This window comes from Microbulbifer mixtoriginis (SeqCode) (assembly GCF_052467945.1).
Genome location: NZ_CP174328.1, coordinates 233,187 through 348,529, shown reverse-complemented (window position 1 = coordinate 348,529; position 115,343 = coordinate 233,187). Strand labels below are relative to the sequence as shown.

Below are 115,343 nucleotides of genomic sequence, written 5' to 3'. Positions count from 1 at the left end.
TATTTCATGTTGAAATTAGGTCAACAGGTTAGGAGATTAATTGAAAACAATGCATTTGAATTCATTGGTGTTTATGATGTAGGGCGCTGTGGGTTATCTGCAATACGTAATATACCAAGGACCTGTCGTAGTTTTTCTGGCTGGTACGGAAGAGCACTAATGGGAGATGCGCTTTCTGCCCTACCCTACATTGCTAGAACTTCTGATAAAAATGTATTGGCATTTATTGGCGATGGTGCACGAGCACTGGTCCCCAATATTGAGAGTCAACTTGTCCATGCTTTATCTCAAAACCCAAATGGGACAAAAATTAATATTACACTTTTGTATCTATGCAATGGTGTTTTATCAATGATTCAAACATATTTGGACAAAAGAACACCATCCGGCTGTGGTCGACAGGTAGTGGTGCCTTTACCACTTCAGGAGAACCATACCGAGCATAAGAGAGAGCCTGTTACTTCCCGCAATATCATTGTTAATCGAACAAGGGTTAGTAGCTATCAGGAGCAGCAAATAGGAGATCTTTTGAATCAAAAGGGAAGAATAAATATTGCTGAGGTGCTTCTATCCCACAATTCTGATGGAGATGGTCTAAGCCTAATCTCTGAAGCCTCCTGGAATCGAATTACAGCTTGAATTTGGACTTAAAAGAATGAAATTTGGATTTATCGCTCACCCAACATCAGTTGCCCTGAAGCGTCATGTTAAACTTATTGATTTGGTCAACCGAAATATTGATGAGCAAAGTAATGGTTATCATGAGGACTACTGGAAAAAGCAAAACCTTGTGCCATTTACTACTTTTGATTCCGTTATCAGTAAGGCAGGGTCACAATGTAGTGGAATTATCCACTATATGCCTCTAACCGCAGAGGAAATGCTTTCGGAACATCGAAATGTAACAAAACGTGTTATTGAGGGAATCAATGACTTACAAAGCCGAGGAGCAGAACTAGTTGGGTTAGGTGGATTCACTGGCATCGTTGGAAATCGGGGCCTGCAGACAACAGAGAAATGCTCAATTCCAATCACCACAGGTAACTCTCTAACAGCTTATGCTGCTCAAAGAAACATTCTACAAGCTATGGAGCGGCTCGAACTATCACCTCAAGGTATAGAAGTTGCCATTATAGGCTATCCAGGCTCTATTTCTCTCGCTATTGCTCAACTACTTATCGATAAAGGTTGTCACCTAACATTAGTGCATCGAGGTAAGAGCGATCCTGATAAATATCTGAACTACCTGCCTAGCCAGATGCATTCATCTGTAACGCTCACTAATAATATTGAAGATTGTTACGGTAGAATTAAATTCTATATTGCCGCAACTTCTACAGGCAGTGTAATAGATCCAGCCAGACTTCTTTCTGGCTCAATAGTGGTTGACGCAGCCTTACCTAAGGATGTAATGCCCACACTACAGCCGAGAGAAGATATTCTGATTATAGATGGTGGCCTGATTTCTGCAGGTCCTGAAGTCAGCTTCGGGGAAGCCACTAAAAATTTTGCTCCAAAGAAGTTCATGAATGGTTGCTTAGCAGAAACTATAGTTTTAACTTTAGAGCAATGCAGAGAAGACTATTCATTAGGTAGAATACTGCCGCCAGAGCGTGTATTAAACATTGGCCAACTAGCGGAAAAACATGGTTTTACCACTGTACCAATGGCCACCGACGGAGAGTGGATTACCGATTCCCATTTTTATGGGCTTCTTCGCCATCATCGTGATATTCAGGTCTCTCTTGATACTTCAAAACACCTACAGCGCACTCAAACCATTAGTAGATTTCGACATCACATTAATCCTGTGATGGCAGATTTTTACCAATTTAATCATATTGAACGTGTTTTTCATCACGGAAGTGGATGTCAACTCACTGATATGGATGGAACAATTTACTTAGATTTTGTTGCCGGTTATGGGTGCCTTAATACTGGCCATAATCACCCTAAAGTAACAAAAGCTATCACAGATTATTTATCATCGGAGAATCCTACTTTTGTTCAGTATGTCTCCATGCCATATCATGCTTCTCTACTTGCAGAGAGGCTGGCTGAGCTTGCTCCTGGAGATTTATCAAGAGTCTTCCTCAGTAACTCAGGTACAGAGGCTGTGGAAGCTGCTATTAAAATGGCTCTTGCCGCAACTTCAACGGGTCGTTTGATATATTGTGATAATGGCTATCACGGAAAAACCCTTGGGGCATTATCTATCACTGGCCGCACCAAACATAGATCAGAATTCGAACCTCTATTACCTGAATGCCATGAAATACCTTTCGGTTGCTTGACCGCATTAGAGGAGGAATTACAGAAAGGTGACGTGAGGGCATTTATCCTTGAGCCTATACAGGGTGAAGGCGGTGTTCTATTACCACCTAAAGGATATTTAAAAGAAGTCAGGCGCTTATGTACTAAATATAATGTCATAATGATTCTCGATGAAGTGCAAACGGGACTAGGTCGAACCGGTAAACTCTTTTGTTGTGAGTGGGAAAATGTGGTACCTGACATTTTAATATTATCCAAGTCACTTTCTGGTGGCACTATTCCAATTGGTGCTACGATATCAAATCCTCGTTTATGGGATAGCGCTTACGGTAGTATGGATCGCTGTATTTTGCATACATCAACTTTTGGAGGCGGAAACCTGGCTGCTGCTACGGCTCTTGCGACTTTAAATGTTATTGTAGAAGAAAATTTAGCAGCTAATGCTATAGCTATGGGAGAAAAACTTAAAAGCTCATTAGAAGAAATTGCCAGTCAATACCCCTTCATTAAGTCTGTAAGGGGAATGGGACTTATGCTTGCAATTGAATTTTCTCAGTCTTTCAAAGGCAGTATTAATGCTACTGCTCAGGAACTTGCTCATCGCTTACCCTGGAATTCTCGTGAAACTTACAAAATGCTGTCAGATAATGCCAAGCATCATATGCTTGCTGCCATTGATGCAATTGAATCCAATTTGGAAGATATGTTTTCCCTAAGATTCGTTACAAAGCTTTCTCAAGAACATAATATTTTAACTTTTCTTACTGCCAACAATAGTCGCGTGATGCGGATTCAACCTCCCTTGGTTTTGAATTCCCAAGAAGCATTAAGATTTATTTCTGCTTTCGATTCAGTATGCCGAGACATGTCTACTTTTATGGACTAACCATCATACATGTTAAGCAATTAATTATTAATGGAAGCCAGCAGCTAAAGGATAAACATGTCATTATTAACAAAACAACAAGAAAAGCTTGTTCAGAGAGCACGTGATTTTGTACAAACAGAACTCCTTCCTCTTGAAAAGGAGGTTGAGAAATCTGGTGTAATAAGTTCAGAATCTTCTAATGAAATCATAAGAAAATCTCGACAAGAGGGTCTTTTTGCGGCCAATATTGATCGCCGATTTGGAGGGGGGGGGCTCACCACATTAGATAACGTTCTCTTGCAAGAACAGTTCGGAGCCACCAAGGAAATTCTTGCACGTCGAGCGGCAGGAAATATCTATGAGTGTATTAAGGAAGGTACAGCCGAACAAATTGAGCGTTTTTTAATTCCTAGTATCAGAGGCGATCGGCACTCAGCATTAGCTGTCTCTGAGCCTGAGGCAGGTTCTGATGCGGCATCTATTACTACTAGGGCCGTACGTTGTGATACTGGCTGGATACTTAATGGAAGGAAATATTTCATTAGTGATGCGGATTTCTGTGACTACTTTATTGTTGCAGCTGTAACTCAACCAGATCTTGGTCCACGTGGAATCTCTTTATTTTTGGTTGATAGGAGTCAACAGGGATTTTCCTATGGCAAAAGTTTCAATATGCTCGGATTTAAGGGTACAACGCATCGTGAGCTAATTTTCAACAACCTTATTCTGGGAAAAGATGCGCTACTAGGAGAGGAGAATGACGGCTTTAGAATCCTCGGCGATACATTAGGAAAAGCAAGATTAAGTAAAGTCGGAGCCAGGGCAATTGGAAAGTGCCACCGTCTGCTGTATTTGATGAAGAAACACGCCCAAGATCGTCAACAATTTAGTAAAGCTCTCATTGATTTTGGCCAAATAAAACAAATGATTGTTGATAGTAATATTGAAATTGCAGCTGCAAGAGCACTTCTTCTACAAACTGCTAAGGAAATTGATACTGGCTTAGATTCTCGAGCTGCCATTTCCCAAGTAAAGATACTCGCAACCGAAACTTTGGGGCGTGTTGCAGATAGGGCTGTCCAAGTCTTTGGCGCCTCGGGCTGTCACGATGAAGAGGTGATTGAGAGTTTCTATCGCGATGCTAGACTGTATCGTATTATAGATGGAACATCAGAAATCCATATGAATATCATAGCGAAGGGTCTAAAAAGATCCGTTGGGCCTTGTTTCGTAGCCAGCTAAATTCCCTTGATAGCCAGAACTACTATTTCAGTCAGTTTCTGGCTACACCAGAGAAATTAGATTGATTGATTTCCTTTTAGAAGGATTAACTTATGATTTTTAACTCTCCAAAAACTAACAGCGACCATTAGCCCACCTAATAATATAGTAAACATAAAAGGTGAGAGAGGGGAAAACTGGTGAAGAAATGCTCCCATCAATGGGCCCAGGGCCAATCCTAAGCCTTTACTGACGCCATTGATTCCAGCTATTTTCCCCTGTGTATTCTCATCACCGCTGAGACTTAATAACGCGAGATTTCCGGGAAAAAGTAAACCCATTCCACCTCCCAGAATTGCCATACCTAAAAATAACCACAGATAAGAATCTGCAGAAGCAGATATAACTAAGGCTACAACTTGAATTATACAACCACCTATTAATAACTTCTCAGGGGACCATGAAAGTAATTTCATTAACGCACCCTGAGTTATAACCATAACTGTCATACTGGTCATCATTACTGCACCAGTTCTTTTAAGTGCCTCTCCCGAGGAATAACCAAATTCATCTTGTAACCTCAAACCAATAACTTGCTGTAGTGTTCCATAAATTAGCAGACCACAAAATGTTATGAACAACATTGGTAGCAGATTCTTATAAGATAATCCAAATTTTGTATTTAATGACGAACTTCCAATTTCCTTTGATTCTTGTAGATTATTGCAGCCTAACCACCACAATATTATTAGACTTAATCCAACGATCGAGAATCCTATTGCAATGGAATGCTTACCAATAAGCATCGCTATGAAACCACCAACAATAGTACCAACTCCGAATGCAGCACCCATTTTACCCATTCCTCTTGCGCGGTAGTCACGAGAGGTGAGATCAGCAATAAATGCCTGAGCTGCCGGCATAATGCCTCCAACCCCGATTGCCTGGCATAACCTTAAGCAAAGTATAATTAAAAAGACAGACGCCACAGTTATATTAAAAGTTTGCTTTATATATATAGTACTTGCGGTCAATATCAAAAATATACCCGTGATCAATATACCAATAGATATAATTTTTTTTCTTCCATAAATTTCACTTTTTACCCCCCAAAATGGAGCCGAAATCATCATGGCGAGAGAGGAAATCGTTAATATAAAACCGGTTTGAATATCTGTTAGCCCCAAATTTCTACCAAGTAAAGGAAATGTTATAACAAATAGACTGTGTGCTACTCCATTGGCAACCAGGATAAGAAGTAATAAATTAATGTTTTGTGCTTTCTTAAAAGACTTAACTGATTCCATACTCACAGTACACTTCCTGTAGTTTTTCATTATTCCTAAATTCAATAGGAGTGCAGCTATATCTCTGTTTAAAGGTCTGTGCAAAATGGCTTGCACTGCTAAATCCACATAAGAAAGCAATATCTGTAATGCTTCTTTGCTTATCTTTTAACAGTGATCGTGCTCTCGCCAACCGATAATCTCTTAGCCAACCAAATACTGTCTTGCCAAAAGTCTTTTTGAAGGTTCTATTTAATCGACTATGACTCATCCCTACTATTCTTGACATTTCCTCCAGCGAAGGGACATTAGCTAAATCAGCCGTCATCAAGTTTATTATCTTGTCCATTTCGGATGATTTTTTTGCGACGGGAGTATCATCAGGTGCAAGTTCAGCGAGAGGTCTCAGCCATCGAGCCAATACATCGAGCGTTTTTGCCTCAGCACTCAAACAATCTAAAGCCGTATTAAAAGGATTTCCCATTAAGTCTGAAATCCAGGATTCATTTGCTTCTTGATAACCCAGCCTCATAAGCCAAGGTGTTCCATTATCAGAAAAAATTCTAGATTTATTTGGAAAGGCAAAACCGACACGTTTTGTTGCATATTTGATTACAACCATTTCATTCTTTTGCTTAGAAGGTGTATATCGAAAAAGCTTACTGCCTCCGGTATTCACCAACCAAACATCACCAGGTCTAATCAAATAATTTATATCATTTTTGGAAAACCCAATGGAACTAACTCCTTCAAATCCAAATATCAGTAGTGTTGTATTTTTTTGATAGCGAATACACGAAAGATAGTGGTCATTAAACGTACAGCTACTTCCAGTCAAAGTAATATCGTCGCATATTCTACACGTCGTGAACTCCGTATCGCCAATTTCAGGTGGCAGAGAAGTTTGGCTCCACTTGCCCTGGGCCCTACCTGTCTCTTGTAAGTAATTATCAGAGACAATAAATGGTACGCAACCATCAATTACAGACTTTTTCCCACACAACTCCATTTGATCTAATCCATCTATCCATCAAATTTTTCACATGAGAATACATTAGACTGCCTTCATTTCAAGGAAATTAAACTAACTACCTTTCATTTTCTACAGGTAAGAAACTAAATAGGATGTTAATTATCTAAAGTGTTATTTTGAGACTTATCTATCTTGATTATTTGTTGAGTGAAGTTATATAAGATCTGAAGAGAGGTTAAATAATCATCAGTTTAACAGCCTGGGGCAGAAAATATCTAAAGTTTCAAAATTTCTCTTCTTTATGCCATTGATAATTTTGAAACATCCTTCCATCCATACTGGAAACTATTCTTCTACTTGAACTTTCTCGTCAGATACTATCTAAACTGTGGCCCACCAAGCTATCTTTAGGAGATTCAAGAACTCTCGATTTTCCACACGAAAAGTAAGTGTTTTGTATGCAATGTCGCATCAGGCATGAGGAGGAGAGGAACACTATTTCTATACTGAGGTTGCTGTTATGGTACTTCTTACTTGAATATCGTCAGTAGCTTTCCATTCTTATTTTCCCATATCTAGTTTACAGTTTTCCTATGCCAAACAGCTAGAAAGCCCTTTCATCTATTCAGGGTAATTACTTGTCTGACTTCTTGAGAGGTGTTTTGTTCGTGCAATCAATCACACTACCTGCTCTTCTCAATACTGAAGCGTACTTAAGAAAGAACTTACAGCTTATCCTTTAAATCTGTCGGCTAATCGAAATTTCTTAGACATCACTTCCACTTTTGAGTAGAATCTTTAAATATTTTTTGGTTGCATAATGTTCGCTATTTAACCCCATTTGGCAACTGTAAACTCCGGTAGCTCTACCTATTTTGGATGAGAAAAAATATTTTAGTTTATGCTATACAAAAATTTTAACTAACAGGCTAATGTAGGCTTGGTAGTTAGCTTGCCCTTTCATGTAAGTCATATTCCTGACAAGCTACATACCACAATTCAAAATATTTTAATATCTAAGATACACTGTCAATATCTATACATCATCCCTGAAATTAAAAATTCATAGTAATCATCAACCAAAATTTATTTGTATCAGATAAATAATCTTTTGCATTATAGGTTGCATATTTCACCATACCGGATAAATGCTTACTAAATTTGCGATTATATCTGACACTCCATTCACTACCATAAAACGCGTTTCCCTGATTGGCTTCAAAGTTATGATAACTAATGCCCAAATTCCCACCGACCAGTTTTAAGTTGGCAGTAACATACAAATCTTCAACGCCGTTTGCTGGTGTTTTTCTGAATTTATCTGTAAATCCTTGAAATTTATGGGTAGTTGCAAGTGGTGTACTGAAACCAATACCGTTGTTTGCTCCCAGTATCTCGTAACCTATTTTCCCCTTCATTTTTCCTAAGGTGCCTGTAATCTCAGCTAGATAATAATTCGCTGAGTAATCATTAAGGTTTTTATTAATATTTTTCTGGTGTGCGAAACTCAAACGAGTTTCAAAGCCACCAAAATTTCCTAGATAATCCATACCGTAAGTACGACTAGAATCATTTATGGCATTATCGAAGTCTAGATTATATAAAAATACAGATAGCTGATGTTTTATTAAAACAGGGTAGCTAGCTCGAAATAAGTGGATATCCCCTTTGAAATCTGAAAAGTTGCTATCTCCTCCATAAACACGATTGATGTTGTAGATATAGCTGTGATCTAACTGTAATTGACCGGGATTACCATATTGATAGCGAATACCATCGTATGTTCTTTCGTTCTGACGCCAGCTTGCTTTACCCTCCATGCCACCAACAAAGCGTGGGTTATTTAAGTTAATACGCTGATTACCTACCGTAACTTTCAATTGTTCTAAATTATATCTCAAGTACACCTGATTAATCTCTGTACCTTTGGGGTCAGCCACAACTGGGTATTCAGTCTTACCATTAACCGTAGAGTTATACCTATCTACACCAATCTCACTCACATTGTCCAACTCTAGGAAGAAGTTCGCCCCCTGAAAGCTACCACTTCTCCAGTTAATACGTGTTCTTAAAGTAGAGGCTACAGCATCTTCATACATATTATCTTGTTCGACATACTCTGTACGGTATCGAAGGTTCACTCCAACCTCACCCGACTTTAGAGCTTCTGTTATTCTGTTGGTATTACCACCGTTAGCCTCTACTCTTTGAGTATTGCAAACACTTAGGATGAGTATTGTTACCACCATGTATAAATTATTATTTTTCACTCGCTAATCCTTTGCACATTTTAATAAGCTCCGCTACCGGATAGTATCAAAACTCAAACATCCTACTTATCAAACTACGGTAGCTTGCTAATAGTTAGATACCAACCTTATCAGATCCCGAATCAGGAACCGATAAGATAAATAACCGGCCAAGATTAACCTTAAATTAGTCTCATGTCATTTTTCCAGATTCAGCATCATAAAAATACGGCTTCATAAATTACTAGCACCGATAATTACTAACCTCCCAACCATTCTCTTGCACCATTTTCAGGTTAAAAAGACAGTCTAAATGATTATCTCCACCAACTTTATGAAGAGTTAAAGCCTGAAGTGGGATTGTAAAAAAATCGATCCCGTAATAAACCTGCTTCACAAAAGGAAACCTATGATATAACTAGATGTACCACCCCTTAGACTATATAGTAATTATGAAATGGCGATTGCAGTAAGGATTACTTTGAAAGAGATAGAGATTACACATAAAGACAACCTTCATTTAACGCTACATCTTTCAGGTAAAGATGAATTAAATACCTCTTCTTACCATATAAAGCCATTAAAAAGTAAAGCTATGCTATCAAATGAAAATTCAAATAATTTGACGTTGACAACGTCAAATATCTAACGCGTATATATTCAAAAATTTCTTTTGTACTTAGAACATATTATTGAAATTAAAAGTTTAGCTATCCATTAACACCGGTTTTGGAAAAGGATTATTTTGAGTACAGCACAAAATTTGATTGGAACAGCTTAGAATGTTATTTCTATTTAATAATATTGCTAAATTAAAGTAACAGCTGTAATTGTACACTTTTACAGATTACTAACTTTTATATCATTCATTTAAAATTTAGCCAGGCACCTTAGATGAAAGCTAAATGAATGAGCTCGGAGACAAAATTAGGTTATACCCATCTAAGCTAAGGAGACCTCTAGTTTCCAGCCGTTACTGAATATACATATACCTACCCGATGCCCTAGTAGAAGGATACTCGCTACCGTAGGGTCTGGGACTATATGTTCACTCATACCCTTTGTTCGCACTTAAAACCATAACTTCTTCGGCTCATCCAGAACAAAATACCTCAATATCCCACATTACAGGATTTAACCCACTTTTTGCGCCAAAATTTAGCAGTTTCCCCGCCCAAAACCCGCAGATTGCCCCTACTCGCGCCGATTGCTAAGATGCGCGCCTGCCGCTATGGCCCGGCTTCCCCTCTGGTTCGGTATTACAACACTGGGGCTGCCAGCAAACCGATTCTCCCAAGCGTTACCCTCGCCTATCCGCAATGCGGAGGCCCGAGGCTTTCCACAGGAAAAGCGGTACCGAGGCCAGGTGCTATTTTTAACCGCGAGCGCACCGCGACGACTCCCTGCGACTACAGGAACGAAGTTTATGACCCAACCATCGCTGCAGCAGTTGGAACAACACGACGCCTTTATCCATCGCCATATTGGCCCCGATGCCAAACAGGTAGAGGCCATGCTGGAAACCCTCGGAGTTGCCAGCCTCGAAGAGCTGATCGAGAAAACCGTGCCCGAAGCCATTCGCAAGACCGATGAGCTGGATCTGGCCGATGCGATCAATGAAGTTGAGGCCCTCGCAGAGCTGAAAGATATCGCGGCGCGCAACAAGATCTACCGCACCTTTATTGGTATGGGTTACCACGACACCATTACCCCCAATGTGATCCTGCGCAACGTGCTGGAGAATCCAGGTTGGTACACCGCCTATACCCCTTACCAGCCGGAAATTGCCCAAGGCCGCCTGGAAGGCCTGCTGAACTTCCAACAGATGATTATGGACCTCACCGGTATGGAACTGGCCAATGCCTCCATGCTGGATGAAGGTACCGCAGCAGCTGAAGCCATGGCCATGTGTAAACGCCAGGTCAAACGCAACAAATCCAACGTCTACTTTGTGGACCAGGACTGCCACCCGCAGACCATCGCCGTCGTTAAGACCCGCGCCGAACACTTCGGCTTCGAGGTCGTTGTAGGCGATGTGGAAAAAGATATCCCCGCCGAGCTGTTCGGTGCCCTGCTGCAATACCCCGGCAGCACCGGTCGCGTACGCGACCTGACCGATATCATCACCAAGGTGCACGAAGCCAACGCCCTGGTAACCGTGGCTGCAGATCTGATGAGCCTGGTAGCCCTGAGAGCACCGGGTGATATGGGTGCAGATGTAGTTGTTGGCTGTAACCAACGCTTCGGCATCCCCATGGGCTACGGTGGTCCCCACGCCGGTTTCTTCGCCTTCCGCGAAGCTTACAAACGCTCCGCACCGGGTCGTATTATCGGTGTTTCCGTCGACAGCAAAGGCAAGCGTGCCCTGCGCATGGCCATGCAAACCCGCGAACAACATATTCGCCGCGAGAAAGCCAACTCCAACATCTGTACTTCCCAGGTGCTGTTGGCGGTAATGAGCGCTTTCTATGCGATTTACCACGGCCCTGAAGGCCTGAAAACCATCGCCGCCCGCATCCAGCGCCTGGCAGATATTCTCGCTTCCGCCCTGCAGCAGGAAGGCTTCAATCTGGCCCACGACAGCTGGTTCGATACCCTGAATATCACTGTTGGGGCCAAGCAGGAAGAGATTTACCAGCGCGCCCTGGCCGCTGAGATCAACCTGCGTAAAATTGGTGAAGACGCCCTGGGTGTGAGCCTGAGTGAGACCGCCACCCTGCAAGATGTGTCCGACCTGATCAATGCCTTTATCGGCACCGAAAACAGCATCGATCTGCATACTCTGGACAGCGAAATTGCCAGCAAGGGCTCTCTGGGTGTACCCGCCTCCCTAGCGCGCGATACTGAATTCCTGACCCATCCGGTGTTCAACACCTACCACTCCGAGACCGAGATGCTGCGCTACCTCAAGTCTCTGGAAGCCAAGGATATCGCCCTGAATCATTCCATGATTCCCCTGGGCTCCTGCACCATGAAGTTGAATGCCACAGCCGAGATGATCCCGGTCACCTGGCCCGAGTTCGGCAAGCTGCACCCCTTCGCACCAGTAGATCAAGCGGAAGGCTACGCGGAAATGTTCCGCCAGCTACAGCAAATGCTGTCCGCCTGCACCGGTTACGATGCGGTGAGCCTGCAGCCCAACGCCGGCTCCCAGGGCGAATACGCTGGCCTGGTTGCCATCAAGAAGTACTTCGAAGCGAAGGGCGAAACCCAGCGCGACATATGCCTGATTCCCGCCTCTGCCCACGGCACCAACCCGGCTTCCGCCATGATGGTGAGCATGAAAGTGGTTGTGGTTGCCTGTGATGATAAAGGCAATGTGGATATCGAAGACCTGAAAGCCAAAATCGAAGAGCACGGCGACCGCGTTGCCGCACTGATGGTTACCTACCCGTCCACCCACGGGGTGTTCGAGGAAGGTATCCGCGAAGTTTGCGATCTGGTTCACCAGGCTGGCGGCCAGGTTTATATCGACGGTGCCAACATGAACGCCTTGATCGGCGTCGCAGCTCCGGGCCAGTTCGGTGGTGACGTATCCCACCTGAACCTGCACAAAACTTTCTGTATTCCTCACGGTGGCGGCGGCCCCGGTATGGGTCCGATCGCTGTTGGCGAACATCTGAAGCCCTACCTGGCGGCCCACCCGGTGACTGAAGTACCGGAAACCAATCTGGATAACGGCACCATCTCCGCTGCTCCCTGGGGCTCCGCCAGTATCCTGCCGATCAGCTGGATGTATATCCGCATGATGGGTAAGCAGGGTATGAAGCAGGCTACCGAGATGGCAATCCTGAACGCCAACTACGTAGCCAAGAAGCTGGGTGAGCACTACTCCCTGCTCTACACCGGCACCAATGGCTTTGTTGCCCACGAGTGCTTGGTTGACCTGCGGCCCCTCAAGGAGGCCAGCGGTATCACTGAAGAGGATATCGCCAAGCGCCTGATGGACTTTGGCTTCCACTCTCCCACCATGTCCTTCCCGGTAGCCGGCACCCTGATGATCGAGCCTACCGAAAGTGAATCCAAGGGTGAGCTGGATCGCTTTATCGAAGCGATGGCAACAATTCGCCAGGAAGTGGAAGATGTCACCAGCGGTAAGTACACTCCTGAAGACAACCCGCTGCACAACGCACCCCACACCCTTGAGGACGTGATGAGCGATGAGTGGACCCACAGCTACTCCCGCGATATCGCTGCGCGCCCGGCGGCGTGGTTAAAAGAGCATAAGGTGTGGCCAGCTGCCAACCGTATCGACAACGTATACGGCGACCGCAACCTGATCTGCTCCTGCCCTCCGATCGAGAGCTACGCCGAGTAAAATCCGACACTCTCACAGGTGGATTTAAAAGCGGGCTTTATGCCCGCTTTTTTCGTTTTTATTGGGGCGAATTAAACTTCGCACCACCTAAAAAGCACCCCTTTTTTCTCTCAATCAGTGGTAAGGAACACCCAATGAAAAGCGGTAACCAAAGAAGAACCGAAATTAAGCAAGCTCGGAGAAAATGAGAATAGAGAAGTTAAATAGGGGCTAGATTCTTGGTCAATTCAGTGGCCCCAATCCCGGCTGGGCTATTGCGGTAGATAGGGCAGCAGTTGTGCACCACTCTTACTACATTGACATTCCTCTCTACTACTTGGATCGAGAATTCCAATGTAAAGATTGTGGCTCAGAAGAAGTATGGACAGCAAAGCAACAAAAATGGTGGTATGAAATCGCCAAGGGAGACTTCGAGACCTCTACGGTTCGCTGCCGGCCCTGTAGGAAAAAGTGAAACCAAGCGAAGGCAGAACAGAAAGCTCATATGGAAGCAATGGCAAAGAAAAAGCCACACCCCAATGAGGCCTTCTTTAAAAAGAGCTTTATTAAAAAAGAGTAGAAGTGTATCCGCCAAGAGTCAGAAACAACTCCTTAGGAGCTGAGTATAAGAGTTGTATTTCGGAGTGTTTACTACCCACTCCGAAATAGATTTACTAAAGAGAATTAACTAAATCACAACTATCAATATTTTTGAACTACTTAAGGCAACTAGGAACCGCTGAAGTACCTGGCCAAACTGTAGAAAGATAGCTGCTAGAATCTTTAGTCACATTAAATATCATAGTGCCGCCACCAAGGTTATTATTTTCGTTACAGGAGGCCAAAGCACTTGCAGTAGATGCACCATTCATAACAGTGGAAGCTCCAACACCCAGCTTAGATTTATCAACACCCAGATTGATATACTTCTGGATTCTTGAAGTACAACTTGAGCCCAACCAATAGCTCATCTCCCAGCCATAAGTTAGTTGATCGCCCAGTTTCTTGCCATTCCATTCAGCCTGAAAAGCATCGGTATCACTCCAGAGTGCTTTGGAAATGATTTTATTCGGCATTTTCTCTCGCAATGCACTAGTCACTTTTACCAGGGAGTCAGAATAGGTTTGACTGCACTGTGAGTACTCATCATCAATATCAATACCATCCAGACCATATTGATCCACTGCATCTTTCAACTGCTGAGCAAAGTCATCAGCGGATTGCTCATCGGCAAAACAAGACCAACCTGCATTTTGGTGATTTCCGAGAACGCTGAGTACTACTTTCGTACCCTTGTCTTGCAAATCTTGTACTGTACTCAAATTGTTATTGAGCAAGTCTGACACTTGGTCATTAAAATGCAGTACAGCTTTCTGACCATCGTAATTAATATTTGCCGCAAAGATCACAGCTATATCGAACAACTGACTGCCATCGCTCTCTGTAAAACAGCCCGCATTGCCCAGGTTATTACTGTTAACCTCTACGTAGGCAACTTTCGGAGCAGATCCACTTTCCTGAGGAGTATCAGATTTACATAGTGTTGAGCCCAGCTCACGGATTTCATTCTTGCGTGAACCACACCCATAGCCACTGCCATCCATGGAGGCATTATCGGCAAGGTTTGCAATTTCCCAGTCCCCCAGAGCCGAACACAGTTCATCTTTATAAATTTGTGCCTCAAGATAGGTAACCGGGTCTGCATCGGATGCACAGCTGCTTCCACTAACAACATGTGGTGCTGAAGGTTCAGACTTACATAGTGTCTTAGACATTTGTCGACTTTCATTATCCGTCAATTGGCAATTGTCACCCAGGTGCTCTATTGAAGCCCCTCCTGATAGACTGACAAGATCACCACTACTGAGAAGACCACAAAATTCATCAGGATAATTAAGCGCTTCAGAATAGCTTACTTTGGTAGCATCAGAAGGACATACGCCTGAACTAACCACTTCAATATCTGCGTAGGCACCAGCCTGAAATAAAAAGGTGGCACAAGCAGCTTGCATTGCTCTAAGTGTTGGTTGCTTCATATCTATACTCATTTTTTATTATGTAGTTATGTGAATTTTACAATCTAACATCTAAAGTCAAAAAATGGTGTAGTGCGTTTGCTCTACACCCAATACTACGATCAACGAGGTGTTAGAATTTATAGTTTGCACCAATATAGAATCGGCGCCCAGAGTAGTTGTTGTATGTTATCCGATTTTCCTGTTTCCAATATCCCTCCGCCACTTCTTCAGTTAAATTGATAATAGAGGCAGAGATATTAAAGTTATCAGTGAAGGTATAGGTTGCATTCAGATCCAACTGTCCGTAGTCCTTATCGTATACCGCATACCCACGATGTAAACTTGTAACCCTGTCATCCACCCAATTATAGGAAGCACGAACACCAAAATTTTCATTCTCATAAAATGCAGATAAATTATATTGGTGTCTCGCGGTACCAGGTATCTCAGCTTCGATTGACTCATTAGCAAGAATGATGGTGGAAGTGCCGGTATCGGTAAATGTATAGTTGGCCATAAGACCGAAGCCACTTTCGAAAGCATGCTGGGCAAACAACTCCACCCCTCTAGAAGTTGCGTTTCCTCCCCCTATCTGCCCCTTCATTTCCACTTCAATAGGGCCATTACAACAATCGTGCTCACGCTCAACAATTTCAGTTACTTGGATTGGCAGATTGTCAATATCTTTGTCAAATAAAGTTACACCCAATGCAGAACCATCGGCGTAATACCACTCTAGACCCAGATCGAACTGCTTGGAGATCATGGCCTCTAGATCCGTATTCGCAAAGAAGCCACTTCCTCGCCCCGTCCACTCATCCGGAGAAACAATATGAACTGGTGGACCATAAGTTTCAGCCTGCCCCAAATAAGCGTAACTCACCCTTGACATAGCTTTAGAGGCTGTAAATCGTATTACCAGATCATCAGTTAGATCCCAGGCAACATTCAAACTTGGCAAAAATTCTTTTGTGGTATTACTGCGGGAGTTAGCAATAACTTCATCCGATTCCATTCCAGTAATATCATCATACGTTTCAGTAGATAATTTTGTGCTGACATAGCGAAACCCCAAGTTTCCGCGGAAGTCTCGCCATATAAAATCAGCTTGGGCATAGGTTGAGAATATTTCTTCATCAATTGTATAAGTGCCAGATAGTACTGGCATAACAGTGAGGTTGAAGTTTCCACGCACATAGTCCATCAAGGCATCGGTATCAAATGCCAGATAATCAATTGCACCTGTATTACCAGCACTATTATCAACTATCTTATCGCTAATTAAAGTTGAAGTATCTGGGTGGTAATCAGGGTTGTGGAACCATTGATCGCCAGGTAACCAACCTCGGTAACCGCCATTATCATCAGTCTCGTCATCCCATCGATAGATATCTCTATAGGATCTAGCCTCATGATCCCTATACTTTGTGCCCACATAAAACTTATTAACAATTCCCCAGTTAGTATCAAATGCCAAATCTAGCTGATAGTAACTCTCTTCATCGCTATTTTCCGTAGCATCTGAGCCAAACCAGTCATAGTAGGGATAAGCTTCAGTATCTTTTGTGAGATCTGTGGAAACTTCATAGCTCGGCTTACCATCTGCAATTGACCAAAGCCAGCTATCCACGGAACCATAACGAGCATCCATATTAGCGTATGTGAGTTCAGAAGTTCCCCCCTCTGCTTCTGTATGCCCAACATTTATAGCCGCGGTATAAAAGCCCCCTTCATAGATAACTTCAAAATCATAAGTATTAGATTCCGATTCACCCTTGCGGGTATAGCCGGTCAGCTGGGGAGACATCAAACCACGGTATACGTCTACACCGCCATTTACATCTCCATCGCCCCAGTTATTTTCATTAAGGTCACCATTGTCGTTAAAACCATAGGTGACGACTGTATCTCCATCCACTTCAATGCCATAGTATGCATCGTCATGATCATTCCATTCCGCAAATGTCAGGCTTTGAGTATTAGTGTCATAGCCAAGCTTGGAACCGAAATAAGCAAAACCAAACTCCAGGCGTTCAGTGGGTCGCCACTGTGCGGCAAGCTGGTATCCATCACGGGTTCGGTCTTCCTTAGAGTTGTGAATACTTACCTGCGTGGGCGCCCACACATTATTAAAAACTTCTTCTGTGGTCTGATCAACAAGAGCTGACAAATCTGCATTTTCATCAGTATCTGAGTGCAAACGCCAGCCACTTGCATAATTGGTAACTCCGGTTACGCCACGATCCTGGCTGGTGTACCCCACTAAAAGACCAAAAGTTTCGCTCTCATTTTTCCAGGAGTAGAAAGCATTATATTGTGGGTCCCACTCTTCGGTAGTATCTGAATAAGTCGTCTCTGTAGTGATTACACCTTGTCCAGCATCAAGATCAAGAGGTTTGTGGCTATGTAGGATAACGGTACCACCGACACCACCTTCATCAATTCTTGCCTCGGGGCTTTTATAAACCTCTGCCCTACTGATCATACTGGAGGGAAGTAATAAGTAGTTAAAATTTCTGGAGGGAGCTCCACTACCGGAAGTAGCAATGTAATTTCCATTTAACTGGGTGAGAGTCCACTCTGAGCTGGTTCCCCGAATACTAACCGTGCTACCTTCACCACCACTGCGATCGATAGTGACACCTGGCACACGCTGAAGAGAATCAGCTACATTTTTATCGGGGAACTTACCAATATCTTCTGCAGTAATAGCATCTACTACTGCAAGGGAATCTCGTTTGATTTCAAGGTTTTTGGTAGCACTCTCAAGAATTCCAATGACTTGAACCTCTTCAATTCTCTCATCAGAGTCCGAAGTATCTTCCGCGATCGCCATGCTGCTAACGACCAGCGAGATAGCAGTAACCATAGACTTCTGCCTGAAACCTCTGCTCCAGGTATTAACCCTTTTTCGGCTATTATTTTTCATTATTTTCATAGCATCCCAACTTTCTATTTTTTCTCTCACCGGTTCAAAAAATGCCAGCCCCTTTCAAAGGGCTGGCGTAAAACTGTCAGGGGACCCTAAACCCCAAAAAGACAGTTCATTTGTTGAGCACTAAAACCCTAAAAAAAAACCTTGATGGAGAGGTAATCAATACTGGGATACTAATGAAACAAAATCGGCGTTTTAGATTTTTAAGAAAAAACAAGCAGTCGCAGAAAGCCAAAAATGAATCGGCTAACTACCTGTTTTAAGGAATAAAATCCCAAGTCAATCTCGGGTCTAGAATTTCCGGAAATGAATGAAATGGGCGGCTGTCAACTCATCGGGGGAAGTTAACGCACAACTCTCTCTAAAGTAGCTAAGGACACTCAGCTTGTTCGGTGTTTATATATTGGACTGAACTTCACTACGATAATTTGCTGGAAGCTGTCCAAACATGCCTTTGAAGTGTCTACTGAAGTAACTATGAGATGTAAAGCCAACCCTATAAGCAATTTCAGATATTGGGCTTTGTGTTTCCACCAGCATACGACGAGAATTCTCTAATCTGACTTCCCGAACGAATTGCATGGGTGTTTTATCCAGATATTTTTTGAAACGCCGCTCTAATGCACTAACCGATAAACTCGCGACCTCTGCCAAATCTTCAACTGCAATTGGCTGACTATAGTTATTTTTTATGTATTCAACTGGCCTTTTAAGTTTATCCATTCTAGAAAGAGTCTTAACCGTTTCTTTAAGGTCTCGTGCTACACCATAGGTTCCTATGATTTCTCCATTGGCACTCTTTAATGGGCGCTTTGATGTCGTAAACCAAACTAACTCGCCTGTTTTACCAATATTTAATTCCAGACGATCTGTAATCGTCTCTCCTGACATCACCCTTTTGTCATCACGTATATAGTTTTTAGCGAGATAAGAAGGGGAAAAATCCATATCTGAACGGCCAACTACCTGATGTAATGACCTGCAGCCGACATGCTCAATAAATTCCCGGTTACAATGCACCACATAGCCGGATTCATCTTTTACCCAGAAAATAATATCTGATATAAGGTCAAACACCGCAATGATCTGCTGCGTAGAGACCTGTTCCAAGACTGATTTATACTTCATTATTCTTATTTACATTTTGTATAAAACTGGAATATAGCTGAGCTTACTGGCTAACCTCTTAAAAATTAACAAACTCAATAAGTTTTTCTAATCAAGACACTAAAAGTGTCAAAATGCCCCCTCTCTACACTCACCCCGCACTTCTCCCCCATATGGGGAGATAATTCGCTCAATTTCAAAATAACCACGCTCGCAGAAACCGGTTTCTATCAACTTCTGCTCCAGCGCCCAATCAAAATAGGCTTCTACCCGACGACTTGAAGGGCCACCGCTCTCCACTGGCCCTCTCGGCATACGGGACTGCGCACTGGAACCTGCCACAACTGGCGCAGGGATATCACGCTGCTTTCCCTTTAGCGTAAAAGTAAAACGCTTGGCGCCATTGGGAGCAACTTCTGTCTCAAAGGATTCCTTCATTCCTGGTATCGGGCTGTTACTGGTACAGCCTGTAAATATCAGGGCAATTGCCAAGCCCCCAAATAGTCGTATTGGGGATAATGAGGAGTTAAATTTATTTTTATTCAGCACAGCAAGCCCTCTTGGCTCATCAATAGCTTCCATAAAAGGCTATTAGCCTCAGGAGACTTTATCAATTATTTGAATACCACGGTTTTATTGCCATGGATAAATACCCGCTCCTGCAACAGTAACTGCAGTGCGCGGGACAAAACCAACTTTTCCACATCGCGGCCCGCATCCGCCATGGACTCCGCCGAGTAGGCATGATCCACATGTATTACATCCTGTTCAATAATCGGGCCCTCATCCAGATCATCAGTCACAAAGTGAGCGGTGGCACCAATAATTTTAACTCCACGCTCATAGGCTTGCTGATAGGGCTTGGCCCCGATAAAGGCCGGCAGGAAGGAGTGGTGAATATTAATAATTCGGCCAGCATAATGAGCGACAAACTCCGGGGTGAGTACCCGCATATACTTGGCCAGAACAAGGTAATTCGGATTGTACTCATCTACCAGGGCAGCCACTTTTTCCTCGTGCTCGCTGCGTTTCAGGTCTTGTGCCGGTACACAGTGGAAGGGAATATCAAACTTCTCTACCAACCCACCCAGGTCTGGATGGTTGCCAATCACAGCGGCTATCTCAACATCCAGTGCGCCCGAATAGCACTTCATCAAGATGTCACCCAAGCAGTGAGGCTCGCGTGTCACCATCAGCACCAGGCGCTTGCGTTTGGTGGACACCAGGCGCCGCTCGGCCCCCTGCGGTAAGGCCATATCCAAATCTTCCAGGAAGGTAGTGTCGTTGAAGATACCTTCCAGGGCGGTGCGCATAAAAAAGCGGCCCTCCGCGCGGTCTACAAATTCATCATTCTTGATGATATTGAGCTGGTGCTTGTAGCAAATATTGGTAATCTTCGCGATCAGGCCCTTATCATCGGGGCAGTCGGTTAGCAGTATCTTCTTTTCCATGGTCGAATTTCAGGCCAAATATCCAGAGTTCAGACTATACACTATGCCGTCTAATCGATTCAGCGATCCATTCCGGGGAGAACATGGATAAAAACCTTTACGCAGATCATATGGCCACCCTGTGCCGCCGCTACGATGAAATATTGGAGTCCTGCGGCTTCGATACCCTAAATGTATTCAGCGGTGCACCCAGGATGCAGTTTCTGGATGACAACCCCTATCCTTTTAAGGTCAATCCCCAGTTCAAGGCCCTGGTACCGATCACCGACAACCCCAACAGTTGGGTGATCTTCAGGCGCGGGCAGAAGCCCAAACTCTTGTTCTACCGCCCGGTGGACTTCTGGCACTATGTCCCACCCGCGCCACAGACCTTCTGGAGTGAGCTCTACGATATCGAGCTGTTGAGTAAGCCAGCAGATGCCCGGGAATTCCTAAACGCAGATAACGCCGCCTTCATTGGTGAGGCCGACAGGTTCCAGGGCTGGCCACTCGGCGAGATCAACCCCGAAACCCTAATCAACCGTCTACATTGGGCGCGCGCCAACAAGACTCCTTATGAAGTCGCCTGCCTGCGCGAGGCCAACCGTATTGCGGTGGCAGGGCACCGAGCCGCTGAATTGGCTTTTCGCGGTGGCGCAAGCGAGTTCGAGATCAACCAGGCCTACTTGAGTGCTACCGGCCAGGGCGAGAACACCATGCCGTACGGCAATATCGTGGCCCTCAATGAACACGCGGCGATACTGCACTACACCCACCTCTCCACCCAGCGCCTGCCCGGCACAGAATTAAAGACCTTTCTGATAGACGCAGGGGCCGATTGCAACGGCTATTGTGCGGATATCACCCGCACCTATAGCTATGCCGACAGCGAGTTCGCTCAGCTGGTGGCGGCAATGGATGAAAAGCAGCTGCAGCTGGTGGACGGCCTCAAACCCGGCCTGCCCTACCCGGATCTACACCGCCAGTGCCACTTGAAAGTTGGCGAGTTGCTGGCCCAGTTCGATATCATCAAATCTTCTGCCGAGAGTGCGGTGGAGTCCGGATTAACCCGGCCATTTATGCCTCATGGTCTGGGCCACTTCCTCGGTCTGCAGGTACACGATGTGGGTGGTCACCAGAGTGGCCCCGATGGCGGTACCACACCCCCACCTGCGGAGTACCCTTTCCTGCGCACCAGCCGCACTATTGAAGAAAACCAAGTATTTACTATTGAGCCGGGGCTCTACTTTATCGATAGTCTGCTGGCAGAATTGAAAGCCTCCCCCCTTGCCAGTGAAGTTAATTGGAATAAGGTTGAAGAGTTCCACCCCTACGGCGGCGTGCGTATTGAGGACAATATTGTGGTGGGTGCCGAAGCGAACGAGAACCTCACCCGCGCCTGCGAGGTAGAGTATTAATGCCATAGGTAAATAGATACTCTAACTCGCTCTCGCCAAGAGTAAGGCAATCTGGCAGGTTTTGCTGTCTTCCAGGTTGCCGGATCTCCTCAAGCTCTCCCTCACCCTTAATAGGTAAAATAAAAAACCACTGAGGTTTATCCCAACGCCCTGTCGCCCTGATTCATCCTTCTGCCGAAATTACTCCTAAAGCCATCACTCTCTGTACTGCTATCTCTTGCCTGAATAGAAAAAAACAGCCAACCTCCCCTGCGCAAAAACAACAAGAAAGGTTCGCCCTATGAAAAAGTCCAGGCTAGCAACACTGGTCGCCGCAGCGGTATTTGCCACTGCCAATTGCGCCTATGCAAAATCAATCGAATATATCTTTTACGATAAAGAGGGTATCGCCGGCAGCGAGGTGATCGAACAAAAGGGCTCGAAAATTTCCGGAGAATTAAAGCTCGGTTGGAATAACCGCCGACTCAATCTAAAGGAGAGCTTCACGATCGGCGCTGCCAAAATGCCCGAGCAGGTCCACATTGAAGGTATCAGCCCCTTTGGCGCACCAGTTAATGAAGAATTTAAACTGAAAGATGGTGTGGCCACTTGGCAAGGCACCGATGAACACGGCAGCGCAAAAACTTCCGAAGCGCAGTTTTATATTCCCAAAAACTCGACTCTGGCCGTACAAACCCAGCTGGTAAAAGCGCTACTTGCCGATAAGGATCACAGCATAGGTTTACTACCCCAAGGACAAGCCCAGCTACACAAGCTGGATCAGCTCACTCTTGAGCAGGGCGATGAGAAGAAAACCGTGTATCTCTACGGTGTGAGTGGCCTGGGTTTTACTCCGGACCTGGCCTGGTACGATGAATCCGGTGATCTGTTTGCTGCCGATGAAGGAGGCTGGTTCGCCATACTGCGCAAAGGCTGGGATAAATCCCACCTGCAACAACTCAAAGAACGCCAGGTTGCCGCTTCCGACCAGTATTTACTGGATATCGCCGAAAAGCACACCCATACCTCCATCCAACCGATCCTGATTAGCAACGTCAATCTGGTCGATGTAGAAGCGGGCAAGCTTCGCAAGCGTCGCCACCTACTGGTGGAAAACGGCAAAATCACCAAGATTAGCCGCCGCCCAATCAAAGTCCAAAACGCCACCCGTATCGATGCCAAGGGCCACACCCTGATTCCCGGGCTGTGGGATATGCACGCACACCTATCACCCACTGATGGTGCCCTGAATATGGCCGCCGGTATTATTAATGTGCGCGATATCGGTAATACCCACGAAAATATTATGCGTATCTCCGGCCTGTATGAGTCCGAACAGATTATCGGCGGTGACCTGTTCCGTGCGGGCTTTATGGACCGGGAAAGTGAAAATGCCATGCGCATGGGTAAAACGGCAGATAGCCTGGAAGAAGCCAAGGAAATTGTCGAGTGGTATGCGGAACATGGCTACCAGCAGATAAAAACCTACAGTTCCATGGAACCTGAATGGATCGCCCCCTTAGCCAAACATATCCACGAAAACGGCATGCGCTTATCCGGGCATATCCCCGCCTTTATGACCGCAGAGGAAGCAGTGGATGCCGGCTTTGATGAAATCCAGCATATCAATATGCTGTTCCTCAATTTTATGGGCAAGATCGACACCCGCAAAAAACTGCGTTTTACCGAGATTGGTGAACATGCCCACGAGCTGGACTTGGAAAGTGCAGAGGTTGGCGATTTCCTGGATAAACTCGCTGAAAAGGGCACAGTGGTAGATGCCACAACTACCGTATTTAGCTCGATGTTGCTGCGCCAGCCTGGCAAAGTAGATCCGGAGTTTGAAGATATCGCCGGCCATTTACCGGTGAATATTCAGCGCGCATTTGTCGGTGCCGAGCTGGATGTAAAACCGGAACACCGGGATGACTACGACCTCTCCGCCGATGCCCTGCTGAAAATGATGCGTAAACTGCATGAGCACAAGGTGACCATGGTAGCGGGTTCCGATGGTATTCCCGGGTTTACCCTGCTGCGCGAGTTGGAGCTCTATGCCAAATCCGGTATACCCGCTATGGATGTCCTACGTACTGCCACACTGGTACCCGCCCAGGTAATGGGAGCCGATCAATATACTGGCAGTATCACCGTGGGTAAAAATGCAGACCTGGTTTTACTGGAAGGTAATCCGCTGGAAGATATCAGCGCACTGCGCCGCACCGCATTGGTTATTGAAGGGCAAAATCTCTATCGCCCCGATGAACTGTATCAAGCCCTGGGCATCAAATCGTTCCACCCCTCGGTGCCATTTGAATTAAATGGTACTACCACTATTGCAGCCAAGTCTGAATAAAAAGACAAAGCGGTAAGCAAAAAAAGAAAAGTAAAAACCGGCAGTCAAAAAGACTGCCGGTTTTTTTAAAGCCAAATATTAAGCCAACTCGCTGCGCACAGTGCGCGCCGCTTCCACCATGTTCAATAGGGAGGAGCCCACTTCGGCCCAGCTGCGGGTTTTTAAGCCACAATCTGGGTTCACCCAAAGCCGCTGTATCGGCACTACTTCGGCAATTTTCTTCAGACGCTCAACCAGCTCCTCCCGCTCAGGCACATTAGGGGAGTGGATATCGTAAATTCCCGGCCCTATTTCATTGGGGTAACCGCCATTCCTATCGGCAAAAGCACTGAGCAGACGCAGATCTGAGCGGGCGGATTCGATAGTAATGACATCCGCATCCAAAGAGACAATCGCCTCCATGATTGCATTGAAATTGCTATAACACATGTGGGTGTGAATCTGGGTTTCCGCTTTTACCTCGCTACAGGTAAAACGAAAACATCCCACCGCCCAGGCAAAATAATCAGCATGCTCGGATTCACGCAGGGGGACCCCTTCGCGCAGAGCCGGCTCATCAATCTGAATGATTCCTATACCCGCATTCTCAAGATCCAATACTTCCTGGCGTAATGCCTCGGCAATCTGCAAGCAACTTTCACTTCGGTGGATATCCTCACGAGGGAAAGACCAGTTGAGAATCGTCACTGGACCTGTGAGCATGCCTTTTACCGGCCTTTGGGTCAGGCTCTGGGCATAGCTGCTCCACTCCACCGTCATAGCCTGTGGACGAGAAATGTCACCGAAAATAATTGGCGGTTTTACACAGCGGGACCCATAGCTCTGTACCCAACCATTGCCAGTATGTACAAACCCCTGCAGTTGCTCGCCAAAATACTCCACCATATCGTTGCGTTCGGCTTCACCGTGTACCAACACGTCCAAGCCAAGAATTTCCTGGCGACGGATCGCCTCGGCAATCTCCGCACGCAAATGCTGGGTGTAATCCAACTCACTGATCTCACCGCTGCGATGCTGGCGACGTACCTTGCGCAATAGGTCCGTTTGTGGGAAAGAGCCGATCGTGGTGGTCGGCAACAGTGGTAACTGCCAGCATTTTTCCTGCAGTACCGCGCGCTCCTGATAGCGCTGTGCACGCCAGCTGTCCTGTAAGCGCTCAGTGACGGAGTTGCCGGCGATAGGGTTCTCTTCTGGAGTTGCCGTTGATGGAACTGGCTCGGCCAATAGTTTTTGCAACTGGGCCAACTCCGCTAACTTCTGGCGACTGAAGGCAAGCTTTTGTTTTTGCTCAGCCGGCAACAATGTTTCTGTATCCAAGTCCACCGGGCTGTGCAGTAGTGAACAGCTGGCCGAAAGCCATAGGCGCTCGCCCAAACGATCCGCCAGAGGCTTCAGCTGTGATTGCCACTTCTGCAAATCCGCTCGCCAAACATTGCGGCCATTCAGTACCCCCGCGGAAAGTACCTGATCTTCCCCAAGCAACTGCGCGGCTTCCGCAAGCTCCTCTGGCGCCCTTACGCAGTCAATGTGTACTCCCCCAACCGGCAGGGAAAAAGCCAACTGCAGGTTTTCCCTCAACGGGGAAAAATAGGTCGACAGCAATAATTGCAAATCTGCCATCTGGTTGAGCTGGGCATACACAGTGTGAAACGCACTGCGCCATTGCTCTGGCAAATCCAAACCGAGAATCGGCTCATCAATTTGCACCCACTCCACCCCCAGGCTTTCAAACTGGGAAAACAGCTCGGCATAGCAGAGCAATAGATTGGCGAGCAAATCCAGAACATCATCAACACCCCGCCCCAACCAGAGGTAAGTGAGCGGCCCGAGAACCACCGGCTTGGCCTTATAACCCAGGGATTGTGCTTCACGTATTTCTTCCAGCAACCAATTACTATCCAGGGTAAAAGTTTGCTTCTCGTGAAGCTCTGGCACTAAATAGTGATAATTGGTATCGAACCACTTGGTCATGGCACTCGCCGCAACCGGTTGACCGGAGGGCGCGCGGCCGCGGGCTAGACGAAAGTACTGGTCCAATTTATTGCTCGCAGCGCCTTCGGCAAAGCGCTCAGCAACCACACCAAACATCAGCGAATGATTGAGTACCTGGTCATACCAGGCAAAATCGCCAACCGTCACTAAATTGAGCCCCTCACTTGCCTGGGCCTGCCAGTTCTCCCGACGAATACTCTCACCAACTTCCAGTAGCCGCTGCTGAGATATTTCACCACGCCAATAGGCTTCCTGAGCTTTCTTTAGTTCGCGATCAGCGCCGATGCGCGGATAACCGAGGACATGCGTTTGCACCATTTTCTACTTTCCCAAGTCCGTTCCTGTGAGAGGGCCAAGCCCTTTTTTCCTGCCCACACATGTCGGCGCTATTTGTCTACCGATTGCGGCTTCACCACTTGTGAGGCTTAGGACTTGATTGTGTGCCTGTAGTGTTATTCAATCAATTTCATATTTTTTGCAATGAACATGAATAATTTTAATGATGATAGAAATGCGCCATCTGCGCGCCCTCTCTGTTCTGCGCGAGACTGGCAGCCTGGTGCGCGCCGCTGAGCATCTACACCTGACCCAATCGGCCCTCTCTCATCTGTTCCGGGAAATGGAGGAGCGCCACAACCTGCCACTATTTGTGCGTAAATCCCGCCCTCTGCGCTTTACCAGCGCCGGCTTGCGCCTGCTGCAGCTAGCCGATGACATATTGCCGCGCGCGGCTCTAGCCCAGCGAGACTTGGCACGGCTGGCCTCCGGCCAGTCGGGACGCTTGAATATCGCCATCGAATGCCACAGCTGTTACCAGTGGTTGATGCCGGCTTTGAATACTTATCGCGACGACTGGCCCGAGGTGGAGCTGGATCTGTGCAGTGGCTTTCACTTCGCACCGCTGCCGGCCCTTACCCGCGGTGACTTGGATCTGGTGGTCACCTCTAATCCAGACCGGGATTTGAAAGGCATCCACTATCAGCCACTATTCAGCTTTGAGATGTGCCTGGCACTCAGCCGCAAACATCCACTATTACAAGATGATGCCAAGCGCCGCTGGGTGACTCCCGGGGAGTTGGCCAGAGAGGTACAGATCACTTACCCGGTGGAGCGGGAGCGGCTGGATATTTTCCAGAATTTCCTCGAGCCCGCTGGCATCGAGCCCGCGGGTGTACGCACGGCAGAGTTGACGGTTATGATGGTGCAGCTGGTGGCCAGTGGCCGAGGTGTCTGCGCTCTGCCCAACTGGGCCTTGCACGAATATCTGCAAAAAGGATTTGTGGCGCAGCTGCGTCTGGGGGAAAAGGGTCTATGGAGTACCCTTTATGCCGCCGTACGCGAGGAAATGCTGGAGAAAGCCTATGCCGCTGACTTTCTGCGGACCGCCCGGGATACCTGTTTTAGCCATCTAAACGGGATTCGCGCGGCGAGTTAAGCGAACTAGCCACTACTATCAGCAACAGACAACTGGAGCGGGTGCACACGCCCGCCGCAACCTAACGCCCGCGCTGGGCGCTGCTTTACAGGAGACGTTCTATGTCCACAACGAATGATCGCTGGAACTCAGTGAGTAAAGGCCTGCATTGGCTGTTTGTGATTCTACTACTGGCGGTATGGGGCGCCGTAGAGCTGCACGAATTCTTTGAACGCGACGACCCAATGCGCGGCTGGTTTATGCGCCTGCACTTCTCTCTGGGTGTCGCGGTGTTAATGCTGCTGGCAGTTCGTCTCTACTGGCGTGCGCGCCACAAGCGCCCGCAGATCCAGGGCCGCTCCTGGCAGAAGGCCTTATCCAACCTGACCCATGGTGCTCTCTACTTGGTTTTACTAGCAATGCCGGTTTCCGGTATTGCGATGCGTCAGCTGTTCGGCAGGGATACAGAGTTTTTTGGCCTTTTTGCCCTACCGCGCCTACTAGCAGAGAATTCAGACCTGGGCAAGCAGCTCGGTTTCCTGCACAAGGATGTTCTGTGGCCGGCCCTGCTGATATTGGTGGGACTGCATATCGCTGCCGCGCTCTGGCACCACTTCGTCATGCGCGACAGCACTCTGACCCGTATGCTACCGCAGCGCTAAGCACAGCTACCCTAGATTTGCGGCATAAAAAACGGCGCTATAAGCGCCGTTTTTTATGCCTCGGGATTCGCTGGGAAAAGATTACTCCCCGCCATTATCCCGTTTGAACTTGGGCTTGCCCTTGGGTTTGCCCTTGGGCTTACCTTTAGGCTTGCCCTTCGCCTTAACGGCCGACTCATCGAAACGGGAAATCTTCATGGGCTTACCAGCCACCCGTACCTTCTTCAGATGCTGGAAGATTTCCTTGGGCATACCTTCCGGAAGGTCCACGGTGGTGAAGTCTCCATAGATCTCAATACGACCTATATAGGAACTATCCAGATCCACCTCGTTGGCAATGGCACCAACGATACCACCCGGACGCACACCGTGCTCGCGACCAACTTCGATACGGTAGCGCTCCAGCCCCTCATCGGGTACTGGCATCTTGCGGTCTTTTTCATAACCGTCTTTCTTACGGCGACGCCCTTCAAAATCATCGTCCCGCTCGCGGCGCTCCCTTTCCCTGCGCGGCTTGGACTCCTGCTCTTTGATCAGCAGCGGCTGGTCACCCTGGGCCATGGAGGCCAAGGCAGCAGCGACATCCAGTGGGTCCACTTCATTCTGGGCGAGGAATTCCTCCACCAGCAAGCGGTAGGGTGCCAGGTCTGTCTGGCCTTCCAGGGTTGCGGTAATACGCTCGCGGAAGCGCTGCATACGGGCACTGTTAACCATCTCGGCACTGGGTAACTCCAGCTTCTCAATGGGTTTCTTGGTGGCCTTCTCAATAACACGTAGCATACGGCGTTCACGCGGCGCCACAAACAAGATGGCATCCCCTTCACGACCGGCGCGGCCGGTACGACCGATACGATGAATATAGGCTTCGGTATCGTAAGGGATGTCGTAGTTGATCACGTGGCTGATACGTTTCACATCCAGTCCGCGCGCTGCCACATCAGTGGCCACAACAATATCGAGCTTGCCGTTCTTAAGCTTATCGATTACCTGCTCGCGCAGGTTCTGCGCCATATCGCCATTCAGGGCGGCACTGGCAAAACCGCGCGCGGCCAGCTTGTCTGCAAGCTCAACAGTGCTGTTTTTGGTGCGTACGAAAATAATCGTGGCATCTACCGGCTCGGCTTCGAGGATACGAGTCAGGGCATCCAGTTTATGCAAACCGCCCACGGGCCAGTAGCGCTGGCGGATGGTCTCCGCAGTCTCTTGCTTGACACGGATTTTGACTTCAACTGGCTCGTGTAAATGCTCGCGAGCTATCCGAGCGATCTCTTTGGGCATGGTGGCGGAGAACAGCGCGATCTGGCGCTCTTCCGGAATCTGTTCCAATACCCACTGCACATCGTCGATAAAACCCATGCGCAACATTTCATCGGCCTCATCCAGCACCAAGGTACTCAGATTGGAGAGATCCAGGGAACCGCGACGCATATGATCCATCACTCGGCCAGGGGTACCCACCACTAGCTGCACACCGCGTTTTAATTGTTGGATCTGTCCACGATAGTCGGCACCGCCATAAATTGGAGCCACATGGAAGCCTTTCAGGTTAGAAGCATAAGCCTGGCAAGCCTCAGCTACCTGGATAGCCAATTCACGAGTCGGCGCTAGTACCAAAGCTTGCGGCCGACGGTTTTTCAGGTCCAGTTTGGACAGTAAAGGCAGTGCAAAAGCAGCTGTTTTGCCGGTGCCGGTCTGGGCCTGGCCCAGCACATCGCGATTCTCCAACAGGGAGGGGATTGTCTGTGCCTGAATCGGAGAGGGGGTCTCATAACCCAGTTTTTCGATGGCAGTTAGGATTTCAGGCGGCAGGCCCAGCTGGTCGAAGCCGGCCGGTTTTGGGGTATCGGTCATTTCGGAATTCACTTGAAGCCTAAGTCCCTATCGTGGGACCGGAGCGGTGGGTCAAAAGGTCGCGCAGTCTAACAGGTTAGGCGTCCCAGATCAGCCTGTTTTTTAAGCAGATACCAGAAGAAAGCCACAACAGCTGCGAAATCTCGGCCCCACAGTGGGAGAATGATAGAAGAGAAAAGACCAGGCAGGGGCCGCAATCTAGTTAAAAAACCACTGAACACTCATTTTGCATCGGTCCTGATATTAGTGCCGACAGGCTTTGATAGCGGCAAAATGGAGTCTTTTCTACCAACTTCCTTCAAACGGGCACAAATCCTGTCCACTGTCGACTTAAGCCCTCGGGAAAAGCTGCCATCCACCTGTGTGCGCTCATACAGATAAGTATGAAAACGCCGGAAAAAATTGATGTCTACCGGCTCTGGCTTTTTCCAGAAACTAGAAAGGCTGCCCTGGTGCGTCAAACCCGGCAAATCATATAAGGACCGCCCCATTACCTTGGTAGGCACCTTGTGAAGCAGTGCGGAAATGCCCACAGTACTGTTGATAGTTACCACACCCCTTGTATGGTCCAACAAGGTCGGTAAATGCAGATCATGACAATAAATCACCCGCCCACTTATCCGATAACGCGCTTCCAGTACACTGATCAGCCTTTGATAGTGGCAAAAGCCGCGGTCCATCGGATGGTGCTTAAAAACAATGACCGTATCTTCAGGCGCATTTCGTGCAAAAGATTTACACACGACATCTATCGCATTCTCAATCGAGAGCAGGTCAGAATGCTTGCGCAACTGAAAATCATCGCAGGTCTGCAGAGGAAACAGGTAAAAACGGCCACTGTACTTTCCAGTCATCTGGCGGATAAGGCCGCGCTCGTTGAACTTATAGAGTCCCTTACGATAAAAGCTTCTCAGCCAACAGACGCCCTCCTGTAACCAACTGCGATTCCGGTGATGGCGATAACTGGCAAACTCTGATTGGGCAAAACGCATAGCCAAGTAATAAGCAGATGCGAAGTAGGCACGCCGCCAAAAAGTATGACCAACTGGCGCCGCCGGGGTACAGCCTCTAGGTAGATATTGGTCTATTGCCTGCCTGGACCAATCAGTTGAGGAAAAAGCATTAACCCCACCCCACTCCATAGTGACAAAATCGGGGCGCAGATAGCCTTCCTCGAAAACGATAAAAGCAACTCCCATCGATTGGCATACTTTTTTGGCGCTTTCATGCAGCCTTCTGCAGTCGCCATATGCAAAAACCGTATCAGCGCCATGCTCAGAAAGATAACGACGAAAAAAAGATGGCCAGTCAGCTTCTCTACCGGTGAAATCTACTTGGTAGTTCCCCCAGCCAAAGTAGCGATCACCTCCATTGAAGTTGATCTTGTGGGTAACAACACCGAGTTGCGAAAACCGCTTTGCCAGCTGGGCAAAAAACGGGCCATGCGGTCCCTGTAAAAATACTGCCACAGACATGAATAGGCCTACTCCGGAGTCACCCTACTAGGGGCATTGAAACTGAACAATGAAACATCAAGGGTACGATCGATAACTCATCACATACAAACGACTGCTATAGCAGACCAATAAACATCGCAACAAGAAACACAAAGCTGGTCATTCAATAGCCCAAAAATTTCCGAATAAAAAACGAACATCGATTGTACAGGCACTAATTTAGCGGCATAAACAGGTCTTCAGGATACATTACCGCAAATTTATCCATCAGGCGATAGCCTGAAAAGCCACCTTTAGAGACAAGTTTGCCCGATAAATAACGATGCGGGCCTGTGGATACTTCTCTGGTAAATTGATGCAGATTCAAAATTCATTTCAGTAATGGGGTTGGAAGCAGGCTCTATAGGAACCGGAATAGACACCAGTAGCCTTCACTTTATATATAGCAGAACAGATGACTCTCTGAGATTGCTCATTTGAAGAGTGTGGCGTACTTCACGGACGGCTATTCTAGAGAGTAAAGAAAATAATGCCAAGACAACCTATTACACGAGGAGCTCGCCAGCAATGTTCGTCTCTAGCAGGTTTAAAATCCTCTAATATATTTCAAATAACTTGATGCGCGCTCACTTTTTCAAGAGCCAACTTTTTCTCTGCACTACAGTGCCCAACTTAAAATAAAATGTATTTCAATCGATTGCATTCAGAATTATTCAGACTCAAGTATTTTGGAAGCCATCACACTTTTAGCACGATTAAAGGTACCAAAATAGTTACTCTGTTCTCCTCCTTCTGTTTTCCGGCTATCAATCTTCATCAACGCCTTCTTCCATATCCACTCAAATAGCAACGCGGTTGATCTCGGGAAAGGGGTGAACAAGGGGTTAAATGGGTTATCACGCGCCTGCATCCAAACCGTCATTCGGTGTGACTTTTGTAGCGCTCTACCACGGCAATGGAAACCATAAACATTGCCAATGATAAGCGTATTTTTCGGCACGGATAGCTTCTCCGCTTTAAAACCCATTTCTGCCAGTTCCTGAGTACTTACGCGAAATGAGCCATCCCAATAGCGCCCTGGAGCACGATCGGCCCCTTTCTTACATGCTTCTAAACTCTGCCTGTATTCCCATTTGAGCCGCCTCCATGTCAACCGGTGGGAACCGGGAACATAAACAAATGAGCCATTAGTATCTGAAGAATCATCTATGTATAACCAGGCTTTTACACATGGATGAAACGTGTCTGCATGCAAATCCCGCTGAGGATCTGGACGTGGAGTGACGTTCGCATGGTTACATAAATTTTCAATATAAAAGAGTGGAGGTCGATTCTTTGAAGAACAATAACGCATCAATCTATCCAAACCTTTATGGGAATAAAGCCTTTGAAAATTTGGTGTTTTAGCTCTCTCCGTAGAGTCCATAAAGACTCGTTGGGTAATGGTAGTTCCCTCAATAACCTCTCTGACAGGGGCCTTCAGCTCAATCAACTCTTTAGTCAAGCGTTGAAACTCAGCCTGAGAAAGAAAATTTTTCTTAAGTAAATAACCATTACGTATGAATTCACGCCGATCTTCTGAGGAGACCAAAGGAGATAATAGTAAAAGACGAAATCGAAAAAGCAGGTGGGCCAGAATAACTCTGATCACATGTAACCCACAGCGATTTAAGAAGCTATTGCCCAGCAGGGGATTATTCTTAAAACTTTTACCCCAGCTGAGCGACTCAAAAATCCACTTTGGTACTTTCCAGCTTAGCCCAACCATAGAACGCCACATAACACTCCCCAAATTAAAATATGTTCTAAGCAGGTTTTACCCCTCCCACAAAAAAGAGGGAGGCCCAACAAAATCAAACACTCAAAACCGACTTATATTTGTTGCCAAATTAATTGACAAAACATAGATAAAAAGTATTGAGCTGAAATTCAATACTTTAAAAATCGACTCCGATACCAACGAAATATCTGCAAGAAAAAGCTTGCCGATTGATCGGATTTTCGACTTTTTTGCAAGATCTCAATGTTGGTTTTTGCATCAATAAATTCACCGCTCACCGAATCCACATATACAGGATAGAAAAGTAGAGTACCAGCGATTAACTGCTCCAAACTTAACGCTCTTTGCCGCCGAAGTTTAAAAGACTGCAAATCGAAAGCGTCATATACTGGCGCACTGAGAAGTATATCTTCTGTAAGCCCCCAACCAGCATAAAAAGGAAGCCCATAAGTTACCACTTTGATTTCTCGCAACAAAGCCTCAAAACCACACAGTGAACTCATGGTATGCACTTCATCCACTTTATCCAAAAGCAGAGAAATATCACCTTTTTCAATTAAACTGTCGTAAAGGGATTTTGCACCTACAGGCATCCCCCCTTCTCTTGCACCTTCAACAACATCTGGGTGGGGCTTATAGATAATATGGGCACTAGGATTTCTCGCCCTCACCTCTTTCAACAAAGCATAGTTACTTTTTATTAGCGGCGATCCAGTGGCAATGGAAGCATCACTCTCAACTTGACCGGGAATTAGAATAATTTTTTTATCCCTCGGAATCTCCAGCTCATAAGGTGACAATTCTCGACCAATGTTATATTTAGTTACTCTTTTATTTATTAAATTATCTCGCAATATTTTTGCTTGAATTAAACTTTCCGATGAAAATCTAGCACTATTGAGATACACTTCCAGATCACTGGAATAGCGGGCATCAAAATAAATACCACACGCATCCAATACCAATGAGCTTGGTTTTACCAGGTCAGCACCCAAACCCGCTGAGCGTAGAAAACCATCTTCAATTCTCCATAAATTTAATTGATTTTGTTGACACTGCTCAACCAAAGAATCTGTAACCTTACTGGCCCACACCAAAATATTGGTATTAGGTCTGGTTATTGCAGCCCTATCAAGAGATCTGAAGAAAGTAATCCTAGATTTATCCCCCAAAAAATTGGGAATAAAACTGCGTTTCCATGGGGAAAATCCAATTCCTAACCATGTCCCCTGAAAACGTTGCCACTGTCTTTTTTGTTCCAAAATCAATGACAACGTATCTTCAAATTCGCATGTAACACCCGTATAAGGATTGATATAACGGCAATAGCGAAGATAGGCCGCACAGAAAATTTCAGTCAGTGTTCGTTTTACATTGCGTCTGTCAACAAACTGGCGATCCTTTGTGAGCCCCCAGCCTGCATAGAAAGGAACACCAAAACAGTGCACTTCCTTACCTGCGATCAATGCATCAAAACCCAGCTGACTGGTAACTACATAGACTTTTTCAACGCGGTCAAATATTGACCATGGAGATAAATCCTGTCCAATAATCCTACAGCCTTCTTGCTTTGCAAGCTCTTGCAAATAACCACGTTTTCTGCCTGAAATAACGTCAGGATGTACTTTGACACAGATCTCAGCACCTGGATTTTCAGTAATCGCACTTCGCAGCATTTCCCTGAAGTGGCTCTCGGAAGCCAACCCAGCGGTTATTGATATATCACCATAAGTCTGGTCTACCACCAGGATCGCCGGACGCTCATCTGCTAAATCCAGAGGGATGTCAACCGATTTATTATATTTGCACAAACGGTGGGTACGAAGAAGATAAAGTCCATTTTCAGCCCTATTGAGTTCTTCAACGCTAAAATCACTTGCACTGATCAAGCCCTCAAGATCACTGGGGCGAGAGGCGTCGTAATAAATACCGCTATAGTCCATGACCAAACTATGCGCTTGTGCTCCCTCCACTCCCAACCCCAGAGAGCGTAAAAAACCATCCTCAATACAGAAGTAAGGAAGTCCATTCCGTGTGGCTATTCGCTTTGCCTTTATCGACGTAGCCTTGAGCCCCCAGCCCACCATTTGGCTTATGTTTCTATTAGGCCTGGAAAATACATATTGACACTTAGCACCAAGAAAACGCTCTAGGGTACGCATTCTGCTAAGCCCTAAAGAGCAGTGCCCAACTACAGGCATTTTTTTGCCTCACTCAGCAGTTTTCCTCTTAAAGCATCATCAGCTGCCAATTGTAAAATGCCTTCTATCCAGAGTGATGGCTCCATAGGCAATAGAATTCCATTCTCCTGATGTCGAACCACCTTACCGTAGATAGCCCCCTCCGCATAAATGCCCACCGCACCTGCCTGCGTAATATCATAAAATTTGGTATGGGATCTTGCCCTATTGAAGGGGCTGTCCAAAAGAGGAGCTAAGCCTATAGAACGTCCCGGCCTCCGTAGCAAGGATAAATAAGTAGGCCATTTCATGGGGTACAGTACCCGTACTCTTGGTACACCACTAAATAAACGATTTACATGTTTATCCCCAATAATCTCAAAGCTCAGATCCGGATTTTCTGCCATTACTTCTTTGATAATTGGATAGAGCCAGTTGATGTCCTCATAGTGGGACGCTGATCCATGATAGAAAATAGAAAGTTGCTGGCCTTTATCTAGATCCAGTGGCTCTGCCGACAATAATTCAGGGGACCAATCCCGATATTTATTCTGTAGAAATGGAGTTGAGACCAGTAATTTCGCCCCTATAGACTTTAGCCAACGCTGTTTGGACCAGCTATAGCGCAGGATTTTGGCCTGATAGCGCACTGGCATCCTCGCGAAGGCCGACCAATCCAACAAATCATCATCAAGAAATACCGAAACGCCAGATAACTTGCTTAAATTCTGTTGTATCAGTGATTGCCAGGAACGAGAAATATAACGTACAAAAATGAGCTGCACCCCTTTGAGCTCACCTTCAGAAGGAAGCTCATTGAAAGTTAAGCGCTTGATATTTACCCCAAGCTTGCGTAAGTAGGGAATAACAAAGTAATCGGTCGAGGGATTAGGCCCCTCCTCTACAACGATCCAACGGCTAGCTACTTCCATTCATACTCCAGTAGTTCAGGTAAATATAGGGTCATCACTTAAAAGGAAATATGATTGGCAGTAGTATCAAAACTGTTATTGAATAGGCAATTGTGAGGGGTAAGCCTGCACGTAAGAAGTCACGTAAATGGTAGCCACCCAAGTTTTGTACAATTAAATTAGTTTGATAACCAAAAGGCGTCAGGAAACTTGCACTGGCCCCATAAGCTACAGCCATCACAAACGGCATCCAACTAACGCCAAAGCTATCGGCTAAACTCCAGGCTAATGGAAATGTGAGCGCCGCTGCAGCATTATTGGTCATCAATTCGGTTAACAACAGAGTCAGCAAAAAAATACCAATAACCCCAACAAATGGTCCAGCCCCCTGGAGTGAATCTCGCATTGACAGAGCAAGACTATCTGCCAGTCCACTACCGGAGAAAGCTTCTGCTAAGACTAACGCACTGGCAATAATGATCCAGATCTGGAATGGAAAGCGCCGTTGTAGTTCAGTGGTAGTAACGATGTTCAATATCACCATAAAACCTAGCAATACCACCAAGCCTTTTAGTAGTGAAAAGAGCCCCAGAGCTGATCCTGCCACAACACTAGCGAACCCCAGCCCCAGTAACCAACTGTCCCTAGAAGTTAGTTGGCGCTGTACATCAGTACCACTGATTACATAGAAATTCTTATCAATATTACGATGGTGCTTAAAATCCTGCCCTACCGCCAAAAGTAAGGCATCACCAGGTTGAAGCTCAACCTCACCAAGCTTTCCGGACAGGCGATCACCGCCTCGGCGCATTGCCACCACGGCTGCATCGAAACGAGTTCGAAACTGACAACTTTTTAAGGTTTCACCGACGATACTGGAATTGGGAGTTAGAACGACCTCTGTCAGGTCCATATGCAGAGTATCATCATCCAATGCAAACAAATGCAGCCCCTCTATAGCCTGGAGCCTTTGTAGGTCACGTACATCACCACTAAAAATCAGCTTGTCACCACTACGAATAAGTTCGGTGGGGGCTACAGGGCTAATACTCTGCCCTCCACGAACAATTTCGATTAGGTAGAGTGTTTCGAGTTGGCGTAAATTGTTTTGCTCGACACTGTGGCCATCCAACGGTGAAGCGGGAATGACTTCAGCCTCCAACAAATACTGAGCCGCCTCCTCCTCTACGGCACCCCCTTCGGGGAGTAGATGATTGCACAGTAACAATACTACCAGCCCTACCATAACCGCGGCACTACCAATAGGTAGGAAAGCAAAAAAGTCCAGTGACGCCGCCCCCCTATCCAAGACAAAGCTATTTACAATCAAATTAGTAGAGGTGCCTATTAGTGTCAGTGTACCACCGAGAATGGCTGCATAAGATAAAGGCAACAGGAGCTTACCTGAAGGATGGCGCTTCTGAGCCTTAACACTGGATGCCAACGCCGCGACAATAGCTGTGTTATTTAAAAAGGCAGAACTCAGGGCGGTAGCACTGGTAAGTCTAAGTAGGCTGGATATTAACTTCCCACCGATCAAACCATCAGATATCGCCCGGAGCCAGCGTGCTTTCTCCAAGCCAATAGAGATTAGTAGTAACACGACCAATGTCACCAAGCCGGGGTTAACCGCCTTTTGTAGCACCGACTCGGCTGGAACTAACCCGGTCAAAAAACATACAATAGCAGCAGAGGCAAAAACTAAGGAGGGACGAACACGAGTAAAAATCAGCGTAAAGATAACTAGACCGAAAATGCCAGCAACAAATAATTGGGAAAAAGTCATAAAATTGGGGGGTCGCTCTGGTTACCTAGGTAGATATTTCACCTAAAAGATATCTTTGGCAAAGGCAAACTATACTAAATCTGTTGCCGGCACCCAACGCCTAGCTTTGCTCCCAACCTCGTAATGAATCTAGTTCTTCTCGCAGGGATGAAGATGGAAGCATACTAGCCCAATAGCTTCTATCAGTGACTAAAGAGATTGGGTTGTTCAGCCCTAAGTATGCCAGTGCATGAACAATAAACTACCTGCTCATAAATTAAACAGGTATCAATCTTAGGGTTGCTCAAAAATTGCTCAACAGATAAAAAACTACCCCCGAAAAACCTCCTCTAAACCCGATATGAAATCTGTGGCAACAAATCCAAGATGTTTTGCGCCAACTACGAGCAAATTCTCAAAGTATATAGCTATGGATTGTGGAATAACGACAAAACAAATGGCTACGTTTTAAAGAGGCATATTTTAAAGAACCAATACTATTTACGGTGCATAGGCCAAATATTATCCACTAAGAAGCAATAATAGGAAAAGTCATGGGCTAAAATTAAATCCTTGGGCACACCCCAGAAATTCACAAACGCCCCTCAGCGCGCAACTTTTTAACATTATATCGCACACACACTACAGCACATTCCACTTATAGTAAGTACTCTAGTAATATAGTCGGAGTCATCTGTGGAGCTTTGATAAGTCTGCCAATGCCCTCTAGGGAAAATCAACTTTTTATCGACTGACACAATCATTCAGCGCCACAAAGGAGCCTTTGTTTTTTCATTTAGACCTAAAGAAAAGTCTTCCCTGGTATGAGTTAAGAATGGGCTGTAGTAGGGATCCTTTCCCTCGTATGTTGACCACCTGGTCTTTAAACACATTGCTTCACGATCAAACCTAGCCCGCTTTTCTGGCGTATTATCAATACCTCGACTAATAGATTCATGGTGATACATTTCTGCCCAAGGTGTCCATAAATTACGATAACCAGCTTCCTTAACCTTCAAACAGAAATCAACATCATTGAAGGCCACCTCGAAATGTTGTTCGTCTAACCCTCCAACAGTTTCATAAATACTCTTTCGCACCACTAAGCAAGCAGCTGTAACTGCAGAGAAATTTTGTGTACACATCAGACGATTCATGTACCCTTCTTCATTGCGATGATAAAATTTATGAGGATGACCTGCTAATCGCCCCAGACCAACAACGACGCCAGCGTGTTGTATACGACCGTCACCATAATACAATTTGGCACCAACACAACCTATTTCTGGCCTTAAGGCATGTGAAACCATTTCATTTAGCCAGTCAGGAGAAATCACTTCGATATCATTGTTTATCAGACCAATAAAATCACCACGAACATGTTGGACACCAAAGTTGTTGATTGCCGAGTAATTAAAGGGTGCATCGTACTTGAGCACTCTAACATTGGGGTATCCTTTCAACGCAGACAAATATTTTAGTGTTTTCGGATCAACACTTTGGTTGTCAAGAACCAGTATTTCATAGTTCCTATAGGTAGTATGATTAACAATACTTTCGATACATTGACGAAGTATCGATAACATATCTCGTGTGGGTATCAAAAGAGAAACCAGGGGTTCTTCTTTTTGAAGGGGCCAACGAAGCTTAAGAACCTTATGGTTTGTCATAGCCTTTACTTCAACATTTCTGCATCCTACATCATTTAGATATGTCTTTAAAATGTGCTCACTCTTTTGTAAATATCTTGTATTATAAGAGGATTTCTGCCTGTGAAAAAGGACTCTAGGGATATGGATAATTTCCCGTTGCGGCTTCTTTAGCTTCCGTAAAGCCAAGAGGAATAACGAGTAATCCCATGCATCTTCAGAAAATAGTCTATGAATTTCAGAAATATCTACTAAACCAGGGGCAAAAAGAACAAATTCACCAATATAATTCCTTGAGAAGAATAGATCTGGATTCCAAGCAGGCTTGAAATCAGGCAGGCATCTTTTCCCAGCTTCATTAAGAAAATCCTCATCCGCATAGATTAGTTTTGCATGCGGCTTGCTCTGTAAAACATGCTGTAGACAAGTGAGAGCTTTGGAGGAAAGTGATGCACGCGGAGGACATAAAAGTTGGTAAGCATCAAAAGAGATAAGATTTGCAAATTGATTTACAGATATAGATTTATCAAACCATTTAATTCTATCATTTCCATTCACAATTTTATCAAGCGCGATAAAAGTGTCTTTTGTAATTTCATCTGAAGGTAAAATAAAAAGTTGCCAAGTTTTATAGTCTTGGTCAAGAATTGAATCGATAGTACTTCGAATAGACTTCAGGGGATCATTTATATCAATGGGCATTAACAATAGAAATTTTATTTTATCTGAGGAATCAAGCGGATCGGGCCAAAAGGTTGGTTCTATTTTATTCACCCAATCTCTATAAGATACACGTACCCCAGTTGGTCTAAATGTGGCGTCGTAGCAAGCCCAACGGTTTGTGAGCCTGAATGGTACTTGTAATTGGCGACGCTTAAGTCGTGAGCGCATTCGATCACGAGCAAAAAAAAACGATACTCGAACAAGGGTTAATTGTCGAATAGTAAATTTACACTCAGTTTGAGCGGGAGAAAACTGTAATTCTTCTCCTCCCCTAGCAAACCAAAGCAAACGCTTGGATATACGTCCATTACGAACAGGTAGGTGAAGCTTCTGAGATTTATTCCTGTCATTCTGCCGTAGGGTGAAAATCGCATTTAAATAGCTTAGATTAGACTCAATTAAAACCTCGACCATATACCATCCACGTGACATATATTTGTTGTCTATGCTAAAATTTGGCTGATTGGTTGTTGATCTTCCCACTACGTTACCATGGGTCTCACTCTTAACTTCTAATCCCTGAAGCGGAATTAAAAGTGGACGTAAATCGTATCTAGTGAAATGAGGAATAGTAATTTTTGAAATTTCAGTTTTCATAAAAACATTAAATAACTCTTCAATATTTTCATATCATTTGTTAAAGCACTGTAATCCTAGAAAAAAACCTATACTCTTGAACGATAAATTTAATTTATTTAAACTTAGATGAACCAAATAATTTAAATAAAAGAGACTTGAAGTCTCTAGTAATACTATATTGTGTTATTGCAGCTTCTTGACTATTAAAATAAGCTTCTAGCTCAACATTCCCACCAGAGAAAATATGGACCATATATTCAGATCCATGGGATTTAGGAAGTGAATTTGGATATTCTAACTTCCAATCAGAGAAATCATATTTCAAGTAGCACATATATCTCTTGAAAATAGGCTTTAAAAATGTTACATCTTCTTCCGAATACCATTCCCTCCAATTTCCATAGGACTTAGTTCTGATAACTCCTTTGTGATTTTTATCAACGGAGATATTATTCTCAACAGGAAAGGTAAGGTATTCTTCTAACTGCCCCAAATTTCTATCAATTAAATCCTCATATTTCAAAATAAGCCAGTCCTTATTAACTGCAGTGAGGAATTTTTCAACTTTTAGATGTAGATCTGTAATTTTTTTTGCAAATCTTGAAAAAGATTTGTGACTCTGGTTAAACAAAAAAAATGTAGGTATATCTTTCGGATATAACTCTTTATGTCTGACTAATCTGAGAGTCCTTTCAAATTTATTCTTATCTGGGTTATGTGCCCGGTGCCACCTATATAAAGTCTGACTGATGAATCTATCACGAGGATCCCTAACAATAAAAATTTTTTTATCGAAATAGTCCTGATAGCGTAATATCTTTGTGGGCGATACTCCAGAATCAAGTAAGGCTTTAACAATCTCATTATCATTTGATTCCACATGGCAATTTACTCCATCTTTAGAATACAGTAGAGATCCATTAGTTTCATAGATATCATATGGCTCAAAAACTTCTTGGGAGCTCCCATGAAGTATATTTTCCATAGATTTCTTCACCATCGTATGTAGAAAAGTGGTCCCAGATTTACTCAACCCATAGATTAAAATCCGCATTAAAAATATTCACTTTTGTAAAAAACAAAAATATTATTACTGCAAAGTATATTTCAAACATGTCAGAAAATATATTCTTTATTTTTCAAGCTCAAGAATAAAGATAACCAAAAATATATTTATATTACTGTAGTTGTTGGAAAGTTAAATTTTTAGTGATTGTCTCAAAAAAGGGTTTCCACGCTTGTTAATTTCATATTTGCTTTACGCATACTTACACTACTCTTTCTGAAAATATATAAACATAAAAGCCAATAAAATTTGCATTTCACAGTATAATTCCAGCTAAATTCTATTCCTTTAACATCCTAAATTGAAGTAAACTACCAGCCTTAGTTTATAAATGGAAGTACTTCAACCAATCGCTGACAGACTGTGATCCTAGATAACAATTGAAAAGATTTTTTTCTTTTAGAACATCCAATTCAATTACTTCAAGTAGTTATAAATCAAAAAATTAAGTGATTAATTCAGATATATTAACGTAACATCCGATTTTATCCTTCATATTTTAAAAAAACAAATAAGTAAAAATGAAATTGCAAGGAAATAATCAAGGAATAAAAGTTATATGAGATCCGCTTACACGGGGTACATCAAGCCTTGTCCTTGCGCTTGTCCGCTTAGAATTATACATATAAATAATTTGTGATATCTTAAAAATTTAGCGTCCTTAAAAAACATAGAACATAAATCAGATAGAAAAACGGATTATTGCAATAATATAGTAATAAAACTAAAGTTAAATAAAATCCACCATAATTTTTTGTGAAAATTTTTTACTATAAAACTTAACTGTAAAGCTATACAGAATTAATTTTTATATTAATAAACTCAGCAAGGTAATGGCTCTCTACCTTCTTCCTTACCCATCGATATATAATGAATCAATGGATTAAATCCACTATCTTTTACATCAGGATTACTATCAAGGTACCACTGACTATCAAAATTAGGACCTGGGTTACGACCTTCAAAAGCGCCAAGTTTCAGATAGTGTAAAGCAGGATTATTGCCTAAAAATTTATCCTCAGTAACGTCTGGATAGGTTGTTAGGTACCATTCTGCATTAAATAAATCCGAGTGACAAATTTGTTCTAGTTCCTTTTTTTGCTTGCGTAATTCTTTTGCCTTCCTTGCAAAAGGAATATTAACAAGAAGTCCTTTTTTATTGTTAGTGCGATTCTCTGGTGTAGCAATTTTTTTACTCTTCTCTTCTATAGACAATCGTAGATCTGTAATTACCATCTCCTTCTCTTCTAATAATTTTGTCAGCAATGCTAATTCTTTAAATCGTTCTTCAACCGAGCTTGTTGCTCCAGAAAGGTCGGATTTTAATGATTGTATACGCAGTTGTAACTGTTGTTTTTCTTGAAGAAGTTTATCACGTTCTTTTACAACAATGATTCGCTTCTGCTCAATACTCTTACAGCGAGAATCAAGTTCAGACAGCGACTCCTCAAGCCCCGCCTTACTTAGCTCTATTAATCTAAGCTTTTCTTCCGTGGATTTAAGTGAGCCTTTAAGATTCTTATTTTGTTCATCCCACTCTTTATTGCGATTTGATAGATCTTTTCTCAAATTATCAATTACTACATCACGATTTTTCTCAGTTTTCTTTTGTTCATCAAGTATGGTACTTCGCTCTTCGAGCTGATGTTCCAAATTTTTAATGGTTAGCTCAAGATTATTGATACTTTTCAGATAGTTATGGTACTTTTTCTCGTATAAAACATCCGCTTCATCTTTCTGTTTTTTAAGAATTTTAAGATCACTAACAAGCTTCTCCAGCTCAAGATTGCGATCATTCAAAGATATATTTTTTTCATCAAATTCCCTTTCTAAAGATTTTAATTCAACTTCTAGGTTTTGATTTTTATTTACAACGTCTGAATAACTTGATTTAAGTTCAGAAAGTTCGCCCTTTATGTGCTCTGAATTTTCTTGTTCTTTCTGTAAACTATCATTTAAGGTGTTTTTTCTTTTTTCTAGATCATCTTTTTCAAGCCATAATTTTTCATATCTTTTTTTATGTTCTGCAAGATCCTTCTCAAGTTTAAATTTAATATCTCGCATCTCATTTAAACTTTTGTTTTTACTTTCTAAAGACTTCAAACGTTGAGTGAGATCATGATTTTGTGTTTTAGCATTTTCATATTTTTGCTCAAGCACACTAATATTTTGTTTGAGATTATCTGCCAACCGTTGTGATTGATCCTTCTCTTTTTCTTCAATCTCCATAGCTTGTATCCACTGATCAAGCTCGCCCTCTTCAACCGTCAATTGTTGTAATTTATTATCTAAATCGAATATTCTTTGCTCGAGTGTTTCGACATATTTCCTAGTTTTTTCCAATTCCAGATTGGTTTTCTCAAAACTCCGAACATGCTTTTCAAGCTTGACTTTTTCGGTGTAAATGGAGTCATACTTACTATGAGATGCTAAAAGCTCCTTCTCTAATTTTTCTATACTTTGTTTTGATTTTTTCCAAATATCCTTCTGAGACTTAAACTTTTCTAACTCCGAAGTAAGCTTTTCCTTCTCTACTGTCAAATATTTTATTTTTTTGGCATTTTCACCAAGTTGATTTTTTAAATCAGATAAAATGGTTCGGTCTTTTTCCCAATGTTGCTGTTTTATATGATATTCATGTGCCTGAACTGAAAGTTTCTTATGTTCTTTTTTTGAAAGTTCATATTTTTGAGACAAATTAGTAAGGTCACTCTCTAATTGTTCAGCTCTAATCTTAAAAGGCTGCAATTCCTGAATTTCGACATTAAGAGTTTTTACTTGGCTTTTTAGATCTGCTGTCTCTAATAAATCTTTTTCAGCTTTAAGTTGATATTTCTTATAATCTATCTCTAATTTATCGGCATGACTCTTGACTTCTGCCCATTTATCTTGCTCAGTTTTAAGCTCCTTTATTTGATCTCTAAGTTTTCTTTTCTCTATAGAATCCGTCTCAGATTTACAAATTAATTCCTTAATTTTTTTCTCAAGATTTTCAATTTTAGTTTTAGCATACTCCCACTGTTTTTTTTCAAGATTAAGAGTCTTCAAATCATTCTCAAGTTTATTCCTAGCTGAAATAGAAGATTCATGCTTACGGCTAACTTTCTCAAGCTCTTTTCCCATTTTCTTACAGAGAACTTCCATTTCACGTAACTCATGATGCTTCTCTCTTAAAGTTTGCACTCTATTTTTTAATTTTTTCTTAACTTCTTCTCCATCATCAAGTTTACTTTGTAAAATAGAAATACTTTTATGCAGCTGTTCTGCATGTTTTACCTCCTCCTGTCGTTGTACACTGATTCTTTGTAGTTGATCTTGAAGCTGTTCCTTTTCTGAACTAATTATTTTATATTTATTTTCAGACTCCTTAAAAGCTTCGTTTATTAATTCAAGTTTTTCTTGAGAAACTTGCGAGCGTTCTTGTTCTTTACAAAGCAAATTAACTTGTTCTTTAAGATTGATTTTCTCACGTTCATTTTTCTCTTGCTTACTTACAAGATCAGCCTGAACTTTTTCCAAGGATTTTACTTGGGCCTGATATTTTTTTCTAAGTGAGTGTTCCTCATCAAAGAGTTGTACTTTCTCTTCTAATTTATATTTTGCAGAAAGTACTTTCTCATTTTCAGCTCTTAAATCTAAGCAATCTTTTTCAAGCTGCTTGGTCCGATTTTGTGAAGACTTCCAATTCTTTTGCTCTATCTGAAAATCTATGATTATATTTTCAAGTTCATCTTTCTTAAAGATAACACTTTGATATTTAATTTCTTTTTCCTTAATTTCACTTTTTAATTTTTCTATGTAGATTTGAGCCTGGCTCCACAGTAATTGTTTTTCCTGTAATTCATGGATATCCTTTTCGAGGTTATTCTTTTCTGAAGTAATAGATTTAAAATTGCGCGTTATTTGTTCAAGCTCAATCTGCATCTTCTCAGCTTGATTGCGAATCTGAGAATAATTCTTTTGCTTCTTCTCAATTTCATTTAACTCTCTTTCAAGTGCTAACTTATCCTTTATTATGTCTTCAGATTTTTTCGAGAGTTCCAAGTAACTTTTTTCAAATTCTTCAGACCGGATTTGCTCTTTTTGTCGCTGGTCTTCCTTTTCTACCAATACAGATTTTAAGCTTTCATTTAATGCACGCTGAGCATCGAGAGCCTCCTCTTTGTTATTAAGTGTTCTATTTACATTATCCAATTGATCTGTCAAAGATGAGAGTTCTTTACCATGTTTTCTGCGGGATTGTCGCTCAATAGCTAGTTCAGATTCTAGCGACTTAATCTTCTCACCTTGTGATACTGAAGTTTTATTTTGAGACTGTCTTTCCTTGATATTTTTTGACAGCTCTACTTGTAATTTATCCACCTCTTCATTTCTTGTAGATAGCTGCTCATTCAAAGCCTCTATGCAAGAGTTGAGTGTGCTCCCCTTATCTCGTTGTTGCTCATACTTTTGTTGAAGGTCCTGTAGGCTATTCTGTGTCCTAATCAATTCTTCAGAGATTGATTCAGATTTTAATTGGTACTTTGAAAGTTCACATCGATATTCCCCACTTGCTGCTTGCAACTGAAGTAGCTGTTGATTACGCTCATCCATCTGGAGGTACTGGTTTTCCAACCGTTGGCGTAGCTGAATTATTTCAGACTTTAATTCATCACGGAACTCCTGCAGGATACTAACCCGTTCAGCTAATTGGCCCCTTTCTTGGGCATGTCGCTCTAAAGACTGCTCAAAACGTTGATTGAAAATAATTAATTCATTTCGCTTGGATTCTAATAGATCTCTAGTTTTATCATAGTTATCACCTAATTTCTGAAGTTTCCCTTCGTTCTCATTAAGACGTGCCTGCAGAGCCTCAGCCTTCTGCTGGTATTCACCAGCAAATAAAGAGTCTTTACAAGTCTTTCCCAAACGAGCAAATACATCTCGAACAATCTTTATTGCTGAATTGGATTCACTCCGCTCGAAAAGTTTTACTAGCAATGGACTCAACTTACTTCCTAATGAAACAACACCTAATCCCTCTCCATGTTGGAATATGAAAAATGGTTTATCTTGAGCAAGATTATTAAATGTACTAAATGTAGTATTACTTTTAACGCGTTTTGATATGCCTGGTACCAGCAAAATACCATGAGGGGACATCTTAGAATACCAGCATGAAAGCAAGCTTTCTAAATCCTCATCGACATCAGGATTTACCAAAATTAAATCAATACTGGAATCATCAAATTGATTTACGGCTCTCATTAAGGGGCTGTCAAGGAAAAAAGAGAAACTATCATAATGCTTATCATTGTAGTTTCGTGTCTGATTTCGTAAGGATGAGCTTTCATTTATTTGTTCATTACAAATAACATAACAACAGCTATCTAACCTTAGTCGTTGTATAGACTGACAAAGTGCAAAGTGTGCGACCCCAGACTCCATTCCTAAGGAAACCGAAACTTTTGGTTGATGTGCCTCTGTTAACCAGAACAAAAAAGGGACATGCTCAAGCCAATAAGAAGTCTTAAGATAATCTGGCTTCCAAAACATGGAACTTTGAGCTAGAGTATTGATCGCTGGTTTTATAGCTAATTCAGATTGCATTTCTAAGTTCCTTTTTAGACTTGTATCCCTTGCAATTACTAATAAGTATAGCTTAGTTATTCTTTGTAACAATTATCCCGAAAATCTAATAACAAAATAACTTGTATTTTCTTTTGAAAAAGATGTGAAGCTTGTATTAGGGATAGGTTAAATTATTTAACTAAATTTATTACGATGCCCTAGAAAATATATTTTTATCAATCTAGGAGGAATCATTTTGATCTTAGCTAACTAATATTAATATTTTTTAAATATTAGAAACTTGTTATGATGAAATACTTAAGCCCCCAATAACTCCGAGTTTTTTGTGTGCTTATTTAAGGGTTAGTTTAACAATTTGTAATGACACCCCATAAGTCACCCTTTGTGTCTTATACATATGCCGGAATGAAAGTACACAAGTAATGTGCCTGACCAACGGTATATCCTCAAAACTCTGATTGGATCGGGACTCTCGACTCACCGTCGTGATATTTCAAAGAAATTCTTGTAATCGCTCTGTAAACTTATCATGTTTCGTTAGACTGAAAATATACTATTGTTAAAAGTTGCTCAGCTAATAGTGACTCTTCCGTATCCCTTTCTAGATTCTTAAAGTCACTAACTGAACTCCCGCCACCAATTACACTCGGTTTCTATGGATAAAAAAATCTAATTCGTTCCACTAAAAGATATTCATTATGAGTGTTATATTTAAATAAACATCAATCAAAGGTTTGATTGTTTAAAAAAAGACATATTTCTTTCGAGAGATTTTAGGTACTTAGGATCATTTTTTGTGAAATTCTTCAGAAATTGTGAACTTAAAGAATCTTCTATATTATTTAAATTCTTCATGCGACCCAATCCCTTTTCTAAAGTTAGGTATTCCAAACTAAAGTTATGGTCTTTTACCCAGCGCTCGCATATGGTCTTCTCTTCTTTACGAATAGTATCATCCATCCAAACTTCAGCCCTGCTGGTCAACTTATTGAAAAGAGCAGGTAGCGCTGGGTACCGACTATATGGACAAGTAGCTCCCGGTGGTCCATCTATCCAAAGCAGATCAATATTATCAATTCCATCAAATAGAGACAAAGGATACCAGTGGCAAGGACTATTGGAATCGTCAGAGTTTAAATGTTTACCGCTCCAAAGTTCTAAATCACCAACTCTTAGATCAACCCAAGATTGCAAATACTCAACCTCGAGTGTAGATAATGTTTGAGCTCCATAATTATCGCTATGCTCAATAGAAATTAACTTACCCACTCCATTCTGGCGTAAAGCATCAGCAATGACCAGTGTAGAAGCACCGCTGCCCAACTCAACGACTATAGCTGGACGAGTAGACATAATATGTGTATGTAATAGAAGCAAAACGTCGGGAGATGCAGCCCATCCACGTAATGGTGGTAACTGCCCCTTAATTGACAGGCGTTTCTGAAGCCAGCTAAGGCTTTCAAGCTGAGCGTAAACACGATTCTGAACAGTTATTAAGTCTCGTGTAAGCTTACTAGCATTGTCTTTTCCTGATTGAATAATTTTCTCTTCAATACTTTTTAATATGGTATCAAGATCATCCAATTTCATTCTCAACTGTGAAGTTATTTTTAAGAATTACTTATAAATCAAGAAATATCAATATTCAAAAGTTATTACAATAGTAAACAGAAAATCCATTTGAAGAAAATCAATTATAACACATTTTTTAAAAGATAATAAAGATTAAACCAAATAGAAAGAGCGTTTTATGAAATATGATAGGTGTCATAGTTTTTGAAATTATTTTTATTTAAGGCATTTAAGACCATCAAGCGATCTTGTAGTTCCAAATCCTTTGTTTCTAATAAAATATCTTTAGAATATTCCCACCAAAGACTATCCAAAACTGATGAAAATAGAGATGAATCGATCCTGTATTTTATATGTCTTGCTGGTGAACCAGCAACTACGCTGAAATTACTAACATCTTTAGTAACAACAGCATTTGCTCCAATGACCGCACCTGTACCAATCCTTATCCCAGGTAAAATTATAGCTCCATCACCTACCCATATATCATTTTCTAAAATTACTGGACTTGTTGGTGTTTTTTTTGATAACCCCGGATAGGTTGTTAAATTTTTCATGGAGTGAGATCCTGCGCCAATGGTTACACGCCTACCAATAGAGCAATATCTTCCTATAAAGCATTGTTTTAAGTATCCACCCTCGCCTATGTAAGAATGTGCACCGATAAATGACCTAAATTGACCTGTTAATACTAAGGCGTTAAGCCTCACAGATTCTTCAAAGAAAGCATTCTTTAGCGCCTTTGGGCTTTTTATATTTATATATTCACAATCTAAGCTATCAATATATGTTGAATAATTTTCAGGTATGTTCGGTAGTTCCGATAAAAAAAGGGCTAATTTATCAAACAGTAAAGAGTTAATTGCATGCATAAATCTAACCCTCACTATAGAATATAATATGAATTAAATGTCGAGTTTAATTAAATAGTATATCATAAATCTAAAAGAGTAAACATCATTGGCAATTAATATCCATAATAAATATCAAGAATTTTCTGATTCAAGAAATTGATCTTCTATTTTTTTATACTCATGACAATTCGAAATAAACTCCTCCTCATCAACTGTAAGCTCTTCCACCGGAGATGAGTCTTTAATAACTTTTTTTACTTTTTCAAGTGTGTTTTGAGGAGAAATTCTATTAATGCATTCGATAAAATCTGCATTATATTTGAGTTTAAGAATATCGAAGATTGGGCGATAAACTTCAAATGGTTGTAATTTGTCGAGCTTGTCAACATTTATGAAAATTATTCTATCTGGATACTTCTCCTTTATTTCTGTATAAATTCGATAGCTATTCTTGTAGTTTTCAAAAAGATCTTTAAATGGCAATTTATTCCATTGTATATTTTTTAAATTCTTTATACTTCTTAAAACATCGTAGGCATTTCTTGCGCAGTAAATATAGATTGGCTTATTTATAGAAAATATTTCTTCATAGGTTTGATAATGTTTTTCAGCTCTAGGCGTCTTATTTCCAATAATTACTGCCTTATGTGATTTTTCTATTTGGTCAAATGTACAACGAAGAGTCCAATAATTTTTAACTAGCAATTCTTTCCGCAAAGGAATTGAATCTTCATCGACACGCTTGCTTAAGAAAGAAGAAATCTGTCGATTAGCAAGATTTAACAACATCTCTACATTGTAAAATTCATCTGTTATACAAATGTCAGGATGTACATTAAGCACTGTTGCACACATTCGTGTACCGCTTCTAGGATTACCAAAAATAATTACAGGCGGAGAATTTAACATTACGCAACTCCTTGAGAGTCATGCAAATTAAGAGTTAATAAGTGAAATATAATAATTTAAATCAAGCTCAATAATTTTTTCAGATTTTTGTAAGTAAATTTTTGAAGAGGATCTAGATTCAATGGTAATATCTAATTCGTCTTTTTCGCCTAATTGAACAAGTGTTAAAAAATAATCACTTTTAGTTTCGAATACAATACGTTGGCTTGGATGTTTTATGTTAAAATTTTTTGCGTAAAATCCTGGTTGAATAGAGCCAGTTGCTCTTTGCTCTGGGATATTATCTGGTTCATTAAACTGAAATTGTTCTATTCGACAGACTCTGACGCCGTTTATGTCAATTAAATTAGCGTGAATCCCATCTATAGACGCCTTAAAGCAAGACCCTACATGAAAAAACTGCTCCATGCTTTGATGAACTCCATCCAATGTATCATAAATTAAAAATATATTAGGTTTCACCCAAATAATCAATCTGTCAATTGTGCATGACTGGTAGTCTGATATTTTTGCTAGTGCTATTTCGACTTCATTTAGATTACGATATCCAATTATTTTTGATCGGCCAATATTGCCCTGATAGTTTTGATTTTCTTGAGAGAGATTGATCTCAATTATTTCTTGATTTTCACCTTTAGGGCATACTGTATTGTGAAAAGATGTTTTTTTTATTTCTATTGAGCTATCTGTTTTTTCATAATTTAGAAATCCTGGATCAATAAAAACATCCTGACCTTTATAAAAGAGATTAAAGGCCCCATTATCACCATGTTTATGGACATGAGTTTTATAACCAGAGCAAAAGTAGGCCCAAACAGTATCATCCGGATCTCTAAATATCACTTTATTTGCATCTTTCAAATACTTACTCGAAAGGCCTTGTGATATTTTATATTTAACACCAGCATGAGTATCCCCGATGGCAGGGACTGAACCATCAGGTCTTGCAATGAGCATTGCATATGCCGAAGCTTTTTCTAAGACACAAGAGGCTAGTTTATATAAATCTGTATCTATGTAAGCTAAAGGGTCAATAACTTTCTCTAAGAAACTTAATAGCCAGAAATGATAGCCAGGGCTATTTTCAACATGGACACCATCAGAGGTAATATCTCTAGAGATAGAATGGTTCAGGCGAGCAATTAAATTAAGCTTATAGCTTGCTGGGTAATTTATGTGTTCACCATCAAGAGTATTAATAAGGCCTAATAATGAAAGATCCATCATCAGTCCGTGATTGTAGTGACTATAGTTTTTAATATCAGATAAGTAATCTCCATTTTTAATAAGATTTTCAATAAGCTTATCGGAAATGTTTTTACCTGCATGTCGCATGCATACTAATAAATAACATAGAGATTGTGTTCTATTTGAAAATGCATGATCTCCATGCAAAATTTTTCTCATTTTTTTATTTATTTTTTTAAAACCTTGTGCTTCCCATCGATAAAATCCGTCAACTAATTTAAGCGCATTATTTAGGTATATCTCGTTCTGTGTAATCTCATACGCATTAAGCAAATATGAAATTGGATAAAATGCGTATATATAGAGAGAATAGGTACTTTGAGCTGATGTAAATCGCGTCCACCATAAATCATTTAAACTAGTTACAGAGATATTTGGCAAAGTGGGGAATACTTTAATATTATTTCTAATTATTGAATCCGCAACCTGAACAGTGTCTTTTGTTATTGGGGTCAATCTAATTATTCTTTCTGAATTAAAAAAATTAAAATTCATTTCAAAACCTCAAAATAGTGAAATTAGCCTATCAGAGTTTAATTTATGGCAAAATTTTCTTGTATAATTTTTCTGAAGGTTTGAATCATGGCTTTTATTTTTCTTTATATAATTACAAGCGGTGCTAATTGTATTGAAAATATAATTGCTATTATATATGTATTCACTCCCAGGCCAATTTAACAGAATCGGTGTTGAGCCAGAGGCCATACCCTCAGCAACCGACAAGTGAAAACTTTCATTATCGCTTACAGATAGAATCCAGCCAATTTTTCGAAGCCATTCATCAATTGGCCCAAATCCTTCGAAGATGACATTATTCATCCAGTTATTTGTTTCAATTCTTTTATATAGCTGCTTGTAAAAAAATAATTCATTTTTTTTTGCTTTAGAGTGCATCCATGGATATTCTTCTGGCCTTTTTCCTTTTATAAAAAGTTTATATCTATTATCGTTTTGGTATAGATCCTCAAAAATATCTAAAGCTCGATCTAGTCGTTTAGATTGAGGCACATCCCCTATCATACCCAAATTAAATTCTGAACCAGACAATTTCGGCTTGTCAAGAAATTCCCTGTCGATCATATTAAAGATCATTCTGCATTTATTTCTAGCAAGAGAATATTTTTCTACCATCAGCTCATAATAATAGGGTGACACGAAAATATAAAAATCTATATTTTCATGATTACATCTTTTAAGATGTTCAGTTTTTAACTCTTGAGCGTGGACACGTGTAATAAGTTTTTGTCCTTTTTTCTTGTTTTTGGAATACCAAACTAAATTCCCTAGTCCCCATTCACAAAAGATTACATCAGCCTGATTTAAAAGATCTAGGCTCTTTTCTTCATCATGCTTTTCATGGCTTTCCCATTTATCAACTAAAACAATGAAATTTGTATTTTTTTTAACCTCGTTAATAACAAATTTGGCAAATTTCAAATCATGTCCAGTTATCAAAATGACTTTTTTATCATCCTTAAATGTCAGTGTCTCTCTAGCTTTTTCGGCATTATGTTTACATGAATAACTTTCTGCCTCATTCTTATCTATTATGTAACGTCCTTTAATCATGCCATACATTGCATCAGCAATCCCTTCAATATTATCTTCGCTGAGGGACGCACCTCCCAACTTAGAAAGTATATCTGGGACATAACCATTCTTCATAGTAACAGCCAATACAGGTCTTTTGGCACCAAGGTAATCAGCTAATTTTCCTGGAAAAAATGGACTGTAATCCAGACCTTGCTCACTAAATTCTGCATCGCGTAAAAGTAAGCAATTGCCTTAGTCATCAAAGTAAGGCTTTTTAAATAATCAACAGTTCCTTTAAAACTCACGACCTCTTTGAGGTCATATTTCTCAGCAGCCTTAATAAAAGAGTCATTGGCTCCATAGAAGTCAATTTTAATTCTTCCTTTTAGATTGGGATGCTTCTGTAGTAACCGTTGTGCTCCGAGCATAAATGGTTCAGATGTTCTCTTAAATTTATAAAGCATTCCGATATGCACTAAGCGAAAAATGCTTGTTTTTTCACCGACTTTATTCTTTTTCTGTAATTCCTTTTCATACATTCGATCATCAAAACAATGTGGAAGAACAAAAAATTTACTTTTTTGAATTGATTTAGTTTGTGAACTTAAAACTATTTTTTGCTGATATGGATTCGTGACAATAATGCGATCTGCTTTTTGTAGGACTTCCTCTTCTAGTTGAATATCCTCTTTGAGCATGGGGAATTTGTATGAATGGTTATATGGATTTGCAGCTATTGGATCCCCGAACGATGCTATCCAACGTAATTGAGGATTAAGTTTTTTAATGGCCATTGCAGCCATATGTGAAATATTCTCATGTGAGTGAGAGAGTAATACTGAATAATGGTTGTGATCTCTTAAGATTCTATAATAATCAATTACTCTTTCTACAAAGTACATTCTTGATTCAGTATTTCGTGCATCTTCCGAGGGTACCGTTACTTCGTATCTATTAAAGCAACTTAATGAGTAATTAAACATTCTCTCGTTGTCAGGTTTCTCATCTCGGTAAGCCTGAATTACATCAAACTCAAAACATGTGTCTTTTAATCGTTTAAATAAATTAAATGCTGATGAACTCTTATAGGGAGGGAAATGCCAAGATATCAATAATATTTTCTTCTTCATTTTTCAAGATGCCCCCAATAGATAAAGTCCTCTAAGGCTTCCGGAATAATGTTATCTTTCATGTCAGCTTTTAATACGTTTTCAGTGTTGTAAAAACTATTTTCTGAAGGATAAAACTTCTTTGCAAAATCCATAGCGTAAGTAATAGAATGAGAAGACTGGTTTAAGTAATGATAAGCTGATTCAAAGTTTCCTAGTTGAATAAATAATTTTTTATTTTGAGCTGTTTGTTCTTTAAATATTTTTTTTGCCTGATCTATTTCTTTTTCACTTTTAGCTGTCAAAGCCAACGTGGCATCTGGATATGAAATTTTCACGTCTAAACCAATTAAATTACATAATTCTTGGATACGATGGCCATAAGTGTGAGATCTCATAACTCTTCTAACTCCACAGCGTGAAAGATTTCGGTATTCATCTGGAGACCTTTCTAACTCCCCAAGTTGACTAGTAATTGTTTTGTTATTCTTGGGCATGATAACAATATCACCAAATAATTTTCTAACACCAACTGAATCATTGCTTATAACTGGTGTACCTGAAGCTAGCGATTCATAAACTCTACGGGCAAACATCGTTTCAGAATCTTGAACCGAATTAATATTTACTTGATATTTATAACCTTGGTGAGCTTTCCAAACTTCAGAAGGTATTAAATTTCCAATAATGTTTTTTTCGATATTTTTCTGGGAAAATAAATTTTTTGATATTTTTTCCAAAATTTCGATCAAAAATATCAAATTCTAAGCCTGCGTTTTCTATTTGATCAAATATAAATTTAAAATCGGAGCATCGTTTAGGTTATCCTCATAGTATGACCCAGCAAATACTGTTTTAGCTTTTCTTATGAGAATACTTCGTGGGTTATGAATTTTCGCGTGCAGCAAAAGAGAGTGGATACACATCAATACCATAATCCTTCTTATAAAAAGGAATCATATTACTATCTGTAGTAATTGCCACATCAAAGAACTTAGCAATAGGGCCGAATTTTTGATAGTGAGGTGGATCCTCTTTATTCCAAAAAATTGTAGGAATATTTTTCTTTTTGCAGAAAGTAAGTAGTCCACTAAGCTTTTTTCCAGCTCCGCTACCCTTACTAAGGGTTCCCCAATTATTGTTGTTTCCTTTCCAACAGCTTTCAACTAAAAGAAAATTAGGATGATTCTTTTCTAATTCATAAGCCCAATTTTCTTGCGTTATCTTTATTAAAATAACCTCATGCTCTAAACATTCTGTAGTAAATTCATCCAGTATACATGCGACAACTAAATCTTTAATTAAACGCTTATGAGTAGGTTCATGAACAATTGCTGGAGGCATAGGCTGACGCTTTAAGAACTCTTTCTTACGAAGCATTTCTGCTTCTATGTTATAGCATCTACCAAGAATACGTATATCAATATGTTCATCTGACTTCAAACCAAGACTTGCAACGGATATTGCCACACTCGCGACATCATCAGGAAGATTCAATTTGAAAATTTCTTTTACATCATCCTCTAGTGAGTTATTATTTTTATTCAAATATCGAAAATGTTGATCAAATGCAGCAGCAATTCCAACCCCAGGAATACGCTTAATGATCTTTTCAAATTGATCGAAAAATTGGAAGAGAACTACGGCTTTACGTGTAGTTTGAGAATTACTAACATGATATACAATCGTCGAAGATAATTCTAGTATTGATCCATGTATAGGAATTTTTATTTGAGCAACATCTTCTCTTGTGTTTTCTTTTAGTCTAATTGTTTTTTCTTTAATATACTGAGCTTCATTTATTAATTCTTGTTTTTCAGTTTTATTTTCAGTATATTTATTTGATGGTCCATTTGGAAATTTTTCACTCAACCTATTTGTAATTGGTTTAATATTTTTTAAATAAGAATTAGATCGATTTCCATTAAAGTCAGCTCGTAGTTGATCTTGATTGGCCAGCTGAAAACTTATGTTAGAAGAAGCTCCTTCTAAAGTTTCTAATTTATTTTCTATTCTTTTTTCAAGCTGCTTTACTTCCTCCTCTCTATCTTCGTAATTTCGTGAAGACTTAACACATTTTGGCTGAAAGTTTTTGGTCTTTAACTCCGAAACTAACTCTGAGATATAATCTTTTAATAATGGAATTTGATTCGTATTTGAATCAGGAACATTTAATGAATTGTGAATGCATTTCACTAAATTATTGATATTTCCGGATTCAAATACAGTAGATATCTTTATTTTTCCCTACAATTTCATTAAGTGGTACTACATCTGATACTACAAGCTGCTTCCCAAATGCAATGGCTTCTGCAACCTTTATCGGTGAAACTAGTTCACATACGGCTAATTTTTTACGTGGAATTACAACTGTATCGATAAGTGCATAATAATCAGCAACCAATTCATGTGGTACTCGTCCTACCTGAATAAACCAAGATTCATTGGAAATTCTTTGTGGTGTTGATATCGTTTCATTTACTGGTTCATAATCTCCTACAAGTAGTAATTTGATTTTCTCTTCTTGGATTCTTAACTTTTTACAAGCATCAATAAGTAAATCTATTCCTTCATATGAAGAGAAACTACCAATATATCCTACAACCTTGTCATCATCATTTATTCTCAGCTTAGCCCTCAAATTAGAAATACTTTGCCTAACTTTTGGAACCTCACTTATACAGTTAGGTACAATAGATATTTTATTATTGTCCAATCCACGTTTTGTAAGCTCGGCTTTCATTCTTTGGTTTAAGGTAAAGATTTTTACTGCTTTACTACTTACAAAAGAATTACGATCTGCTTCTATTTGAAAATCCAAAGTTTTTTCAAAACCAGGTTCTCTGGCTGCTTTTGAAAGCTCCCAAAATCCTCTTACCTCATTATAAAAAGGCAATCCCAGTGATTTAGAGACAATCCATGCTGGCAAGCCGACCGTATAATCTGAAGCTGCTAATATAATTTCTGGCCGATAAATGCTAAAAAGTTCTGAATAACAAGCCACACTTGCTTCAAGTGAAGCTTGTTCATTGTTAGGAGGTATGTCATTTTTCCATCGGCTATGAATATATCTTACTCCATTAATTGCAACCTCTGGATTAATTGAGCCTTTTTTTACCCCCAACTCCCATGGTCTACCAGGGCGAACAAAGCAAAGAGTTTCTAATCCATTTATATTTAATGCTTTGGCTATCGCTTGTGTTCGTATTGAATAACCGTTGCTAGCATAACTTTGTCCGTGGCTGACTACATAGGCAACACGACCTTGAATAGGTAAATACACATCCTTTATAAGACGACTAGCAAGATCTTCAGCATGTTTTAATAATACATCCATATTGAGTTCTGCCCAACGGTTTGAAAGTTAGAGGGATCAAACACTTTGCTGTATTATTAAATAGCTAGCTAAGAAGGCCAACTACGTCGATAATATTATCTTTCTGATCGAATTTATTTACAATTTTTGAAATTCATTGTGCTTTACAAGTATGCAAAAAATATCTGCATTCATTAATGAGTGATCTAAAGAAACTAGTTCAACATTTTTATTGGAGAGATTTTTCAGGTAAAAGTTGGATATTAGGCTCAACAATTTGTAAGTTACAGTCAAGATTTGTGATTCCCTCTGCAATCATTAAAGCAGGACTCTCTCTAAGTAGTCAATGTTTGGCTTAAAGGTAATTCCCAAGCAAGCAACAGTAATATCTCTGCTAGTGTAGCCGGGATTCTTGACTCTTATATTTTTTAAAATAACCTCCAACTGATTCAATACCCATTCAGGTTTACAGTCATTTACATCACGTGCTGTACGAATGAGTCTTGATTCAGCAGGACATGATTGAACAATAAACCAAGGATCGACTGCTATACAGTGTCCTCCTACGCCAGCACCTGGTTGAAGGATATTGACTCGGGGATGCCTATTAGCAAGAGATATCAATTCCCATGTATTGATATTTAATTTGCTGCAAATAACTGATAGTTCATTTGCGAATGCGATATTTAAATCCCTAAAACTATTCTCTGTAAGTTTGCTCATCTCAGCGGTACGTGCTGTAGTTAACAAGCATTCACCTCTAACAAAAATCTTATATAGGCTTTCTGCTGCTTCGGAACATTTTTTTGTTAAGCCACCTATAACACGATCGTTTTCAACAAGTTCATGAAGGACATTCCCAGGCAATACTCTTTCTGGACAATAAGCAATTCTTATATCGGATAACTCTCCATCAGCGTGCGGAAATGTGAGATCAGGGCGTGCTTCGGCAAGCCACTCCGAAATTTTCTCTGTTGTACCTACTGGAGAGGTTGACTCAAGTACAATTAAATCACCAATTTTTAATAAAGGCGCTAGTGATTTCGATGCAGCCTCAATATATCCTAGATCTGCTTTTTTATCTTTAACTTTTGACTCCTCAATAAAAGGAGTAGGAACAGCAATTAAAAATGCATCAGCAGATTGATGTTTAGTCGTTGCATGTAAATATCCGCTAGATACTGCTTTCTGAACAATTTGTTCCAGGCCCAGCTATAATATGTATATTGCCTGAGTTGACAATATTTATAGTGTCTTGATTAATGTCAACACCGATTACGTTAATTTTTTGAGTTGCTAGCATAGCAGCTGTTGGTAATCCTATATACCCTAAACCAACTACTGAGATTTTTTCAAAGTTCATAAATATCCCTATTTGAACGAAAAATCTGTAAAAAAGCTTTTTAAGCTATATATTTAATCTTTTGAAATTTTTTTCAAAATCAGCTAACACATTAATTATTTTTTTTGATGCTTGACCATCCCCATATGGATTATGGGCAAAACTCATTTTATTATAGCTGTCTTTATCAGTAAGTAATGTAGATGTTTCCTTAATAATAACATCTACTTTTGTTCCTCTTAATTTTTCAGTTCCGGCTTTAACAGCTTCTGGTCGTTCTGTTGTGTCACGCATTACTAGTACAGGTTTACCTAGCGAAGGAGCTTCCTCCTGAATTCCACCAGAATCTGATAGAATAATGTATGATTTATTCATTAGATAGATAAATGGAAGATAGTCTAAAGGCTCTATCAGGAAAATATTCTCTACGTCATTTAATAGTCGATTAACAGGTTCCCTTACATTTGGATTTAAATGTAAGGGATATACTATTTGTACATTTCTATGTGATTTCGCAATTTCCAAAATTGCTTGACAAATACGTTCAAATCCGCCACCAAAGCTTTCGCGTCGATGCCCAGTTAATAAAATTAATTTTTTATTGTCATCAAGGAAATTAAATTCATTATTAAATTTATCATATATCTTCTTATCTTCATCTAATTTTCGTACTACTTCTAACAAGGAATCTATTACTGTATTGCCAGTAACAAATATTTTCTCAGAGCTTACTCCTTCATTTAGAAGGTTTTTCTTTTGAATTTTCTGTTGGTGAAAAATGAAGGTCTGCTAAGGCACCTGTTAACTTCCGATTTGCCTCTTCTGGCCATGGAGAAAATAAATTTCCGGTTCGTAGGCCTGCTTCTACATGACCTATGGAGATTTTTCAATAATATGCTGCAAGACTTGTAAAAAAAGTTGTTGCCGTATCACCATGAACTAATACAATATCAGGTTTTGTTTCTTCAAGAATCTTATGCATCCCTTGAAGTATTCCTACGCTTATATCGGTTAAGTTCTGACCAGATTCTGACTGATCTAGGTCATCATCAGGAATTAATCCGAATAGATTGAGTACCTGATCTAACATTTCTCTATGTTGAGCTGTTACACAAACTTGAGTATTAAATCTTTGATCAATTATCAGTTTTAAAGCTAATGGTGCCATTTTAATAGCTTCAGGACGAGTTCCAAAAACAATGAGTACCTTCATTTAAAACCTTCCTTACAAATACAAGATTCATTTTTTTTCATCTATGATTTGATATTCAAGCTCTCTGCATCGTCTGACATACTTTTCAAGTAAACCTTGCGTTTTTTTTAATTGATTTTTAAACTCTTCATTTAAATTTTTTTTTTCATTATATCCGTCTCAGGAAAAAACAATTTATTAGTATCAACATTCAAATCTTTTTTTGTAAGAAAATTTTTCTCTTTTACTGCTTGCACTTCCCTTCCTTCTCGTTTTCCAAATCGGAGATAGTGGATAAGTGGGTTTTCATTTCTCAGAGCTACATCGGGATATTTATTATGGTAACCTACTCCACAAAATAAAGTGATGGACTTCTTCCCATTCTCCACCCATATCGTAGATAATGTTGCTCTGGTGTTATCTCTATACTCTCAACATCTGAATGTTGTGACAAATACCATTCAGGGTCGAATAATATTGAATTCTCAAGTAGCTTCACCTGATACTTCTCATCCATTTTTATACCATTCAAATTAAATATCTAATTTGTTAATTGCCTTACTCAAAAACTAAAAATTACTAAGGAATTTGAATAAAATGATTTCTATAAACTGAAATAGTAATTAATAAGCTAAATATAAAGTCTTAATTTAAAATATTTAGTTAACCTGAATTCAAACTCCAGAAAAGTTAATGCAACTGGGGGGACCCTGTTCAACTATTAATAATAGAAAAAATCTAATGTTAATTTTGTTGTATTTCATAATATCATTGATATTTATACGAAATTATGATCTCTTTGTGCGTCATTACGAATACACATACAATACTTCACCATATCCACTTTTCATAAATAATTTAGCTTGAACTTCAAGCTCATCAAGTGAGATAAAACCTTTACGAAATGCGACCTCTTCAGGGCATGCAATTTTTAATCCCTGACGACGTTCAATTGTTTGTACGAAGTGTCCCGCTGCGAGCAAATTATCATGCGTTCCAGTATCTAACCATGCAGAACCGCGGCCCATTAACTCTAGACTAAGTTCACCTCTTTCAAGGTATATTTTATTGAGATCCGTAATCTCCAACTCTCCACGATCACTTGGCCTGATCTCTCTGACTAAATCGCAAACATTATTGTCATACAAGTATAATCCAGTAATAGCATAATTTGATTTGGGTTTATTTGGTTTTTCCTCAACACTTATAACTTTTCCATCTTTATTGAATTCAGCAACTCCATATGCGCTTGGGTCCGCAATCCTATACCCAAAGATTGTTGCTCCTTGAATTCTTGAATTAGCTCTCTTTAAAAGTTCACTAAATTGATGAGCATAAAAAATATTATCTCCAAGAATTAGCGCGCAGGGACTGCTCTCTATATGATCCTGTCCAATTATAAATGCTTCAGCCAAACCATTTGGTGAAAATTGCTTGGCGTAACTTAGATTAATTCCCCACTGAGATCCAGTACCCAAAAGTCCCCTAAACAAACTTTGATCTTGGGGGACGTTATAATTAATATTTTTCGTATTCCAGCCAACATTAAAGTTGTTAGCGGATAGTAAATCATGGGCTTGTCATATACTGGCATTAATTGCTTGCTGATACCTTTTGTTAATGGATACAGACGGGTACCAGTACCACCAGCCAGAATAATTCCCCTTCGTTCGGTATCAGTTTCAGCCATAATTCCTCCATCAATCCTTGAAATTAGAAACAGCTAAATTTCTACAGTAGTATTTTAAATATTTTCTTCAAAGAAGTTATTTAAAAATAAGATATTCATGTTGTTTTTCAGAATGATAGTATGGCCGCAGTCCCAACTGCTATACGATATAAAATTTCCGTTACATCTTTAGTTACCTGTAGTTCACTTGAATTAATTTTTGGCATTACCATTATTTCATCCCCAGGACGTAATCTATTTCCAAGTTTATTATCAAAGTCTCTATCATGAACTCGTGTTATCGTCCCGTCTAAATGTAAAATAATCAGTTCGTTACGGTTTGCATTATTGGCAAATCCACCTGCTAATTCGATATAATCTTCTAATGTATATTTTTTATGATACACAAGTGAAGTTGGAAAAATTACCTCCCCAACTATAGATATGGTTGATGTTTTCAGAGGTACAGTTATTTCATCACCATCTTCAAGTAACATTTTTCCAGCATCTGGGTTATTAGCAATTACTACCTGCCCTTTTGGAATGACTCTTCGAGCTTTTTTATGAAATTTTGAATCATTAAAGCGTTATCTTTCTGAGCATCTTTTTCAAGATCAGTTTTCGGTTGACGAGTTAAAACTTCCATTTGTAAAGCATCTAGTGATCTATCCAATGCAACCTGTTGTTTTTCAGCAACACTTTTTCGATATAACTGAATAGAATTTTGATCAGCATTTTCACGAAATTTTAATTTTGTCATCAACATTTCAAGTGTTGCGCCATATGGAAGCACATAAGTAGCGGGGCCATCTAATTCACCAGAAACAATTACTGAAATCGAATGAATATCATTATCGCGGACTAGTTCTACAATTGCGCCTGGGTAAAGGCGTGTTGTCATTGCATTAGTTAAGGGTTGGTAACTTGCTTGTTTGACCCCATCAACTACCTGAGTAATACGAGCAAAATTTGCAAGAGGATCTGGCTTAATAACTAATAACATCTCTCCTAATTGTGTATAAGGACCGATAAATTCTAGTTGAGCCGACTGTTGAACTGCACCTTTAACCGTAACAAATCCTTTTTTTCCACCAACTACTATTACATCACCATTTCGCAGCTGTACGGCAGGCATTATCCCATCTACAATAAAACTATATAAATTTATTTCCTGTATTATTTTGTCCCTTCGAATTATCTTTATATCGACAAAACTACCACTTTGTGAACTTATTCCTTCAGCACTATCCAAATAATACAGAATTGAATCCGAACTAAAACCATTGAATAAACCAGGATTATTTACATACCCTGTCACAAACACTTTAACCGGCTGACTTGCTTCCAAGTTCGCATAGGCTTGTACATTATTTTTAAAAACACGCTTCACATGGCGTAACACAAAATTATTTAAGTCGCCATTTTGTACTCCAGCTACATGAACCGGTCCTACTTCTGGTACAAAAATATTTCCTTTTGGATCAACAGTTAAAGTTGCGCTAAAACTATAAGCGCCCCATAATTGAAGATTAATCTGATCCCCAATCGTGATTCTGTAGTCCGGGTTGAAACCATTGAATGGCTGATCCTTAAATGTTCCCTGAAATAACGATTGACCAAAAATTGGTATCTCATTTTTTGGTGTGGGCTGAGAATCTATACCATCTACTAACTGGGTTTCTAATGCAAAAGCCAGCCCATGACCCAAAATGATCAGTAAAGTTATTATCAGGGATAAAATATTTTTCTTTACTCTATTAATAGGTATCATGATTCTACAAGGCTTCCTTTATAGCTATTGAATAGCTCAACATATTGTTCGATAATGAAAACTCAGCCTATAAATTACATACGATGATCTCGAATACTGGCTGACAGCATAATTCCAACACCATATAATAAGATTAAAATCACCGTTAAACTTACTAAATTATATATTTTATGTGGGTACTCAGCCTCCTCTGCCAATGAAGGCCGTGTAATTACTATCAGATGTTTCAACTTACCAGAAGCTTCCATTCTTGCACTTTCCAAAGCTTTTAGTGATGCGGCGTAAGCATCAGTAGCAAATTGTAGATCTAATTCAAGATTCTGAAAGTGTGCACTTAGAGTATTGAGTCGCTGTTCACCTTTCTCGTCACTTATACCAACCAATCGAACTTTCTCTACTTTAATTTGATTTTCTAAGGCGCCAATTTCAGCTTGAATTGATATTATTTGTGATGAATCAGTATTTAAGTAGCTTTTGGCGGCTGTTAGTTTGGCGCGCTCTTCTGCTAATCGCGTCTCTAATCCTTGAATAATACTGCTTATCCCTTTCGTTAACTCTTCGGGGCTAACTAAATTATTACTATTCTGAAAATCTAGGATGTCTTGTTTTATATTTCTCAATTTTCTTTGAGAGAGTTCTACTTCATTATTTACGAAGTCAACTTGTTTATTGGCTAGTTGATTACTCAAAGCATTAACGAATAATTCTGATTTTTGTATTACAGTCTCAACAAGAATACGAGCAAAGATCGGTTCATAAGCTTGCATCTCTATTGAAATTATACCATTTGTCTCATCATGACTAACATCTACATGATTTCTATAGTATTCTAAATATTCTTCTTGTGTTGCATCCGAATACAAACGGGAAAATACGTCATACTGATTACTTTTATAGTAATTTTTTAATCCTAATTCCCTATCCAGATACAAGGCCATATCAAGTGACTGTATATAGTTTACAACTAAAAATGTATCTTGATTATCAACTCCTATACTAGGTATAAGAAAACTAATCCCCGTTGACGATCCTTGAGATGACGATGTATCTTTAACAATTAATTGTGTAGTACTTACAAAACGATCAGTTACCCAAAATAAATAATACCCACTCACACAAACGATGGGTACTATTACAATCAGAGTAAAGCCATAATACCAAGGTAAATGTAATCTATGTTTATTTTTTATTTTTAAACTTTTTGTTTTTGAAGAAATATTCTTATACCAAGAAATAAGTAAATTAAAGTAAATATGTTTTTTATTACTCCACCAGTTTTTATTAAGCACTCTTCTAACATCCATATTTAAACTTTAAGTTTTATCATTTATGAAAATTTATACACTATTTTGGTAAATGCTTATGGCTTCATTTATAGATTGACAAATTCTAACCTTTCCATTTTCAATGTAGATTCCTATCTCACAATTTTTCTTTAAAACTTGAGTCGTATGAGCCACAATAATAAATGTTGCTTTTTTTCTTTTTTCTTTAATTATATCTTCACATTTTTTTTTAAAGTGTACGTCCCCAACCGACATAACTTCATCAACTAAATAAACATCAAATTCTAGGGCGATACTTAGGCCAAATGCTAAACGCGCACGCATTCCAGAGGAGTAACTTTTAATTGGTAAATCAAAATAATTGCCGATTTCAGAAAACTCTTGCACATAATTCATAATTTTACATTTATCTTTTCCCCATACACCATGAATTCCGCAAACAAAAGCCACATTCTCTCTACCGGTCATACTTCCCTGGAACCCGCCAGAGAGCCCCACTGGCCATGAGATTCTCTTATCTGTGATTACTCTACCGGAATCTGGATAATCAATCCCCCCCATAATTCTAAGTAACGTAGACTTACCAACCCCATTGCGCCCTAAAATTCCAATATTCTTGCCCTCAGGAAAGATCGCATTAACATTTTTAAAAAGTGTTTTCCTTTCGTTTTTTGTTTTATACGATTTTGTGAGATTTTCAAGCCTAATCATTGACTACGCACCAAGTCTTTCCAGAAAGCACGATATGTCAGAAGACCTAAAGCAAGCATCATTATTGACGAATATATTAAATATTTAAAATTTGAAAAAATTCCATGATAGCTTTTAAATAAACTTTCTCTGGTTAATTCTATGATATGTACTAATGGGTTCCAAACAAGGTAGCTGTGATATTCTGAAGGAATTTGTTCAAGTGAAAAGAATACTCCTGAAATGAAGTAAAGAGGTCTTACAATCAATGGAAGAACTTTAGACATCTCAGGTAATTTCTCACCAATGACCGCTAATGTCAAAGATAACCCAAAAGAAAAGCATAAAAATAAAAAATTTACCTGAATAAGTAATAGAAAATCTCCAAATTCAGCTCTAATACCAATCCAAGATAATAAAGCTAATAGCGTAAGCATGCATAAGATATAAATAAAAAACTCTAATAATACTCTACTCAAAATTGCATCAAATGGTCGTAACTGACGATAGTTAAATAATCCACGATTTGATGATACAGCAGCAATTCCTTTATAAAAGCAGTGACTAAAAAATAAAAAAGGTGCAATTCCTCCCAACATAAATAAAGTTGTCGGAATACCTGGATAAAAGTTCCTATCAAGGAAATTAAATATTGCTGCCAGCATTAAAATATGAAGAGCTGGCTCAAGTAGTATCCAAGCATAACCCAGTCGCCACTTACCAAACCTTGTATTCATCTCACGAACGAGAAGTGAGTAGATCACATCTCTCTGGATCTTCCATATAGTTCGATTAGATGTAGGAATTTTTATGCTCATATACTAGCGACTAGTCTCTTGTACACTCTTATTATTTAGAGTTATGCTAAAGTTATACGTATATATAGCGAATATTCCTGATAATGCCACTTAAAATTTTAAATTGGCGCCATAATTATTATAGTGTCGTCTTTTGGCTCTTTTTAATGAAAAAATCTATCCTCACTAATTATTTAAAAAAGTTAACTATCATTAATTTCAACATTCATGTTAATTTTTATTTTCTTAATCAAATGCTGTGATTACATTGATATTCAATTGAATTGGTGTCTGTAAGAATATAACAGACCTTACCTTATATATCTTCCGTGGATTTATTATATCTAGAAGTTATGAACAGGAAATAGCGACTGCCAAGGCTTATAATAAATTTTTCATTTTAGAATGATCTTTTATTGTAAGCTTTCCTACATTCAAGCTACCCGCAAACGGGATAGAGTATACTAGGAATGAAATATTTATTAAGGTTTATTAATACAGGTTATCTAAGGGCAAATATAACAAATTACATTGAAAAATACTTATATCAGTTTTGATGAAGTACTCTAAACTTAAAACATAATGAGTCAGACTTTATCTGACAATTACCAATACTTCGGAATGTGTTATGTCAAGTCAGATTCGGTTGATACGTTTTCTTTCAAACGGCCTGCCCATCTTCAACTGTTACTATCAATACACAGCACAACACTTTTAGCTTGATAAGTGCGATTAATATTATAATAGATAGACCATTCGTTTAAATTTTTACCCCTCTGTTGACCGATAAATCTTTCGATATAATGATGGTTGGTAGAACTCTTGTAAAATAGTTTTATGGAATCTTCCATCGATACACTGGTTTGTAAATGGCTTGCTGTATATATTTCATTCATACTTAATAGCCGTGTTACACTAGATTGTAACAATATTCTGTTCTACGATCATTCAGGTAACATAAAACTGTAAGATAATGTATGGCATAAAACGGAAATACAATGCCCTTCAGAAAGTCCTAAAAAGTAATTTGTATTTCGATGGTATACAGCTTGCAATAAATTTCTGTTAAAAAAGCATCGATATAGCCTTGCTGTTAAAAATGGCAAACCCCTTAAACTTTCCTACATACAAGATATCCCGCGAGTCTAGATAGACTGGATGGTGAGTTTCAATTTCCCCTCAGGCTCCACCATGATGTCGCTATCTATCCGAAGCCTGATCCTGCTACTCCGTAAGAATTGGCACCTCCTGAGTACCTTGGCTTAAAGCGTCTTTAATCACAATTGAGACTTAGCCAAGTCATGCCACAGCCAGGTATTAAAAACCCCAATAGAGTAAAAAAATACACTGCCTTTAGGCAGTTCATTGGAAACGGATAGTTTTCCATAGACAAGCTCTTACAAAAAAGACAAACGCTAACTTCAATAACATAGTTTGCCTGATTTCTATGGTTGGGTACCAGCAGATTCATCTCAAGAAGAGTATCTACACCAGCAGTTTAAGCATAGAACGTGAAAGTCATTTGATATATTAAGCATATTCCAAGCTTCGTAGATGTTCCCATATCTAATTTAACAATCCGATTTTTAGTTAATGTAACGATCATTAGTAAGGATCATGAGGTTTATCCTTAGTTTGTTTTTAAACGCGCATCAAAACAATAAATTATATTTTTATAGAAGGATCTATCAGATATGGTCTAAAATAATATAAGTTATTTATATGGCTGCAAGATAATTTTCTTGCAGCCTTGATGAGTTGAAATTAATATTATACCTATTATCGGAACATTGGTGCTTTAATATCTTCATTTAAACCGAGAGAGAAATCCTCTCTTTTATGAGTAAGAAATGGGCTATAGTAAGGATCTATACCTAAATGAGTTCTCCAGCGATTTTTTAAACATGTAGCTTCTCGTTCAAATCTTGCACGTTTTTCTGGTGTGTTATCAAGGCCACGGCTAATAGATTCATGATGATACATTTCTGCAAAAGGTGTCCAAAGATTACGAAAACCGGCTTTTTGGACCTTCAGGCATAAATCCACATCATTAAAGGCTACTTCAAAATTTTTCTCATCCAACCCTCCAACTTTCTCATAGGTTTCTTTTCGTAGTAATAAACAAGCAGCTGTTACTGCAGAAAAATTTTGGGTGCAAATTAATCGGTTCATATAGCCCATCACACTTTTTTTAAAAAATTTATGCGCATGACCTGCCAGCCCACCAAGTCCAATTACAACCCCAGCATGTTGAATTCGATTATCACTATAATACAACTTTGCCCCGACACAGCCTATATTTGGACGGCTTGCATGAGCAACCATTTCCTCTAGCCAATTCGATGAAATAACTTCTATGTCGTTATTAATCAAACCAATAATTTTTCCATGGGCATGTTTCACCCCGAAATTGTTAATAGCTGAATAATTAAATGGTTGGTCATATTTTATAACTCTCACTTTATTAAAGTTTTTTATGTATTCTAGATACTCTATCGTCTTTGGGTCTTTACTTTGGTTATCTAGAATTAATATTTCATAATTTTCATATGAAGTCTTTTTGAGAATACTTTCTACACATTGTTTTAGTATCGGTAACATATCCCGAGTAGGAATTAGAAGGGAAACCAACGGATTTTCATTCAGAATCGGCCAACGTACATACAGTGCACCTTGATCTTTTTCATATTCAACTTCAATATTCCTTTGCCCTTTATCATTAAAATATCGTTTCAGAATTTTTTTTGAACTTTCCAGGTAAAGATCTTTATTAAAATCACTAAACCTATGGAAGAGAATTCTTGGTATATGAAAAATAGAATCATTAGGTTTCTTTATTTTTTTCAGTATTTGAAGAAGTAAGTTGTAATCCCAGGCCATCTCATTATTCAAGTTACTGAATGAAGAGGCTTCTAATAGTCCAGGAGCAAAAACTACAAATTCACCTATATAATTTATTGAATAGAATAAATCTGGATTCCACGCTGACTTGAAGTTCGGTGAAGACCTTCGGCTAGCACTATTAAGCATGTCTTCATCAGAATAAATAATTTTCGCTTTTGGTTTCTTACGTAAAATGTATTCAAAACAAGAAAGGGCTTTATTAGCAAGGACCGCCCTAGGGGGGCACATGAGATAGTAGGTATCTTTATTTAAAATTTTTTCAATCGATTGTCTATAATTAACTCTATCAATCAATCTGATTTTTTCATTATAACCAATTAGAGACTTAATCTTAGAGATTATCTTTCGATCTAGAAATTCCATTGGGATAATGAATAGGTTCCAGTTCTTATATTTTTGAGATATTATAGAGTATACAGTTCTTTTAATGCTATCTAAATTACTAGACTGGTCAACTGGTATCAAAATGGTAAAACTAACTTCAGTTAAACCGTCTAGCTTAGGCCAAAGGCCTGGTTCAACTTTTTTTATCCACTCTCTATAGGAAATTCGGACACCATTAGGATTGAAAGTGGAATCATAATATGCCCATCGATAAGTTAATCTTGATGGAACTGAAAGTGACCTGCAAGATAGCCGGGCACGCATTCGATTGCGTGCGAATAACTTAGAAACACGAACTAGTGTTAATCTCTTAATTATAAAATTGCATTTATTTTGTGCCGGAGAAAACGATAAATTTTCTTCTCCTCTGGCTAACCAAATCAATCGTTTTGCCATACGTCCATTTCGTACGGATAAATTCAACTGTTTAGATTTCCGCCCTGATTGATGATGAATTGTGAAAAAGGTCTCAAGATAGCTTGTATCTGATTCAATCAAAACTTCAACCATATACCAGCCCCTTTTAAGTCTATTCTGCTCTATAGTAAATAGAGGTAGATTTGATATTGATTTCCCAACAATACAACCATTTTTATTTGCCTCGGTTAATATATCCTGGGAAGGGCGAAGTAATGGGCGTAAATCCAGTCTTGTTAAATGGGGAATATTATTAGTTAGGCGCTTAGCTACTTTATACATCTATATGAGCCCCATTTATATATTTCATTGTCTTAGTTAAATTAAAAATCTATTTTAAATTATTTTATTTTTATTGTCTGCCTTAAAGTCAAGTATTTTGTACAGAAAAGAATATAATTAAAGGGTAAGAATATTCTAATTGAGTGTCTTTAGACCACTTTTCTATCCATTGACCCTGACTTACTATTATTTCTTCACGCTCTTTATCATTTAATCCAGCCCATTTTTTTTCAATTTCATCTTCTAGGCGATAGCCAACTATTGGTGCTCTAATAACAAAGCGACCATTAGTTTGCGCCAGTAGATAATTTGGACGTACCTGATTGAGTATAGTAACATCTATATTTCCAGCTGAATGAACAAATATTACTTCAGAAAAAATTCTAGAAACATAATCCAGCATTGTATAGCTAGATGAAGATCCAAAAATCAAACACTTGGCAGAAACCAAGGCCTCTTTATTTTGAGTAATCAGGACCCGCCCCATATTAGGTAAATGGTTATCATAATGAACCCATTGACGATATGAAATACCATTAGGTATCAACTCGCGAGCAGTCCGCCTCGGAAATATCTTATTTCCTAAATCTCCCGCCCTAACAACCTCTCTAAATTTATCATCTGAAAATAAACTCGCGACTGCTACGGTATCCAAACCTAGAACTTCTAAAGCAGCTAATAAACCACATTGTGCACCTTTGTGAGTCCAGTGGGTATCACATACACGAAAAACTCTATCCTTTGATGCTTGCATTCTCTTCACTGGATGCACAACATTATGCTTTTTATCTGCCAATTTCTCCACTTGCTCTACGGGGGTCGTTGACCCTTTTCTATGAGGATAATAGTCTGACATCACCATTTCTTTACTTGGTGCTATCAATACTGAATGAGCAGAGAGATATTCCTCCGCTAACTTACTTAAAGAATCCAAATAATCATACCAAGCCCGCTTTTCACGCCAATCTAATAATAATTTTCCAGTAAATTGTTCGACACTCTGATTGGTATCATTATCAAGAAAGAGCCAACCATCATGCCCTTCAATAATCTTTAAACTCCCTTCTATGAAAATTTGCATTGTGTCATAGTCACATTTATTATTTTCAAAACCAAAAAAGCAAGTATCACTATTTAACGGTACAGCTGCACGAAATCCACAATATAATCGTGGATGTCCCTTTGACTCTTCATTTAAAACTCTTCTTATGACATCTGGCCTTGATAGATTTATCTTTAAATAATATTTCTTTGAATTCAATCTTATATAAGGTCTAACTGTAGCGCCTTCTTTAGCCAGAACCCAACCTTGGAAAATTAAACCACTTCCCAAAAGAGTTTCAGCATCATAGGTCTGTTCACGACGCGGATAATCCATACACCACCGGAAGACTTCCGGGCAATTATTCGAGAGTGGTATTATTGAAATTTGATACATATTTTAGTTTTTAACAACGCTTTACTAACTCTAAAAAACCAATACTAATTATTCTCGTATAAGTTCGTGCTCTGTTATTAATGCTAGAGCTCTTTTGAGTTGACGAAGCATAACAGCCTCACAGAAATGCTGTTCCACTCTCTGCCTACCTCTTTTCCCCATACGTAAGCGTAATTCTCTATTAACTACTAATTTATTAATTCTATCTGCTACTTCATCAATATTGCCAAAAGGCACCAAAAATCCGGTGTCATTATCTCGAACAAGCTCAGGTATAGCCCCACGATGATAGGCAACTACAGGAAGTTCAGAAGCCATAGCTTCCAATACCGTTCGACCAAATGACTCATGAAAGTGGGAAAGATTGACCACAATATCAGCCTGGGCCAAGGCCTTTTGCGGGCTGGTAGCATAACCAACGAATTTAAGGTTCTTAGTAATTAGTCCCCGATTTTGACTGACTTGTAAGTCTTTAATGTAATCATTCTCTGGACCTATTAATATACAGACAGCAGGAATAGCTTTATTTTCAAGTCTCCTTGCCAAATCTACAAAATCTGATAAACCTTTCTTGGGTAAATTACTACTGATTAATACTACCCGAACAATCCTCTCATTCGAACTGTCTGCCTCAATAGATGTCTTGTATTGATTTGTATTTATAATATTCGGTATCACTACCGTATTAACTGCGCCCAGTTCACTCTTAACAGCTTCCGAGTTTACTAACACTATATCAGCTAGTGACTTAACATGAGAAATAATATTCAATGCATCAGTTTCTAACAATTTGCAAAGAGCTATATCATGTTGTGGTAATTCACGTACATGAACTAAGGTTGGTACCTTCTGAGCTCTTGCCGCTAATAGAGGCTCATTAAGTACAAGTGTATTGGTATAGACTGCCTTGATATTGAATCGAGTTATCAGTGCCTCAAATTGTCTTAAGGTGACATGGTTTGCTGGCCGGTCAAATTTCCACCAGCCATAAGGAAGAATTACCACTCGCCAAGCATAATCCCTAATTTGTCCAACATAAAAACTATTGAGAGCACTTGGTAGCGCTACAATAAGATTAACATTCAATTTGCTTAAAGTAGACAACACATCGAGGAAGCTTCTTTCTGCCCCGTACAACAACTCACCAGCTTGATGGGCACACAGAAGTATATTCAAAGACTTCGGTCGATATTCTTGTTTCCCTGAAATCTCTGGTAGAGGCTCAAATTGACTTTCAATACCTATTGTCAAATAGTGATAAAGTGCTGGTATATTATCTTTACCGGACTCCATATATTTGTATCTATAACCAGATTCACTAAAATCTGGACCTGGATCCCTTCCCTCTGAAGCACCGACGGTCCAATAATGCTCGAATAGATCTTCGGATAAATTCTGCAAATCTGGGTACATTTCTAAGTACCATGATTGATTGAAACGTCCTGATTGCTGCACGATATCCATAGGATTTGGCTTCAATACTTTGTTCACATTAAGACATAAAGCCTTAGGTGCTAAAAATGGACGGTGCTTTGGACTTGACGGCAAATAAAGATCTCCCATCTCCATAGCTTCTGAGTGCCAACGCCTTGCAGCATCTTCATAATCCTTACGAAGCCCAACAAAACGTGTGCTAACGTGTGTTTCACTATTCTGACTCAGGGAGTTATTTGTAATGCGGCCAAAACTAAGTGGTATATTTGGTAACACTTCAACTAAAGCTTCCTCACCAAAAACCTTTAGTAACCTATAGTAATATTCAGTATCAGCATTTACAGACACTCTGTCCCAATAGCCGATAGTATCTATTACCGAGCGACGTACCATCAATGAAGAAATATTGCGATGTACCCAACTCTCATCTGGAAACCAACGAGAAAAATATAGATTGTTGTTAGCGCGCACCCAATGTGAAATAGAACCTTGTGCATTTTCTGATTGAAGTAAAGCTTTGGCCTGTATTTCTATCTTTTGAGGATGAGACCAGTCATCACTGTCGTGAGTGGTTATCAAGTCGCCTGTCGCACTCTCCAAAGCAGTATTACGAGCACCATAAGAACCTTGATTCTTTTGATGACGAATTAGATGAAGCTCTAACCCAGGACGAAAATGACTACATCTTAAATACGAATTTAGTATTCGCCAAGTCCCATCCGTACTCGCATCGTCAACGATTATAACCTCTAGATTACGCCAAGTTTGATTACATAGTGATGTTAACGCTGTAATCAATGTATCCTCAGAGTTGTAAGTAGGTACAATAACCGAAACTTTCGGATCAGACTCCCCACCTACAATAGTAATCGGTAAAGTAGGAGTTATGGTATCCAAGCCTAATAGGCCGTCACCAGTATTGGTCAATCTACACAACTCGTATCGAGTAAGAAAACTATTGATCAATTCCAGGCGCTGATAATTAAGCTGACTACTTGACCGAGTACCATCTAATTGACTTACTAAATTAGATTTGGCTAGATTCAAATCAACGCACTCACCAAAACGCTGGGCTAATATGTCAAGCTCATTTTGAGCAATATCCAAATGTCCACATCGAAGTGCAGCCTCCAACATAAGTAAGTTTGGACCAGCATGAGCTGGATAGGAAAGTCCTTTCTCATGAAAACGCAGTAAAATATTTAACACTTTCTGCCAGTCATTTTTTACTGCGTACCAACGGGAGGTAACCCATGCTGCATAGTGACGCTCTAGCTTAGTGGCATCCGGTGTATCTATAAGGCGAATCAGCCTTGGTAATAAGAGTTTATTCCCCCCGCGCCACAGGTGATATTCCCAAGCAAGAGCGCGATTATTATATGGTAATCTACCTTCAAATTGTCCATGATTAATATAGTGTAAAAGAGGATCTATTCCCGAAGCAGCAACATCAGTATAGGTCTTTAAATACCACTCAGGATCAAAGTTCTCTATGCATGGTACAGTATCCTTAACATTAGTAAAATTTTTTTTGCGCCTATTCTTATACCAATGCAAAAGATGCTTCAATCTCAACATTTTTTTAATCCATTCAATAGGGTAGGGGCTCGCGCCCTTCCTTTCGACCCATGGATATATAATGTAATAATGGGTTAAAGCCACTATCTTTAACGTCTAAATTAGTATCCAAGTACCATTGACTATCAAATCCAGGGCCAGGATTACGCCCCTCAAATGCACCATGTTTTAGGTAATGTAAGGCTGGATCTCTTGCTGCATCTTCATTACATGCTACATCAGGATAATTTCTTAGGTACCATTCTTCATTAAAAAAACCTGATTTAATGATTTTTTGTAATTCTTTTCTTTGCCTATGTTTTTGTTTTAAACCTTTACCCAAAATCTTGGCTACTGAAAAGGTACGTTCATTGAATGTGAGATTATTAGTTAATATAGCCTTACCATCAGGGTCTAAGTTTTTTTTACGTAGTTCTTTAATTTGAAGTTCTTTTTCTTCAAGTAGGCTTGTCAACAAAGACAACTCTCTAAACCTTTCATCAACAGATTTTTTTTCTTCTAAAAGATCATCTCTCAGAGATTGAATTTTCGCCTGGAGTAATTTCTTCTCTTGGTTTAGGTTATCACGTTCATTTTTAACAAGCTTTAAATCCTGTTCAATTTCCTTATATCTAGAATTAAGTTCTGTGTTTACTTTATCTGAATCATGCTTAGCTTTCCTCATCTGTTCTAAATTGGACTCATGGGTTTTTAACTGTGATTCAAGGCTAGTAATATTTTTTTCTAATTTATGAACACTTTCTGCAGACTTAAGATGTCTGTCTTTTTGCAACTCTTGCTGTTCAGTTGCCTGTTTCCTCATCTTCTCAAGTAACTGTGTGAGGGTGGCCAGCTCCTCAAAACGTACTTTAAGGGCAATATCTTTTTCAACGAGCTCCTTGTCTTTTTGTCGTATCTGCGAATTCAAATTATTTTTCTCAATCTCCAGATTTTTAAAATTTTGTTCAACCTCTAACTCTCGCTGTTTTATACGTTGGCTAAAATCAGTAAGCTCCTTCCTTTGTAAATTAAGCTCAGCGTTAACACCTGCATACTCTGCACTCAATTTTTTTAATTTATCTTTTTTAGATAAAAGATTTATCTCTAGGGACTTTACTTTTTGTTGATATTTTTTCGCCTGCAGTACATCAATATAGGTTTGCCCTAATCTCGCGAAGTTATCGCGAACAACTTGCCAGGAAGAGTTATTCTCGTCACGATCAAATAAATTTATCAGTGTCGAACTTATCTCATCTCCTATAGAGATAACACCCAGCCCTTCCCCATAGTATAAAGAAAAATTGGTATATTCCTCTTTTAACAACTCAAAAATCCGGAAAGTCTCACACCCTGGATTCTTTTTAGAGATTCCTGGCACCAGTACAATACTTCGTGGGGACAATTTAGATTTCCAGTGTGCTACTGTACTCTCAAGATCATGTTCATCCGTAGGGATAAAAAGTAGCAAGTCAATACTGCCATCTGAAAATTGACTTGCAACATCAGACATTGAACTTTCAAGAATATATGAGAATGTATTATAATATTGGCTATTGTAATCTTGACATTCGTAATTTATACCATCAGATGTTTCATTCTGTACATCGATACTTAAATAGCAACTAGCCTTTAGGCGAAGGTGTTTTATCGCTTGACAGAGTGCGAAGTGTGCCACATCTGAGGTGGCCCCTAAAGAAACTGCCTTCCGTGGCTGATGTGCCTCAATCAGCCAAAACAAAAAAGGTAAATGCTCTAACCACTCTGAAGGTCGAAGATAATCCGGTCGCCAAAAAATTGAACTCTGGGCTAGAGAGTTGATAGCTGGCTTTTTAGCCAAGTTTTTTGATATTTTTTTTTGCTTTTTAGTCGACATCTGAAATTTCTCAAATTATATTTAGGTAAAAGCACAGCATTAAATATTGCTAAAAATACACTTCAACTCTACTCAAATATTTTTTTGTCATAGCATTGTTTTTATATAAAATAATTCTACTTTTTGAACTACTCGATTTTCAATCTAACTTCTAGACTTTTATCCAAACCACCAAGCAGCACTCTATTGCATTTAGAAAATTGGCCATATTTTTTTGAGAAAATTGAGTTGGTACTCAATTCATTTGAAGACCAACCACGCATTATTCTTTTTGACTCCGACTGGTCAGAGCTAATAACCAGTCTGAAATTAGTAAATTCAATCTTGACTCCCTTGTTTGATAAAGTTATATCACGATCACCAATGATCCAGTTAGAGGATAAATCTTGGTCATCGCATTCATCCCTCACAATCAATAACCCGTTATTTAGGTTAGAGTAATCAATTTCCCTCATAACCTTAATACCATATCCATAGCTTATACCACTCAGCACTTTTTTATTTGTCTCATGGATTAACTTCGGAGGTAAAGACAACTTTGACCTTTCTCGGATGAATGGACGATTAATGACTGGCATTGTGTGAGCATGAACGGATCTTAGGTATTTTCTTTTAGGGTTTTTTTCATCATGTAAACCAAGTCCACCATCACCTAAAAGTGTCTCACCATCTACATGAAGATAAATCATCAGATCATCATCATGACGATGGTAATTAGAGTCATGGCAGCATTTAAATATCAGGGTGAACGAGTGCTTCTTTTTGATTTTACCCTTAACTATTAGGTAACCTGAAGAGGAATAGTCGTAGACTCTATATCCCTCTTCAGGAATTTCATCATCAACCAGCCCTTTGTCCTCACTTCGAGTATCTCCAATTATCGGGAGATAACCATTAGGTAAGGTTATTGCTTTAAGAAAGGACTCTGCCTTCGCTATGTAGTGCTCCCCTAATTTCGTTACTTTATCTTCTCCAAACACTGATAGAGAAGTTAGCTGCCTTAATCTTCCGAGCATTGCTTTCTGATAGCCAGGACTATTCTCTTTATGAACACCCTCAACAGTGAAAGCAAAAGTCACCTCATTTTCTAAACGCTCACGATTAATCCTACGATAGGACTCAAAATTATCATGTGTGAACATTAAGCTTACTGTTAGTCCAATCATAGCCTGATCAAATCCATGATTGGTATGAATGGAGTAATTCTTATCATCTTGCAACCAGTCAAGATGCTCAAAAACTAGATCTTCTAACCAATTCACTTTAACATCAGCACCAACTGGTAACTCTGCAACTTGACAAAATATAAACCAGTTAACTAAGTTTTTAAGACGAAAAGCCGATGCATGATCGTGCCAAACTAATGGAGAATCTTTGTTGTCTTTCCCATTGTTTATCCAACATAAAATTGCTTTAAGACATAAAGAAAAATATTCTAATCTTTCCTCTTTGGTTTGTACCTTATAACTATTAATATACCAATTCAGAAATGGTAATGCCTGCAATTGCCACCACCAATTGCGGTCACATTTAACACTGTTCCAGTCGAAATTTAAAACATCTAGATCCACATCAGAAAAACTATTGGCTTCATATTTTCTTTCCGAAAATAATTTCTTCAGCTTGTTGTAGTCCGTCTGATTCCTGCTAAATATATTTTTATCAATATATAGTTTTGTTTCTGAAGCAATACCCATTTTCAGATTATTGATAGACATCTTGCTGCAAACTCTTTCTTTTAATTGTCTCTAAAATTTATATTTAACACACAACCTTAATCATAAGGAATATTAATTAAACAACCTTAATAACAAAAAAATCTTCCTATTATATTTTCATTAAAAACCTGATGCACCTAATACTAGTGCGTCATATATTAGTCATCCCTAGAAATTATTAAATCTTGATGGCGATTAAATATATTTTTAAATATAGCATCCTTAAATATCTCAGGGGAGTGACGAACTAAAACTTTAAAATTTTATCAAATACTTTTTTAATTTTAGTGGTGGGTTGTTACACTCACCACTAAACTTTAAGGGCAATCAGTTATTAAAACTCTGACAACTATTATAATTGAATTAAATTCGTAAGATTTCTCTCATGTTGGAATAAATTATCTCTGAATCGAACTGGCTTGCTGCATAGCTAGTTACATTTAATTTATGCTGACCATCCAAAATATAACTAACCAAAGCTTCTTCATCTGAAAATATATTACTGCTAGGGTATACAGTTGATGCCCCTTTCCATGGTAAAATTACTGGTACCGCGCCTGACGCCATTCCTTCTGCAACGGCTTGATGACTCCCTTCATAATCACTAACAGAAAGCAAATAATCAATTTGTTTATACCAATCATCCATATCATTACCATGGGAATCAAAATATACATTTCTTTTCCATGGTGCATTTTCAATTTTTTTGAATAATTTTGTGTATTTCTCGAGCTCACCAACATGTTGAGGATTATTCATCCAAGGCAGTTGTTCCGGCCTCTTACCTTTAACACGCAATTTGAAACGCTTATCTATGCCCCATAATTTTTCAAAAATATTTATGGCTCGATCTAATCGTTTTCCCCAGGGTACAATACCGACTATGCCCAATGTAAAGCCATCGCTATTTCTATTCTTAGAATTAAATCTTTTTGTGTCAACTGTGTTAAATATCATTTTAGCTTTAGATCTTGGTATATCAACCTTCTCTACAAACTCCTCATAACGATATGGAGCAATAAAAATATAACCATCAATCTTTTCAGCTTCCGATTCACAAAGATAATCTAATCTCTGAATCTCTTGTCGATGAACCCTTACAAAAAGTTTTTGACCTGGTTTTTTATTTCTGGAATACCATCGAATATTTCCTAAACCCCACTCACAAAATATAATATCCGATTGTTCTAACTTAACCAAACTTTGTGTTTCATCATGAACTGTGTGGCCTTTCCATTGATCTATCAGAATATCATATCTCTCATCTTTCTCAAAAGACCGCATGATATCTCCGATAAACTTAAGGTCATGGCCGGCAAATAGAATTGTATCTTTCTTATAGCTTACTAACCGTCTTACAATGTCTTGATGATTCACCCTTTTGGAAAAAGATTTGTAGGCCCCATATGACATTTTTGCAGCTTCACTATAAAGCTCAACACAGGTTAACGCTTGAAAGCACTTTTCTGCTGCTTCATCACAATCGTTTGCAAAAAGTGGATAATTTTGACCTAATAAATCCTTGTGCACTGTTGTCGGTCTGAGAATTACAGGTTTACCAGCACTCATGTATTCAAATAATTTTGTAGATAATTCCTGTGAGTTGTTATTATCAATTTCACTTGAGCGTAATGCAAAACCAATATCGGAACTACGTGACAATCCAATACTTTCCTGCCGTGAAACCTCTCCAATCCAATTAACATTACTATCATTTGAAAAAAATTCTTGTACTTCTTCTCGTCTACCACCAAGATCACCGTGAAACTTATTTCCTGCAATATTTAATTTCACATAGTGAAGTTTCTTTTTTAACTTCTTGAAAGTATCGACAAGACCTGGTGTCCCCCATTCTTCAGAAAACTTCCCAGTATAACATACAGTGTTAGAGCTATTTCTGAAACTAGGATTCTTTACTATTGGTGGAATCAATGGGGGCAAGATGTAAATGTGTTCTTTCGGAATAGAAAAATCTGAGGAGTAGCTATTCTTCATTCGCTCACTTTGCACAATAGTAAATGCGGTCTTATTTAGAAGATTTTGTATCTCTTTATTTTCCTCAGGGGAAAATTCACCCCTTCTCTGAAAAGGCTCAAGGGTGTAATAAACAAGCCTGTTAGGTAGGAACTCAATAAGATCCAGTCCTAAACTAATATTACCACGGACAAGAATCCTCTCATATTGATTCTCATTATCTAGGTCACGTATGGATTCTACCACCTGTTCCAACTTCATTGGCTTAGGGTGTTTTTCTATCCGTTTTATATTTTTTATTTCATTAAGTTGTGCATTCAATGGGCCACCTTCATCTGGGGCTTTTTGCAGAAAATCTAACTGAATTCGAGGGTCATTCGATAATAAACGCAAGAGCTCAACAAGCCAAACAGAAGACCCATCCATAATATTTAGATTTACATCCGCATACACTAATAATTTCAACGTATTCATGCTGCGAACTCTCTATTTGATTGGTTTGATTGCTCTACTTGGAATTGTGTTTTAATTGCTTCATCTTCTATGAAATTTTTGGAGTAGGTATCTTGCAGGTCCATTTTTAATTCAACACCATCAATAGGTTTAGCAAACTCTGTAAGAACTCTAAAAATTTCTTCATCGGTATTTCTATTGAGATATGAGTGTAAGAGGTTACTGTTTTTTAGATTTACAACAAGCCTCTTGCGGTGGTAGCTCTGTTTTTGGAATGCATTTCTTGCAATTTCAACCTCTTCATCACTACCGACAGTATATACAACATTAATAATTGGTAGGTGTGGCTCTACAAGTATGCCTAAACGTTCGCAAACTTGTTCTAGGCGATCTGCCAAAGTATGTCGTCCAAGGGTTTCTCGAACTCCAGCATTACTTATACGCTGATATTCTTCTGGGTTCTTCAAATGATTAAGAAAATCAGATATCTCTCTTTGATTATCGCTTGCACATACAATCCCCCCAAATTGTGTTATCACACCTTCTGAGTAATTGCTAATAACTGGTGTTCCACATGCTAATGACTCATACACACGGCGGGCAAACATAGTTGGACTATGTTTTACGGTATTTAAATTTATGGTATATCGATAGGATTTATAAGCTTTACTCATTTCATGAGGCTCTAAGTAACCTACAACATGACTTTTGTATTTCTTAGGAAACTGTAAATGTGCAGTCCCCCTTTTTAAACACCGATCATAAATATCGTAATTAATTCCAGCTTGTTTTAATCCAGCTACAATTGTATGGAAGTTTTCACATCGTTCTTTTTTATCACTGTAATAAGATCCAGCAAATGCCGCTTTATTATTCCTTGGTGACATACAAATGGGGTTGTGCACCTTTGGCTGACAGAAAAATGATAATGCTTGTGCATCAATTCCATAGTCTTTCTTATAGGCCGGAATCATATTTGCATCACTGGTATAAACGTAATCGAACAATTTAGCTGTTGGAGCAAAGCGTTTATAGTGAACAGGATCTTCTTTAGCCCAAAAGATACTTGGTATACCTTTTTGTCGGCAATAGGTAATGACTTTAATTAATTCATCCATTCTGTTGGGGCCGTTGGAAGTATAGCCATACATTAAGCCACTCCAACTGTTACCATTGCCAAACCAACAGCTTTCTACAAATAAAAAATCAGGATGCTTTTTTTCTAATTTTTCCCGCCAGTTTGAGGGGGTAATCAAAGTAAGGTTTACCTCCGGCCGAAAGCATTCCATGGTAAATTCATCAAGAATTGCTGCGACTTTAATATCTGACAGTTTACGCAGTGGAGTTTTTGTTTCTTCTCTACTATTAACGGAGGGAGTTTTAATAGTAGGGTTAACTTTAATCTCAGATTCGAGAATAAAGTTACCATCTAGCCAGACCTTACTTTTAGCATTCCATCGCTGCAACCCAATAGCGGCCTCCACAGCTCCTTTTGGTGGCATCAGCTGGACAATTCGTTCTTCTTTAGCGCTGATATATGAAAATGAACCTACTGTTTTAGACAAAGGTAGACCTGAATATGGACCAGGAATTTCTTTCTTTTCCTTATCGAAATATTTAACTCTTACAATGATAGATTTGCTGTGTTTATCTTCTGATTTTTCAAACTTAAGTTTTGCATTTAGACTATGTGGAATAAACTCATTGACTCTAAAATTTTCCCAAAGAGGTTCCTGATTTAACTCTATAAGATCTTTCTTCTTATTAAAGGCTTGAAATTCTCTAACACTAAACTCACGAACTATTACTATCTCCCCTTCCTGATAGTTAAAAGCACAAAAACCAAGCTCAATTTGCTCAACTCCTTTAGGAATAACAAATTTATGTCTCTCCTCTAACCCTTTATCAGATTCAAGGTACTTAAAATATGAATCAAGATGTGTAGACTTCGCTAACTTCCCTAGCGGCTGATCTATTTCATTTCCATTCATATCTTTTGATTTTAACAACATCACCGCTTTACGTTTATGATGCTTATGAAATTTTAACGAATCCTGATATTCTATGTTTGCATCAATAACAAGTTCCTGTCCTGGAACAACTTGAATTTGGAACCAAATAGGCTCTTTATTCGCTAGCGGTAAGGGTTCAATTTTTTTTATTAATTCTCTTGGGTTAGAATTATTATTAGACTCTTTTCTTTCACAATTCTTGCTGTTTAACCCCTTTAATATATTAACCAATGGTAATATACGTGTAGCCAACGTTAGGTCATTAATTACACTATTCTGTGTTGCAGGTTTCCTTAAGCTTTCTTGCAAACATTGTGTTAAATGGCTAGGTACTTCAGCCTTAAATGTAATCAAATCTTCATATTTGTTGTCATTTTCAGCCAAAGGAATCACATCAGATATTACGATTCGCTTTCCATAGGCCATTGCCTCAACCAGCTTCATCGGTGATACTAGTTCACATACCGGCATTTTTTTTCGCGGGATTACTACCGTTTCTATTAACGCATAATAATCTGCTACTTTCTCATGAGCTACACGACCAACTTGAATTAACCAGGGCTTACTAGCAAGTCTTTGATCAGCCGCAATAAAATCATTTACTGGCTGCTCATCACCTACCACCAATAATTTTATATTTTCTCCTTGCTCAATTAGTTCGGCACAAGAATCCATCAATAGATCTAATCCCTCATAAAAATTCAAGCTGCCTACATATCCTATAACTCTATCATGTGACTCTATACCCAATTTCAAACGTAAATTATCATCTTCGGGATTTTTCTTTGGAAAAGAATTAATCCCATTTGGGATAGCATGTATTTTGTTCGCACTAACTCCACGGTCAACCAATTCTGATCTCATTGCGAGATTAAGAGTAAATACCTCTAAGGCCTGCTTACTCACAAAAGAGTTACGCTCAGCTTCAATTTTAAAAAAAGAGGTGTTTTCAAAATTTGGTTCACGGGCAGCACGAGAAAGTTCCCAGAAACCACGAACTTCATTATAAAATGGTAAATTGAGGCGTTTTGCCGCGATCCATGCGGGTAGCCCAATAATATAGTCTGAGGCAGCTAATACTACTGCTGGTCTATAAACTTGGAATAACTCAACAAAGCGCGCCACACAGGCTTCCAGGTGTGCTGTTTCATCATCCGGTGTTTGATCATTATGCCAACGGCTATGGATGTATAAAACCCCATCAATTTCAGCCTCTGCATTGATTATATTTTTCTTTGCTCCCAGCTCCCATGGCCGACCCGGACGAACAATACATAACGTCTCAAAGCCATGGCTATTCAATTCCTTTGCAACCTCCTGAGTTCGTACTGCATATCCGTTACTGGCATAACTTTGCCCATGACTAACTATATAAGCTATACGCTTATCAATAGGGGTATACAATCCATTAACGGGGTGGCGCGCAAGTGTTTCAGCGTGTTTTAACAGTACATCCATAGGAAATTGTGTCCAGCGATTAGCAAACTGATAATTACTATTAGGTTTTAGCGGCAGGTTCCGCTCAACTAAGTACCTAGCTAAGTAGGCCTACTGAGTCGATAATGAAATTCTTAGCTGATAGGTTTTTAATTTCTTCAGTGAAAGGGCTATGTTTAACAAGTACACAAATCACATCAGCTTCATCCAGAGATTGCCTCAAAGATACAAGTTCTATATTTTCTCGTACAAGATCCTTCGGAAGGCGTTCGATATTAGGCTCAACAACCTGTACCTGACATCCTAATTTTGAAATTTCGCTTGTAATACTCAGTGCAGGACTTTCACGTAAATCGTCAATATCCGGTTTAAAAGCAATGCCTAGGCATGCCACTTTAATATCACTTGTGGTACACCCAGTTTTACTTTCGCATGACTTGATCAATGCATCTTTAACTTGATTCAATACCCAACTCGGCTTTTTATCGTTCACCTCACGTGCCGTGCGTATCAAATGTGCCTCTTCAGGACATGAGTCAACAATAAACCAGGGATCTACGGCAATACAATGACCTCCAACACCTGCACTTGGTTGTAATATATTTACTCTAGGATGACGATTGGCGAGGGAAATCAACTCCCATACATTTATATCTAGTTTTTCACAAATAATCGACAATTCATTCGCAAAGGCAATGTTTACATCTCTAAAACTATTTTCGGTTAACTTCGCCATTTCAGCAGTTCTAGCTGTCGTTACCAAACATTCACCTGAAACAAAAATTTTATACAGAGCTTTGGCCGCTTCAGAACATTTTGGTGTCATGCCTCCAATGACACGATCATTTTCAACCAGCTCACGTACCACGTGTCCAGGTAGGACTCGTTCAGGGCAGTGTGCAATACGAATATCGGAAGATTCGCCATGAGTTTGGGGGAAGGTAAGATCTGAACGAATCTCAGAAAGCCATTCAGACATTTTTTCAGTTGCTCCTACAGGAGAGGTAGATTCTAATATTACTAGATCCCCTGATTTTAGAACTGGGGCTAAAGCTATTGCAGCAGCTTTAATGTAGCTAAGATCTGCTTCATGATGATTATTCTCAAGTCCTGACTTAAAAGGCGTAGGCACTGCAATCATAAAGGCATCTGATGGCTGTGGCTTAGTTGTAGCCTGGAGATATCCTTCTGTTACCGCAGCGTGTACGATCATATCTAGCTCAGGTTCTACAATGTGAATTTCACCCCGGTTAATCGTATCCACAGCATTTTGGTTTACATCTACGCCTATCACTTTTTTCCTCCGTGAAGCGATCACGGCGGCAGTAGGTAATCCAATATAACCTAACCCAATAACGGAAATAGTTTCAAATTTCATAAACACCTTTAAAGAACTTTCCTGCTTGTTATTTTAAAAGTAAAGCAATTAATTTACTCTGCCTTTTAATCCTATTTTTTTAAACTGATTAATTCGTTGATTATTTTTTCACAGGCCTTGCCATCACCATAGGGATTATGTGCAAAGCTCATTTCCTTATATGCACTCTCATTTGTGAGCAGCAAATTTAGTTCCCGAGTAATATTATCTACTTCCGTCCCGACCAGCTTCACGGTTCCAGCAGAAATTGCCTCTGGGCGTTCCGTAGTATCCCGCATTACTAGAACCGGTTTGCCAAGTGAAGGGGCTTCCTCTTGAATACCTCCAGAGTCAGTTAGAATAATATTGGATTTATTCATTAAGTAGATAAATGGTAAGTAATCCAGTGGCTCTATAAGGTATATATTCTCTATTCCCTTCAATATACGATTCACTGGTTCACGAACATTTGGATTTAAATGTACTGGGTATACTATTTGAATATCTGGGTGTTCTTTAGCGGTATTTACTAATGCCTGACAAATTCGCTCAAACCCACCACCAAAGCTTTCTCGTCTATGCCCCGTTACCAAAAGCAGCTTTCGAGCATCTTCTAAAAAAGGAAATTCCTCCCTTACCTTTTCATAAGTTGACTGGTTGCTATCAAGCTTATGGACGACTTCCAGTAGAGCATCAATTACTGTATTTCCTGTAACAAAAATACTCTCTTCTAAAACCCCTTCTTTTATTAAATTATTTTTGGAATCATTTGTAGGAGCGAAATGTAATGCGGTTAAAGCACCTGTAAGCTTACGATTCGCTTCCTCTGGCCAGGGTGAATAAATATTCCCCGTCCGCAATCCTGCTTCAACATGCCCGACAGGGATTTGTTGATAGTAGCAAGCCAAACTCGTTGCAAAAGTTGTCGCTGTATCGCCGTGCACTAATACAATATCTGGCTTTGATTTTGTCAATACTTCACGCATTCCCTGAAGAATACCCGTCGTTATATCTGTTAAATCTTGCCCCGGTTTCATCAAATTCAAATCATAATCTGGTTTTAATTCAAATAGACTAAGAACTTGATCAAGCATTTCTCTATGTTGTGCGGTAACACAGACTGATGCATCAAACCGAGTATCACGCTGTAACTTTAACGCCAAAGGAGCCATTTTTATCGCTTCTGGGCGTGTCCCAAACACGATTAGAACTTTCATCACCACATTCCCCTAAATAAACTTATCTTTTTGCATCCATAATTTGATACTCAAGTTCCTGACAACGCAAAAAATACTTTTCTAATAAACGTTGAGTTTCTTTTAATTGCATGAGAACTAAATCATTTGATTGAGAAAGATCTCTATTACTTACCTGAAAACTGTTATTCCCCTTATTTAAGTCAATATCAGATCGTATATTCAGTTTTTTATGATCTACAGGCTTTACTTCACGCCCCTCACTTCGCCCAAAATTTAAGTAATGTATTAGTGGGTTCTCATTATTCTGAACGACATCAGGATACTGTTCTTGATAACTTACACTACAAAACGAAACCGAAGGGTTTCTCCCCATTCTCCATCCATAACGTAGATAATGCTGTTCAGGTGTTAGCTTTTTGCTTTCCACATCTGGATGCTGATTTTTGTACCATTCAGCATCAAAAAGAGGAGATTCCATTAATAATTGAATTTGATATCTCTCATCCATTACAGCTTCCTCATAACTCATCACTTAAAAAATTTCGTTAACACCTAAAACTTACTTCTGGTAATTGTTAAGCACTATAGGTCTCCACCAAGTATCATTTTTGAGATACCAGCTAATAGTTTTCTGTATACCTGATTCAAAAAATTCACTCGGCTGATATCCTAATTGTGAAACAGCCTTATTTGTGTTCACAGCATATCTACGATCATGGCCAGGGCGATCAGAAATAAAATTTATTAATTCTTGTGCCCTTCCTTGTATTGCATGTACTGCCAGAGGATATTGTTTTTTTAGTTCAGGGTCTCTGGAAAATTCTTTATTGATTTTTTTACATATCAGCTTAACGATATCGATATTGGTCCATTCATTATTCCCACCTATGTTATAACACTCCCCTAACTCTCCTTTTTGTATCGCCAGCTCAATCCCACGGGCATGATCAGCTACAAAAAGCCAGTCACGTATTTGCTGGCCATCACCATATATAGGCAATGATTTGTTCTGTAGAATATTGGTGATTACTAGTGGTATTAGTTTCTCTGGGAAATGGTAAGGCCCATAGTTGTTCGAGCAATTACTGGTTGTAATCTTTAGGCCATATGTATGATGGAAAGCACGCACCAAATGGTCAGAAGCTGCCTTACTGGCTGAGTAGGGGCTATTAGGTGCATAAGGTGTGGTTTCCCTAAATGGTGAATCCTCAGAATTCAAAGCTCCATAAACTTCATCCGTGGAAACATGATGAAATCGATGGCTATCTTTGTTTATTCCTTCATCCAACCACACCCTCTTAGCAGCCTTAAGTAAACTGTATGTTCCGATAATATTGGTTTCAATAAATGAATCTGGACCACAGATAGACCTATCTACATGACTTTCTGCCGCAAAGTGTACTAGCGTATCAATTTTATACTCTTTAAGTAGAGCTTCTACTAGAGATGTATTACAGATATTTCCATGACAAAAATAGAAATTAGTATTTTTTGCTACCGGATTCAGATTCGCTTTATTTCCTGCATAGGTTAAAGCATCGAGAACTATAATTCGATCCTCAGGGTGATTTTCCATCCAATAGTGTACGAAATTCGCACCTATAAACCCTGCGCCACCAGTCACCAGTAAATTACTCATTCTGTAGCTACCACTTCTTTTTATAAAGTAGGAAAGAAATAATTGAATATATGCATAGCTCTAAGTAATCGATAATTAAATATTAAAATATGACGTATTTAACTTCTAACTTTAGGCTCCTATATCCTTTTTGTAAGTTACAAAAAAGGATATAGGAATCGAGTATACTTTTTAGCTATTAACTTTTTCTTGTAACACTTGACGCAATGCTTGACGCCAGTGCTTTAGCTCAATACCTAGATCTTCTACGAGGCTACTTTTATCCAATACACTGTATGACGGCCTTACCGCGCAAGAATGATATTCGGCATTTCCAATTGGTATAATATTGACATTAGCGTCTTTGGTTAGCACCCCTAAATTTTTGGCTTCCTCATAGATCGCTACAGCAAAATCATACCAGCTGGCTGTACCGGCATCGGTGCAATGATAAATACCGCTAACTTCCGGTTTGCTTACCAAAGTAAAGATAGTTTCAGCCAATGTTATACAGCTAGTAGGGGTACCTATCTGGTCTGCAACTACACCTAACTGATCACGCTCGCGCATAAGTCTAAGCATAGTGTTGGTAAAATTAGCTCCGTGGGCGCCATAAACCCAGGCTGTCCGTAAAATGACTGCTTGTGGTAATACACTTTGAACAGCAGCTTCACCAGCAGCTTTACTTTCTCCATAGATACCCAATGGACGAATCGAATCCTGAGGTTTGTATGGGCTACAACCCTGGCCATCAAATACAAAATCTGTGGAGATATGTATTAAGCGAGTATCCATTTCGTGACAGGCCCTAGCTAAGTTTTCCGGACCCGTAGCATTAATTGCGAAAGCTTGCTCTCTCTCTGATTCCGCCTTGTCTACCGCCGTGTAGGCAGCGGCATTAATCAACGTATCTGGTTTGTACTTATTAACAGCTTGCATAACCTGATTACTATCTGTGACATCCAGATCATTGCGGGTTAGCGCTACCAGATTGAAATCGCGCGGTTTGCGTTTTTGTAATTCTCTTGCCAGCTGGCCATTTCTACCTGTTACTAGGATTCTCATTTACTTATTCACACTGAATTAGTTAGTGCCAACTGTTCCTGTCCCTTATGGTGGAAACTAGGAATGATGAAGCTTATCCCTCAAAGTTACATACCTGAGCCTATTCATTATTTTGGCTATACTTTGAAGAATAGATCTTGTCTACAACGAGCCTTTACTCGAAAACAAACGCTTCTTTTAAATATTTTCCCTCAGTATCTTTAGCCGAGAGTTTTGGCTCCTCGCCATTTACCAAGGGCCATTCGATCGACAGTTCAGGATCATCCCAGCGGATGGAGTGCTCATACTCGGGTGCATAGTAATCAGTACATTTATAAACGAACTCTGCCTCAGAACTAGTGACATAGAAACCATGAGCAAAGCCTTCCGGCACCCAAAGTTGGCGTCTATTTACTGCTGAAAGCGTCACACCAACCCACTGGCAAAAAGTTTGCGAATTTTTACGTAAATCAACCGCCACATCAAAAACTTCACCTTTAGTGACTCGAACCAGCTTACCTTGACACTGCTTGGTTTGGTAATGGAGGCCACGAAGTGTTCCTTGTGTAGATTTGCTGTGGTTATCTTGAACAAAAATTCTATCTTTACACTCTTTATTGAAGAAATCCTGGCGAAAGGATTCGTAAAAGAAACCACGATCATCATTAAAGATTCTAGGTTTAATAATTTTCACATCTGGAATTGCGGTTTCAATCACTTTCATGCGGTTTCTCTAACTGCTGATTTTTCTCAACATGGGTCAAGCATTTAGGTCAAAGTATTGTGGCTAAGCGTTGCTGAGTTAAAGAGGAGATTTCTCCATTTTCGTACAATAGGTTCATGAGATATTCACCATACCCACTCTTCAAAAGTGACTGAGCTTGCTTTTCCAGCTGCTCTGCGCAGATAAATCCCTTACGATAAGCTACCTCCTCTGGGCAAGCAATTTTCAACCCCTGACGACGCTCCATAGTTTGAACAAAATGTGCGGCCTCAAGCAGGTTGTCATGGGTTCCGGTATCCAACCAAGCACTACCACGGCCTAAGAACTCAACGTTTAGTTGATTTCTGTTCAAGTAAGCATTATTGATATCAGTAATTTCTAGTTCACCACGAGTACTAGGCTTCACTTCTCTAGCTAAGTCACACACCTGATTATCATAGAAGTAAAGACCAGTCACAGCATAATTAGATTTAGGTTGAACCGGCTTTTCTTCTAGGCTTATTGCTTTACCTTCCTTGTCAAATTCAATGACTCCATAATCCTTTGCATCTGCTACTCGATATCCGAATACCGTTGCACCATCTTCACGTGCATCAGAGCGCTGCAGTATCTGACTAAAATGTTGGGCATAAAATATATTGTCGCCAAGTACTAAAGCACTACTATTGTTTCCTACATGATCACGGCCTATCAAAAATGCTTGTGCTAAACCATCTGGGCTTGGCTGTATCGCATAGCTAATATTAATACCCCATTGTTCACCACTTTCAAGTAAGCGCTGGTACAAATATTGCTCTTCTGGAGTAGTGATAACCAATATATCTCGGATACCCGCAAGCATTAGAGTTGTCAGGGGATAATAAATCATTGGTTTATCATAGACGCCCATCAGTTGCTTGCTTACCCCTTTAGTTAGGGGGTATAAGCGCGTACCAGAGCCACCAGCAAGAATAATTCCCTTCCTAGTTGAGCTTCCTTTTATTTCCATAGTTTTCCCCTGAAGCTAAATAAGCTGCTCCCTCCTTATTATGTTTGCTTTCTCACTCTCAATTACCAAAAGTAATTAAAAGAAGGAAGTAACTTTAAGTTTTAGAAGGACAAAACTGCCGCCGTTCCTACAGCAATACGATAAAGAATTTCTGTGACATCTTTAGTCACCTGTAGCTCACTGGAGCGCACTTCTGGCATCACCATTATTTCATCGCCAGGGCGCAAGATATCCTTCAGACGATTATCGAACTTCCTTTTTTTAACCCGGCTGATTGTGCCATCCAAATGCAGGATCACCAGTTCATCTTGATTGGCGTTATTGGAGAAACCGCCAGCCATTTCAATATAATTTTCCAGTGTATGGCGCGCATTAAATACCAGTGATGTGGGGAAAATCACTTCACCTACTACTGAAACGGTCGAGTTCTTCAGGGGCACCACCAGCCTGTCACCATCTTCAAGCAACATCGTTCCAGCATTGGGATTGTTAGCCAGTACCACTTGACCACGGGGATGTGCTTTTCGTGCCTCAGCAATAAATTTTTGAATCATTGCCGCATTTTCAGACTGAGCGCCTTTTTCTAACTCAGTGTTTGGCTGGCGGGTAAGAACTTCCATCTGAAGTGCATCAAGGGAGCGTTCTAGTGCTGCACGCTGCTTCTTGGCCACGCTCTTACGATATAACTGCACTGCAGATTGATCGGCATTACCGCGATACTGAAGCTGCGACAAGAGATCTTCCAGGGTTGCGCCGTAGGGAAGGACATAGCTGGCAGGGCCATCCAATTCACCACTTACGCTAACGGATATCGATTTGATGTCGTTATCTCTAACCAACTCAACTCTGGCCCCAGGATAAAGCGCAGTATTCAGAGCTTCCTCTAGAGGTAAATAGCTGGCTTGCTGCTGATCATCGATCACTTGGGTAATACGGGCAAAATTAGCCTGCGGATCTGGCTTGGTAACCAGTAACATCTCCCCTAACTGGGTGTAAGGACCGTTAAATTCAATTTCTGCGGCCTGTTGCACCGCGCCTTCGATAGAAACGGCTCCGTTACGTGCTCCAATAACAATGGTATCACCATTACGCAGCTGCAATGCGGGCATGCTGCCCTCGGTAAGGAATTTATACAAATTGACGCTTTGCAACAGCTGATCACCACGTACAACTTTAACATCTATAAAGCTGCCACTATCGCGATCAATACCACCGGCACTATCCAGATAGTAGAGGATGGAGTCAGAGGAGTATCCATTATATAAGCCTGGATTTTTCACATAGCCAGTTACAAATACTTTGACTGGCTGACTCGCTTCCAGATTGGCATAGGCGCGCACATTTTTCTTAAATACGCTTTTAACGTGACGCAGAACAAAATCATTGAGTTCGCCATTTTTCACGCCGGCTACATGTACCGGCCCAACCTCAGGCACAAAAATATTACCCTGGGGGTCCACCGCCAGGGTCGCGCTAAAACTATAGGCGCCCCACAGCTGTAGGTTAATCTGATCACCTACGGTAATACGATAGTCTGGGTTAAAGCCACTAAAGGGCTGATCTTTAAAAGCACCTTGGAATAGGGATTGACCAAAGACCGGCACATTGGATCTGGGAATCTCTGTAGATTCATTCTTATCCAACAGTTGGGTTTCCAGGGCCTGCGCATTTGGCAAGGCAAAGCCAGTCAGTAAGCCTAATAATACCCCAAGGGTTTTTAAGTTTCTCACGATCATTTTTTCGGTTTTTTAGTTTGTGTATCTATTTCTAAAGCCCAAATTTTGAATTAAAAATTTTGGCTAGTTTCGTTTTCAATAATTCAGCTACTTTCAGTACCCTCTAAACCTTCAACAGGGATTAACGATATTAAATCCTGTGGTCGCGGATACTGGATACCAGCATCTTCACAATGCCATAAATTAATAACAGGATAATTGCCAAGCTAGTGAGGTTATAAAGTTTGCGTGGATATTCCGCTTTCTCAGCCAACGACGGCTGACTGACAACCATTAAATGCTTCAGCCGCCCGGAAGCCTCCATTCGCGCTGTCTCCAAGGCTTTAAGGGATGCGGCGTAAGCATCGGTGGCAAACTGAAGATTCAATTCCAAATTCTGAAAGTGTGCACTCAAACTGTTGAGTCGCTGTTCTCCCTGAGCGTCTGAGACACCTACAAGGCGTTCCTTTTCTGCAGCTATTTGCCCTTCCAAGGCATTAATTTCAGCCTGCATAGAGACAATCTGAGAGGAATTAGGATTAAGGTAGGTTTTGGCCGCAGTCAGCTTGGCACGCTGCTCAGCAAGTTTTGCCTCCAATCCTTGAATAATGCCGCTGATGCCTTTGGTAAGCTCTTCTGGGCTGACTACTTTATTGCGGTTTTGAAAGTCGAGAATCTCCTGCTTAGAAGCACGGAGTTTATTCTGCGCCAACTCCAGCTCACTGCGAACAAAAGCCACTTGCTTGTCAGCCAGCTGATTGCTAATCGCATTTACAAAATCTTCAGATTTCTGGGTAACAGTTTCAACTAACCTACGAGCAAATTCAGCCTCAAAAGCCTGCATTTCGATTGTAATAATGCCAGTCGACTCATCGTAATCAACTGCAATATGTTCTCGGTAGTACTTCAAATAATCTTCCTGGCTGGCCTCCGAACCGAGACGAGAGAAGATGTCGTAGCGATCGCTCTTGTAGTAATCACTCAATTGCAATGTTTTATCCAGATACACCGCCATGTCCAGAGACTGGATATAGTTAACCACTAGGAAGGCATCCTGATTGTCTATTCCCACCCCAGGCAACAGGAAACCGAGCGAGGGGGACATTCCTTGGCTGGAACCGTTGTCTTTTACAATAAGCTGGGTACTACTGACATAGCGATCCGAAACAAAGAAGAGATAATAGGCGGATACCAGAAACAGCGGTAGGCCAACACAAAGCAGTAATCCATGCCAAGAGCTCATGCGCGAGCGACCTGCACCAGGTTGTGGCTGCGGTTCATTCGCAGCAAAACTTGCAAATATACCTTTCACAACCTCAGCGGTTCTTTTAAATGCGCCACTATCGGGCTTAGTCTTTTGCTCTGTGACAAGCTGCGTATTTAATTTCATTGTCTATGCCTTAAGTGCCTGTGCGGCCCTGTTCTGTAGTTGCACCTTGGGCTTGGGGATTCCCTGCTGATAAACCTCTATAGCCTCTTCTACGGTATCGTATATCTGTAACCCTTCCGGCCCGAGATAGATACCAACATCGCAGTTCTTTTTCAGTTGCTGCATTGCATGGGCCACAATAATAAAATTGGCTGATTTACGTCTCTCCGCGATAATCTGCTCACATTTGTGTTTGAAATGTGCATCGCCAACCGACATCACTTCATCTACTAAGTAACAATCAAAATCTACAGAAATACTTAGGCCGAACGCTAAGCGGGAACGCATACCAGAAGAGTAAGACTTAACCGGTGCATTAAAATAATTACCAATTTCTGCAAAATCCTGAACTCTATCTAATACCTTTTGCCTAGCAGTTCCCCAAATCCCGTGAATACCGCAGATAAACTCGGCATTCTCTCTGCCTGTCATACTACCCTGGAAGCCACTGGCAAGCCCCATAGGCCAGGATATGCGCTCGTTGGTAATGACTTGTCCATAATCGGGATAATCAATGCCGCCCATAATCCGTAACAGGGTTGATTTGCCGGCACCATTACGTCCAAGAATGCCAATATTCTTGCCTTCAGGGAAAATAGCATTCACATCTTTAAACAACATTTTGCGACCATTCGGCGTTCGAAAGGACTTAGTCAGATTTCTTAACTCGATCACTTGCTGCGTACCAAATCTCTCCACTGGCTGCGGTAAGCCAACAAACCAAAAGCGAGCATTGCTAACGAACTGAAAGCCAGATAAGGCAAGTCTGAAAACATGCCGTGATAACTACTGAACAATCCCTCACGGGTTAACTCAATCACATGTAACAAAGGGTTCCAGGCAAGAAATGGATGGTATTTTTCAGGTATCTGTTCCAGGGAGAAAAACACTCCCGACATAAAATAAAGTGGCCGCTGGATTAAGGTTCCGAACTTCGAAATCTCAGGATATTTCGCGCCTGCTACACAAAGCGCCAAACTCATGCCGAATATGAAACAAAGATAGAAAATGTTTACTGCAACTAACAGTAGAAAGTTATTAAACTTTGCTGATATACCACCCCAAGCCAGTATCCCTAATAGCCCAACCATGCTTATTATGTATATAGCAAACTCCAACATCACTCGGCTCAAAACGGCATCAAAGGGGCGTAGTTGTCGATAGTTGAAGAGACCACGGTTAGAGTCCACCGTAGCCATAGATTTACCAAAGCAATGGGAAAAAAATAAAAACGGAGCGATACCACCGAGCATGAACAGCGCAGTGGGAATCCCAGGATAAAATTCCCGCCCAATGAAACTAAAGATCGCAGCCAAAACCATGATATGCATGGTGGGCTCCAAAAGAGCCCAGGCATAACCCAACTTCCACTTGCCAAACCTAGTTTTCATTTCGCGCACAAGCAGTGCGTAGATTACATCCCGCTGGATCTGCCAGACAGTTCGCGAAGTTTTTGGGCCCATAGCAGCTTTTCTTGAATAACTGTGAACCAGTCCCGCTATCTAAAACGTGAAACTGGGATAATGACTTCAAATCCATTTGGAAGGATTTACTTCAAATACCCGAGTGATACTTGGTAGAGCTTCACTCATCTACTTCTGATAGCTTCAAAGCTTGCAGGAATAGATGATGATGACTCCTCCTGAGTACATCAGCAGCCTTGTTGGTCAGCGCGGCATATTATCGCGGCGATTGATCTACGTCACACTAAATTAATTACGCGCCATTACGTGAACCCCGTCTGATAACTTGCTTTCTTACAAGTCGCAGAACTTACACAGATTAAAAACCAGTCTCAATGAGCGTCTGGTGCCTGTCATCAATGGGCAAACAAGTAGCTCTCTCTTAACTTACTTTGTGAGCACTTACCTCTCTCTAAAGCCATAACGAAAAAACAGTATCATTTTTATACGAATCGAGCTGATTTTATACACATTCACAAATGTGATAGGAGTAAGCCCCTAAGGGTTTACCCCCAAACTTGCAAGGTAATTTTTCAAAATCGCTACCAAAAAATAGCGGAATGACCCAGCATCCAAGACTTGCTCTGAATACCCCTAGAAAATAGAACTTGTACTAGATGTAAATATGAAAGGGAGCAGGGTAGTGCTTTAGAAGTTGGTTAGCGCTCACAACCTACTTAAAAGTCATGCTGACCTCATATGCCCGCAAGTAATCAGTACGGAAATCCTCCTATCGATTAAGGAGCAAGATTTACAGGCACAACTCATTTCCGAAAATGACTTGAAACTTTGGTACAGTTTTCATGGGATGGCTAGGCCGAGCACTCTGAACTTGATCATGTTTCGCAGTGAGCGGGCACAACACACGCTAGCTTGCAAAAGCATCTCAGCCTACTATCAAAATTATGAGTGTACAAATACAGTCGTCTAATAACTGAGCAACTTCGAAACATGTTTTGAGCATATGAGGATCAAATCTTATAGCTCTTTCATACTCTGCTCCTACCTTAACAGCTGGCTCCACTGATACTTACCCCCAATAAAGTCAAACCCTCACACTCTTGATTGCTAAAAAGTGCGTGTCCATAACATAAAAGGCACGGCTCAAATCTTTCATAGATTCAATTTTCAACAGCTGCCATCCACATAGAATCATCCCTTCTGTGTTACCAACTGGGCAGCGACATGCGGTTAACTTTGACCAATTCATAAGCCAGCTAAACCTGCTGGCAGGCTGAGAGCAGGTAACGCAGTCGTCTGGCTAGGAAATGGCCAGGCATAAGAAATTACCGCTGCCCCTATATACTGAGCCACACACCTAAACAACGGCGCACCGAAAAAACTAAAGAGCATGTTTGCCAGGTAAGCGCCCGCCGACTGAACGATATGTTTATAGAAGCTCGTAACGCTATTGGACTCTATATTGGATTACCGAATAAGCAAACCCCACCCAGCTTTCACGAAGTGCCTAGCCTGGCCTCAGACCGGTTTAAGCGAATGGGATACGACGTGCAGTCGGTGCAGCAATTGATGGCGCATACTGATGAGCGGGTTACTCAGTCTTATCAAGCGGGACACGATATTGATTATGAAGAGATTAGTATCTATTTGGATAGGCAAGCAATAGGAAGGGAGTTTTAATAGGGGGAATTTTTAACACTAAGATAAATACTGGTCCAGCACCTAAACTGGACTAGTTAGAATTATAATAAATTTACTTAAGCTCTATTCTGCCCAATAGTTTCAATATTATTGTTGGGCTCTAAGTAGCGTATCTTCTTTGATTGGTTCAGCTTGTAATAGCCAAGATTTTTTATGACTCTCCCTGAGGCCTCTTAGGTAAGCAATACACCGTTCAGAAGGAAAAATTTGAACCCAAATCGCTTATTCATTATTCAATAAGCCAGTTTCGTGGGCAATCTCCACGATTGGTTGGTACATTGAGTTATCAGCTTTGATAAACCCTTTACGAGGAAATGCGGCAAGTAGTTTTGGATCTCGCATATTCAAAATCGCCTGTTGTACCTTGTCTGTGAATCCATTACCCCAGGTCTCATCGACATCTCCACGAATTGTCCAGTTGTAATCTGGATATCCAGGAGTTTTCCAGATCACTTGTACTTTACTCTCATCCACTTTGCCAGCTTTCTTTTCATTCTCCCACACTTTGTGATTCAGGGCTCCAACCTGATATTTCCCAGACTGCACAAGATCCAAGGTATTGGAATGGTGGTCACCAAAACCAACGTGGCTAAACACATCGGCTGGAGACTTACCGAATGCCTTTCGGATAAAATATTCCGGCATTAGTCGTCCAGAAGTAGAGTGTTCTGAACCGAAAGTAAACGTCATACCCTCAATACCACGGGGAAAGTCTTCTGACGATTTGAGTCCGGTGCTTTTATTAGCAATAAAGTAAGAAGTGAAATTTTGATCTTCTTCACCTTGAGCAATAGCTTTGGCGCCAGGATCCGCAATACGAGCCTGCACCCCAGTAAAACCACCGAACCAAGCCAATTGAACTTTATCATTTCTAAAAGCTTCGACCGTATCGCTATAGGTCTCCACAGGTAAGTACTTAACTTCAACCCCTAGCGTATCAGATAAATACTGAGCAACTTTGCCAAAGCGTTTTTGTAAGCGTACCGGGTCCTGGTCCGGGATGGCAGTAAAAACAAACCGATTTATATTTTCTTGGGAAGATATGAGGGATATGCCAAATAGCATTATGAGGCTGAGAATAGACACGGTTAAACGTTTTAACATTCTATTGGTCCTTTACAGGTCCATAATTCGAAATTTATAGACTAAAAGTAAGCAAGTAAATATAAGTGTTATATATAGATACGAAAGTGTAACCAAAATGTATGGTATTTATTTGGATAATCAAGAGCGAGATAGCTTTTCACCATTATACGTATTATCTGAACTGTTAATATAAAGGCGGTGGGGAATACTATGACGGAGGTATACAGAGGCGAGAAGCTGCACCACTTTGCGCAGATCCTCTTTTCACCGTTGATTACCCTGCTGTATTCGAAGCTACCACAGGGATTTAGCTGGATTATTTTAAGAACAGCTAACCACTTTTCAGCAACTTGTTATATGCCTACCGCCGCGCCACCAATAGTACGCCTGCTACTATGAGTAGCGCGCCACACACCCTTGAAATTGACAATTCTATCTTGGGATACCCAAGCCATCCGTTATGATCTAGCACTAGAGACGCTATAACTTGGCCACAAACAATAGAGATTGCCAAAACTAGCGCTCCCAGCTTTGGAGCCAAAAATACAGACATTGCAATATTGAATGCTCCGAAAGCGCCACCAAGCCAAGCCCACCATGGTATGGAAGTAATTGACTCTTTAGTAAACCAGCTTTCACTTTGAAAAAGTGAGATAGATCCTAGTATGAGCGTGCCTATCAAGAAAGAGATAAATGCCGCTTGGATGGGAGTATGGAGAGCTACACGAAGCTGTGAATTCACTCCCGCTTGTGATGCAAGAGAAGCTCCAACAATCAGAGCAAAAACCAGTAAGGTATACGTACTTAAACTATTCAACTTACAATACTCTTTACTACTTATCGCACTAAGCGCTTATCGTAGGAGCGCAAACTCGTCCAACGATTTTGGGGACCGGGCCTGTAGGGCCGTACTGCCGGTACTTATTATATGCTCTTACTATCATTTAGACTCATTGCTGCTTTTACTAAAATTCTCTCTACTTCCTTGTTTCTACACTCGAAGTATCGATGAACATCAAGGGCAACTAATGCAGGGGCATTTTCTTTAATAGCATCGAGAATAGCAGCCCGTTGTTCTGAGTTTGCGCTTTCTAGCTTGGCAATATTTTTTATAGTAGCAGCAATAGTTCCTTTTCTTACTCTTACCCCTTTAATAGTTTTGTAATCCTCATCATCCTTGAGTAAATCTTGTGCCTTAACTGGTCTTTCATCCATACAGTTCGACTCCTTCATCGCGAAATACTCGCAACACATAACGTCGCCAGCAGGGGCTGGAGCAAGCAGTGCGGAAGCCCCTCTGGCTTGCCTTATTAAACATTGCTTTTCAGTTTTTGAACATACTTGTACGAAGTTTTGGTGAAACCAATACTTTCATAAAACTGTTGAGTCGACTCACGTTTGAGCGATGTTGTTACTTCAAGTGTACTACAACCTTTTGCGGCAGCATTATCTCGCGCGAAATCAATTAGTCTTGTACCCACACCATACCCCCTGACATCTGAATCCACGACAATGGCTGTAATTCGGCAAAACCTTTCAGCTGAAGGAAAATAGTCAAAGTAGATGACAGACATAACGCTTACGACAGATTTGTCTAAAATTCCAACAACCGTTTCATCGCTATCGCAAATGGGATTTGATATCAGCGATTCAACTGCCTGAATGGATGGCTCATATCCTAGCTGTTGCAGCAAGCTCACAACGACTTGAATATCATTTTTCTCAACTTTTCTTATTTCGAAATTAGCCATAACTTTGAGCGATGTTTAACAACCAGCTTTGGGGCAACCGGAAGGCAGTGTAGGCTGTCCTAGCCATGTGGAGCATGGCGACAACAGCGTTTTTTTATGTGTTTTTGGCATGTCGCCTAATCAGAACCTTATTGAGTATCATTGCTGATAGCACTACGGCGAATGACAAGGCTATGCCACATGTAACCCAGAACGCTACGTATTGAAACCCGTGATTATTAGCATACAAATCTGGCGACGGATTCCTAGCCAGTTCCTCCATTATTTTGGAAGCATATATTTCGCCAAGAAAATGAATACTAACAGTTCCCAGAACAATATATATCGCAACACAGATTCCCCTAATCCTCTTACTCATTGTTGCCTCGGATTACACATAACATTGCGAGAAGGGGCGGCACGTATGCGGCGTCCGCTGCCTTACCTTGTATGTTTGTTCTTGTCCAATTCTGATGTTGAAAATCCTTTTCGCTAACGGGTAAATTGAGACCCACCTTCGGCGGCCACCGAAGGCCTTGTTTGTCACAGTTCGTTGCTGCGCCGGTTCATAAAGACCGTTAACAAGTATGAACGTGACAGACACTCACTAGGCATAACTCGAATAGTCATGTGGGCCTCGAGCCCGAATAGCAAGGCGGAGATAGCTTATCTTATGGAACCTCAAGAGATCAATGTCGGTATCGATACCAGCAGTAAACAACTCGATATATATATGTGAGACCTAATGGCCAGTTCTTTAGTGTTACCAATAACAAAGAGGGTATTAAAGACGCCATTAAACAACTACAACCGCTTAAACCGCAAAGAGTATTAATTGAGTCCACAGGAAGACTAGAATTAGAATTCGTCTGTGCTGCTTATAAAGCGGGACTGCCGATAGTTGTTTGCAATCCTTTACAAGTAAGAAACTTTGCAAAGTCAGCGGGGCGACTCGCCAAAACAGATAAGCTAGATGCAATTGATATCGCACATTTTGGTGAAGCAATGCAGCCAAGATTGTCATCAATCAAACCAGAAAAACTTAGAAATATTAGTGATTTACTGACGGTCAGGGACCAGTGCTTAGAAATGAGCACAATGCAAAAGAATCGCCTCAAGAGAATGCCCAAATCTGTTCACAAGCCCATTCAGGCTATCTTACAAGCCATCAAGAAAGAGCTAGAAGGGGTCGATAAGCAACTTGATAAACTTGTTAACAGTGTTGCCGAGTGGCGACAAAAACGCGATCTCTTATTAAGTGCTAAAGGAGTTGGCAATGTACTGGCTTACACGCTAATGAGCGAACTTCCTGAGCTGGGCAAGTTGAACCGCAAAGAGATTGCGGCACTTGTGGGTATCGCCCCGATGAATCGTGATAGCGGCAGCTTCCAGGGTAAGCGCTATATTCGAGGTGGGCGACATCGTGTACGCACGGTTTTGTTTGTTTCTATGATGTCGGCAATACAATGCCACCCTAAATTAAAGCCAATGTATGAGCGCCTGGTCGCTGCTGGTAAACCAAAGAAAGTAGCCCTTATCGCATGTATGAGGAAGCAACTTACCATTCTAAATACGATGGTAAAAAACAACACTTACTGGGATGAGAAAATGGCTTAAATACTTGACAAAGGACCATAGTCACTTGTTATGCCTTGCCCTCTAAAAATATTCCGAATCAGAATCTAGTCTGACCTGCAACTCTTCCATCGTACTAAACTTTTCTGTTCTAGGATAAGGAGCTTCCTCCTCCTTACCAGACCAAGTTAGATGAACTATATAGAATGCACTCTGGTCAGTTAAGAGTATATCGTCTTGGTCTTCACGCTTTGCGAGAGCTTGAAGCTCAATCCCATACAAGCAATGATCTTTCGAGAGTTCCTTAAACAACTCTCGCTGTAAAGCCTTGCTATGACTTTCAACGTATTCATTTATATCTGACCAAGGTTCCTTGTACATCACTACCTCTCAAGAGGCATAACGCCGCCAGCAACGGCCGCAATGTAGGGGGGAAGGTTCCGTAAGCCGTCCCGCCCCGATAGAGACGAACAAGGTGCGCTTTTTAAGCATGACGTGGCCCAAGCATGATGATTACCATCCCAATTAGGCAGAATATAACACCGACAAAGTCCGTGACCACTGGTCGAGTTGATTCTACTGCCCAAAGCCAAAGTAGCGCGACTGAAACATAGACGCCACCATATGCTGCATATGTACGGCCTGCAGCTTGTGGATGTAAGGTAAGCAACCAAACGAACAATGCCAAGCTTAATGCAGCAGGAGCGAACATCCAAATAGAATAACCTTGACGCAACCAAAGGTATGGGAGATAACAACCCACAATTTCCGCTATGGCAGTAGCTATAAAAAGAAATAATACCTTTAATATTTCCATAGTTCTTTATGAATGCTTAACGCCTCAAGAAGGGGGCTAGTTACGGCGTCCCGCTTCCTTAATTTGTTAGAACCTTTGACGAATTTAGGGAGCCAAATAATTAGTGATAGTAATACTTTGAATATCAATTAAACCTGAGGAACCATCATAATCACGGATATTATCATTCAACTCTCCAAGTTGATCAGTAAACTTATTCACCAGCGGGTAGTAGTCCCTTGATAACACTGTTTCTTTTTTTGGCCCAGAGAAAAGAATTGCTTCTACATTTGTTAAGACGTTACCGCTAACGAGATTATCAAATGTGCTCTTAGTAAATTTTCCATGATAGCTCATAGTTAACTGTAAGTACCCATCTACATTCGTGAGTTCATACGAAAGGTCGCGCCCTCTAAGAGTGCAGCACCAGCCTATAATATCTCCATAGCTCCAGGTAAAGAAGTAATCTGTCTGATCGCAATCTTCATAGCCGCTTGGACAATCCATATTATAAAATAGGGCAAAGTCCTGCCCCATAATATCACCAGCTCCATCGGTAGCCACCACAACTTTTACTCCTATATCGAGAGCGTCTTCTCGCGATACGTTCTGTGAAAATCGTACAATAACTTCAAAAGAAGGAGGATCAATTGAAAGTATTTCGGAGGAGGTAAAGCTTTCTATTTCAGCGGGCATCTCTACTGGATCAGAACTATCTCCGCCGCTGCCACCGCTGCCACCGCTGCATGCGAGCAGAAGGCCCGCAAAAGAAGCTAGAGAGATCAAATGTAGAATTTTTTTTAGTATATATAACATCTAAGTTTAGGCTAATTTATTTTGGGTATCACTACTAACGCCGTGTTAACTGGCCCAGTGTAACAAAACCAGCGTGTGGTAACGTGAGCGAAAGCGAGCCACATGCTGGTAGAACGTAGCTGGATCCACGTTCAACACTTTGTTAGAAACATCATATGCCGCTTTCTGGCTTTAATCTCTGCTTATCACTTTCAGCTTTCTGTTGCCACTTAGGCAGATACTTAGATTTCAATTTTTCAATTTCACTTGCTTTGTTTTTTGCCCAATTTAAACCAGTCTCGTTAGGCACAACTTCAGCCGTGCTATTGTACCAGCTATCAATCTGTTGTTGAGATACGTCTCCACTTGCAGGATTTAAACTAAACCTAGCCTTCCATACTCCCATTCTGGGCGACACCAAAACATAGTATGTTTTATTTTCCAAAAGATTCGCTTCAAGAAAATCTGCATTTTCTCCAATTACCATAAACATATGCTTGCCCGGTTCCGCTTGGTAGGCAACTCTTGTTTGCGCTGATACTGTACCTAGATAATTAGAGTCATTATAAATCGTCGACTGAATTGCTCCGCCATAATTGGAAGGCCTCATGAAATGAACCAACGCCTTACCGTCTTCAGGTTTTGTTACAACGGATTCCGGTGTAACTCTTGTCATATGATTGCTTTGGGTTGCACAGCCTGAAAAAAACAAAACCCCAAGAAATACAATTATCAACCTATTAAACATCTATCTTTCCTCTTTCTGTGAATGAAAATTTTTTCTAACGCCCACAGCAGGGGCGGCTTGCCTTATGCGCGTTTTGCGCGAAAATGGGTGCGAAGCGACCGTGCAAAACGTGCTTAAGGTAAGACGTCCCGCGGAGGGCCGAAGGCCCGGAGCTTCACTGCCTGTGGTTGTTATGCTGAATTCCGCTGTACCGTTTCCACTACCGCCATAAAGTTGAATGCAATGGCTAAGCCCCACAACCAGTGTCTACTTTCCGGCCAGAATATCCTAGGGACAAATGAGCTTACATAGCTTGTTACTAGCGATAAATTTGGGGCGAAAAAAGATAGAAGACATACCAACGCCAACCATTCCAGTGCCAACCATAGTAAAAATAGATCTTGAACAAAAAATAAGGATACGGCAGCGGCTAGTGTTACACCTAACAAGGCCACATCAACTATGCGAATTCCCTCAGAACTCATAAGTTGAACCTACGCAACATAACAGTTTATTAAAGAGCCAGGGGCTCACTATCCTTTTGGCTACTATTTCTGGGATGGAGCCTTCAAGCTCCACAAAAAAGCCTTTATTTACAGCAGGCTATAAACCACTGTCTAAATAGCAATCAGGAATAGTGAGCCACTGACTCAAGTCGTCCGGCTCAACTTCCCGTTCTTAAACACACTTTACCCATAATTCAACCAATAAGTTAGGGAGCACCTTTCTGTAGATGTAAGCCATGGCTCTATAATTCGGGCCCTCGCACCGGCGACACGCTTTCTCCACTGTCCAGCTTTTCGCTCGAAAGAACTTATCCAGAAACTAAAGCTACAAGCTTTCTTCTTCCTTCCTTTACACGAACACGAAATAGTTCAGGGTGAGCCTCTGCCAACTCTATCCATGAACCTGCTGATTCTGGTTTTCTTTGAAGCTCTCCCCCCACCCCCTCTTCGCTTCTACTCGTGCCTTTATGATATGCAAGGACTTGTATTAACGAAAAAACCTCTCCCAACCATGCGAGCTCTAAATAAAATGATTTTTTGCCACTCATACCATCTTCGTTAATGTGCAAAAAAATTAATTCAATAGAAACTTCGTTATGTGCAAGTATTTTCGCTGCTATAGAACTCCTTGAGAACCCTTAAAAACCAACTGAATAGCACCTCTACCAGTGAATGGGTGAGTGAAGACGCTGTTGATTCTAATTAACCCAAGCAAAGAGCTTGATGTTGCACATGAGAAGAAATCAATATTTGTCCAGGCAAGCGAGTGACTAAAAGGGATTTTTTGTGAAAAGGTAAAATTTCAGACGAAAAAAAAAGGGCCTAAAGGCCCTTTTTTCTTTCTTGTGAGTTTTGTCCAGTTTTTATTCACCGGATAAGAGGTCATTACCCTCTTCTCACAAGCCCTTGATAGACAAGGGAAATTTGGTGGAGCTAAGCGGGATCGAACCGCTGACCTCAACACTGCCAGTGTTGCGCTCTCCCAGCTGAGCTATAGCCCCAAATCCTTTTTGCTTAACGTTTCCGTTGAAAGCGAGGCGCATTTTAGCAAGGTTTAGACGCCTGTCAACAGAAAAAATAACTTTTTAATCAATTAGTTAGCAACTTAGCCGGCACAGCCCCCTGCCGGGGGCTGTGGTGTACTTAGGAGAGTGAGGTGTACTCTTTCTCCCAACGTTTAAGGACTTTTTTCCCGGCGCCCCCCAGGGCGTCGATGGCCTGGCGCAGGCGGGCGCGACTGAGGTCTGGGCCCAGTAGTACCATGGCGTCCATCACAGAGAAGGAGGCGGTGGTGCCACTGATGGCGACAAACAGGGGCGCATTGAAGTCCTTGAGCTTAATCTCCATGGACGTGGATAGAGTCTTCACTGCCTGGAAAATACTGTCGCGGTCCCAGGCACGCAGGGCTTCCAGACGCCACAAGGCGAATTGCAGCAATTTCTTCTGCTCATCCAGCTCCAACTTATTGCCACTGAAGCTCTCCTCGGTGAGCGGCAGCTTACCGGAGGCAAGGAAGCTCACCAGCGGTGCGAAATCGCCGAAAGTCTCCATACGCTCTTTGGCATGGGGCAGTACCTTGAGCAGATTCTCGCGGTTAAACATCCAGTCCATAAGGCGATCGGCAAGCTGCTCATTTTCCAACTCGCGAATCCACAGGCCGTTCAGCCAGGACAGTTTCTCTACATCGAACACCGGACCGCCCAAGGAAACGCGGTGGATATCGAAATGCTCAAGCATTTCTTCCAGAGAAAACTTCTCGCGCTCATCTGGCATGGACCAGCCCATACGGCCCAGATAATTGAGCAGTGCTTCGGGCATAAAACCGGCGCGCTGGTAATAAAGAATAGAAGTGGGATTTTTGCGCTTGGACAGCTTGGTTTTATCCGGGTTGCGCAGTAGCGGCAGGTGACAGAGCACCGGCATTTCCCAACCGAAGTATTCATATAGCAACTTGTGCTTAGGTGCGGAATTAATCCATTCCTCACCGCGCAGCACATGGGTGATCTCCATCAGGTGATCATCCACCACATTGGCCAGGTGGTAAGTGGGCATGCCATCGGACTTGAGCAAAATCTGCGCATCGACCTGGGCCCAATCGATCTCAATAGTACCGCGCAGCAGATCTTCCACCACACAGGTGCCGCTCTCCGGCACGTTCATGCGAACTACATAGGGGGCTCCGGCGGCGCGCCGCTTCTCTACCTCCTCTTCCGATAGCGCCAGGTCACTGGGCTTCAGTGAGGTGCGGCCGGCTTCGCGAAGTTCTTCGCGCAGCTGCTCCAGCTCTTCGGCAGTGCGGTAACAGTGGAAGGCATGGCCTTTCTGCACCAGTTCATCGCAGTAAGTTTTGTAGATATCACCGCGCTCACTCTGCCGATAGGGGCCGTGGGGGCCACCTACGTCTGGACCTTCCTGCCAGTCCAATCCGAGCCAACGCAGGCTATCGAGAATCGCCTGCTCGGATTCCGGGGTGCTGCGCTGCTGGTCAGTATCTTCGATACGCAACACAAACTGGCCGCCCTGGGCGCGGGCAAAACACTGATTAAACAGGGCGATATAGGCGGTACCAACGTGGGGATCACCGGTTGGAGACGGTGCGATTCGGGTTCTTACGGTCATGACAAACCTGGTTGAAGATAAATAAAGGACTCTAAAGGCGCGGGATTATAGCGCTGGCCGCGCGTCGGGCACAGATACAAGCTGGTCGCTAATAAGATCTTTTAGGCGCCATAAATCGAAAATTACCCGTAAATGACGTGACTTGAATCACAAAAAAAGTATGATCCCCGCCATAAAGATGGAATAGCTTGACTAACGCATTACCCCTGACAAGTGCAGGATCTTCGCGAGCGGCTTTTCACAGAACGATAACCAACGGCTCAGGAAGATACGCCATGCACAAAAATGTAGTTCGTTCACTGGCCTCTGCTCTCGCAGCAGGCATGCTTTTCAGCGCTTCGGCCGCCACCATGGCAGCCACCAATAGTGCCAGTAGTGATATCACCCTTACCTTTAACCCGAGCATTGTAATTGCCGATGTCGGCGATATCACAATTACCGACCCTGCCCTGGGGACCGATGCCGTTGCCAGTGATGCCTTTTGTATCGGCGGTTTTGGTTTTCCCACCTTTAGCATTACCTTTGAAAGCAATGATGGCAATAACGATACGGCTTTCAGCCTCTCCGGCAACGGCCTAGACGTTCCCTACAGCGTCGGCTTCGACAACAGCACTAACGGTCCCTTTACTGTGGTTAATGAGGGTGAGCCACTAACTGGACTAGATCGTAACGCCGCTTCTTGCAGTGGTTCCGACAATGCCAGATTCCAAATCACTGTTGCCAATAGCGCCTGGCAGACCAACGATGTGCTGGATGGCACCAGCTACACCGATACGCTGCTGATCACTGTAGCCTCAGAATAATTTTGTGGCGTGGCCGGATAGGATTTCCAGCCAAACCCATCGCAGTTTATGGCAGGACGTCTTAACCAATGGCATGCGCTGGCATTTTGTCTGGCGCAGGCCATTCACGCCGATAGCTTTGCAACAACAGCAGCCACTTTTCTGCTGGAGACCTCTGCACCGGAAGGGTTTGATTCACTGACCGAACCACAGCAGTTATTGGTAGACCTCTACTATGGCGGCCGCCAAATAGGCGCAGCGCCAATGACTGTTGACCCCACCCATATCCAATTCGACGAGCCAGAGCAATTGCTCCCTCTTCTACCTGAATTATTAGATAGAGAGACCGTAATAACGGCGCTGGCCGAGCCTTTGCCCAGAAATTCACAGTATCTCTGTCGTTCAAGCTGGCAGCGAAAATGTGGCTATCTAGTGCCTGAGCAGGTGGCGGTCATCTACGATGAAAACCGCTATCGGCTCGATTTATTTTTCTCCGCAAAGTTACTGCCACAAGAAGCCGCCATCAGCGACCCCTATCTCCCGGCCTCCACCAGTGAATTTTCCATTGTTCAAAACCTCAGTGGCGCCTGGAGTGGTGTGGAGAGTAATCTCGGTGAAAACAGTCATAACGCCACTTTGAATGGCAACACCATTATCAGCTTTGGCGAGAGCGCCCTACATGCCCAGTGGTCGGCTGCCACTGCGCAGCACAATCAGATTAGCGCCCTACACTGGTCCAGGGATTATCGTGGAAAAGCCTATTCGATTGGCTTACTACAACCCCAAGGAGGCTGGCACTATTTCAGCAACCACAGCAGCCTGTATGGGGTGGAGATGCGCAGCTCCCAGCTCAGCCGTACAGGCATTAAATATCGGCAGGGCAGCCCACTGGAAATCAATATGCCGGTACGCGGGCGTGTGGAAATTTACCGGGATCAGCGGCTGATCCACACAGAAATGCTGGAGGCCGGTAACCGATTGCTAAATACCAGCACCCTGCCGCATGGTTACTACGAAATTGAGGTGCGTACTTTTGATGAAATGGGGCGTTCGCTGCACAGCCACTCAGAGTTCTTTACCAAAGACTCCCTGCTACCGGCCCCTGGGGAATGGTCCTGGAATTTTTATGCCGGGCAGCCCGCGCACAACTACAGTAACTATCAGACGCTACCCGAGCGCTACCAGAATGTGCTGGTTCAGGGATCTATAGCTCGACGCTTAAGTGGCAATCTGGGGTTCTTTGCCTCGGCAGCCTCAACCCGTGAGCAACAACTTTTCGAGATTGGCGCCCGCTGGATAGGTGGCTTCTTCGAAGTTTCGCCGAGCATAGTGACTAACAAGGATGGGCGCAGTGGTCACAGGCTTCAGGCGCTGTTGAAAACCCCATTCGCCACACTGAGTGCCATTGATACTAGGCTGGATGACGCTGCCGATTTTGATCAAACCAAGGGTCTGCAACTGCTACCACTAGGTTACTCCCAGCGCAGCCTGGCTCTACAGAGTAACCTGCTGGGAGGGCAACTCTCTCTGCGCTTGCGTGAGCGGGACAGTGGATATCGCTTGTTGCCCGGAGAGCAAGTCGACAAATTAGATAATGCGAGTAAGCTCACCAGCCTATCCTTCAAACGCAACTTCTTACAAAGTTCTAAGTGGCTGGGCAGTGCCACTTTCTCACACCATAAGGCCGACGGGCAGCAGTATACCGGCCTGGAGATAGAATTCCGACGCCGCGCCAAACACTGGCAGCACAGCGCCAATCTAAACAGTGAGCGCAGTAATCACAGAGATCACGAACAGCGCTTGCTCCTGGAGAGTCACTGGCACGATAGGGACCTATGGGCAGCGGAATTTGAGCAACAAATCACTGCAGAAAAAAGCAGGCATGGCCGTTATCTTGAGAGCAGCAGCCATCTCGCCGGCCACTTCGGATATTTAAACAGCACTCTCAGCTTTAATAACGTTAACCATAGCAAGGCTTTCAATTATCTGGGTGGCTTCAGTACCAACCTAATTGTTGCAGAAAATACCTTCGCCTGGGGTGGTGAACGCGCACTAGAAAGTGCTGTAGTTATTGAAATCGATGGCAGCGACCAACAGAATTTTGAAGTATTAGTTGATGGCAACCGGCGCGGCTATGCCAAAGGCGGTGATAGGTCTGTAATCAACTTGCCTGCATTTCAGAGTTATGACCTGTCCCTGCGCCCATTGGATAATGGTTTCTTTGATTACCGCGAACAGAGTAAAACCTTCACCCTATATCCCGGTAATGTTAATTCCACAACTTATCAGATAGAGCAACAGTTGCTTATTTTGGGGCGTCTAACCGATATGGGTGAGGGGTTGCCTAACACCCCATTATTTATCGGTGAGCACAGTACCACCACCGATCGGTACGGCGTTTTCCAACTAAGCATAAATACCAACAAGAATAACCTGCTTACTCAAGCATTAACTTGGGATCACTGTCAGGCTCCCATAAATATTCTGTCTTCTGGGGATAGCTGGTTGAATCTAGGCAGCATTGAACAATCCAAGGCCAACTGCCATATCGAAACTACTGCGAGGTTGACCAGTGCACAGCATTAAACACTTAATTGGGAAACTCCTTTGGCTGGGTGTTCTTTTTTTACATTGTCATAATCCGGCCAAGGCACAAAGCTGCTCCAGCAATGACAGCTTGCGCACCTGTAATCTGGGCAGCACACACACCCTAAATTACCAGTCCAATAGCCAAGAAGTTCCCTTCACCTTGCGCAGTCGCAGCGCATTCAGTGGCCGCTCCCTAGCTTACTACGCGGAACTCACTCCTTTAAGTGGTAGCACTTACTCTCTAACTGCCAACAATGGCGACACTTTGGATATCTCCTTTACTTTAAACCCCAGCAATAGTGATGCACAGCTACTCACACTGAACAATCTCGCTGGCCCCTTTAATGGTAGTAGCAATGATGTCAACGCGTCCTTAACCTTGGAAATTGACGATACGAAAACGCCCTCCTCCAATCGCTATAGCGGTAGTTTTCAAGTCATCCTAGAGCAGTACTTCCTTATTTTTCTGGTTGATAGCGAAACAGTAGAATTTGATATTGTTTTGCAGGTAGAGCCCCGTATTTCAATTCGAAACTTGGGGGATATTAACCTCAGTAACTCGGGTATTTCCTTCGGCCAGGCGATTGAAGGACAGGAAGATTTCTGTATTGGCGGCATTGGATTTGACCGCTATACCGTAAATCTATCTAGCAGCAATGGAAGTACGGGTGGAACTGGGCTTCAGCCTTTTTCCCTTAGAGGTGTTAATGAAAACATTACCTATTCGGTCGGTTTCAGTAATACGTTAAACAGCAACACGTTCAACAGCCCTAATAGTCAGGGTGATATCGCGGGGTCATTTACTAGACAGTCAGATGAAGCTTGTACTAGTGATAACGCCAGAGTATCTATCTCAGTTGCCCCCTCAGATTGGGAGCTGGCTGGGGAACCTGTATATACCGATGTATTGACAATTACGGTCAGTAGCCAATAATAATTTTTACAACTTCTTACTGACCGCCAGCTTTGCAAAACAACTTTAGTATTAAATAAAATAATTACGCAAACCCAAAAAACTCCATTAGCTGGTGCTAATCCTTCAAAACTCTTACACATATCCCGTATTAGCGCCTCTATGGTAATCATTCCGCTAACACCCCTCTAAAATTCAATAGGCGCCGAATAAGAACTCTTGCTCCATATAAAACGGCATTTTAAAAATCCTGAAAACTCCACAAATCCAGCCAAACAAATATTACGACAATTAAGGCGCACCATTTATCCACAAATAAGAAATTATCACTATTTTCTACCGACCCAATGGGAAATTTTCCCTATTCTTTTAGCCGCAAGCTCAACTATACCCTTCTCTGCTCACACTTAACAAAAGGACATCAATAATGAAGCACATGTTAAGAAGTTATGTCATCCCCGTGGCGATGGCTGCTATTTCCACTGCTGGGGCACAATTTGCCATAGCAGCAACTGATCAGGCCAATACAGAAATAATGCTAAAGTTTAATGAATCGATTGATATAAATGGCCTCGAAAACCTTACCTTTGAAGACCCCACACCAAATACTGATGCCGAGGGTTGGGTGGATTTTTGTATTCGAGGCATTGGATTCATAAACTTCGAAATTCAATTTGACAGCCTCAATGGAGACGGTGCATACATACTGAGCAATGGCTCCACGGATATCCCCTACCAAGTTAGCTTTAGAAATGTTTCGGGAGGAAATTTCTCTCCAACAAATGAAGGTGTAGCCCTGAACGGACAAATCCTCCAGAATCCTGGCAACTGTAATGGAGCTCCAGATAACTCCACCTTTGAAGTATTAATTCCAAATGCAAACTGGGAAAAGCCCGATGTTTTAAGCGGCACCATATATACCGATGTTTTGACCGTCACAGTTACGTCAGAATAACCAATACAAATAATAAAATGTAATTTTGTCCAGGGAACAACCTCCCTATGGTAATGGTAAATAAAAGCAACGTCGGGAAGTTTCCTTGGATGCTCTTACCGCTATGGTTCTGGCATACAACTGCAGTGTCAACAGAACCAATGCATCTCGTAACCACAGATGTACCTGCGGGTTTTTCAGATCTAACCAAGCCCCAAAGGATTGTGGCAGACCTGTACTATGGCGGGCGCAGTTTGGGCTCGGCGCTAATTATTGCCGAGCCTGAATCCGTGCGCTTTGTAGAACCTGAGGAGGCTATCAAGCTTCTCCCTGTTAGCCTTAACCCCGAGCGCCTGCTGCTTTCATTACAGGATTCACTTGACAAAAATAGTGATCGAGTTTGTCGGGATAAATCCCAAACAGATTGTGGATTTATAAATCCAGAATACTTCGCAATAATCTATGACGAGGAGAGGTATCGACTGGATGTATTTTTCTCACCAGAATTACTTCCTCAACAAGAAGCCCCGATCGAACGATACTTGCCCCCAGCCAGCAATAGTTTTTCTATTGTGCAAAATATCAGTGGTTCCTGGTCAGGAGTACAAAGCGATGAAGTAGACAGCAACACACAAACTACTTTAGCTGCTACCACCATTATTGGATTTGGTGAGAGCGCTATTTATGGGGATTGGTACACAGCCAACGAAATTGGTACCCGTGTCAGCAGTCTGCATTGGGAAAGGGACTTCCGCGGAAAAGCCTATAGCCTGGGATTACTGCAACCAAAAGGAAATTTTAGTACTTTCCAATCATTACACCGTCTCTACGGATTAGAGCTCCGTGACTCTCAATACAGCCGCACAGACATCGGCTATCAACATTCCGCCCTTTTAGAAATAAACATGCCTGTGCGTGGCCGGGTGGAACTTTACCGAGATGGCCGTATGATTCATGCCAATTTAATGGAGGCTGGCAATCACTTACTGGATACTACTACTTTACCGCATGGTGCTTACAATATAGAAATTCGTATTTACGACGAATCTGGCAGATTAATTAATAATACCACTGAATTTTTTACCAAGGATTCACAACTGCCCGCACCAGGTGAGTGGCGCTGGAGCCTGCAGGCAGGAATGCCAGTAAAACCTGAAATATCCTCCGGAATGCCAAATCATTATCAACAAGAGTTACTGCAAGGATATATTGCCCGCCGCCTTTCAAAAAACTTTGGCGTTTTCTCTACACTAGCAGCCACCGAAGATCAGCAATTTATGGAAGTTGGCGGCCGTTGGGTAAGCTCATATCTAGAACTCTCTCCCTCATTTGCTAAAGAGTCTAATGGTATTGATGCCTATAAATTACAGGCTCTGATAAAAACACCTTATGCAATGTTGAGCGCCTATCGGATCAAGATTGATGAACAGAGAATTGATTTAAAGCCCGATAGATACACCCTGCTAAGCAATAGACTATCTCAAAATAATATTAGCCTGAGGGCCCCACTCTTTGGAGGTAACCTGAGTATAAGGCGTAGTAAGCGCGACCGCTCTCCCAGAAGTTATACCGATTCACTCTCTTTGGACAATCAACTTAGTGAAGCCCAAGAGCTAAGAACTTTGGAATATCGCAGGAATATATTTCGCGGAAGAAAGTGGCAGGCCACGGCAAATCTATCTTACAGTGATGCTGACGGTGAAAAATTTACGCTGCTGAGTATTGAGCTTCTTCATAATAATAAAAATTGGCAGAATTCAATCAGTTTTCGTGGAGAAAACCAGCAAAGTTCCGGTAATAACCAATATTTCGAAGTCAACTCCCGCTGGCGTGATGCCGACCGCTGGGCAGCAGAGGTAAATCAGGATTTCACTATAGAAGCAACACCGGAAGATTACTATTTAAGAAGTTAT

The 115,343-nt window shown here is 41.0% G+C and carries 79 protein-coding genes, 1 tRNA gene and 3 pseudogenes (2 of these 83 cut by a window edge); 17 read left to right on the top strand and 66 right to left on the bottom strand.

Going from position 1 to position 115,343, the window contains the following annotated elements; genetic code table 11:
• The 3 genes in view from ACJJIJ_RS01445 to ACJJIJ_RS01435 are tightly spaced (at most 57 nt apart) and all read left to right on the top strand, a layout consistent with a single transcriptional unit that may run on beyond the window.
• Positions 1-639 carry the 3' portion of a hypothetical protein gene (locus tag ACJJIJ_RS01445; protein WP_444938458.1) on the top strand. Its footprint begins 1,779 nt before the window's first position, so 639 of the gene's 2,418 nt are visible here — the last part of the coding sequence; its start codon lies beyond the left edge, outside the window; the stop codon is at positions 637-639.
• A 16-nt stretch (positions 640-655) separates the two neighbouring features.
• Positions 656-3,160 (top strand): prodigiosin MAP biosynthesis aminotransferase PigE, encoded by a 2,505-nt coding sequence (pigE, locus tag ACJJIJ_RS01440; protein WP_444938457.1) that lies wholly within the window; start codon positions 656-658, stop codon positions 3,158-3,160.
• A 57-nt stretch (positions 3,161-3,217) separates the two neighbouring features.
• Positions 3,218-4,384 (top strand): acyl-CoA dehydrogenase family protein, encoded by a 1,167-nt coding sequence (locus tag ACJJIJ_RS01435; RefSeq protein ID WP_444938456.1) that lies wholly within the window; start codon positions 3,218-3,220, stop codon positions 4,382-4,384.
• Between the two features lie 56 nt (positions 4,385-4,440).
• Here the strand turns inward: ACJJIJ_RS01435 and ACJJIJ_RS01430 are convergent, their stop codons facing one another.
• From ACJJIJ_RS01430 to ACJJIJ_RS01420, 3 genes are all read right to left on the bottom strand, one after another.
• Complete coding sequence (locus ACJJIJ_RS01430; protein ID WP_444939552.1) at positions 4,441-5,670, bottom strand: MFS transporter; 1,230 nt, start codon at positions 5,668-5,670, stop codon at positions 4,441-4,443.
• Complete coding sequence (locus ACJJIJ_RS01425; protein WP_252084770.1) at positions 5,657-6,658, bottom strand: helix-turn-helix domain-containing protein; 1,002 nt, start codon at positions 6,656-6,658, stop codon at positions 5,657-5,659. Before ACJJIJ_RS01425 ends, ACJJIJ_RS01430 begins: the two co-directional genes overlap by 14 nt.
• A 1,019-nt stretch (positions 6,659-7,677) precedes the next feature.
• On the bottom strand, positions 7,678-8,892 hold the full coding sequence (locus ACJJIJ_RS01420; protein WP_444938455.1) for a hypothetical protein: 1,215 nt from the start codon (positions 8,890-8,892) through the stop codon (positions 7,678-7,680).
• A gap of 436 nt (positions 8,893-9,328) precedes the next feature.
• On the opposite strand from ACJJIJ_RS01420, the gene ACJJIJ_RS01415 reads away from it, so the two are divergent.
• From ACJJIJ_RS01415 to ACJJIJ_RS01405, 3 genes are all read left to right on the top strand, one after another.
• Complete coding sequence (locus ACJJIJ_RS01415) at positions 9,329-9,520, top strand: hypothetical protein (protein ID WP_444938454.1); 192 nt, start codon at positions 9,329-9,331, stop codon at positions 9,518-9,520.
• 777 nt (positions 9,521-10,297) lie between these two features.
• A complete protein-coding gene (gene gcvP / locus ACJJIJ_RS01410; protein ID WP_444938453.1) occupies positions 10,298-13,189 on the top strand; it encodes an aminomethyl-transferring glycine dehydrogenase in 2,892 nt (963 codons plus the stop codon).
• 277 nt (positions 13,190-13,466) lie between these two features.
• Positions 13,467-13,643, top strand: coding sequence for a zinc-ribbon domain containing protein (locus tag ACJJIJ_RS01405; RefSeq protein WP_444938452.1), 177 nt, complete (start codon positions 13,467-13,469; stop codon positions 13,641-13,643).
• Between the two features lie 241 nt (positions 13,644-13,884).
• On the opposite strand, the gene ACJJIJ_RS01400 is transcribed toward ACJJIJ_RS01405, so the two are convergent.
• The 5 genes from ACJJIJ_RS01400 to purU form a co-directional block, all read right to left on the bottom strand.
• Positions 13,885-15,204, bottom strand: a complete 1,320-nt coding sequence (locus ACJJIJ_RS01400; protein WP_444938451.1) for a glycosyl hydrolase family 18 protein — start codon at positions 15,202-15,204, stop codon at positions 13,885-13,887.
• A 112-nt stretch (positions 15,205-15,316) separates the two neighbouring features.
• The gene (locus tag ACJJIJ_RS01395) at positions 15,317-18,154 is read right to left on the bottom strand and encodes a TonB-dependent receptor (RefSeq protein WP_444938450.1); all 2,838 of its coding nucleotides are present in this window, start codon (positions 18,152-18,154) and stop codon (positions 15,317-15,319) included.
• 363 nt (positions 18,155-18,517) lie between these two features.
• Entirely contained in the window at positions 18,518-19,249 is a 732-nt protein-coding gene (locus tag ACJJIJ_RS01390) for a PAS domain-containing protein (protein WP_444882582.1), read from the bottom strand.
• A 108-nt stretch (positions 19,250-19,357) separates the two neighbouring features.
• A complete protein-coding gene (locus ACJJIJ_RS01385) occupies positions 19,358-19,810 on the bottom strand; it encodes a hypothetical protein (RefSeq protein ID WP_444882583.1) in 453 nt (150 codons plus the stop codon).
• Positions 19,811-19,842: 32 nt separating this feature from the next.
• Entirely contained in the window at positions 19,843-20,679 is an 837-nt protein-coding gene (gene purU, locus ACJJIJ_RS01380) for a formyltetrahydrofolate deformylase (RefSeq protein WP_444938449.1), read from the bottom strand.
• A gap of 83 nt (positions 20,680-20,762) precedes the next feature.
• On the opposite strand from purU, the gene pepQ reads away from it, so the two are divergent.
• Both pepQ and ACJJIJ_RS01370 read left to right on the top strand, forming a co-directional pair.
• On the top strand, positions 20,763-22,076 hold the full coding sequence (gene pepQ / locus ACJJIJ_RS01375; protein ID WP_444938448.1) for a Xaa-Pro dipeptidase: 1,314 nt from the start codon (positions 20,763-20,765) through the stop codon (positions 22,074-22,076).
• Positions 22,077-22,356: 280 nt separating this feature from the next.
• Entirely contained in the window at positions 22,357-24,408 is a 2,052-nt protein-coding gene (locus ACJJIJ_RS01370; protein WP_444938447.1) for an amidohydrolase family protein, read from the top strand.
• Between the two features lie 78 nt (positions 24,409-24,486).
• Here ACJJIJ_RS01370 and metE read toward each other — a convergent pair whose 3' ends face one another.
• Positions 24,487-26,718, bottom strand: a complete 2,232-nt coding sequence (gene metE, locus ACJJIJ_RS01365; RefSeq protein WP_252084760.1) for a 5-methyltetrahydropteroyltriglutamate--homocysteine S-methyltransferase — start codon at positions 26,716-26,718, stop codon at positions 24,487-24,489.
• Between the two features lie 181 nt (positions 26,719-26,899).
• Here metE and ACJJIJ_RS01360 point away from each other — a divergent pair, with 181 nt between their 5' ends.
• Both ACJJIJ_RS01360 and ACJJIJ_RS01355 read left to right on the top strand, forming a co-directional pair.
• On the top strand, positions 26,900-27,835 hold the full coding sequence (locus ACJJIJ_RS01360) for a LysR family transcriptional regulator (protein ID WP_444938446.1): 936 nt from the start codon (positions 26,900-26,902) through the stop codon (positions 27,833-27,835).
• Positions 27,836-27,936: 101 nt separating this feature from the next.
• Entirely contained in the window at positions 27,937-28,476 is a 540-nt protein-coding gene (locus ACJJIJ_RS01355; protein ID WP_444888162.1) for a cytochrome b, read from the top strand.
• A gap of 81 nt (positions 28,477-28,557) precedes the next feature.
• Here ACJJIJ_RS01355 and ACJJIJ_RS01350 read toward each other — a convergent pair whose 3' ends face one another.
• From ACJJIJ_RS01350 to ACJJIJ_RS01125, 46 genes and pseudogenes are all read right to left on the bottom strand, one after another.
• On the bottom strand, positions 28,558-30,327 hold the full coding sequence (locus ACJJIJ_RS01350; protein WP_444891146.1) for a DEAD/DEAH box helicase: 1,770 nt from the start codon (positions 30,325-30,327) through the stop codon (positions 28,558-28,560).
• Between the two features lie 221 nt (positions 30,328-30,548).
• A complete protein-coding gene (locus tag ACJJIJ_RS01345; RefSeq protein WP_252084757.1) occupies positions 30,549-31,802 on the bottom strand; it encodes a capsule polysaccharide biogenesis protein in 1,254 nt (417 codons plus the stop codon).
• Between the two features lie 691 nt (positions 31,803-32,493).
• Complete coding sequence (locus ACJJIJ_RS01340) at positions 32,494-33,564, bottom strand: phytanoyl-CoA dioxygenase family protein (RefSeq protein ID WP_252084756.1); 1,071 nt, start codon at positions 33,562-33,564, stop codon at positions 32,494-32,496.
• Between the two features lie 149 nt (positions 33,565-33,713).
• Positions 33,714-35,726 carry a capsule polysaccharide biogenesis protein gene (locus tag ACJJIJ_RS01335; protein WP_444938445.1) on the bottom strand — a complete coding sequence of 671 codons (2,013 nt, stop codon included), beginning with the start codon at positions 35,724-35,726 and terminating at the stop codon, positions 33,714-33,716.
• A gap of 29 nt (positions 35,727-35,755) precedes the next feature.
• On the bottom strand, positions 35,756-36,676 hold the full coding sequence (locus ACJJIJ_RS01330) for a glycosyltransferase family protein (protein WP_444938444.1): 921 nt from the start codon (positions 36,674-36,676) through the stop codon (positions 35,756-35,758).
• Between the two features lie 34 nt (positions 36,677-36,710).
• Positions 36,711-38,441: an SLC13 family permease gene (locus ACJJIJ_RS01325; RefSeq protein WP_444938443.1), complete on the bottom strand. Its 1,731-nt coding sequence runs from the start codon at positions 38,439-38,441 to the stop codon at positions 36,711-36,713.
• A gap of 743 nt (positions 38,442-39,184) precedes the next feature.
• A complete protein-coding gene (locus ACJJIJ_RS01320) occupies positions 39,185-41,389 on the bottom strand; it encodes a glycosyltransferase family 2 protein (protein WP_444938442.1) in 2,205 nt (734 codons plus the stop codon).
• Between the two features lie 94 nt (positions 41,390-41,483).
• Positions 41,484-42,425 (bottom strand): sulfotransferase domain-containing protein, encoded by a 942-nt coding sequence (locus tag ACJJIJ_RS01315; RefSeq protein ID WP_286037005.1) that lies wholly within the window; start codon positions 42,423-42,425, stop codon positions 41,484-41,486.
• An 834-nt stretch (positions 42,426-43,259) separates the two neighbouring features.
• Positions 43,260-48,026 (bottom strand): hypothetical protein, encoded by a 4,767-nt coding sequence (locus ACJJIJ_RS01310; RefSeq protein WP_444938441.1) that lies wholly within the window; start codon positions 48,024-48,026, stop codon positions 43,260-43,262.
• A 708-nt stretch (positions 48,027-48,734) separates the two neighbouring features.
• The gene (locus ACJJIJ_RS01305; RefSeq protein WP_252084750.1) at positions 48,735-49,598 is read right to left on the bottom strand and encodes a class I SAM-dependent methyltransferase; all 864 of its coding nucleotides are present in this window, start codon (positions 49,596-49,598) and stop codon (positions 48,735-48,737) included.
• A gap of 158 nt (positions 49,599-49,756) precedes the next feature.
• On the bottom strand, positions 49,757-50,452 hold the full coding sequence (locus tag ACJJIJ_RS01300; RefSeq protein ID WP_286037004.1) for a CatB-related O-acetyltransferase: 696 nt from the start codon (positions 50,450-50,452) through the stop codon (positions 49,757-49,759).
• Positions 50,453-50,566: 114 nt separating this feature from the next.
• Positions 50,567-51,343 (bottom strand): sulfotransferase, encoded by a 777-nt coding sequence (locus ACJJIJ_RS01295; protein WP_252084749.1) that lies wholly within the window; start codon positions 51,341-51,343, stop codon positions 50,567-50,569.
• Positions 51,344-51,370: 27 nt separating this feature from the next.
• Positions 51,371-53,086 carry a heparinase II/III domain-containing protein gene (locus ACJJIJ_RS01290; RefSeq protein ID WP_252084748.1) on the bottom strand — a complete coding sequence of 572 codons (1,716 nt, stop codon included), beginning with the start codon at positions 53,084-53,086 and terminating at the stop codon, positions 51,371-51,373.
• 9 nt (positions 53,087-53,095) lie between these two features.
• Complete coding sequence (locus ACJJIJ_RS01285) at positions 53,096-54,256, bottom strand: glycosyltransferase (RefSeq protein ID WP_444938440.1); 1,161 nt, start codon at positions 54,254-54,256, stop codon at positions 53,096-53,098.
• A 41-nt stretch (positions 54,257-54,297) separates the two neighbouring features.
• Complete coding sequence (locus tag ACJJIJ_RS01280) at positions 54,298-55,254, bottom strand: glycosyltransferase family protein (RefSeq protein WP_444938439.1); 957 nt, start codon at positions 55,252-55,254, stop codon at positions 54,298-54,300.
• A complete protein-coding gene (locus ACJJIJ_RS01275; protein WP_444938438.1) occupies positions 55,251-55,994 on the bottom strand; it encodes a glycosyltransferase family protein in 744 nt (247 codons plus the stop codon). The genes ACJJIJ_RS01280 and ACJJIJ_RS01275 overlap by 4 nt, the downstream gene beginning before the upstream one ends.
• 124 nt (positions 55,995-56,118) lie before the next feature.
• Positions 56,119-57,429, bottom strand: coding sequence for a CgeB family protein (locus ACJJIJ_RS01270; RefSeq protein WP_444938437.1), 1,311 nt, complete (start codon positions 57,427-57,429; stop codon positions 56,119-56,121).
• Positions 57,430-57,451: 22 nt separating this feature from the next.
• Positions 57,452-58,570, bottom strand: a complete 1,119-nt coding sequence (locus tag ACJJIJ_RS01265) for a glycosyltransferase (RefSeq protein WP_444938436.1) — start codon at positions 58,568-58,570, stop codon at positions 57,452-57,454.
• 297 nt (positions 58,571-58,867) lie between these two features.
• Complete coding sequence (gene wecC, locus ACJJIJ_RS01260) at positions 58,868-59,746, bottom strand: UDP-N-acetyl-D-mannosamine dehydrogenase (protein WP_444939551.1); 879 nt, start codon at positions 59,744-59,746, stop codon at positions 58,868-58,870.
• Complete coding sequence (locus ACJJIJ_RS01255; protein WP_444938435.1) at positions 59,724-59,912, bottom strand: hypothetical protein; 189 nt, start codon at positions 59,910-59,912, stop codon at positions 59,724-59,726. Before ACJJIJ_RS01255 ends, wecC (ACJJIJ_RS01260) begins: the two co-directional genes overlap by 23 nt.
• 45 nt (positions 59,913-59,957) lie before the next feature.
• Positions 59,958-60,653 (bottom strand): non-hydrolyzing UDP-N-acetylglucosamine 2-epimerase, encoded by a 696-nt coding sequence (gene wecB / locus ACJJIJ_RS01250; protein WP_444939550.1) that lies wholly within the window; start codon positions 60,651-60,653, stop codon positions 59,958-59,960.
• Positions 60,628-60,981 (bottom strand): annotated as a pseudogene (locus ACJJIJ_RS01245) (UDP-N-acetylglucosamine 2-epimerase). Before ACJJIJ_RS01245 ends, wecB (ACJJIJ_RS01250) begins: the two are co-directional and overlap by 26 nt.
• Positions 60,982-61,892: 911 nt before the next feature.
• Positions 61,893-62,773 (bottom strand): annotated as a pseudogene (gene rfbA / locus ACJJIJ_RS01240) (glucose-1-phosphate thymidylyltransferase RfbA).
• A gap of 107 nt (positions 62,774-62,880) precedes the next feature.
• Positions 62,881-63,249 (bottom strand): polysaccharide biosynthesis/export family protein, encoded by a 369-nt coding sequence (locus tag ACJJIJ_RS01235; protein WP_444938434.1) that lies wholly within the window; start codon positions 63,247-63,249, stop codon positions 62,881-62,883.
• A gap of 29 nt (positions 63,250-63,278) precedes the next feature.
• Entirely contained in the window at positions 63,279-64,523 is a 1,245-nt protein-coding gene (locus tag ACJJIJ_RS01230) for a polysaccharide biosynthesis/export family protein (RefSeq protein WP_444938433.1), read from the bottom strand.
• A gap of 74 nt (positions 64,524-64,597) precedes the next feature.
• On the bottom strand, positions 64,598-65,827 hold the full coding sequence (locus ACJJIJ_RS01225; protein ID WP_444938432.1) for a KpsE/RkpR family capsule polysaccharide export protein: 1,230 nt from the start codon (positions 65,825-65,827) through the stop codon (positions 64,598-64,600).
• Positions 65,828-65,860: 33 nt separating this feature from the next.
• Positions 65,861-66,520, bottom strand: a complete 660-nt coding sequence (locus ACJJIJ_RS01220) for an ABC transporter ATP-binding protein (protein WP_444938431.1) — start codon at positions 66,518-66,520, stop codon at positions 65,861-65,863.
• Positions 66,517-67,263: an ABC transporter permease gene (locus tag ACJJIJ_RS01215; protein WP_252084738.1), complete on the bottom strand. Its 747-nt coding sequence runs from the start codon at positions 67,261-67,263 to the stop codon at positions 66,517-66,519. Before ACJJIJ_RS01215 ends, ACJJIJ_RS01220 begins: the two co-directional genes overlap by 4 nt.
• Positions 67,264-69,075: 1,812 nt before the next feature.
• Positions 69,076-71,283: a glycosyltransferase family 2 protein gene (locus ACJJIJ_RS01210; RefSeq protein ID WP_444938430.1), complete on the bottom strand. Its 2,208-nt coding sequence runs from the start codon at positions 71,281-71,283 to the stop codon at positions 69,076-69,078.
• An 88-nt stretch (positions 71,284-71,371) separates the two neighbouring features.
• Positions 71,372-72,661: an alginate O-acetyltransferase AlgX-related protein gene (locus tag ACJJIJ_RS01205; protein WP_252084736.1), complete on the bottom strand. Its 1,290-nt coding sequence runs from the start codon at positions 72,659-72,661 to the stop codon at positions 71,372-71,374.
• 108 nt (positions 72,662-72,769) lie between these two features.
• Positions 72,770-75,733: a glycosyltransferase gene (locus ACJJIJ_RS01200; protein ID WP_444938429.1), complete on the bottom strand. Its 2,964-nt coding sequence runs from the start codon at positions 75,731-75,733 to the stop codon at positions 72,770-72,772.
• A gap of 13 nt (positions 75,734-75,746) precedes the next feature.
• Positions 75,747-77,585, bottom strand: a complete 1,839-nt coding sequence (locus tag ACJJIJ_RS01195) for a coiled-coil domain-containing protein (protein ID WP_444938428.1) — start codon at positions 77,583-77,585, stop codon at positions 75,747-75,749.
• 128 nt (positions 77,586-77,713) lie between these two features.
• Complete coding sequence (locus ACJJIJ_RS01190) at positions 77,714-79,303, bottom strand: heparinase II/III family protein (protein ID WP_444938427.1); 1,590 nt, start codon at positions 79,301-79,303, stop codon at positions 77,714-77,716.
• A 363-nt stretch (positions 79,304-79,666) separates the two neighbouring features.
• Positions 79,667-81,751, bottom strand: coding sequence for a glycosyltransferase (locus ACJJIJ_RS01185; RefSeq protein WP_444938426.1), 2,085 nt, complete (start codon positions 81,749-81,751; stop codon positions 79,667-79,669).
• Entirely contained in the window at positions 81,748-85,200 is a 3,453-nt protein-coding gene (locus ACJJIJ_RS01180; RefSeq protein WP_444938425.1) for a glycosyltransferase, read from the bottom strand. The genes ACJJIJ_RS01185 and ACJJIJ_RS01180 overlap by 4 nt, the downstream gene beginning before the upstream one ends.
• 76 nt (positions 85,201-85,276) lie before the next feature.
• The gene (wecC, locus tag ACJJIJ_RS01175; RefSeq protein WP_252084730.1) at positions 85,277-86,557 is read right to left on the bottom strand and encodes a UDP-N-acetyl-D-mannosamine dehydrogenase; all 1,281 of its coding nucleotides are present in this window, start codon (positions 86,555-86,557) and stop codon (positions 85,277-85,279) included.
• A 71-nt stretch (positions 86,558-86,628) separates the two neighbouring features.
• Positions 86,629-87,753, bottom strand: coding sequence for a non-hydrolyzing UDP-N-acetylglucosamine 2-epimerase (gene wecB, locus ACJJIJ_RS01170; RefSeq protein WP_444938424.1), 1,125 nt, complete (start codon positions 87,751-87,753; stop codon positions 86,629-86,631).
• A gap of 22 nt (positions 87,754-87,775) precedes the next feature.
• A complete protein-coding gene (locus ACJJIJ_RS01165) occupies positions 87,776-88,243 on the bottom strand; it encodes a hypothetical protein (protein ID WP_252084728.1) in 468 nt (155 codons plus the stop codon).
• A 51-nt stretch (positions 88,244-88,294) separates the two neighbouring features.
• Positions 88,295-89,374 (bottom strand): dTDP-glucose 4,6-dehydratase, encoded by a 1,080-nt coding sequence (gene rfbB, locus ACJJIJ_RS01160; protein WP_444938423.1) that lies wholly within the window; start codon positions 89,372-89,374, stop codon positions 88,295-88,297.
• A 171-nt stretch (positions 89,375-89,545) separates the two neighbouring features.
• Positions 89,546-90,418, bottom strand: a complete 873-nt coding sequence (gene rfbD, locus ACJJIJ_RS01155; protein WP_444938422.1) for a dTDP-4-dehydrorhamnose reductase — start codon at positions 90,416-90,418, stop codon at positions 89,546-89,548.
• Between the two features lie 154 nt (positions 90,419-90,572).
• Positions 90,573-91,121, bottom strand: coding sequence for a dTDP-4-dehydrorhamnose 3,5-epimerase (gene rfbC / locus ACJJIJ_RS01150; protein WP_444938421.1), 549 nt, complete (start codon positions 91,119-91,121; stop codon positions 90,573-90,575).
• 49 nt (positions 91,122-91,170) lie between these two features.
• A complete protein-coding gene (gene rfbA, locus ACJJIJ_RS01145) occupies positions 91,171-92,109 on the bottom strand; it encodes a glucose-1-phosphate thymidylyltransferase RfbA (RefSeq protein WP_444938420.1) in 939 nt (312 codons plus the stop codon).
• Between the two features lie 101 nt (positions 92,110-92,210).
• Positions 92,211-93,839, bottom strand: coding sequence for a polysaccharide biosynthesis/export family protein (locus ACJJIJ_RS01140; protein ID WP_444891179.1), 1,629 nt, complete (start codon positions 93,837-93,839; stop codon positions 92,211-92,213).
• A gap of 136 nt (positions 93,840-93,975) precedes the next feature.
• A complete protein-coding gene (locus tag ACJJIJ_RS01135) occupies positions 93,976-95,214 on the bottom strand; it encodes a KpsE/RkpR family capsule polysaccharide export protein (RefSeq protein ID WP_444938419.1) in 1,239 nt (412 codons plus the stop codon).
• A 3-nt stretch (positions 95,215-95,217) separates the two neighbouring features.
• On the bottom strand, positions 95,218-95,928 hold the full coding sequence (locus tag ACJJIJ_RS01130; RefSeq protein ID WP_252084721.1) for an ABC transporter ATP-binding protein: 711 nt from the start codon (positions 95,926-95,928) through the stop codon (positions 95,218-95,220).
• Positions 95,925-96,716 carry an ABC transporter permease gene (locus tag ACJJIJ_RS01125; protein WP_444891182.1) on the bottom strand — a complete coding sequence of 264 codons (792 nt, stop codon included), beginning with the start codon at positions 96,714-96,716 and terminating at the stop codon, positions 95,925-95,927. Before ACJJIJ_RS01125 ends, ACJJIJ_RS01130 begins: the two co-directional genes overlap by 4 nt.
• 1,386 nt (positions 96,717-98,102) lie before the next feature.
• On the opposite strand from ACJJIJ_RS01125, the gene ACJJIJ_RS01120 reads away from it, so the two are divergent.
• Positions 98,103-98,357 carry a site-specific integrase gene (locus ACJJIJ_RS01120; RefSeq protein ID WP_252084720.1) on the top strand — a complete coding sequence of 85 codons (255 nt, stop codon included), beginning with the start codon at positions 98,103-98,105 and terminating at the stop codon, positions 98,355-98,357.
• A 243-nt stretch (positions 98,358-98,600) separates the two neighbouring features.
• Here the strand turns inward: ACJJIJ_RS01120 and ACJJIJ_RS01115 are convergent, their stop codons facing one another.
• The 4 genes from ACJJIJ_RS01115 to ACJJIJ_RS01100 form a co-directional block, all read right to left on the bottom strand.
• Complete coding sequence (locus ACJJIJ_RS01115; protein ID WP_444938418.1) at positions 98,601-99,482, bottom strand: putative selenate ABC transporter substrate-binding protein; 882 nt, start codon at positions 99,480-99,482, stop codon at positions 98,601-98,603.
• A 343-nt stretch (positions 99,483-99,825) separates the two neighbouring features.
• A complete protein-coding gene (locus tag ACJJIJ_RS01110) occupies positions 99,826-100,281 on the bottom strand; it encodes a DMT family transporter (RefSeq protein ID WP_353505464.1) in 456 nt (151 codons plus the stop codon).
• Positions 100,282-100,388: 107 nt separating this feature from the next.
• Positions 100,389-100,679, bottom strand: coding sequence for a hypothetical protein (locus ACJJIJ_RS01105; protein ID WP_252084718.1), 291 nt, complete (start codon positions 100,677-100,679; stop codon positions 100,389-100,391).
• A 95-nt stretch (positions 100,680-100,774) separates the two neighbouring features.
• Positions 100,775-101,215 (bottom strand): GNAT family N-acetyltransferase, encoded by a 441-nt coding sequence (locus tag ACJJIJ_RS01100; RefSeq protein ID WP_444938417.1) that lies wholly within the window; start codon positions 101,213-101,215, stop codon positions 100,775-100,777.
• Between the two features lie 652 nt (positions 101,216-101,867).
• Here ACJJIJ_RS01100 and ACJJIJ_RS01095 point away from each other — a divergent pair.
• A pseudogene (locus ACJJIJ_RS01095) lies at positions 101,868-102,811 on the top strand (IS110 family RNA-guided transposase).
• A gap of 42 nt (positions 102,812-102,853) precedes the next feature.
• Here the strand turns inward: ACJJIJ_RS01095 and ACJJIJ_RS01090 are convergent.
• The 7 genes from ACJJIJ_RS01090 to gltX form a co-directional block, all read right to left on the bottom strand.
• Positions 102,854-103,150 (bottom strand): hypothetical protein, encoded by a 297-nt coding sequence (locus ACJJIJ_RS01090; protein ID WP_444938416.1) that lies wholly within the window; start codon positions 103,148-103,150, stop codon positions 102,854-102,856.
• Positions 103,151-103,253: 103 nt separating this feature from the next.
• Positions 103,254-103,586, bottom strand: a complete 333-nt coding sequence (locus ACJJIJ_RS01085; protein ID WP_444938415.1) for a YnfA family protein — start codon at positions 103,584-103,586, stop codon at positions 103,254-103,256.
• 84 nt (positions 103,587-103,670) lie between these two features.
• Entirely contained in the window at positions 103,671-104,381 is a 711-nt protein-coding gene (locus ACJJIJ_RS01080) for a hypothetical protein (RefSeq protein ID WP_444938414.1), read from the bottom strand.
• 151 nt (positions 104,382-104,532) lie between these two features.
• Positions 104,533-105,108 (bottom strand): hypothetical protein, encoded by a 576-nt coding sequence (locus ACJJIJ_RS01075; protein ID WP_444891189.1) that lies wholly within the window; start codon positions 105,106-105,108, stop codon positions 104,533-104,535.
• Between the two features lie 793 nt (positions 105,109-105,901).
• Complete coding sequence (locus ACJJIJ_RS01070) at positions 105,902-106,141, bottom strand: hypothetical protein (protein ID WP_444938413.1); 240 nt, start codon at positions 106,139-106,141, stop codon at positions 105,902-105,904.
• Between the two features lie 377 nt (positions 106,142-106,518).
• Positions 106,519-106,594 (bottom strand) — tRNA-Ala (locus ACJJIJ_RS01065).
• 142 nt (positions 106,595-106,736) lie between these two features.
• The gene (gltX, locus tag ACJJIJ_RS01060; protein ID WP_444938412.1) at positions 106,737-108,212 is read right to left on the bottom strand and encodes a glutamate--tRNA ligase; all 1,476 of its coding nucleotides are present in this window, start codon (positions 108,210-108,212) and stop codon (positions 106,737-106,739) included.
• Between the two features lie 275 nt (positions 108,213-108,487).
• On the opposite strand from gltX, the gene ACJJIJ_RS01055 reads away from it, so the two are divergent.
• The 5 genes from ACJJIJ_RS01055 to ACJJIJ_RS01035 all read left to right on the top strand — a co-directional run.
• Positions 108,488-109,015, top strand: a complete 528-nt coding sequence (locus ACJJIJ_RS01055; RefSeq protein ID WP_252084710.1) for a hypothetical protein — start codon at positions 108,488-108,490, stop codon at positions 109,013-109,015.
• A gap of 48 nt (positions 109,016-109,063) precedes the next feature.
• Positions 109,064-111,580 (top strand): TcfC E-set like domain-containing protein, encoded by a 2,517-nt coding sequence (locus ACJJIJ_RS01050; RefSeq protein WP_444938411.1) that lies wholly within the window; start codon positions 109,064-109,066, stop codon positions 111,578-111,580.
• Positions 111,567-112,517: a hypothetical protein gene (locus tag ACJJIJ_RS01045; RefSeq protein WP_444938410.1), complete on the top strand. Its 951-nt coding sequence runs from the start codon at positions 111,567-111,569 to the stop codon at positions 112,515-112,517. The genes ACJJIJ_RS01050 and ACJJIJ_RS01045 overlap by 14 nt, the downstream gene beginning before the upstream one ends.
• A 406-nt stretch (positions 112,518-112,923) precedes the next feature.
• Positions 112,924-113,451 (top strand): hypothetical protein, encoded by a 528-nt coding sequence (locus tag ACJJIJ_RS01040; protein ID WP_444891241.1) that lies wholly within the window; start codon positions 112,924-112,926, stop codon positions 113,449-113,451.
• Between the two features lie 551 nt (positions 113,452-114,002).
• Positions 114,003-115,343 carry the 5' portion of a TcfC E-set like domain-containing protein gene (locus ACJJIJ_RS01035; protein WP_444938409.1) on the top strand. Its footprint extends 678 nt past the window's final position, so 1,341 of the gene's 2,019 nt are visible here — the first part of the coding sequence; its start codon is at positions 114,003-114,005; its stop codon lies beyond the right edge, outside the window.

What these genes read in the sequence shown, in the direction of transcription:
- pigE (WP_444938457.1), top strand. Translation starts at nt 656, where the DNA reads ATGAAATTTGGATTTATCGCTCACCCAACATCAGTTGCCCTGAAGCGT.
- ACJJIJ_RS01435 (WP_444938456.1), top strand. Translation starts at nt 3,218, where the DNA reads ATGTCATTATTAACAAAACAACAAGAAAAGCTTGTTCAGAGAGCACGT.
- ACJJIJ_RS01430 (WP_444939552.1), bottom strand. Translation starts at nt 5,670, where the DNA reads ATGGAATCAGTTAAGTCTTTTAAGAAAGCACAAAACATTAATTTATTA.
- ACJJIJ_RS01425 (WP_252084770.1), bottom strand. Translation starts at nt 6,658, where the DNA reads ATGGAGTTGTGTGGGAAAAAGTCTGTAATTGATGGTTGCGTACCATTT.
- ACJJIJ_RS01415 (WP_444938454.1), top strand. Translation starts at nt 9,329, where the DNA reads ATGGCGATTGCAGTAAGGATTACTTTGAAAGAGATAGAGATTACACAT.
- gcvP (WP_444938453.1), top strand. Translation starts at nt 10,298, where the DNA reads ATGACCCAACCATCGCTGCAGCAGTTGGAACAACACGACGCCTTTATC.
- ACJJIJ_RS01400 (WP_444938451.1), bottom strand. Translation starts at nt 15,204, where the DNA reads ATGAAGCAACCAACACTTAGAGCAATGCAAGCTGCTTGTGCCACCTTT.
- ACJJIJ_RS01390 (WP_444882582.1), bottom strand. Translation starts at nt 19,249, where the DNA reads ATGAAGTATAAATCAGTCTTGGAACAGGTCTCTACGCAGCAGATCATT.
- ACJJIJ_RS01385 (WP_444882583.1), bottom strand. Translation starts at nt 19,810, where the DNA reads ATGGAAGCTATTGATGAGCCAAGAGGGCTTGCTGTGCTGAATAAAAAT.
- purU (WP_444938449.1), bottom strand. Translation starts at nt 20,679, where the DNA reads ATGGAAAAGAAGATACTGCTAACCGACTGCCCCGATGATAAGGGCCTG.
- pepQ (WP_444938448.1), top strand. Translation starts at nt 20,763, where the DNA reads ATGGATAAAAACCTTTACGCAGATCATATGGCCACCCTGTGCCGCCGC.
- ACJJIJ_RS01370 (WP_444938447.1), top strand. Translation starts at nt 22,357, where the DNA reads ATGAAAAAGTCCAGGCTAGCAACACTGGTCGCCGCAGCGGTATTTGCC.
- metE (WP_252084760.1), bottom strand. Translation starts at nt 26,718, where the DNA reads ATGGTGCAAACGCATGTCCTCGGTTATCCGCGCATCGGCGCTGATCGC.
- ACJJIJ_RS01360 (WP_444938446.1), top strand. Translation starts at nt 26,900, where the DNA reads ATGATGATAGAAATGCGCCATCTGCGCGCCCTCTCTGTTCTGCGCGAG.
- ACJJIJ_RS01355 (WP_444888162.1), top strand. Translation starts at nt 27,937, where the DNA reads ATGTCCACAACGAATGATCGCTGGAACTCAGTGAGTAAAGGCCTGCAT.
- ACJJIJ_RS01350 (WP_444891146.1), bottom strand. Translation starts at nt 30,327, where the DNA reads ATGACCGATACCCCAAAACCGGCCGGCTTCGACCAGCTGGGCCTGCCG.
- ACJJIJ_RS01345 (WP_252084757.1), bottom strand. Translation starts at nt 31,802, where the DNA reads ATGTCTGTGGCAGTATTTTTACAGGGACCGCATGGCCCGTTTTTTGCC.
- ACJJIJ_RS01340 (WP_252084756.1), bottom strand. Translation starts at nt 33,564, where the DNA reads ATGTGGCGTTCTATGGTTGGGCTAAGCTGGAAAGTACCAAAGTGGATT.
- ACJJIJ_RS01335 (WP_444938445.1), bottom strand. Translation starts at nt 35,726, where the DNA reads ATGCGTACCCTAGAGCGTTTTCTTGGTGCTAAGTGTCAATATGTATTT.
- ACJJIJ_RS01330 (WP_444938444.1), bottom strand. Translation starts at nt 36,676, where the DNA reads ATGGAAGTAGCTAGCCGTTGGATCGTTGTAGAGGAGGGGCCTAATCCC.
- ACJJIJ_RS01325 (WP_444938443.1), bottom strand. Translation starts at nt 38,441, where the DNA reads ATGACTTTTTCCCAATTATTTGTTGCTGGCATTTTCGGTCTAGTTATC.
- ACJJIJ_RS01320 (WP_444938442.1), bottom strand. Translation starts at nt 41,389, where the DNA reads ATGAAAACTGAAATTTCAAAAATTACTATTCCTCATTTCACTAGATAC.
- ACJJIJ_RS01315 (WP_286037005.1), bottom strand. Translation starts at nt 42,425, where the DNA reads ATGCGGATTTTAATCTATGGGTTGAGTAAATCTGGGACCACTTTTCTA.
- ACJJIJ_RS01310 (WP_444938441.1), bottom strand. Translation starts at nt 48,026, where the DNA reads ATGCAATCTGAATTAGCTATAAAACCAGCGATCAATACTCTAGCTCAA.
- ACJJIJ_RS01305 (WP_252084750.1), bottom strand. Translation starts at nt 49,598, where the DNA reads ATGAAATTGGATGATCTTGATACCATATTAAAAAGTATTGAAGAGAAA.
- ACJJIJ_RS01300 (WP_286037004.1), bottom strand. Translation starts at nt 50,452, where the DNA reads ATGCATGCAATTAACTCTTTACTGTTTGATAAATTAGCCCTTTTTTTA.
- ACJJIJ_RS01295 (WP_252084749.1), bottom strand. Translation starts at nt 51,343, where the DNA reads ATGTTAAATTCTCCGCCTGTAATTATTTTTGGTAATCCTAGAAGCGGT.
- ACJJIJ_RS01290 (WP_252084748.1), bottom strand. Translation starts at nt 53,086, where the DNA reads ATGAATTTTAATTTTTTTAATTCAGAAAGAATAATTAGATTGACCCCA.
- ACJJIJ_RS01285 (WP_444938440.1), bottom strand. Translation starts at nt 54,256, where the DNA reads ATGAAGAATGGTTATGTCCCAGATATACTTTCTAAGTTGGGAGGTGCG.
- ACJJIJ_RS01280 (WP_444938439.1), bottom strand. Translation starts at nt 55,254, where the DNA reads ATGAAGAAGAAAATATTATTGATATCTTGGCATTTCCCTCCCTATAAG.
- ACJJIJ_RS01265 (WP_444938436.1), bottom strand. Translation starts at nt 58,570, where the DNA reads ATGGATGTATTATTAAAACATGCTGAAGATCTTGCTAGTCGTCTTATA.
- ACJJIJ_RS01255 (WP_444938435.1), bottom strand. Translation starts at nt 59,912, where the DNA reads ATGAACTTTGAAAAAATCTCAGTAGTTGGTTTAGGGTATATAGGATTA.
- ACJJIJ_RS01235 (WP_444938434.1), bottom strand. Translation starts at nt 63,249, where the DNA reads ATGTTACTTGAAGATGGTGATGAAATAACTGTACCTCTGAAAACATCA.
- ACJJIJ_RS01230 (WP_444938433.1), bottom strand. Translation starts at nt 64,523, where the DNA reads ATGATACCTATTAATAGAGTAAAGAAAAATATTTTATCCCTGATAATA.
- ACJJIJ_RS01225 (WP_444938432.1), bottom strand. Translation starts at nt 65,827, where the DNA reads ATGGATGTTAGAAGAGTGCTTAATAAAAACTGGTGGAGTAATAAAAAA.
- ACJJIJ_RS01220 (WP_444938431.1), bottom strand. Translation starts at nt 66,520, where the DNA reads ATGATTAGGCTTGAAAATCTCACAAAATCGTATAAAACAAAAAACGAA.
- ACJJIJ_RS01210 (WP_444938430.1), bottom strand. Translation starts at nt 71,283, where the DNA reads ATGTATAAAGTAGCTAAGCGCCTAACTAATAATATTCCCCATTTAACA.
- ACJJIJ_RS01205 (WP_252084736.1), bottom strand. Translation starts at nt 72,661, where the DNA reads ATGGATTATCCGCGTCGTGAACAGACCTATGATGCTGAAACTCTTTTG.
- ACJJIJ_RS01200 (WP_444938429.1), bottom strand. Translation starts at nt 75,733, where the DNA reads ATGTTGAGATTGAAGCATCTTTTGCATTGGTATAAGAATAGGCGCAAA.
- ACJJIJ_RS01195 (WP_444938428.1), bottom strand. Translation starts at nt 77,585, where the DNA reads ATGTCGACTAAAAAGCAAAAAAAAATATCAAAAAACTTGGCTAAAAAG.
- ACJJIJ_RS01190 (WP_444938427.1), bottom strand. Translation starts at nt 79,303, where the DNA reads ATGTCTATCAATAATCTGAAAATGGGTATTGCTTCAGAAACAAAACTA.
- ACJJIJ_RS01185 (WP_444938426.1), bottom strand. Translation starts at nt 81,751, where the DNA reads ATGAATACGTTGAAATTATTAGTGTATGCGGATGTAAATCTAAATATT.
- ACJJIJ_RS01180 (WP_444938425.1), bottom strand. Translation starts at nt 85,200, where the DNA reads ATGGATGTACTGTTAAAACACGCTGAAACACTTGCGCGCCACCCCGTT.
- wecC (WP_252084730.1), bottom strand. Translation starts at nt 86,557, where the DNA reads ATGAAATTTGAAACTATTTCCGTTATTGGGTTAGGTTATATTGGATTA.
- wecB (WP_444938424.1), bottom strand. Translation starts at nt 87,753, where the DNA reads ATGAAAGTTCTAATCGTGTTTGGGACACGCCCAGAAGCGATAAAAATG.
- ACJJIJ_RS01165 (WP_252084728.1), bottom strand. Translation starts at nt 88,243, where the DNA reads ATGGATGAGAGATATCAAATTCAATTATTAATGGAATCTCCTCTTTTT.
- rfbB (WP_444938423.1), bottom strand. Translation starts at nt 89,374, where the DNA reads ATGAGTAATTTACTGGTGACTGGTGGCGCAGGGTTTATAGGTGCGAAT.
- rfbD (WP_444938422.1), bottom strand. Translation starts at nt 90,418, where the DNA reads ATGAGAATCCTAGTAACAGGTAGAAATGGCCAGCTGGCAAGAGAATTA.
- rfbC (WP_444938421.1), bottom strand. Translation starts at nt 91,121, where the DNA reads ATGAAAGTGATTGAAACCGCAATTCCAGATGTGAAAATTATTAAACCT.
- rfbA (WP_444938420.1), bottom strand. Translation starts at nt 92,109, where the DNA reads ATGGAAATAAAAGGAAGCTCAACTAGGAAGGGAATTATTCTTGCTGGT.
- ACJJIJ_RS01135 (WP_444938419.1), bottom strand. Translation starts at nt 95,214, where the DNA reads ATGAAATTAAATACGCAGCTTGTCACAGAGCAAAAGACTAAGCCCGAT.
- ACJJIJ_RS01125 (WP_444891182.1), bottom strand. Translation starts at nt 96,716, where the DNA reads ATGGGCCCAAAAACTTCGCGAACTGTCTGGCAGATCCAGCGGGATGTA.
- ACJJIJ_RS01120 (WP_252084720.1), top strand. Translation starts at nt 98,103, where the DNA reads ATGTTTATAGAAGCTCGTAACGCTATTGGACTCTATATTGGATTACCG.
- ACJJIJ_RS01115 (WP_444938418.1), bottom strand. Translation starts at nt 99,482, where the DNA reads ATGTTAAAACGTTTAACCGTGTCTATTCTCAGCCTCATAATGCTATTT.
- ACJJIJ_RS01105 (WP_252084718.1), bottom strand. Translation starts at nt 100,679, where the DNA reads ATGGATGAAAGACCAGTTAAGGCACAAGATTTACTCAAGGATGATGAG.
- ACJJIJ_RS01100 (WP_444938417.1), bottom strand. Translation starts at nt 101,215, where the DNA reads ATGGCTAATTTCGAAATAAGAAAAGTTGAGAAAAATGATATTCAAGTC.
- ACJJIJ_RS01090 (WP_444938416.1), bottom strand. Translation starts at nt 103,150, where the DNA reads ATGTACAAGGAACCTTGGTCAGATATAAATGAATACGTTGAAAGTCAT.
- ACJJIJ_RS01085 (WP_444938415.1), bottom strand. Translation starts at nt 103,586, where the DNA reads ATGGAAATATTAAAGGTATTATTTCTTTTTATAGCTACTGCCATAGCG.
- ACJJIJ_RS01080 (WP_444938414.1), bottom strand. Translation starts at nt 104,381, where the DNA reads ATGTTATATATACTAAAAAAAATTCTACATTTGATCTCTCTAGCTTCT.
- ACJJIJ_RS01075 (WP_444891189.1), bottom strand. Translation starts at nt 105,108, where the DNA reads ATGTTTAATAGGTTGATAATTGTATTTCTTGGGGTTTTGTTTTTTTCA.
- ACJJIJ_RS01070 (WP_444938413.1), bottom strand. Translation starts at nt 106,141, where the DNA reads ATGAGTGGCAAAAAATCATTTTATTTAGAGCTCGCATGGTTGGGAGAG.
- gltX (WP_444938412.1), bottom strand. Translation starts at nt 108,212, where the DNA reads ATGACCGTAAGAACCCGAATCGCACCGTCTCCAACCGGTGATCCCCAC.
- ACJJIJ_RS01055 (WP_252084710.1), top strand. Translation starts at nt 108,488, where the DNA reads ATGCACAAAAATGTAGTTCGTTCACTGGCCTCTGCTCTCGCAGCAGGC.
- ACJJIJ_RS01050 (WP_444938411.1), top strand. Translation starts at nt 109,064, where the DNA reads ATGGCAGGACGTCTTAACCAATGGCATGCGCTGGCATTTTGTCTGGCG.
- ACJJIJ_RS01040 (WP_444891241.1), top strand. Translation starts at nt 112,924, where the DNA reads ATGAAGCACATGTTAAGAAGTTATGTCATCCCCGTGGCGATGGCTGCT.